The sequence below is a fragment of the Rhodanobacteraceae bacterium genome, assembly GCA_024234055.1.
Lineage (GTDB): Bacteria > Pseudomonadota > Gammaproteobacteria > Xanthomonadales > SZUA-5 > JADKFD01.
In genome coordinates this window covers 1-115343 of sequence record JACKOW010000008.1, presented here as the reverse complement: position 1 = coordinate 115343, position 115343 = coordinate 1, and the positions used below count along the sequence as shown (strand labels likewise).

94 protein-coding genes and 1 tRNA gene (1 of these 95 running past the window's edge) are annotated in these 115343 nt (G+C 65.0%); 57 read left to right on the top strand and 38 right to left on the bottom strand.

The genetic code is table 11. From position 1 onward, the window contains the following. Window positions 1–742, bottom strand: partial view of an ABC transporter permease gene (locus H7A19_14200; GenBank protein MCP5475981.1) — the beginning only. The gene continues 1694 nt to the left of window position 1, outside the view; the window shows 742 of its 2436 coding nt (coding positions 1–742); it begins with the start codon at window positions 740–742; the stop codon falls past the left edge of the window. 242 nt (window positions 743–984) lie between these two features. Here H7A19_14200 and H7A19_14195 point away from each other — a divergent pair, with 242 nt between their 5' ends. The 4 genes from H7A19_14195 (at window position 985) to H7A19_14180 (ending at window position 8903) form a co-directional block, all read left to right on the top strand. Next, on the top strand, window positions 985–6420 hold the full coding sequence (locus H7A19_14195) for a hypothetical protein (GenBank protein MCP5475980.1): 5436 nt from the start codon (window positions 985–987) through the stop codon (window positions 6418–6420). A gap of 139 nt (window positions 6421–6559) precedes the next feature. Beyond that, window positions 6560–7033: a pyridoxamine 5'-phosphate oxidase family protein gene (locus tag H7A19_14190; GenBank protein MCP5475979.1), complete on the top strand. Its 474-nt coding sequence runs from the start codon at window positions 6560–6562 to the stop codon at window positions 7031–7033. After that, entirely contained in the window at window positions 7030–8007 is a 978-nt protein-coding gene (locus tag H7A19_14185) for a type II secretion system F family protein (protein ID MCP5475978.1), read from the top strand. Before H7A19_14190 ends, H7A19_14185 begins: the two co-directional genes overlap by 4 nt. Beyond that, entirely contained in the window at window positions 8007–8903 is an 897-nt protein-coding gene (locus tag H7A19_14180) for a cation transporter (protein ID MCP5475977.1), read from the top strand. Before H7A19_14185 ends, H7A19_14180 begins: the two co-directional genes overlap by 1 nt. 47 nt (window positions 8904–8950) lie before the next feature. Here H7A19_14180 and ccmI read toward each other — a convergent pair whose 3' ends face one another. From ccmI to H7A19_14130, 10 genes are all read right to left on the bottom strand, one after another. Continuing rightward, window positions 8951–10243, bottom strand: a complete 1293-nt coding sequence (gene ccmI, locus H7A19_14175) for a c-type cytochrome biogenesis protein CcmI (protein ID MCP5475976.1) — start codon at window positions 10241–10243, stop codon at window positions 8951–8953. Next, window positions 10240–10830, bottom strand: a complete 591-nt coding sequence (locus H7A19_14170; GenBank protein MCP5475975.1) for a cytochrome c-type biogenesis protein CcmH — start codon at window positions 10828–10830, stop codon at window positions 10240–10242. The genes ccmI and H7A19_14170 overlap by 4 nt, the downstream gene beginning before the upstream one ends. A 23-nt stretch (window positions 10831–10853) precedes the next feature. After that, complete coding sequence (locus H7A19_14165) at window positions 10854–11378, bottom strand: DsbE family thiol:disulfide interchange protein (GenBank protein MCP5475974.1); 525 nt, start codon at window positions 11376–11378, stop codon at window positions 10854–10856. Continuing rightward, window positions 11375–13366 (bottom strand): heme lyase CcmF/NrfE family subunit, encoded by a 1992-nt coding sequence (locus H7A19_14160; protein ID MCP5475973.1) that lies wholly within the window; start codon window positions 13364–13366, stop codon window positions 11375–11377. The genes H7A19_14165 and H7A19_14160 overlap by 4 nt, the downstream gene beginning before the upstream one ends. Next, complete coding sequence (gene ccmE, locus H7A19_14155; protein MCP5475972.1) at window positions 13363–13821, bottom strand: cytochrome c maturation protein CcmE; 459 nt, start codon at window positions 13819–13821, stop codon at window positions 13363–13365. Before ccmE ends, H7A19_14160 begins: the two co-directional genes overlap by 4 nt. A 133-nt stretch (window positions 13822–13954) precedes the next feature. Next, window positions 13955–14134, bottom strand: coding sequence for a heme exporter protein CcmD (ccmD, locus tag H7A19_14150; GenBank protein MCP5475971.1), 180 nt, complete (start codon window positions 14132–14134; stop codon window positions 13955–13957). Beyond that, window positions 14134–14886 (bottom strand): heme ABC transporter permease, encoded by a 753-nt coding sequence (locus tag H7A19_14145; GenBank protein ID MCP5475970.1) that lies wholly within the window; start codon window positions 14884–14886, stop codon window positions 14134–14136. Before H7A19_14145 ends, ccmD begins: the two co-directional genes overlap by 1 nt. Further along, window positions 14883–15566 (bottom strand): heme exporter protein CcmB, encoded by a 684-nt coding sequence (gene ccmB / locus H7A19_14140; GenBank protein ID MCP5475969.1) that lies wholly within the window; start codon window positions 15564–15566, stop codon window positions 14883–14885. The genes H7A19_14145 and ccmB overlap by 4 nt, the downstream gene beginning before the upstream one ends. After that, a complete protein-coding gene (gene ccmA / locus H7A19_14135) occupies window positions 15563–16228 on the bottom strand; it encodes a heme ABC exporter ATP-binding protein CcmA (protein MCP5475968.1) in 666 nt (221 codons plus the stop codon). The genes ccmB and ccmA overlap by 4 nt, the downstream gene beginning before the upstream one ends. Continuing rightward, window positions 16225–16719: a DUF3293 domain-containing protein gene (locus H7A19_14130; GenBank protein ID MCP5475967.1), complete on the bottom strand. Its 495-nt coding sequence runs from the start codon at window positions 16717–16719 to the stop codon at window positions 16225–16227. Before H7A19_14130 ends, ccmA begins: the two co-directional genes overlap by 4 nt. A 91-nt stretch (window positions 16720–16810) precedes the next feature. Here H7A19_14130 and H7A19_14125 point away from each other — a divergent pair, with 91 nt between their 5' ends. The 3 genes from H7A19_14125 to H7A19_14115 all read left to right on the top strand — a co-directional run bounded on the left by H7A19_14125 (window position 16811) and on the right by H7A19_14115 (window position 19849). Further along, window positions 16811–17623, top strand: coding sequence for an MOSC N-terminal beta barrel domain-containing protein (locus tag H7A19_14125; GenBank protein ID MCP5475966.1), 813 nt, complete (start codon window positions 16811–16813; stop codon window positions 17621–17623). 139 nt (window positions 17624–17762) lie between these two features. Continuing rightward, window positions 17763–19334 (top strand): choline dehydrogenase, encoded by a 1572-nt coding sequence (locus H7A19_14120; protein ID MCP5475965.1) that lies wholly within the window; start codon window positions 17763–17765, stop codon window positions 19332–19334. A gap of 86 nt (window positions 19335–19420) precedes the next feature. Next, window positions 19421–19849 carry a PaaI family thioesterase gene (locus tag H7A19_14115; protein MCP5475964.1) on the top strand — a complete coding sequence of 143 codons (429 nt, stop codon included), beginning with the start codon at window positions 19421–19423 and terminating at the stop codon, window positions 19847–19849. A 398-nt stretch (window positions 19850–20247) separates the two neighbouring features. Here the strand turns inward: H7A19_14115 and H7A19_14110 are convergent, their stop codons facing one another. Continuing rightward, window positions 20248–22188 (bottom strand): M48 family metalloprotease, encoded by a 1941-nt coding sequence (locus tag H7A19_14110; protein ID MCP5475963.1) that lies wholly within the window; start codon window positions 22186–22188, stop codon window positions 20248–20250. Between the two features lie 7 nt (window positions 22189–22195). Continuing rightward, window positions 22196–22786 (bottom strand): LemA family protein, encoded by a 591-nt coding sequence (locus tag H7A19_14105; protein ID MCP5475962.1) that lies wholly within the window; start codon window positions 22784–22786, stop codon window positions 22196–22198. Between the two features lie 74 nt (window positions 22787–22860). Between H7A19_14105 and H7A19_14100 the strand changes: the two genes are divergently transcribed. Further along, window positions 22861–24090, top strand: a complete 1230-nt coding sequence (locus H7A19_14100) for a beta-lactamase family protein (protein MCP5475961.1) — start codon at window positions 22861–22863, stop codon at window positions 24088–24090. Between the two features lie 213 nt (window positions 24091–24303). Here the strand turns inward: H7A19_14100 and H7A19_14095 are convergent, their stop codons facing one another. The 3 genes from H7A19_14095 to H7A19_14085 all read right to left on the bottom strand — a co-directional run bounded on the left by H7A19_14095 (window position 24304) and on the right by H7A19_14085 (window position 27920). Beyond that, entirely contained in the window at window positions 24304–25317 is a 1014-nt protein-coding gene (locus H7A19_14095; GenBank protein MCP5475960.1) for an energy transducer TonB, read from the bottom strand. Window positions 25318–25510: 193 nt separating this feature from the next. Next, window positions 25511–26599, bottom strand: coding sequence for a peptide chain release factor 1 (gene prfA / locus H7A19_14090; GenBank protein ID MCP5475959.1), 1089 nt, complete (start codon window positions 26597–26599; stop codon window positions 25511–25513). A 55-nt stretch (window positions 26600–26654) separates the two neighbouring features. Next, on the bottom strand, window positions 26655–27920 hold the full coding sequence (locus H7A19_14085; protein ID MCP5475958.1) for a glutamyl-tRNA reductase: 1266 nt from the start codon (window positions 27918–27920) through the stop codon (window positions 26655–26657). 10 nt (window positions 27921–27930) lie between these two features. On the opposite strand from H7A19_14085, the gene H7A19_14080 reads away from it, so the two are divergent. From H7A19_14080 to pth, 7 genes are all read left to right on the top strand, one after another. After that, window positions 27931–29676 (top strand): tetratricopeptide repeat protein, encoded by a 1746-nt coding sequence (locus H7A19_14080; protein MCP5475957.1) that lies wholly within the window; start codon window positions 27931–27933, stop codon window positions 29674–29676. Next, complete coding sequence (gene lolB / locus H7A19_14075) at window positions 29673–30281, top strand: outer membrane lipoprotein LolB (protein ID MCP5475956.1); 609 nt, start codon at window positions 29673–29675, stop codon at window positions 30279–30281. The genes H7A19_14080 and lolB overlap by 4 nt, the downstream gene beginning before the upstream one ends. Beyond that, the gene (ispE, locus tag H7A19_14070) at window positions 30278–31129 is read left to right on the top strand and encodes a 4-(cytidine 5'-diphospho)-2-C-methyl-D-erythritol kinase (protein ID MCP5475955.1); all 852 of its coding nucleotides are present in this window, start codon (window positions 30278–30280) and stop codon (window positions 31127–31129) included. Before lolB ends, ispE begins: the two co-directional genes overlap by 4 nt. A gap of 68 nt (window positions 31130–31197) precedes the next feature. Further along, a tRNA-Gln gene (locus H7A19_14065) sits at window positions 31198–31273 on the top strand. Window positions 31274–31320: 47 nt separating this feature from the next. Then, on the top strand, window positions 31321–32259 hold the full coding sequence (locus H7A19_14060; GenBank protein MCP5475954.1) for a ribose-phosphate diphosphokinase: 939 nt from the start codon (window positions 31321–31323) through the stop codon (window positions 32257–32259). Window positions 32260–32509: 250 nt separating this feature from the next. Beyond that, window positions 32510–33208, top strand: a complete 699-nt coding sequence (locus H7A19_14055; GenBank protein MCP5475953.1) for a 50S ribosomal protein L25/general stress protein Ctc — start codon at window positions 32510–32512, stop codon at window positions 33206–33208. A gap of 87 nt (window positions 33209–33295) precedes the next feature. Further along, complete coding sequence (pth, locus tag H7A19_14050; GenBank protein MCP5475952.1) at window positions 33296–33886, top strand: aminoacyl-tRNA hydrolase; 591 nt, start codon at window positions 33296–33298, stop codon at window positions 33884–33886. Between the two features lie 227 nt (window positions 33887–34113). On the opposite strand, the gene H7A19_14045 is transcribed toward pth, so the two are convergent. Beyond that, the gene (locus tag H7A19_14045; protein ID MCP5475951.1) at window positions 34114–35496 is read right to left on the bottom strand and encodes an IS1380 family transposase; all 1383 of its coding nucleotides are present in this window, start codon (window positions 35494–35496) and stop codon (window positions 34114–34116) included. Window positions 35497–35729: 233 nt separating this feature from the next. Between H7A19_14045 and ychF the strand changes: the two genes are divergently transcribed. Next, window positions 35730–36821, top strand: a complete 1092-nt coding sequence (ychF, locus tag H7A19_14040; GenBank protein MCP5475950.1) for a redox-regulated ATPase YchF — start codon at window positions 35730–35732, stop codon at window positions 36819–36821. Window positions 36822–37305: 484 nt separating this feature from the next. Here the strand turns inward: ychF and H7A19_14035 are convergent, their stop codons facing one another. Next, complete coding sequence (locus H7A19_14035) at window positions 37306–37962, bottom strand: DoxX family protein (GenBank protein ID MCP5475949.1); 657 nt, start codon at window positions 37960–37962, stop codon at window positions 37306–37308. A 190-nt stretch (window positions 37963–38152) separates the two neighbouring features. On the opposite strand from H7A19_14035, the gene H7A19_14030 reads away from it, so the two are divergent. Together H7A19_14030 and tsaB are read left to right on the top strand one after the other, a co-directional pair. Then, window positions 38153–39523, top strand: a complete 1371-nt coding sequence (locus H7A19_14030) for an inner membrane CreD family protein (GenBank protein MCP5475948.1) — start codon at window positions 38153–38155, stop codon at window positions 39521–39523. Then, complete coding sequence (gene tsaB / locus H7A19_14025) at window positions 39520–40218, top strand: tRNA (adenosine(37)-N6)-threonylcarbamoyltransferase complex dimerization subunit type 1 TsaB (GenBank protein ID MCP5475947.1); 699 nt, start codon at window positions 39520–39522, stop codon at window positions 40216–40218. Before H7A19_14030 ends, tsaB begins: the two co-directional genes overlap by 4 nt. Window positions 40219–40404: 186 nt before the next feature. On the opposite strand, the gene soxR is transcribed toward tsaB, so the two are convergent. Beyond that, window positions 40405–40860: a redox-sensitive transcriptional activator SoxR gene (gene soxR, locus H7A19_14020; GenBank protein MCP5475946.1), complete on the bottom strand. Its 456-nt coding sequence runs from the start codon at window positions 40858–40860 to the stop codon at window positions 40405–40407. A gap of 61 nt (window positions 40861–40921) precedes the next feature. Between soxR and H7A19_14015 the strand changes: the two genes are divergently transcribed. The 3 genes from H7A19_14015 (at window position 40922) to H7A19_14005 (ending at window position 45100) form a co-directional block, all read left to right on the top strand. Beyond that, a complete protein-coding gene (locus tag H7A19_14015) occupies window positions 40922–42298 on the top strand; it encodes an MFS transporter (protein MCP5475945.1) in 1377 nt (458 codons plus the stop codon). A 458-nt stretch (window positions 42299–42756) separates the two neighbouring features. Then, window positions 42757–44118 carry a 30S ribosomal protein S12 methylthiotransferase RimO gene (rimO, locus tag H7A19_14010; protein MCP5475944.1) on the top strand — a complete coding sequence of 454 codons (1362 nt, stop codon included), beginning with the start codon at window positions 42757–42759 and terminating at the stop codon, window positions 44116–44118. A gap of 172 nt (window positions 44119–44290) precedes the next feature. Beyond that, complete coding sequence (locus tag H7A19_14005; GenBank protein ID MCP5475943.1) at window positions 44291–45100, top strand: DUF3025 domain-containing protein; 810 nt, start codon at window positions 44291–44293, stop codon at window positions 45098–45100. Between the two features lie 226 nt (window positions 45101–45326). On the opposite strand, the gene H7A19_14000 is transcribed toward H7A19_14005, so the two are convergent. From H7A19_14000 to miaB, 4 genes are all read right to left on the bottom strand, one after another. Further along, window positions 45327–46541: a response regulator gene (locus tag H7A19_14000; GenBank protein ID MCP5475942.1), complete on the bottom strand. Its 1215-nt coding sequence runs from the start codon at window positions 46539–46541 to the stop codon at window positions 45327–45329. Beyond that, a complete protein-coding gene (gene ybeY, locus H7A19_13995) occupies window positions 46538–47041 on the bottom strand; it encodes an rRNA maturation RNase YbeY (protein ID MCP5475941.1) in 504 nt (167 codons plus the stop codon). The genes H7A19_14000 and ybeY overlap by 4 nt, the downstream gene beginning before the upstream one ends. Beyond that, window positions 47041–48030 carry a PhoH family protein gene (locus H7A19_13990; protein MCP5475940.1) on the bottom strand — a complete coding sequence of 330 codons (990 nt, stop codon included), beginning with the start codon at window positions 48028–48030 and terminating at the stop codon, window positions 47041–47043. Before H7A19_13990 ends, ybeY begins: the two co-directional genes overlap by 1 nt. 244 nt (window positions 48031–48274) lie before the next feature. Then, window positions 48275–49618: a tRNA (N6-isopentenyl adenosine(37)-C2)-methylthiotransferase MiaB gene (gene miaB, locus H7A19_13985; GenBank protein MCP5475939.1), complete on the bottom strand. Its 1344-nt coding sequence runs from the start codon at window positions 49616–49618 to the stop codon at window positions 48275–48277. Between the two features lie 251 nt (window positions 49619–49869). On the opposite strand from miaB, the gene H7A19_13980 reads away from it, so the two are divergent. From H7A19_13980 to crcB, 3 genes are all read left to right on the top strand, one after another. Next, complete coding sequence (locus tag H7A19_13980; GenBank protein ID MCP5475938.1) at window positions 49870–52197, top strand: response regulator; 2328 nt, start codon at window positions 49870–49872, stop codon at window positions 52195–52197. Continuing rightward, window positions 52194–53504, top strand: coding sequence for a replication-associated recombination protein A (locus H7A19_13975; protein MCP5475937.1), 1311 nt, complete (start codon window positions 52194–52196; stop codon window positions 53502–53504). Before H7A19_13980 ends, H7A19_13975 begins: the two co-directional genes overlap by 4 nt. 250 nt (window positions 53505–53754) lie before the next feature. Next, on the top strand, window positions 53755–54138 hold the full coding sequence (crcB, locus tag H7A19_13970) for a fluoride efflux transporter CrcB (protein MCP5475936.1): 384 nt from the start codon (window positions 53755–53757) through the stop codon (window positions 54136–54138). Window positions 54139–54513: 375 nt separating this feature from the next. On the opposite strand, the gene H7A19_13965 is transcribed toward crcB, so the two are convergent. The 7 genes from H7A19_13965 to H7A19_13935 all read right to left on the bottom strand — a co-directional run bounded on the left by H7A19_13965 (window position 54514) and on the right by H7A19_13935 (window position 62580). Next, window positions 54514–55518: a phosphotransferase gene (locus tag H7A19_13965; protein ID MCP5475935.1), complete on the bottom strand. Its 1005-nt coding sequence runs from the start codon at window positions 55516–55518 to the stop codon at window positions 54514–54516. Between the two features lie 353 nt (window positions 55519–55871). Beyond that, a complete protein-coding gene (locus tag H7A19_13960; protein MCP5475934.1) occupies window positions 55872–56756 on the bottom strand; it encodes a phosphoribosylaminoimidazolesuccinocarboxamide synthase in 885 nt (294 codons plus the stop codon). Between the two features lie 511 nt (window positions 56757–57267). Then, the gene (hemL, locus tag H7A19_13955) at window positions 57268–58611 is read right to left on the bottom strand and encodes a glutamate-1-semialdehyde 2,1-aminomutase (protein MCP5475933.1); all 1344 of its coding nucleotides are present in this window, start codon (window positions 58609–58611) and stop codon (window positions 57268–57270) included. 130 nt (window positions 58612–58741) lie between these two features. Further along, window positions 58742–59557, bottom strand: a complete 816-nt coding sequence (locus H7A19_13950) for an NAD(P)-dependent oxidoreductase (GenBank protein ID MCP5475932.1) — start codon at window positions 59555–59557, stop codon at window positions 58742–58744. A gap of 478 nt (window positions 59558–60035) precedes the next feature. Beyond that, window positions 60036–60644, bottom strand: a complete 609-nt coding sequence (locus H7A19_13945; GenBank protein ID MCP5475931.1) for an LON peptidase substrate-binding domain-containing protein — start codon at window positions 60642–60644, stop codon at window positions 60036–60038. A gap of 16 nt (window positions 60645–60660) precedes the next feature. After that, window positions 60661–62049 carry a UDP-N-acetylmuramate:L-alanyl-gamma-D-glutamyl-meso-diaminopimelate ligase gene (gene mpl, locus H7A19_13940; protein MCP5475930.1) on the bottom strand — a complete coding sequence of 463 codons (1389 nt, stop codon included), beginning with the start codon at window positions 62047–62049 and terminating at the stop codon, window positions 60661–60663. A 9-nt stretch (window positions 62050–62058) separates the two neighbouring features. Next, window positions 62059–62580: a hypothetical protein gene (locus H7A19_13935; protein ID MCP5475929.1), complete on the bottom strand. Its 522-nt coding sequence runs from the start codon at window positions 62578–62580 to the stop codon at window positions 62059–62061. A 72-nt stretch (window positions 62581–62652) separates the two neighbouring features. On the opposite strand from H7A19_13935, the gene H7A19_13930 reads away from it, so the two are divergent. Then, complete coding sequence (locus tag H7A19_13930; GenBank protein MCP5475928.1) at window positions 62653–62913, top strand: sulfurtransferase TusA family protein; 261 nt, start codon at window positions 62653–62655, stop codon at window positions 62911–62913. A gap of 4 nt (window positions 62914–62917) precedes the next feature. Here H7A19_13930 and H7A19_13925 read toward each other — a convergent pair whose 3' ends face one another. After that, a complete protein-coding gene (locus H7A19_13925) occupies window positions 62918–63478 on the bottom strand; it encodes an adenylate kinase (GenBank protein MCP5475927.1) in 561 nt (186 codons plus the stop codon). A 194-nt stretch (window positions 63479–63672) separates the two neighbouring features. On the opposite strand from H7A19_13925, the gene H7A19_13920 reads away from it, so the two are divergent. Together H7A19_13920 and H7A19_13915 are read left to right on the top strand one after the other, a co-directional pair. Continuing rightward, window positions 63673–64932: a 6-phosphofructokinase gene (locus H7A19_13920; protein MCP5475926.1), complete on the top strand. Its 1260-nt coding sequence runs from the start codon at window positions 63673–63675 to the stop codon at window positions 64930–64932. A gap of 158 nt (window positions 64933–65090) precedes the next feature. Further along, window positions 65091–65519 carry a hypothetical protein gene (locus tag H7A19_13915; GenBank protein ID MCP5475925.1) on the top strand — a complete coding sequence of 143 codons (429 nt, stop codon included), beginning with the start codon at window positions 65091–65093 and terminating at the stop codon, window positions 65517–65519. A 92-nt stretch (window positions 65520–65611) separates the two neighbouring features. Here the strand turns inward: H7A19_13915 and H7A19_13910 are convergent, their stop codons facing one another. Beyond that, window positions 65612–66229, bottom strand: a complete 618-nt coding sequence (locus tag H7A19_13910; protein ID MCP5475924.1) for a DUF1330 domain-containing protein — start codon at window positions 66227–66229, stop codon at window positions 65612–65614. 368 nt (window positions 66230–66597) lie between these two features. Here H7A19_13910 and H7A19_13905 point away from each other — a divergent pair, with 368 nt between their 5' ends. From H7A19_13905 to H7A19_13885, 5 genes are all read left to right on the top strand, one after another. After that, window positions 66598–68661 carry a sodium-translocating pyrophosphatase gene (locus H7A19_13905; GenBank protein ID MCP5475923.1) on the top strand — a complete coding sequence of 688 codons (2064 nt, stop codon included), beginning with the start codon at window positions 66598–66600 and terminating at the stop codon, window positions 68659–68661. Between the two features lie 239 nt (window positions 68662–68900). Continuing rightward, window positions 68901–69470, top strand: coding sequence for a sigma-70 family RNA polymerase sigma factor (locus H7A19_13900; protein ID MCP5475922.1), 570 nt, complete (start codon window positions 68901–68903; stop codon window positions 69468–69470). Window positions 69471–69535: 65 nt separating this feature from the next. After that, window positions 69536–73699 (top strand): carboxypeptidase regulatory-like domain-containing protein, encoded by a 4164-nt coding sequence (locus H7A19_13895; protein ID MCP5475921.1) that lies wholly within the window; start codon window positions 69536–69538, stop codon window positions 73697–73699. 89 nt (window positions 73700–73788) lie between these two features. Next, entirely contained in the window at window positions 73789–76524 is a 2736-nt protein-coding gene (locus H7A19_13890; protein ID MCP5475920.1) for a serine/threonine protein kinase, read from the top strand. 40 nt (window positions 76525–76564) lie between these two features. Then, window positions 76565–76837, top strand: coding sequence for a DUF2007 domain-containing protein (locus H7A19_13885; protein ID MCP5475919.1), 273 nt, complete (start codon window positions 76565–76567; stop codon window positions 76835–76837). A gap of 301 nt (window positions 76838–77138) precedes the next feature. Here the strand turns inward: H7A19_13885 and hemB are convergent, their stop codons facing one another. Further along, window positions 77139–78182 (bottom strand): porphobilinogen synthase, encoded by a 1044-nt coding sequence (hemB, locus tag H7A19_13880; GenBank protein ID MCP5475918.1) that lies wholly within the window; start codon window positions 78180–78182, stop codon window positions 77139–77141. Window positions 78183–78318: 136 nt separating this feature from the next. Here hemB and H7A19_13875 point away from each other — a divergent pair, with 136 nt between their 5' ends. The 3 genes from H7A19_13875 to H7A19_13865 all read left to right on the top strand — a co-directional run bounded on the left by H7A19_13875 (window position 78319) and on the right by H7A19_13865 (window position 82843). After that, window positions 78319–79767, top strand: a complete 1449-nt coding sequence (locus H7A19_13875; GenBank protein ID MCP5475917.1) for a transglycosylase SLT domain-containing protein — start codon at window positions 78319–78321, stop codon at window positions 79765–79767. 438 nt (window positions 79768–80205) lie between these two features. Then, window positions 80206–81678 carry an AAA family ATPase gene (locus H7A19_13870; GenBank protein ID MCP5475916.1) on the top strand — a complete coding sequence of 491 codons (1473 nt, stop codon included), beginning with the start codon at window positions 80206–80208 and terminating at the stop codon, window positions 81676–81678. A gap of 406 nt (window positions 81679–82084) precedes the next feature. Next, the gene (locus H7A19_13865) at window positions 82085–82843 is read left to right on the top strand and encodes a queuosine precursor transporter (GenBank protein ID MCP5475915.1); all 759 of its coding nucleotides are present in this window, start codon (window positions 82085–82087) and stop codon (window positions 82841–82843) included. 40 nt (window positions 82844–82883) lie between these two features. Here the strand turns inward: H7A19_13865 and H7A19_13860 are convergent, their stop codons facing one another. Next, window positions 82884–83321: a hypothetical protein gene (locus H7A19_13860; protein MCP5475914.1), complete on the bottom strand. Its 438-nt coding sequence runs from the start codon at window positions 83319–83321 to the stop codon at window positions 82884–82886. Between the two features lie 393 nt (window positions 83322–83714). Here H7A19_13860 and H7A19_13855 point away from each other — a divergent pair, with 393 nt between their 5' ends. From H7A19_13855 to H7A19_13820, 8 genes are all read left to right on the top strand, one after another. After that, window positions 83715–85880, top strand: a complete 2166-nt coding sequence (locus H7A19_13855; GenBank protein MCP5475913.1) for a S46 family peptidase — start codon at window positions 83715–83717, stop codon at window positions 85878–85880. A 38-nt stretch (window positions 85881–85918) separates the two neighbouring features. After that, window positions 85919–87190: a hypothetical protein gene (locus H7A19_13850; GenBank protein MCP5475912.1), complete on the top strand. Its 1272-nt coding sequence runs from the start codon at window positions 85919–85921 to the stop codon at window positions 87188–87190. A 261-nt stretch (window positions 87191–87451) separates the two neighbouring features. Continuing rightward, entirely contained in the window at window positions 87452–88432 is a 981-nt protein-coding gene (gene miaA, locus H7A19_13845) for a tRNA (adenosine(37)-N6)-dimethylallyltransferase MiaA (protein MCP5475911.1), read from the top strand. A 384-nt stretch (window positions 88433–88816) separates the two neighbouring features. Beyond that, complete coding sequence (gene hfq / locus H7A19_13840) at window positions 88817–89074, top strand: RNA chaperone Hfq (protein ID MCP5475910.1); 258 nt, start codon at window positions 88817–88819, stop codon at window positions 89072–89074. A 3-nt stretch (window positions 89075–89077) separates the two neighbouring features. Continuing rightward, window positions 89078–90388, top strand: a complete 1311-nt coding sequence (gene hflX / locus H7A19_13835; GenBank protein ID MCP5475909.1) for a GTPase HflX — start codon at window positions 89078–89080, stop codon at window positions 90386–90388. Window positions 90389–90555: 167 nt separating this feature from the next. Beyond that, window positions 90556–91650 (top strand): FtsH protease activity modulator HflK, encoded by a 1095-nt coding sequence (gene hflK, locus H7A19_13830; protein MCP5475908.1) that lies wholly within the window; start codon window positions 90556–90558, stop codon window positions 91648–91650. A 1-nt stretch (window position 91651) separates the two neighbouring features. After that, a complete protein-coding gene (gene hflC, locus H7A19_13825) occupies window positions 91652–92512 on the top strand; it encodes a protease modulator HflC (GenBank protein MCP5475907.1) in 861 nt (286 codons plus the stop codon). 16 nt (window positions 92513–92528) lie between these two features. Continuing rightward, the gene (locus H7A19_13820; protein MCP5475906.1) at window positions 92529–92711 is read left to right on the top strand and encodes a DUF2065 domain-containing protein; all 183 of its coding nucleotides are present in this window, start codon (window positions 92529–92531) and stop codon (window positions 92709–92711) included. A 265-nt stretch (window positions 92712–92976) separates the two neighbouring features. On the opposite strand, the gene H7A19_13815 is transcribed toward H7A19_13820, so the two are convergent. Continuing rightward, window positions 92977–94083: a PQQ-dependent sugar dehydrogenase gene (locus H7A19_13815; GenBank protein ID MCP5475905.1), complete on the bottom strand. Its 1107-nt coding sequence runs from the start codon at window positions 94081–94083 to the stop codon at window positions 92977–92979. A 357-nt stretch (window positions 94084–94440) separates the two neighbouring features. On the opposite strand from H7A19_13815, the gene H7A19_13810 reads away from it, so the two are divergent. Both H7A19_13810 and H7A19_13805 read left to right on the top strand, forming a co-directional pair. Further along, the gene (locus tag H7A19_13810) at window positions 94441–94851 is read left to right on the top strand and encodes a hypothetical protein (protein ID MCP5475904.1); all 411 of its coding nucleotides are present in this window, start codon (window positions 94441–94443) and stop codon (window positions 94849–94851) included. A gap of 84 nt (window positions 94852–94935) precedes the next feature. Continuing rightward, the gene (locus H7A19_13805) at window positions 94936–96234 is read left to right on the top strand and encodes an adenylosuccinate synthase (GenBank protein ID MCP5475903.1); all 1299 of its coding nucleotides are present in this window, start codon (window positions 94936–94938) and stop codon (window positions 96232–96234) included. Window positions 96235–96597: 363 nt separating this feature from the next. Here the strand turns inward: H7A19_13805 and H7A19_13800 are convergent, their stop codons facing one another. The 3 genes from H7A19_13800 to H7A19_13790 all read right to left on the bottom strand — a co-directional run bounded on the left by H7A19_13800 (window position 96598) and on the right by H7A19_13790 (window position 101982). Next, window positions 96598–100020: an autotransporter domain-containing protein gene (locus H7A19_13800; GenBank protein ID MCP5475902.1), complete on the bottom strand. Its 3423-nt coding sequence runs from the start codon at window positions 100018–100020 to the stop codon at window positions 96598–96600. Window positions 100021–100424: 404 nt separating this feature from the next. Continuing rightward, window positions 100425–101312 (bottom strand): phosphatidylserine decarboxylase, encoded by an 888-nt coding sequence (psd, locus tag H7A19_13795; GenBank protein MCP5475901.1) that lies wholly within the window; start codon window positions 101310–101312, stop codon window positions 100425–100427. A gap of 1 nt (window position 101313) precedes the next feature. Continuing rightward, window positions 101314–101982: an SCO family protein gene (locus H7A19_13790; protein ID MCP5475900.1), complete on the bottom strand. Its 669-nt coding sequence runs from the start codon at window positions 101980–101982 to the stop codon at window positions 101314–101316. A gap of 198 nt (window positions 101983–102180) precedes the next feature. Here H7A19_13790 and prmB point away from each other — a divergent pair, with 198 nt between their 5' ends. From prmB to H7A19_13730, 12 genes are all read left to right on the top strand, one after another. Further along, complete coding sequence (prmB, locus tag H7A19_13785) at window positions 102181–103131, top strand: 50S ribosomal protein L3 N(5)-glutamine methyltransferase (protein ID MCP5475899.1); 951 nt, start codon at window positions 102181–102183, stop codon at window positions 103129–103131. Then, window positions 103128–104246, top strand: a complete 1119-nt coding sequence (gene aroC, locus H7A19_13780) for a chorismate synthase (GenBank protein MCP5475898.1) — start codon at window positions 103128–103130, stop codon at window positions 104244–104246. Before prmB ends, aroC begins: the two co-directional genes overlap by 4 nt. Before the next feature lie 7 nt (window positions 104247–104253). Further along, on the top strand, window positions 104254–105288 hold the full coding sequence (locus H7A19_13775; protein MCP5475897.1) for an aspartate-semialdehyde dehydrogenase: 1035 nt from the start codon (window positions 104254–104256) through the stop codon (window positions 105286–105288). 93 nt (window positions 105289–105381) lie between these two features. Further along, a complete protein-coding gene (locus H7A19_13770) occupies window positions 105382–108024 on the top strand; it encodes a hypothetical protein (GenBank protein ID MCP5475896.1) in 2643 nt (880 codons plus the stop codon). Window positions 108025–108109: 85 nt separating this feature from the next. Continuing rightward, window positions 108110–108880, top strand: coding sequence for a tRNA pseudouridine(38-40) synthase TruA (gene truA, locus H7A19_13765; GenBank protein MCP5475895.1), 771 nt, complete (start codon window positions 108110–108112; stop codon window positions 108878–108880). Then, window positions 108877–109521, top strand: coding sequence for a phosphoribosylanthranilate isomerase (locus tag H7A19_13760; protein MCP5475894.1), 645 nt, complete (start codon window positions 108877–108879; stop codon window positions 109519–109521). The genes truA and H7A19_13760 overlap by 4 nt, the downstream gene beginning before the upstream one ends. Next, entirely contained in the window at window positions 109481–110725 is a 1245-nt protein-coding gene (gene trpB / locus H7A19_13755) for a tryptophan synthase subunit beta (protein ID MCP5475893.1), read from the top strand. The genes H7A19_13760 and trpB overlap by 41 nt, the downstream gene beginning before the upstream one ends. A 40-nt stretch (window positions 110726–110765) precedes the next feature. Then, complete coding sequence (locus H7A19_13750; GenBank protein ID MCP5475892.1) at window positions 110766–111578, top strand: tryptophan synthase subunit alpha; 813 nt, start codon at window positions 110766–110768, stop codon at window positions 111576–111578. 121 nt (window positions 111579–111699) lie between these two features. Continuing rightward, window positions 111700–112587 (top strand): acetyl-CoA carboxylase carboxyltransferase subunit beta, encoded by an 888-nt coding sequence (locus tag H7A19_13745; protein MCP5475891.1) that lies wholly within the window; start codon window positions 111700–111702, stop codon window positions 112585–112587. 58 nt (window positions 112588–112645) lie between these two features. Further along, complete coding sequence (locus tag H7A19_13740; protein ID MCP5475890.1) at window positions 112646–113914, top strand: bifunctional folylpolyglutamate synthase/dihydrofolate synthase; 1269 nt, start codon at window positions 112646–112648, stop codon at window positions 113912–113914. An 80-nt stretch (window positions 113915–113994) separates the two neighbouring features. Further along, on the top strand, window positions 113995–114945 hold the full coding sequence (locus H7A19_13735) for an SPOR domain-containing protein (GenBank protein MCP5475889.1): 951 nt from the start codon (window positions 113995–113997) through the stop codon (window positions 114943–114945). 33 nt (window positions 114946–114978) lie between these two features. Beyond that, the coding region (locus tag H7A19_13730) for a CvpA family protein (protein MCP5475888.1) at window positions 114979–115343 on the top strand (365 nt) is incomplete at its 3' end.

Genomic DNA, 115343 nt, shown 5'->3' with positions numbered 1-115343 from the left:
ACTGGCCGGAATCCAGGGTCGGGTAGTTCTCCGCCATTCTCGGCAGGAGTGTGGCCAGTTCGCGCTGGGCCTGCTCGGCGCTGGCGCCGGGGGCAAGGCGGGCCACGGCGCTGAAAGAGAAGTCGCCGACGCTGCTGCTGTCGCTGAACTTGACCGGAAGCCAGATTCGCGTGTCTGCCGTGGGGAAGGAAAAGCGTGCCGGCATCACCCCGACGATCTGGCGCCTCACGCTGTTGACCGTCAAGGTCCTGCCGATGATGTCGGGTGCCGCATGGTAGCGATGACGCCACTCGGACTCGCTCAGGATGACCGCATCGGGCCCACTCCGCAGCTGTTCCTCGGCTGAAAACGAGCGCCCCAGAATGGGTGCAACCTGCAGCAGAGGCATCATCGATGCCGTGACCCAGGTGGCGACGACGCTCTCGGCGACATCGTCGACCCCTTCGCTCCAGACGTTGCTGCTGCCAGTGCGGTACAGGGCGAGGTCATCCAGAGTCTGCGCCGACTGCTGGTAGGTGAAATAGAGTGCTGGCGGTTGCGGGATGCCGAGCTGCTCCGAGGTCTGCAGGCCGACGCTGACCAGGCGATCGGGTTCGCCGTAGGGCAATGGCGCCAGCAGCACGCCATGGACGACGGCGAACATTGCGCCCACCGAGGCCAGGCCCAGAAACAGGCTGAGGATCACCATGACGGTGAAGCCCGGGGTGCGTTTCAGAGATCGCAGGGCGTAACGTAGCGTCATCGATCAGCGGCCTTTACGGTCCACGCCATTCTGAAGGCGCTGAGTGCCGGAATGCCGCATTCAGCCGCTGGCAATTTGCCGGCAGCTTGGGGGTAGTCGCACACATCCGATGGGGCGCTTCGCAGGGCGGACGGCGAATTCCGCTGCGCAGCCATGGTCAAATCGCAGGCTGGCAGCACACGCCTTGATTGGCGCCGCGTTAGCGGGCAGCCTCGCCAGATGGCTCAGCGGAGTTCACCAAGATGACCCCGATTCTCCTGCTGACGGCGTCGGCACTGATTGCAGCGGGCGACACGCCCACGGTCAACGTGCAGCGCGATGAGGGGAGCATCCGCCTTGAGCTCGATCTGGGGCGGGAAGTTCAGCCCTATGCCAGCGGCAGGAGCAGCGATGGCAGCTTGATCCGGACCACGCCAGCCTGGCCCTGGGAATGCTGGATCAGCGATCTTTCCGAGATCCACTGCATTGCCCCCAGAGCCGAAGTGCCGGCGGCCACACCTTTCCGGGTCGAGTTGACGGCACCTTTGTACGACCGTAACGGTGAGCGTCTGGCGGAGCTGGCGCTGGAGGCGGATACCGGCGCCCCGGAGATTCGTCTGGAGACACGATGGGCCGGCATCGAGCCTCGCCTGGTTGCCAGAGCCGACCAGCCGATCGACGCTCAGAGCCTGCAATCGGCACTGCGTATTCGCCCTGAGGGTGATGCTGGCATCGGCGCGGTCACGGTATCGCCGTTGCCAGAAGAACTGCTTCAGGACTACGAACGCGGCAGCGACAATGAGCAGCGGCTGTTCGAGTTGCATCTGGATTCGCTGCAGGCGGGTGCGCGCTACGAGTTGGCTGTCGACGCCGGTGTGCGCAGTCTGGAAGGACCTCTGCCCGGCCTTGGCGATGGCGATCCGATCGCCATCGAGATGCCGGATGCACTTTATCTCGAATTGAACTGTGGGACCTCGATGTGGGAACAGCGACAGCCCCCGTGTGATCCCGGCAAGGGCGCGGCAGTGCGCTTCCACGGTCAACCCGATGAGGCCAGCTTGTCGGCGGCAATCGATGCCTTGAAGACTGCGGGCTTTCAGATCAACGGTGAGTTGGACCGCGTTTGGGGCGGGGGCTACGGTCCGATCCAGTTTCAGTTGAATCTGAACGATCTGAAATCCAGTCAGAGTTACCGCGTGGTGCTGCCGGCGCTGCGCGACAGTCGGGGCAAACCCGCCACGCAGCAATCCGAGCTGACGCTCCAGACCGGCCAGCGCAAGCCGCGCATGACGATGGATCCGTCGGTGGTGCTGGCGCCATCCAACCCGGTGTTGTGGCTCAACGGCGTACGCCGTCCCACCTTGACGCAACTCTGGCTGGATGCTGCTGGCGAGCACCATCAGCAGCGTTCGCGCCCCTGGCGCTGGCGAACACCCGCTGATCCGATCAGTGTTGCCCTGCCGAAACCGCCGGTCGCGCTGACTCGTCGCGGCGGCGTCGAGTGGTTGCGTGCCAACGAGGGTGTGGGCCGGGTCGCGGGCTTGCGCCTGCACGCGCCTTTTGCCGTGCATGCGCTCACCGACCGCAAGCGTACCTGGGTCTGGTTGACGCGTTGGCAGGACGCCAAACCCTTGCCCGATGCCCAGGTGGATGCGGTGCGCATAGGCCGTGATGGCCAGCTGGAGGTGATTGTCGAGGCGGTGCCGAGTGACAGCAGAGGCCTGGCTGAACTGGTGCTCGCCCAACGCCGGTACTGGAACTCGGCCGACAGCACGCCCTGGTTGCGGGCGCGCTTGGGGGCACAGACGGTGTATTTCCCGTTGTCCTTCGCGGAAGGACTGACAGATAGCGGCGACTTTTACTACGGCGCGAATTGGGCTCAGGGCGAGCTGCGGGCTTTCGTGCTGACCGACAAGCCGATCTACAAGCCCGGCGAGCGCGTGCGCTTTCAGGCCTGGGTGCGTCGTCGCGATGGAATCGGAGCGCAGGCACTTGACCTGCCGGCATCGCTGCAGATCGGTGTTCGTGCGGAATCCAGCTACTACGATTCGCCGGTTGGTCAGGAATTCGCTGTCGGCGACGGTGGCATTGTCAGCGGAGAGCTGCAGCTGCCAGCCAACGCCGGCGACGACTACTATGTCTGGGAGATCCACGCCGACGATGATGAAATCGAATCGACCTCGAACTTTCTGATCAGTCGCGGTGAACCACTGACTCTGGCGGTGGATCTGCTGGATGCGCCGATGCAGATCGAGCCCGGCACGTCGACCGAACTGAGCTTTTCGGCCAGATACTTCAGCGGCGGTCCCGCTGCCGGATTGCAAGTCGGCGCTCATGGCATCACCCGGCCCGGATTCACCGATGAAGTGTTCCCGGATTGGCCGGGCTATACCTTTGCCAACGGCAGCAGCGACGCCGAGCATCCGGACAATTGCGCCGACAATGACCGCGAACTGGCCCGCTCGGTGGAATTCGAGGCGGGTTCCAGCGACGGCGAGGGTCGCACCAAGGCGCGGACGGTGGTTTCGCTGGCCTGCGACTTCGGCATCCTCGAAATCGCAGCCCGCGCCGAGTTGCCGGGGCTGGGTGCGGCCTATGGACCGACGCGCCGACTGCCCTTGCGCGCCGATCGTGATTATTTGGGCGTGCGGGTACTGGCCGAAGGCGACGGGCACAAGCGACAGGCTCGCGCGGTGCTGCTGGATGGCGCCGGCAAGGCGCGCGGTGGCGCCAGCGCGGTCCTGCAGATCTCCGAATGGAAAGACGCCCGCTGGCACGCCCTGCAGCCATGCACCCTGCGTGCGGATGGCGAGGACCACTGCGAGTTGCCTGCCGGCCGCAATGTGCGCATCGAGGCGCAGGCGGCTGCAGCGCGACCGGTGACGCTGGACGACTGGGCCTGGGGCTGGTCAGGTCCTGGGCAAGACCAGCTGGCACTGAGCGCCCGATGGGACGGCGAGCGATTGCGCTACCGTGCGGCGCATCCCGGCAGTGGCAGCGCGCTGCTCAGCATCGAGCAGGGCAAGCTGGTGTCGGCGCGCGTGCTCCGCTGGAAAGACGGCCTCATCAGCGGGGAACTGGATGCCTCCGATCTACCCGCGGGCAACTTCGATCTCGGCCTGTTGCTGGCGCCAGCGGCGAATCGCGATACACCACATCCGCAGGCCTCGAGGGCGCGCACTCGCGTGCTCGGCCGCGCCGAGGCCGCCGTTGATCGATTGTCCCTGGTCGCCGTGGGTGACTCCTTCGAGCCCGGACGCCGGCAAGTGCTGCGGATGCACAACCAGGGCAACACCGAGCTGGATGTGGCTCTGACCGTGGTCGATGACGGCCTGAACGCGTTGGCTACCGATATTGATGCCGAGCGCGATCCGCGCGATGGCCTATGGCGGGAAGCGCTCGACAACTTCGAGCCGCTGACGGCCACCAGTGTCAGTCATCTGCAGCAACGCAGCGTGTGGACAGATTTCGAAGTGTCGCCGTATTCGAATCCGGTCGTAGCCGGCGACGAGGATTTCGATACCGACCAGATGGAAACGGTTGAAGTCACCGGTTCGCGGATCATGGCCGATGACGCCTATTTCCAGTCGACGGCCAGCCAGCCCGGACGTCGCGCGCCGGAACTTCGGCAATCCCTGGCCGAGGCGCTGCGTCGTTTCGATCCGGTGGTGCGACGGCAGTTCGCGGCACAGGCGCATTGGCAGTCCGGACTGCGACTGGCGCCGGGCGAGACTCGCGACCTCGAGATCGCCTTGCCCGACAATCTGACCGCCTGGCGCGCCGAGGCCGTCGCCTTCGCCAGCGACGGCCAGGCCGAGCGCCAGCTGCTGACACTCAGGTCCGCGCGGGCACTGGAGGTGCGTCCGAGCCTGCCATCCGTCGTGGTGGCGGGTGACCGCGTGCAGGCCGGCACCAGTATCTACAACGGCCAGGATCAGGCGCTGCAGGCCTCGGTCGAACTGCATTGGCTGGGCCCCGCGCTGCGCCAATCGCTGCAGCGCGATCTGCCACTCGGCGCGCGCGCAACCGGCGCCGTCGACCTCATCGCCAGCACGCCTCAGGCCGGCAGTCTGCAATTGCTGGCGGCCGCCAGCGCCGGAGACGCACGCGACGCCGCCCTGACAACGGCGCTGGTGGCTACGCCCACGCGTATCCGCAGTTCCAGCGACAGCTGGTGGTTGCCCGCGGGACAGGCACAGACGATCGACCTCTCGGCCTATCAGGGTGGCGATAGTCTGCGCCTGCGCATGGGGTTGAATGAGGTGCCGATGCTGTCGCTGTGGTCGCAGCGCATGAGCGCCTATCCCCACCGTTGCTACGAGCAGATCCAGAGCCGCGCATTGGCCGCAACCCTGCTGCGCGAGAGCAGGCCGGATCTGGCGGATTGGGTCGACGAGGAGCTCATCGCCGCGCCCTGGCGCGAGCGTGGAGCCCATCTCGACGGCAATGGCTTGCCGGTGTATTTCGACCCGCAGGTCGAATATGCCGACGATTTTCTGCCGGCCTACAGCGCCTGGATTGCGGCCCGGCTGGTCAAACTGGGACGATCGGCAGCGGCGCTACCGGATGGTTCCCAAGGTGCGATGGTGGCCCATCTTGCTGTCGCTGCGGAGCGAGCAATCGAGCGCAAGGACTGGAGTCTTGCGGCCATGAACCTGCGGTCCTTGCGCATCCTTGGCCAGCCCCGGGAGCAGCTCGAATCGAGCTGGTGGCAGGCGCGGCCCGAGTTTCGGCCGCTGGCGGTTGCAGTGGCGCTGGAATTCCTTGCCGCGCAGCCTGACCCCGAGCGCCGGAAAGCCTTGCTGCAACAGCTCGATGAATGGGAGGCGGGCCGAACCGTCGTCAAGCCACGCAAGGAAGTGAATGGTCCGTTCATCGACCACTCGGCCGCGGCCCATTGCTCGCTGGTGGCAGTGATCGCGGACATGCCCGGCGAACAGGCGCGGGCGCGGCGCTGGTTCGACGGCGTGGCCAGCCAGTATGGCGATGCCGTCGGTAACGACAGTCTGGCGCTGGCCGTGTGTATTGATGCCGGCTTGCGCCTGTCCCGTGCGCTGCAAGGCCAGCGCACGCAGGCCAGCGTGGAGCTGCAGCTGGGCCGCAACCGGCAGATGTTGCGGCTGGACAGCGCGCAGCCGAGGCTGGATCAGCCACTGGAAGCGATGGCGGGCGTCGACAGCCTGCGCCTGATCAGCGATACCGATCTGTACATCGGTCTGGATGCCACGCGGACCATCGACGCCCGCGTGGCCACGGCGCAGCGTATGGGGGTGACCCTGACGCGTACACTGGAGGTGCGCCGCGGTGAGCAATGGGTATCGGCGCCAGCGCGGCTGCAACGTGGCGATTGGGTGCGGGTACGCCTGTTGCTGGACAGCCCGCGCGCGCTGGACATGCTGTCGCTGGAAGAATCCGTGCCCGGCGCGCTGGTGCCGATAGACACCACGCTGCAAGCCGTTGCCGATCCATGGATACGCGCCCAGGACCGCAGCAATCCCTGGTTCTTCGTGCGCCAGCTCGGCCAGCCAGTTTCGCGCTTCTACGCCACCTGGCTGCCGCCGGGCCGGCACGAACTCAGCTACATTGCCGAGGTGCGCTATGCCGGCGAATACGCCTGGCTACCGGCGGTATTGACGCCCATGTACGGTCGTGTTCAACGTGCCGAAACGGCAGCCTCAAGCCTGCGCGTCGACCGATGATCTTGCGTGACCGATGATTCGTCGGCTCAGGAGGCTGGAATCGGCACTCGATACACCGAGCTGATTCCAGCGCCCGGCGGTTCGCATGCTTGGCGCAGTGTGTGAGACTGCGCTCTGCGATTCCGGAGCCACCCTGACCGTGCAGATCGACTCCATCGAGCAACAGATCCATCGGCTGCTGTCGGCGCAGCTGCAGGGCGTCATGGCCACGCAGCAGGACGCGCAGCCCTACACCAGCCTGATGGCCTTCGCCCACACCGACGATCTGCGCTACCTGGTGTTTGCGACCTTCAGGGAAACCCAGAAGCACGCCAACCTCATGAGCAATGCGCTGGTGTCCTTCCTGATCGATGACCGCAGCAATGATCCTGTCGACTATCAACGGGCGACGGCGCTGTCAGTGTTCGGACGGGCGGTGGCCATGGTGGCCGACGAGCGCGCGGCCTATCTGTCACTGTTTCTGGGCAAGCATCCGGGTCTGCAGGACTTCGTCGCATCACCCGATTGCGTGCTGATGCGGGTGGAAGTGAGTTGCTATCGGCTGGTCAGCGAGTTCCAGACGGTGCGGGTGTTGCGCATGGAGTCGCCGCCGCCGACGGTCGATCGTCCATGACTCGTGGTCCGCTGACGGCGTCCGAACGCGCCGAGGTGCATGCACAACTGGCGGCGCTGGAGCGTGCGGGTTTGCCGGTGGCGCAGGCGGTGGGCTTGCTTCGCGGCTCAGCGGCGCAGCAGTCGCGGTGGGCACCGGTGCTGGCAGCGCTGGGCAAGGGCCGGAACCTGGCGCAGGCCACGGTCGGGCTGTTCACGCCGTTGGAAACGGCAGTCTTGCGTGCCGCCATCGAGGCCGGCAGTCCGGCAATTGCGCATGAGCGCCTGGGCGCCGCGGCGGCGGCGCAGGCTCGCCGCAGCAAGCAGATGCGGGCGCGCTTGCTGTTCCCGCTCGCGGTGTTTGCATTGGCACTGTTCCTGTTACCTTTGCCGGCCCTGATCGCCGGGAACATCGGTGGCGGTGCCTATCTGATGCAATCGCTGGGCCGGCTGCTGGCGCTGGCCGGGATCATGGCCGTGCTCCAGTACGCGGCCCGGCGCTACGCCCACGGCTCCGGCGGCTCGGGGCGGGCTGCCCTGGAGTCCTTGGCGCTCAGGCTGCCGGTGCTGGGCGAACTGATGGTGCGGCGCCAGGCGCAGGTATTCTTCGAGAATCTGGCGCTGCTGCTGGGCAGCGGCGTGGCCATGTTCGATGCCGTGCCGGTCGCGGTCGACACGCTGACCGTGGAAGCGGTTCGCGATGACTATGGCCAGCTCTTGCCGCGACTGCAATCCGGGCAGACACTGGCCCAGGCGGTCAGCGCGCTGGCCTATCCGGGCAATTCTGCGGTGGTTGGCATGATCGCCACCGGCGAAGGCAGCGGCGAACTGCCGCAATTGCTGGCGCGCTACGCCCAGGCCGAAGGCAAGCTGGTGGCCGAGCGCACCGATACCCTGGCGACCTGGATTCCGCGTCTGCTGTACGTCGTGCTGGCGGTGTGGATGGCGCAGGGAATCTTCGCGGGCTTCGCGCCGGTGACTCGGCCGGACTATTGATGACCGCGCACGCACACCACCACCATCCGCCGAGTCCCGAGTCCACCAGCCGGGCCTTTGTCATCGGCATCTCGCTGAATCTGATCTATGTCCTGGTCGAGGCGTGGTATGGCTGGAAGACGGGTTCCCTGGCACTGCTGGCCGACGCCGGGCACAACTTCAGTGATGTCATCGGGCTGGTGCTGGCCTGGGCCGGCGCCGCAGCGGCGCGATTGCGCCCCGATGAGCGCCATACCTATGGCTGGAAACGTGCCAGCATCCTGGCGGCCTTCTTCAATGCCTTGCTGTTGCTGATGGCGATGGGTGCGCTCACCTGGGAGGCCTTGCAGCGGCTGACTGTGCCGGCGCCGGTGCCGGGCATGACCCTGATCTGGGTGGCGGGCGTCGGCATTGTCGTCAACACGGCCACGGCGCTGCTGTTCCTGCGCGGGCGCGAGCACGATCTCAACATCCAGGGTGCCTTCCTGCATATGGCGGCCGATGCGCTGGTATCGCTGGGTGTGGTCGTTGCCGGTGTGCTGGTGCTGGCCTTCGGCTGGCAATGGCTGGACCCGCTGCTGAGTCTGGCCATCGCCGTGGTCATCGTGGTCGGCACCTGGGGCCTGTTTCGGCAATCCCTGCATCTGCTCTTCGATGGTGTACCCGATCAGATCGATCTGGCCGAGGTGCGCGGTGCGCTCGAAGCCCTGCCCGGAGTCGAACGCGTGCACGATCTGCACATCTGGGCCATGGGCAGCACCGAGATCGCGCTCACCGCGCACCTGATCCGGCCTGAAGGTCCGCCCGAGGACGATTTCTACCAGCAGGCATCAGCGTTGCTGAATGCCCGCTTCCATATCGATCACATCACCCTGCAGGTCAACCGGGCGCCGTCTGAGGTGGCCTGCGGGCAGTAGGCGAGACGCCCGCCTACCGGCAAACCATTTGCCGCCGGCCCGCGGCGCTATTTGACCGTGCTGATGACGATGTCGACCTTGCCGGCAGCACGCCAGTCGAGCGCGGCGCTCAGGCCCTCCAGATCGCCGGGCGACGCTTGTGCATTGCCGGACTTGGACACACGGGCGCCAATGATCACCCTCGGGAACTGCGCCAGCGACATGCCCGCGATCATGCCCATGGTCTCGTCCAGACGGATCGTGATCGGCAGCTGGCTGGCGGCCAGTCGCTGGATCGCCAACGGCGCCGGCGGCCCGGCCTCGGCGCGGGCGAACACAAACAGCACATCGCTGGGTTGAATGCGGGCGGCCAATTCGGGGGCGATGCTGACGTTGACGTCGATGCCGGCCGCCGTTGCGCTGCTGGCAGGCGCCGCAGATGCGGCAGCTGCAGCGGCCACGGCAGGCGTTCCGGTCGGCATCGCTGGCAGCGCCTGCGGCTCCTTGCCCAGTTGTCGGCGTACCACATTGAGCTGTTCGACCACGGCTGACTGCGCCGGTGTGCCTGGTTCCATCAGTGCCAGCAGCTTTTCCCAGATCGCTTCGGCGGTCTCGGGATCATTGGCCTGCGCCCGCGCCAGGCCCTTCAGGAACAGCGCGTTCTGGTTGTCCGGTTGAACTTTCAGTGCGCGGTCGACCAGTGCTTCCGGTTCGCCAGACAGCGATCGTGGCGACGATGACAGCCCCAGCGCCTCGGCCGCCTCGGCCAGCACATCGGCATCGTCATCGATCAGCGGCAGAGCCTTTGCGTAGGCGGCGCTGGCTTCGGGAAAGCGCTCGATGGCCCGATAGGTGCGGCCAAGCAGCACCCAGCCCTGACCGTCTTCGGGATTGTCCTTCATCTTGGCTGCCAGCGAATCAGCCGCCTTGGCCAGATCCGGGGCATTGCTGGTCGAGGCGCCGCCGGCGGCATCCGGCGCAGCGCTGGCGCTGATACCGGCAAAGGTCAGCGCATGCGGGGTACCGATCTTCTGGTACAGCCACAGCGTGGTCAGCGGAATCAGCAACACCAGGATCAGCGCGGTGGCACGCGCCGCCAGCGTGCTCCGTGCCGGGTTGCTGGACGGGCTGTCGATCAGCGCCAGTGCGGCGGCGCTGAGAGCCTGCTGCCGCGTCTGAAAGCTGGCGTCATCGATCAGCCCGGAGGCATGGGCCGACTTCAAGGCGTCCAGCTGCTCGCGCAGCAGGGCCGTCTGAGTGGCGATGGCACCGGAGCGGGGCTGGCGCAGCAAGGGCCACAGCAGTACCGCCAGCGTGGCCAGGATCAGCAGCGCTGCAAGAAACCAGAAACTGAAACTCACCAATCCTCCTCATCCCGTGCCTGATTGGCAGCCGGGGCCGCGGCGACACCGCGGCGTTTGCGCAAATGGACCACCAGCGCCGTGGCGGCGCCGGCAAGAATCAGAAAAGGGCCAAACCACAGCAGCCAGGTGCCGCTCTTGACCGGTGGCTTGTAGAGCACGAAGTCGCCGTAACGTGCAGTCAGGAAATCCTTGATCTGCGCGTCCGACTGGCCTTCGTTCATCATCCGGAAAATCTCTTCCCGCAACTGCCGGGCGATATCGGCATCGGAATCGGCCAGGGTCTGATTCTGACACTGCAGACAGCGCAACTCGCGCAGCAGATTCTGAAAGCGCACTTCTTCGGCTCGATCCTCGAAGGGCATCGGGTCGATGGCGAATGCGGGCAAGGTCGCGAGCAGCAGCAACAGTGCGAGGCCGAGGCCCCGGACCCAAAGATGGAGCGGGGCAGGGGGCAGGGGGCTGTGGGCACGGGAAGAACAGGTGCTGGCAACGTCCGGAATAGGGTCACGGCCCAACCAGAAAGGGATTCCGGTGGATTCGTGGCCCTCAGCGTCTCGCGACGCGGGGAAGCTCTCTTGCCCCATGCCCCGTGCCCCTGTTCTCTGCATCACTTGTTCCCCGCCAGCATCGGCTTGATGGTGTTTTCGATGTCGTCGACGCTGAGCGGGCCGACCTGTTTGTAGAGCACGGTGCCATCGGCGCCGATGACGAAGGTCTCCGGCGCGCCGTAGACGCCGAAATCAATGCCCAGGCGGCCGTCGAAGTCGGTCAGGATGTCGGCATAGGGATCGCCGAACTGCGCCAGCCAGCGATTGGCGTCCTCGGGAGCGTCCTTCCAGTTGAATCCGATCAGTTTCAGCTCGCCGCGCCTGGCGTATTCCATCAGCACCGGATGCTCGACCCGGCAACTCACGCACCAGCTGGCGAATACGTTGAGCAGATAGGGCTGGCCCAGCAGCGACGCGCGGGTGATCTGGCGCTGTGGATCGGCCAGGGCCGGCGCCGAGAATTCGGGCACGGGCTTGTTTACCAGCGGCGAGGGCACCAGGTGCGGATCCTTGCCGATGCCGCTCCAGAGAATGCCGCCGATGCCGATGAAGACGGCCAGGGGAATCAGCGCACGTGCGTTCATGCGCGCTCCGACGCCTGCACGGCCCCGATCGGCACCACATCGTCGGCGTTGGCCTTCTCCGACTCCCGGGTCACCACGGTTTGCCGCAAGCGACGTTCGGTGGCCGCAATCAGACCGCCCAGCATCATCAGCAGCGCGCCCAGCCAGACCCAGCGGATCATCGGCTTGTAGTACAGACGCACGGCCCAGGCCTGGCCGTTCTCCAGCGGTTCGCCCATGGCGATATAGAAGTCGGCGAAGAAGCCGGCATCGATGGCGGCTTCAGTCATGACCTGACCGCGCAGGTACTGACGCTTCTGCGGCCGCTGCTCGCTCAGGGTCTTGCCATTGCGGCGGATCTCGAAGACGCCTTCATCGGCGATGTAATTGGCACCCTCTTCATGGCGCAGGCTGATGAAGGCGATCTCGTAGCCGGCCACTTCGGCGGTGTCGCCCGGGCTCAGGCGCACGTCCCGCTCGACGTTCAGTGAATCGGTGACCATGACGCCGATGACGAACACGCCGAGGCCAGCGTGGGCCAGGCCCATGCCGATCATCTCGGCGGTGAAGCGCTTGCCGGTACCGGCAGTGCGCATCCGGCGCAGGATGAAGACCACGGTGCCGAGCATGACCCAGGCGCCAAGGGTGATGCCGAGGACCGCGCGGATCGGCAGTTCGCGCTGGAAGATCCAGGCCAGCGCGCCGATGACCGCTGCCAGCGCCAATGCACTGCGCAGCGCCAGCGTCACCGTGGTGATCGAATCACCTTTCCAGCGGGTCAGCGGGCCGAAAGGCACCAGCGCCACCAGCGGCGCCATCAACACCGTGAACATCAGGCCGAAGTAGGGCGGGCCCACCGAGATCTTGCCCCAGTCGAAGGCTTCGGCCACCAGCGGATAGAGTGTGCCGATCAAGACCATGGCACAGGCGGTGGCCAGCAGGATGTTGTTGGCCAGCAGCAGGCCTTCACGCGAATACAGGCCGACCGAGGGCGCCGCCTGCAGTCGCGGTGCGCGAATCGCGTACAGCGTGAGGGCGCCGCCAGCGACGATGGCCAGGAAGATCAGGATGAAGGTGCCGCGGGCTGGATCACTGGCGAAGGCATGCACGCTGGTGAGCACGCCTGAGCGCACCAGGAAGGTACCGAGGAGACTCAGCGAGAAGGCGGCGATGGCCAGCAGCAGCGTCCAGGCGGCAAAGGTGCCGCGCTTTTCGGTGACCGCCTGCGAGTGGATCAGCGCCGTGCCCACCAACCAGGGCATGAAGGAGGCGTTTTCGACCGGATCCCAGAACCACCAGCCGCCCCAGCCCAGTTCGTAATAGGCCCACCAGCTGCCGAGCGCGATGCCCAGCGTGAGAAAACCCCAGGCCACGTTGGTCCACGGGCGCGACCAGCGCACCCACTGGCGGTCGACCCGACCGTCCAGCAGCGCGGCCACGGCAAAGGCAAAGGCCACGGCGAAGCCGACATAGCCCATGTACAGCATGGGCGGATGCACGATCAGCCCGAAGTCCTGCAGCAGCGGGTTCAGGTCGTTGCCGTCCGGCAGGGCCGGCACATGGCGTTCAAAGGGGTTGCTGGTGAAGGCCAGGAAACTCAGGAAGCCGATCGAGATCACGCCCAGCGTGGCCAGCGCCCTGGAGATGAAGCGTTGTGGCAGCTTGCCACTGAACACTGCCAGAGCCACCGTCCACAGACTCAGGATCAGCACCCACAGCAGCAGCGAACCTTCGTGGGCGCCCCAGACCGCGCTGAAGCGATAGTGCATCGGCAACTGCAGATTGGAGTTCTGGGCCACGTAGGCAATCGAGAAATCCTGGTTGATGAAGCCGAAGGTCAGGATCAGATAGGCGCCGACCAGAAACACGAACTGGCCGTAGGCGGCCGGTCGGGCCACCCGCATCAGCGCGGCATCCCCCAGTTGGGCGCCGATCATCGGCACGACCGCCTGGACCACGGCCAGCAGCAGCGCCAGTATCAGAAAGACCTGTCCCAATTCCGGCATCATGGCGTTTGCGCCTCATGGCTGGCTTTCTCGGCCTTGCCCTTGGCAATGGCTTCCGCCACTTCCTTGGGCATGTAGTTCTCATCGTGCTTGGCCAGCACTTCCTTGGCATGGAACACGCCGCCGGCCTGCAGCACACCGGTGGCGATCACGCTCTGACCCTCCTTGAACAGGTCCGGCAGGATGCCTTCAAACTCCACCGGCAGATTCTTGAAGCGATCGGTCACCACAAAATGCGCCCGGAGCGTGCCGCCGTCGCGCTTTGTACTGCCTTCCAGTACCACGCCGCCGAGGCGGAAGGTGCGGCCCTCAGGCACGCTGCCGGCGAGCACGTCACTGGGACTGTAGAAGTGGTTGACGTTTTCCTTGAGTGCGGTCAGGGCCAGCCCGGTCGCGGCACCGATGCCGAGAACCAGACCGACGATCAACATGAGGCGACGGCGGCGGATAGGGTTCATGGTGTTCCTGCCATAGAGGTTTGATTGGGACGAGGGCACGCGGGCACGAGGGCGCGAGGGCACGCAAAAGCCGGAGTGGCCGGGGCTCGCTGTCGCGTGCCCTCATGCCCTCGCGCCCTCGTGCCCTCACTCTTCACGACGTCTCCGATTCCCGAAGTTGTTGTTCGCGTCGTACCCGCGCCCGCAGTTCAGCCCGCAATTTGCGTTGGCGCAACAGCGGCGGCAGCAGGTCGGCCAGGACCAACAGCGCCGTGACCGCCAGCGAGACCTGGATGTAGCCCCAGTGACCCTGGTTTTCCAGCCAGGCGAGCATCAGTTCTTCACTCCGAGCAAGACCTCGCGCACCCAGGCCTTGTTGCGCTCCTGTTCCAGCAACACGCCGCGGGCGCGCAGCAGCAGGGCGAATACGAAGTACAGCTTGGTGGCCAGCGCCATGATCAGCAACGGCCAGATCATCGAGGAATCCATGCTGCTCTTTCCGAAAATGCGGATGGTCTCGCCCTGATGCAGGGTGTTCCACCATTTGACCGAAAAATGGATGATCGGAACGTTAACCACGCCCACAATGGCCAACACCGCGGCGGCGCGGGCGCCCTGGCGCAGATCGTCGTAGGCCGAGGCCAGACCGATCACGCCGAAGTACAGGAACAGCAGCACCAGTTCGCTGGTCAGCCGCGCATCCCACACCCAGTAGGCACCCCAGGTGGGTTTGCCCCAGAGCATGCCGGTGATCAGCGTGATTGCCGTGAACATGGCACCGATCGGCGCGCAGGCCAGAAACAGGATCTCCGACAGCTTGATGCGCCAGATCAGGGCAATGGCCCCGTTCAGCGCCATCACCGCATAGATGAACATGCTCATCCAGGCGCTGGGCACATGGATGTAGATGATGCGGAAACTGTCGCCCTGCAGATAATCGGCTGGCGCCCGGGCCAGGCCCAAGTACATGCCGATGATCGTCAGGATCAGCGCAGCGCCGCCAGCCCACGGCATCCAACGGGTTGCAAAGCGATAGAAATATGGCGGTGATCCGAGTTGGTGAAACCAGCGCAGCACGGGATTCATGGTGGATTGTCCGATCCTATCCGCAAGCCAGCGGCCGCAGCCGGCGGCGCCAGGGTCAACAGCAACATCGTCTGTGCGGCCAGCAACAACAGCGCACCCTTGGGCGATTCACCCAGACGCACTGCATCGACCGCGCCACTGCCGAAGATCAGCAGCGGCAGGTACAGCGGCATGACGATCACCGCCAACAAAATACCACTGCGGCGCAGCCGGGCTGTCAAGGCCGCCGCCACCAGACCGATCTGGGTGGCGCCGAGTGTGCCTATGGCCAGTGCCGCCAGCATCACCGGTAACAGTTTGACAGGCAGATTGAGCAGCATGGCCAGCAGCGGCGTCGACAGGGTCAGGCCGACACCGTACAGCAGCCAATGCGCCAATGCCTTGGCGTACATCAAGCCGATGATGGAACTGGGGCCGGCCAGCCATTGATCGAGCGTACCGTCCTCGACATCGGGTCTGAACAGTCCATCCAGACTGAGAAAGCCGGCCAGCAATACGGTGACCCAGATCACCGGCGCCGACACCGGGGCCAGCCGTTCCGGTGTGCCGCCCAGCGCAATGCCGAACAGCAGCACCACCAGTACGGCAAATCCCAGCGGCAACAAGAGGTCGGCGCGACGCCGGAACGCCAGGTGCAGATCCCGCATCAGCAGCGCGCGATAGGGTCGCGTGGCGCTCATCGCGGGTGCTCCAGGCGCACCGTCGTGGCCGGCAAGGTGATGGGAAGCACGCCATGGCTGGTCAGCATGGCGCCGCCGCCGCGGGCCAGATGCGCTTCCAGCAGGCGCTCGACCACCGCCATGCCCGGCCCGTCCAGATTGGCGAAGGGCTCATCCAGCAGCCACAGTGATCGACGACTGGCGGCCAGGCGCGCCAGGGCCGCGCGCTTGCGCTGCCCAGCCGACAGCGCCCGGGTCGGCGTGTCCTCATAGCCGGCCAGCCCCAGATCCGTGCACAGTGACTCGACATCGACGGCATCGTCCTCGTCGCCGATGGCCAGGTTGTAATGCAGATTCTCGCGCACCGTGAGATCGCCCTTGAGCGCCAGCAGATGGCCCAGCCACAGAGTTCCGGCACACAGCGCATGACGCTCGCGGAGCACGTCGGCGCCGCGAAAATGCAGGCTGTCGGCCTTGATCGCATGCAGACCGAGCAGGGCGCGCAGCAGGGTGGTCTTGCCGGCGCCATTACGGCCTTCCAGCACCAGCAGGTGGCCCTGGGCCAGCGCGATGTCGATGGGCACGAACAGCGCTTCGTCCTCGCGCAGACAGGTCAGCGCCGTGGCGGATAGCAGCGGGGGTGCGCTGGAAACTGGGCTGGCGTTCGGCAAGCGGGTGGTCATTCTGGAGTCGTGGGCCCGAATCCTACCCATTCGAGGTGCACATGGGGAAAACGCAGCGACCGGGCGGCACCGGGATCGGTCGCATACAGGCGCATCATGGCCGGTGAGGTGGCCGTCGCGGGCAGCCAGATCGCGTGCTGCTCAAAGGCGCGGGCCCAGCTGTCGACCAGAGGCAGCGCTGCTGCGACCAGAAAACCGGGTTCCAGCCAGCTGAAATCGGCAGCGCGACCCCGCGCCGGATGCCAGCGTACCCCTGCAGCCTCGATCCGGTCGCGCAGTTGCCGCTGTCGGGCCTCGTTGAGCGCATCCGGCAGCCGCAACGAATACGGGTTGCAGGCGCTGATCAGGCTTTGCGGCAGCGTATCGGACTGGTGCCGGGTGTACTGCTCGGCGCTGATCCAGTGTCCGTCCTGCTCGATCTCGTAGATGGCCTCGGCGTAGGCCAGGATCTGCTCGGCGCTGAGCGCTGGCGCAGGTCGGATCGGATTCATGCAACTGCGTTCCCGAAAGCTCGAACTGAGCGATCGGCCAGCATAGCGTGTAGTTTTGCCAGCGATACCCAGACCCAGCAGGTGCTCAGTCATGTCCCCCAGCCTGGCAGCCATTGTCATCTATCCGGTCAAATCCTGCGCCGGACTGGCGCTGCAGAGCGCCGTGGTCGAGCCCCGTGGGCTGCGCCACGACCGCCGCTGGATGTTGGTCGACGACAGCGGCCGTTTCATCACCGGCCGGCAATCGCCCTCGTTGGTCCGGGTGAGGGCTGAAGTTGGTGATGCCGGCAACTTGAGGCTGAGGGCGCCGGGCATGCTGCCGCTGCAGGTCGCAGAGCCGGATGGAAGCCAGCGGGTGGATTCGGAGGTCTGGGGCAGCGAGGTCAATGCAGCCGATGCCGGGGCCGAGGCCGCCGACTGGTTCAGCCGCTATCTGGGCCGACCGGTGCGGCTGCTGTTTGCCGATGAACAGATGCGGCGCGCACCCGAAGCGGAGTACTCACTCCCCGGCGATCAGGTAGGCTTCGCCGATGGCTATCCGCTGCTGCTGTTGTCGTTCGCTGCGGCAGAACTGCTGTCGAGCCGGGCGGGACGCGAATTGGGCTGGCGCCGCTTCCGCCCCAATCTGGTGATCGACGGCGTTGCGGCCCACGCCGAGGATCGCTGGAAGCAGATTCGCATAGGTAGCGTGCTGTTCGATGTGGTCAAACCCTGCACACGCTGCGTTTTCACCACCATTGATCCAGACTCGGGCGCTGCCGAGAGTGACGGCGAGCCGCTGCGGACGCTGAAGGACTATCGCCGCGGCGCCGGCGGCATCCGCTTCGGCCAGAACCTGATTGCACGCTCCGCAGGCGAGGTTCAATGTGGAGATCGGGTCGAGGTGATCGAGCAAATGCTCTAGCGCAGGTCCAAACAATGCCCGCCGCGGGCCCTCCGGACTGAAACCGGATGTTGCAGTGCAGCATGTAAATCATTGATTCGCAAGCTGGCATGGCGATCGGCGCGCCCCCTGAAGCAAGGCCCTGTGGGCGGGAGTTTGCATGTACGACTACATCATCGTCGGGGCCGGTTCTGCCGGTTGTGTGTTGGCAAACCGCTTGAGCGCCGATGGCCGGCACCGGGTGTTGTTGCTGGAGGCCGGTGGTCGCGACTGGCACCCCTTCATCCACATGCCGGCGGGCCTGGCCAAACTGGTGGGCTACAAGTTCCTGAACTGGAATTACGAGACCGAGCCGGAACCGCATCTGGACAATCGCCGCATGTACTGGCCGCGTGGTCGGGTACTCGGTGGCTCCAGTTCCATCAATGCCATGTGCTACATCCGCGGCCAGCGGGCCGACTACGATGCCTGGGCAGCGGCAGGAAACCGCGGCTGGAGCTGGGCCGAAGTGCTGCCCTACTTTCGCCGCTCCGAAGACAATCAGCGCGGTGCCGATGCCCTGCATGGCGTCGGCGGCCATCTGTCCGTGGAAAATCTGCGCCATGTGAATCCACTGAGCATGGCCTTTCTGGAGGCCGCTGCCGCTGCCGGTTATCCGCGCAATCCGGATTTCAATGGGCCTGAACAGCTCGGCTTTGGCCAATACCAGGTCACCCAGCGCAATGGCGCGCGTTGCAGCACCGCCACCGGCTATCTGAATGAGGCCCGGCGCCGTCCCAATCTCACCGTGATCACGCACGCTCAAGTGACCCGGATCCTGTTCGACCGCGAGCGCGCGGTCGGTGTGGAAGCCAAGGTCGGCGGCCGTATCGAGAAATTCGAGGCAGGACGGGAGGTCTTGCTCAGCGGCGGCGCGGTCAATTCTCCGCAACTGCTGATGTTGTCCGGCATCGGCCCCGCCGATCAGCTGCGCCAGCATGGCATTGGCGTGCGCCTGGATGCGCCGGACGTGGGTCGCAACCTGACCGATCACCTGGATATCTGCGTGTTGCGCAAGTGCACCCAGCGGATCACCTACGACCGCGCCAGTGACCTGCTGGTGGGATTGCAGTATTTCTTCACCCGCACCGGCATCGGCACCTCGAATGTGGCCGAGACCGGCGGCTTTGCTGCCACGAAGTATGCGGCGGATGGCCGTCCCGATGTCCAGTTCCATTTCGTGCCGGCTATGCTCGACGATCACGGCCGCAATCGTCTGCCGGGCGACGGCTTCACCATGCACGCCTGTCAGTTGCGCCCGGAGAGCCGTGGCCATCTGGAGCTGGCCAGCGCCGATCCCTTCGCGCCCGTCCGCATCCATGCCAACTATCTGAGCGATCCGGCGGATCTGCCGGTGCTGCTGGAAGGCTTGCGCATGACCCGCGAAATCTTCGCCCAATCGCCGCTGGCGCCTTATGCCGGGGACGAGATCCTGCCCGGCGCCAGCGCCACCAGCGAGGCCGATCTGATGGCCTACATCCGCCGCAAGGCTGAGACCATCTACCATCCGGTCAGTACTTGCCGCATGGGTGCGGATCAGCGCTCGGTGGTTGACCCGGAACTGAAAGTGCGCGGATTCAAGGGTTTACGGGTGGTCGATGCGTCGATCATGCCGCGACTGATCAGTGGCAACACCAACGCGCCCACGGTGATGATTGCCGAGAAAGCCAGCGATCTGATCCTGGCCGCCTGAGTTGGCGGGTCGTTGCCTTTTCTTGTCATGTCGACGGATACAATGTTCGCCGGCGTTCAAGACCGGCGCGAATCAAGGGCAATGCCATGGAGGAAGACGCGCGCAACCCGCTGCCGCGCCTGAAACTGGCCGCAGGGCAGCGCGGCTTTTCCACGCTGATCGGGCCGTTCTACGAGATTGCGCTCGACCACGGCATGCGCAGGGCGCTGCTGCTGGAGCCGCGACACCTGAGCCCGGCCGGCGTCGTCCAGGGCGGCGTGATCAGCAGTTTCGGCGAATTCGTGCTTCATCGCGGCATCGTTGACGAGGTCGGCGAGGAACTTCCAATGGCCACGGTGGAACTCAATTGCCAGTTTCTGGCAGCCAGCTTTGCCCAGCGCTGGATCTACGGCGAGGCCCAGGTACTCCGTCGGACCCGATCGCTGGTCTTTGCTGCTGGCGAAATCTTCGACCAGCGCCGTCGCATCGCCCTGGTGAGCGGCATCTGGAAGCAGATCGAGACCGGCGGGGAATAGCGGGTAGGGGGCACGGGGCAAGGGAGACGGGGCAGGGGAAAGGCTGCGAGCTTCGGGCTACGGGCTCTTGTAGGAGCGCCCTTGCGGCGCGATCGCTGCCTCGGACATGCAGCTGGCCGGTCGCGCCGCAAGGGCGCTCCTACTGGCGAGCCTGTGGTTCAAGGCCTTTGCGTCCTTTGCGGAAAATGTTTTGATTCAAATGTTTGCGGCAAGTTTGGTGAGAAGTTGATCTAGCCTTCTCCCGAGTCCCGAGTCCCGAGTCCCGAGTCCCGAGTCCCGAGTCCCGAGTCCCGAGTCCCGAGTCCCGAGTCCCGAGTCCCGAGTCCCGAGTCCCGAGTCCCGAGTCCCGAGTCCCGACAACCAACAACCGACAACCGACAACCGACACCCCTGCCCCCCTACTCCCCCAGCAGCGGCGGCAGCGGGCAGTGCAGCAGGGTGCAGATCAGGCGAAGCAACTCGGCTTCGGCGGTCGCGATCTGGCCGTCGTGGCCCACGGTGGTGGCCAGCGCCAGCACCAGGGTCTCCTTGCCGGCCGGCACCAGTTCGTCCAATGCCGGCAGCGCCTGATCCAGCAGTTCGATCCAGTTGCCGGGCGCGCCGTAGCTTTCGGCGGCGGCCGGAAACAGGATCTCGGCCCCAGCCAGATAGGCCCGGCGCGCGTTGTCGACTTGCTCATGACCGTGCAGCGCCAGCACCGCCAGCAGCGACAGCGCCTGCTGGCGCAGTTCCGGCAGCTTGCGCCTGCCGCCGCGATGTTGGTTGGGCTCCAGCGATTCGCTCATCTGCTGGCGCAGCAGCCTGGCCAGCACGTATTCGAAGACATCCACCTGGCCGTCGCTGTGGATCAGCGTGTCGATGGTGTCCATCAGCAGCCGCAGTTCGGAGGCGGGGCGGCGCTTCAGCGCGGGCATCGCCAGTTGTGCCAGCGGGATTCGCTGCGCCGCGTGCAGGGCGCGCGCCGCTTCCACCAGTTCTTGGGTGCCCTTGGCGCGCACCGGACCGAGTCGTTTGGAGATTTCGGCCAGGCTGCCTTCGGGATGGACTTCGCGGGCCAGCAGCAGTGACAGCACCACGTCGATGGCGCGCTCGCGCATGTGCGCCGCGGTGGTCAGCAGCGGCGGCAGGGATTGACGCATGGCCACGGCATAGTCGACGTGATCGACGCCGGGGTTGGCGATATCGTTCAGCACCTTGGCGGGTTGCGGTGCCTGCATGCGCTCGCGCAGAACCGGTACTGCCGGCGCAGGCTGCAGCGGGGCGGCGCTGAATCCCGCCAGCAGCGCGCTGGCGGCGGGTGGATCGGTGTCCTCGTCGATGCCCTCGAAAGCGCGCTCGCCGGCTTCGAGTCGGGCCAACAACATCGGGTCAAAGCGTGGGTCGATGCGTTTGATGCGGTCGATCAGTGGCGGGTGCGTGGCGGTGAGGCGGCTGTAGCCGACTCCATCGCCGAAGAGCATGTGCGCCACCTCTTCACCGTTGTGTTCGGTCAGTTTGGAACCGGCCTGGAAGGCTGCGATCTTCATCAGCGCGCCAGAGAGACCGTGCGACAGCCGGGTGAACTGCACCGCCGAAGCGTCCGCCAGATACTCGCGCTGGCGTGAGATGTAGGCCTTGATCAAACGCCCGAGAAAAACCCCCAGATAACCGAAAACCATGACCGCCAGGGCGATCAGCAGGATGGCGTTGCCGTCGCGCTTGGAGCTGCCCACGCGCATGTGCTGCAGCACCTTCTGGCCGGTCAGGCTGAGCACCAGCAGCCCGAAGATCAGGCCCATCAGCCGGATGTTGAGGCGCATGTCGCCGTTGAGGATATGGCTGAACTCGTGGGCAATCACGCCCTGCAGTTCATCGCGGCTGAGCCGGTCGAGTGCGCCACGGGTCACGGCTACCGCGGCATCGGTGGGCGAGAATCCCGCCGCGAAGGCGTTGATACCCGATTCGCGGTCCAGCACATAGATTTCAGGCACTGGCAGACCGGAGGCGATCGACATCTCTTCGACCACATTGCGCAGGCGCTTGAGGTGAAAATCGTGCGGATCTTCCGGTACCAGCGTGCCGCCCATGGCCCGCGCCACCCCACCGCCGCCCGAGCGCAGGCTCAGCGTCTTGAACAGACTGCCGAGGCCGATGACGCCGAGCGTGATCACGGTGCTGGCGACCAGCGCCGGTATCAGTGCGTCCTGCTGCCCCGGTTTGTTCGGATCCAGCGTGAAGCCGAACACCAGCAACACGACCACGTTGATGGCAGCCACGATGGCCAACACGGCCAGCACGAACAACCAGAGCATGCGCCTGCTCTTTGCGCGGGCAGCCGCCTGGTGCTCGAAGAAATTCATGGTTGACTCAGGTGAAGCTCACCTTGGGCACTTCGCGCTTGGCCGGATCATCCAGTTCCAGGAAGCTGGCCGGCCCGAAACCGAACATGCCTGCCACCAGGTTGTTGGGAAACACTTCGCGCTTGTTGTTGTAGCCGAGCACGCCATCGTTGTAGGCCTGGCGCGCGAAGGCGACCTTGTTCTCGGTGCTGGTCAGCTCTTCGGAGAGCTGCATCATGGTGGTGTTGGCCTTGAGGTCCGGATAGGCCTCGGACAGGGCGAACAAGCGTCCCAGGGCGCCAGTCAACTGGTTTTCAGAACTCGCCAGCTGTTGCACCGCAGCGGCATCGCCGGGATTGGCGCTGGCGGCCCGCAAACCGCTGACTGCCGAGTTTCGCGCCTGAATGACGGCTTCCAGGGTTTCGCGTTCATGTTTGATGTAGCCCTTGGCAATTTCGACCAGATTGGGAATCAGGTCATGACGCCGGGTCAGCTGCACATCGATCTGGCTGAAGGCGTTCTTGTAGCCGTTTCGGGCCGTGACCAGGCCGTTGTAGATCCCGATCAGGAAGAATGCGACGCCCGCCAGCAAAACCAGGACAATCACGGTTGAAAGCATGGAAACCTCCACTCAGACGGGGGAAAACGCGCTACGATCCAAGGTGCTGTTTCGAGAATAACACGGGGGTCGCGATGCTTCGGGTGGTGTTTGTTGCGCTCGGTCTGGCAGGCGGAATGCTGGCTGCGGATCGTGTGGCTGCTGCCAGCGCAGACGCAGCCTTGCGTCCCGCGCCAGCTGACACCCTGCAGGCCGAAGTCCGTAGCTGGGTAGAGGTGGTCAACGCCAGTGGCGCCACACCAGCGCTGGCGGTGGCGATTGTCCGCCCGCGTCAGCCCGATTTGCTGATCACCGCCGGTGAGACCTATGCCGGTTCTGGTCAGGTGGTCGACAAGCACACCGTGTTCAGGCTGGCCTCGGTGTCCAAGGGCTTTGCGTCTACTCTTTGCGGCCTGCTCGATGATGCCGGATTTCTGCAGATCGGCCAGAGCGTGGTCGATCTGGTGCCGGGCCTTGAACTGGCCGATCCCAATGCACCCAGCGCCTTGACGCTGGAGCGCCTGCTCAGTCACCAGACCGGATTGCCGCATCACACCTTCGACATGAAGCTGGAGGCCAATGCACCGCTGATCGATCTGATCCAGTCCTTGCCGAGCGTACGCCCGGCCTGTGCCGTCGGTGGCTGCTATGCCTATCAGAATGTGCTCTTCAATGTAGCTGCGGATGCGGCTTTCGGCGCGGTCGGCAGCTTTTTCCCGGTGGAGTTGAGTCGGCGCCTGCTGGTGCCGTTGGAGATGCGCGACACCTCGGTGGGCCGTGATGCGCTGATGGCCCAAGCCAACTGGGCTCGGCCGCATGTGTACGCGCGTGGCGGCTGGACTTCGGTGACACCCAAGCCGACCTACTATCAGTTGCCGGCGGCCGCGGGCGTCAACGCCAGCATCAGCGATCTGGCCATCTGGCTGCATGCGCAGCTGGGCGAGCGCCCGGAGGTACTGCCACCCGCCGTGCTCAAGCTGGTGCAGAGTCCGCGGGTGGATACGCCGGGCGAGATGCTGGGCCCGCGCTGGCGCCGCGAGCGGGTGCGCGCCGCCAGTTATGCACTGGGATGGCGGGTGTTCGACTACTCGGGCCATCAGCTGGTGTTTCATGCCGGCGCCGTGCAGGGTTATCGGGCGTTGGTTGGCGTGATTCCGGAGCAGGGCTTTGGCGTGGCCATCCTGTGGAATTCCAACAGCGGTGTTCCTGCCGGTCTGTTCCCGCGCATTCTCGACCGGCAGCTACAGCTTGACGGCCCCGATTGGCTGGATCTCGACAAATTGCAGATAACCGCTGATCGCAGGGCCCGCAAACCCCGCGCTTGATCGCAATCTCGATGTCAGATTGAACCCTTGGCTTCTTGGCCCGGGTAAGCCGTAGGCGCGCCCGGGAAGCGGGTCTGATCTCGCCCCAGGCGGCAAAGCCCCCAGATGCGCTGCGCTTACCTGGGCTACGGGATCTGTTCCGAACTCGGTAGCCCGGGGAAGCTTCGTAGCCCGGGTAAGCCGTAGGCCCACCCGGGACTGACTCGTCAACGCTCAGTTCAGCGTGAATTCCAGCCGTTGCCTGGCCTTGGCTTCCACAGCCTTGCCGCCTTCGATGCGCGGCGTGAACTTCCACTGGCTCAGAGCCCGGGCGGCATCGCGGTCAAACACCCGGCGCGGATTCGAATTGACCACTTCGACATCCTCGACATCACCGGTGGTGGTGATCGTGAACGAGAGCTCCACCCAGCCTTCGGTACGACTGCGCAAAGCCTGCGCCGGATAGCTGGGATTGACCCGCTTGACCAGCTGGAAATCCTTGTTCTGCGGTGCTGTCGATGCCGCCACCGGCTTCGGGGGCGCCGCTGAAGCCACCTGGGTCGGTGGCGCTTGTGCTGGTGCCGGTGCGGCGGTGGTGGCCGGCGTGCTGGCCGGCGTCTGGGCCGGTCGGCTCGGGGCTGGTGGCGGCGGTTCGGCGGCTGCGCGCGCCTGGGCGGCGGCCTGTTCGCGGGCCTGGCGCTCTGCCAATCGAGCCGCTTCTTCCTCGGCGGTGCGACGTTGTTCTTCGGCTCGGCGCTGGGTCACGATCCGCTGCTCGAGATTGGTCACCACCACCGAGGTCGGCTGGGCGCGCTTGAGCAGTCCGACGGCCTGCTGTGCCTCTTCCAGCCGGTTGGTATCGATCATCTGTTCGGCAACGCCCTGGGCCAGCGGCATCAATTCGAGAATGGCCAGCTGCGCTTGCCGGTTGTCCGGCTCGGCATCCAGCACCTTCAGGTAATACTCGATGGCATTGTCGTTGGTCGGCTGGATAAGGCGCTGTTCGCGCATGGCGGTGCGGGCTGCGTCAAGCAATTCCGGTACGGTCTGCGGCGCAGTGCTGGCGGCCGCAACCGCCGGGTCTGGCTCGGTACTGGTCGGTGCCGGTTGTGGCGCGGCGCCTGCCGGGGATGTGGTGCTCGCCGTGGGTGCGGGTTCATCGCCACCGCAGGCGGCCAGTCCAAGAACGAGTACCAAAGCCAATGCCAGCGGCATCACCCTGAGCGTTTGCACGTCATTCATCAGCATCACTTGATTCCCCCAGCTCAATCGATCGACGCAAAAGCAGCGGCCCCTGACCTTCCACTGCGAACCTGATCACAGATTCCACGCGTCCACAACAAGGTTACACCAATAAATCGGGCGGATGAAAAGAGTGTCTGGAGCTGAGGCTCTTGTTCACCGGAGTTTGCATCCGGTCTCGTTCTTGTGACGATCGGTTTCAGTTTTTTCCGAGCAGTGCATCCAGGGCCATGGCCCGATCTTCCTGCTGCAGCGGGGCGATGACCGGCGCCAGATTGCCGGCAATGATATCGCCGAGTTGGTAAAGGGTGAGATTGATCCGATGATCGGTCAGCCGTCCCTGGGGGAAATTGTACGTACGAATCCGCTGTGAGCGGTCGCCGCTGCCGACCTGGAGCTTTCGGTCCTCTGACTGCTGTTGCGCCTGCTTGCTGCGCTCGATGTCGATCAGCTTGGCCTGGAGCAGACTCATGGCCCGTGCTCTGTTCTTGTGCTGCGAGCGCTCGTCCTGGCACTCGACCACGATGCCGCTGGGCAGATGGGTGATGCGGATGGCCGAATCGGTCTTGTTGACGTGCTGGCCGCCGGCGCCCGAGGCGCGGAAGGTGTCTACCTTGAGATCGGCCGGATTGAGGGGAGTGGTGTCCACTTCATCCAGTTCCGGCAGGATGGCCACAGTGCAGGCCGAGGTGTGGATGCGGCCCTGGGCTTCGGTTTCCGGCACCCGCTGTACCCGGTGCGTGCCGGATTCGAACTTGAGCTCGGTCCAGGCGCCGGCGCCCTCCACCCGGGCGATGATTTCCTTGTAGCCGCCGTGCTCGCCGGCACTCTGGCTCAGCACTTCAACCCGCCAGCCGCGGGTTTCGGCGTAGCGGCTGTACATGCGGAAAAGGTCGCCGGCAAAGATCGCGGCTTCGTCGCCGCCGGTGCCGGCCCGGATTTCCAGAAAAAGACTGCGCTCGTCGCGCGGATCGGCCGGAACCAGGCTTAGCGCCAGCGTATCGCCCAGGGCGCTGAGATGCTGTTCCAGTTCGGCGGCCTCGGCCTGGGCCATTTCGCGCATCTCGCCACGTTCGGATTCCGCCATGGCCTGGGTGGCGGCGAGGTCGCTCTCCAGACGCCGGTACTCGGCGTAATCGCGGGCCAGCTCTTCGAGCTGCGAATTCTCCTGGGCCAGTTCGCGGAAACGGTTGCCGTCGGAGAGTGTTTCCGGCTGCGCCAGCAGCAACTGCACTTCCTGCAGTCGCTCGCTCATTTCGTCCAGCTTCTGGCGAATTCGTGGGTTCATCGTGTTGGGGATTTCCAGCTTGATTCAGGAGGGAGGCGGGGCGGCGGGGATACGCCTAGTTGCCGTCCAATGGTTCCAGTGCCAGCAGCCGCGAGGCAAATTCCAGCGATTCTTCATCGCCCAGCGCCGCAGCACTGCGCAGGCCCACGGTGGGCCGGTGCAGCAATCGATTGGTCAGTGCCTGTGACAGGTATTCGAGCGCCTGCTCCGGGGTGGCCCCCTGTCGCAGATATCGGCGGGCCCGTTCCAGCACATCGGCGCGGGCCTGATCGGCCCGCTTGCGCATGCTCACGATGGTCGACGCCGCCGCCCGCTCACGCCACCAGGCCATGAATTCCTCGACGTGCAGCGTAACCATCGATTCGGCCTGGGCTGCCGCTTCCCGCCGTCCGCGCATGCCTTCCTCGACCACCTGGCGCAGATCGTCGACGGTGTACAGGTAGACATCCGACAGTTCGCCCACGGCAGCTTCGATATTGCGCGGCACGCCCAGATCCACCGCGAACAACGGGCGGCGTCGGCGTCCGACAAAAGCCTGACGCAAAGCTTCAGCACGGATGACCGGTTCGCTGCCATGGGTGGCCGTGACCAGGATGTCGCAGTCCTGCAGATGGGCGTCGAGATCAGCCAGACGCGCCGCCTGTCCGCCGATGCGATCGGCCAGGGCGCGGGCACGCTCGATGGTGCGATTGACCACGGTGGTGCGGCGCACGCCAGCGCCGAGCAGATGCCGAGCCACCAGCTCAATGGTCTCGCCGGCGCCTACCAGCACCACCTGGCGCTTGGGCATCTCATCAAAGACCTGGGTAGCCAGGCGCACTGCGGCAAAGGCGACCGACACCGCATTGGCGCCCAGGCGGGTTTCGGTGCGCACGGTCTTTGCGACCGAGAAGCTGCGCTGCAGCAACTGCTCCAGTGGCCCCGACAGCGTGCGTGCGTCCTGGGCGATGCGATAGGCCTGCTTCAGCTGGCCGAGGATCTGCGGTTCGCCGATGACCAGCGAATCCAGGCCGGTGGCGACTCGGAAAACATGCCGCACGGCCTGGACATCCTGATAGCGGTACGATGCCGCATGCAGTTCGCTCGGGCGAAAACCATGAAAACGCTCCAGCCATTGCAAAGCCTGCAACTCTGTCCCGGGTTCATGGTCTACATAGAGTTCGGTTCTGTTGCAGGTGCTCAGGATGGCTGCGGCGCCCACACCCGGCAGCATGCGCAAATCATGCAGCGCCTCAGGGGTGCGCTCCGGCGCAAAGGCCACCCGTTCCCGCAACGACACCGGTGCGGTAGCGTGGTTGATGCCGAGCGCCAGAATGGCCATAGAATGTCGAATGCCTGATCAAACCCAGAAATTGTCGTTGCCCACCCGCGAACGGATCAAGAGCGGCCCACCCCGTAATGCTAGCGCTTCGCGCGTCGCGAGGTTGCGACTGGGCGCAAGTCTGCTGCTGTATTTTGCCGCAGCCTCGCTGTCTGCAGCCGAAAGTCGCAGCGCCGACGTGCTCGGCAATGCGCTGGAAGGGGAGTTCGCGCTGCAGGGCGGTCAGCTCGACCATGCGGCGGCCGCCTATGCGCAGGCTGCCATGCAGAGCGGTCAGCTCGACCTGATCGAGCGCGCGTCCACGGTGTCCTTGTACGCCAGGGATTATTCCGCGGCAAAGCGCGTGGGCCAGCGCTGGGTGGAGCTGGCGCCGGACAGTGTGGGCGGTCGGCGCACGCTGGCCTGGGCGGCGCTGGCCAGTGCCGACGTCGAAGCCGGTGACCGCTGGCTGGCGGAACTGGCTGCGATCGATTCGCTCGAGGCCCAGCGCGCCATCGCCCAGGTGCTGGTAGCGGCCGAAAATCGCGAGCTGGCGCCGTCCAGCCTGCGGCATCTGGCCACAGCCGGCGCCCTGCGGCCCCTGGAAGACGGCCCGAGCTGGTCTGCGGTGGCCGCCAATCTCGGTGATTACGGTACCGCCAAACAACTGGCTGCGGCCGAGACCGAGGCACATCCCAAGAGCGCCGAAGCCTGGCGCCGCAGCGCCCAGGTCATGCTGGCCGCCGGTGACAGCAAAGGCGCGCAGAAATCGCTGGAGCGAGCGGTCGATCTGGCGCCGGACGATTTTGATCTGCGTCTGGCGCTGGCCAGTGTCTACGCCGAGGCTGATCGTCAGGAACAGGCCGATCGGGTGCTGAGTCAGGCCAAACCCCAGGACGAGCGCGTCTTTGCCGCGCGGCTGGCCAATGTCGCCAGCAAGCCCAATGGCAAGGTACTGAAACGCATCGAGCGGGCGCTCAAGAAGAGCAAGCCCGAGCAGCTGGAATCGCGCGCCTTCCTGCTGGGGCAGCTGTACGAGCTCAAGGAAGAGCCCGACCAGGCCCTGCAGTGGTATGCCCAGGAGCCGGTCGGCAGCAATGCCTGGCACGAGGCACAACTGCGCCGCAGTGTGCTGCTGGCGCGCGACCAGCAGGATCTGCCTGGCGCCCGCAAATTGCTGGCGCAGTTGCGTGCCCAGACCGAGGACAGCGACCAGCGCACCGATGCCTACCTGCTGGAGGCCGAATTGCTGGCCGAGGAAGATCGCGTAGCCGCCGGCGCCGTTTACGACGAAGCCATCAAGCAGAACGGCCATGACCTGCGCCTGCTCTACGCGCGCGCGATCTTTCGTATCGGCGCTGACGATGTTGCCGGCCTGGAAGCCGATCTGCGTCAGATCCTGGCGCTGGATCCGGACAATCCCCAGGCACTGAACGCCCTCGGTTACACGTTGGCCGACCGCACCGACCGCCATCAGGAAGCGCTGGGATACATCCAGCGGGCCATCGCCGCGCAGCCCAACGACGGTGCTTTTGTCGACAGCATGGGCTGGGTGCAGTACCGCCTCGGCAATCTGAATGACGCCTTGAAGTACCTCAGGCGCGCCTACGAACTGGTCCAGGATGGAGATGTGGCGGCGCATCTTGCTGAAGTGCTGTGGATGTCCGATCAGCGCGAGGAGGCGCGCGCGCTGTGGCGGGAAGCGCTGGAGCGCTGGCCGGAGAGTGCGGTATTGATCGAGAGCGTTCGCAGGTTGCAGCCGGAACTCCTGCCTTGAGTCGCCATTGGTGGGTGCTGGTGCTGGTCTGCCTGTTGCCGGCGTGTACGCCCAAGGCGCTCAAGCCCGACCGAGACGCCGACGTGGTGCTCGGCGAAAGACTGCTGTCCGAGCGAGAAACCCAGCTGCGTGCGCGCACCGATTTTGAAATCGCCGGTCGAATCGCCATCAGCGACGGCAAGGACGGTGGCAGTGGCCGCTTCGAGTGGAAACAGCGCGGCGCAGCCTACAGCCTGCGCTTCATCGCACCGGTGTCCGGGCAGAGCTGGCGCCTGGAAGTGCGGCCGGGTCAGGCGCTGCTGATCGAATCCAACGGCGCAGTCAGGGTGGCAGGCACGGCCGAATCCCTGCTGGCGCGCGAACTCAACTGGCATCTACCGGCTGACGCACTGCGCTACTGGGTGCTGGGCATGCGCGCACCCAGGGCGCGCAGTGCCGTGGAATTCACCGCTGATGGCGTGCTGGCCCGGTTGCGACAGAGCGATTGGGACATCAGCTATGTCGAATTCGATCACAGCCAGAACCCGCCGCTGCCGCGCAAGCTGTTTGCACGCTCAGGAGAGCATCAGGTGCGGGTCTCGGTGCGCAGCTGGACTTTCGAATGAGCCCGGACCGGGTGCTGTCGTTGCGACCGCCAGCCAAGCTCAATCGTTTTCTGCACATCATCGGCCGCCGCGCCGACGGCTATCATTTGCTGCAGACGGCTTTCGAGCTGATCGACTGGTGCGATGAACTGGAGATCGCCGACCGTGATGACGGCATCATCGCCCGCCGGGGAGGCCTGGCGGATGTGCCGCCCGAATCGGATCTGGTGGTTCGCGCCGCGCGCCGATTGCAGCGCCTGGCCGGACCGGATCGGGGCTGCACGCTCAGCTTGCGCAAGCATGTGCCCAGCGGCGCCGGACTTGGCGGTGGCAGCGCCGATGCAGCGGCGGTGCTGCTGGGGCTGAATCAGTTGTGGGGTTTGAATCTGGCACTCCCCGACTTGAACCGCATCGGCGCCGAACTGGGTGCGGATGTGCCGGTGTTCATCGGCCAGCAACCGGCTTTTGCCGCCGGGATCGGCGAGATACTCACGCCCTTGCCCTACGTGCCGCGCAGTTATGCCGTGATCTTTCCCGGCGTGGCGCTGGCGACGGGGCCGATGTTCGCCGATCCGGCACTGCGGCGCGACTGCGCGCCCATCGATCCCCGCGACTACTGCGATGAGCTGCCGGGTGACAATGTGTTCTCGGTACTGGCCGAGCGCGAACCCGCCGTGCGGGCGGCGATGGACTGGCTGCGCCAGCGTGTAGGCAGCGCTCATCTCAGCGGCAGCGGCAGCGCCGTGTACGCGCAGACGCCGGATCTGGACTCGGCTCGCCGGGCTGTGGAAGGCCTGCCACAGGGCTGGATCGGCCGCGCCGCAAGTTCGATCACGAATTGGTTTGACAACATCAGCCCCGGCACTTGAAAATAGCGGGCTCCACAGTTGGTCTCTGGTGTCGTTGAAGGACGGCCTCAGAGCGACTGCGGACAGCTTGGGGCGTCGCCAAGCTGGTAAGGCACGGGATTTTGATTCCCGCATTCCTAGGTTCGAGTCCTAGCGCCCCAGCCAATCATCCTATGAGCTCTAAACGCACCGACCTCAACAATCCCGGGCTGATGATCTTCACCGGGAATGCGCATCCGCGCCTCGCGAGTTCGATCGCTTTCGAGCTGGGCGTGCCCTTGGGCAAAGCCAATGTTGGCCAGTTCAGCGACGGCGAAGTGGCCGTCGAGATCATGGAGAACGTGCGCAGCCAGCACATCTATCTGATCCAGCCCACCTCGCCGCCGACCGCCGATCACCTGATGGAATTGCTGGTGATGGTCGATGCCTTCAAGCGCGCCTCGGCCGCCTCGGTCACGGCCGTCATGCCGTACTTCGGCTATGCCCGCCAGGATCGCCGTGCGCGCAATGCACGGGTGCCGATCACGGCGAAGGTGGCTGCCGACATCATCGGCACGGTCGGTACCGACCGGGTGTTGACTGTTGACCTGCACGCCGATCAGATCCAGGGTTTCTTCGATGTCCCGCTGGACAATGTCTACGCCTCGCCGGTGCTGCTGGCCGACATGTGGCGCAACTATGCCGGCGATGAACTGATCGTGGTGGCTCCCGATGTCGGTGGCGTGGTGCGCGCCCGGGCCATGGCCAAGCGCCTCGATGACGCCGATCTTGCCATCATCGACAAGCGCCGCCCCAAGGCCAATGAATCGGTGGTCATGAACCTGATCGGCGACGTCACCAACAAGACCTGCATCCTGGTCGATGACATCGTCGACACCGCCGGCACCCTGTGCGCCGCGGCCGCAGCACTGAAAGAGCGCGGCGCCAACAAGGTGGTGGCTTATTGCGTGCATCCGGTGCTGTCCGGTGCTGCCGTCGACAACATCAGCAAGTCGGCGCTGGACGAGCTGGTGGTGACCGACACCATCCCGCTGCGCCCCGAAGCCCGCGCCTGCACGCAGATCCGCCAGCTCTCGGTAGCCGAGCTGCTCGCGGAGACCATCCGCCGCATCGCAGGGGGAGAGAGCGTCAGTTCCTTGTATGTGGACTAGAAGCGGTGAAACGTAAAACGTAAAACGTCAATCAAAGCCCGCTTCTAGTTGACGTTTCACGTTTCACGTTTTACTGCTTCTGAGAGGCTTGAGCCTTGCGATCTGCCGCACACCGCAGTCCGCAATGCTCACCCCTCGATCCGTCTGGTCGCGGACGGTTGCGTTGAGGTGAGGCGTGGCGTGGAACGCCGCGACCTTTCTCCCAAAGGGTGTACCCGGATGGAACACCCACCAATGAAGGAATCAGAACATGGCCAAGATCAGAAACGTGCCGGTGGAATTCCGCACCGACGAAGGTAAGGGTGCGAGCCGCCGCCTTCGCCGCGCGGGCAAGGTGCCGGCAATTCTTTATGGCGGCGGTGAAGCGCCGCGCCTGCTGCAGCTGGACCAGTTGCTCGCTTATCGCTACGCCAAGAACGAGTGGTTCTATACCTCGATCCTGGAACTGGATGTGGGCAACGACAAGCAGAAGGCGCTGTTGCGCGATCTGCAGCGTCATCCGTACAAGCCCTACCTGATGCACATCGATTTCCAGCGCGTGTCGGAAACCGAGCCGGTGCGTCTGCGCGTGCCGCTGCACTTCCTGAACCAGGAAATCTCGCCGGCCGGCAAGACCGGTGGTGCGTTGGTGCTGCATGAGCTCAACGATCTGGAAATCAGCTGCTTGCCCAAGGATCTGCCGGAATACCTGGAGATCGATCTGGCCAATCTGAATGTGGGTGACACCATCCACATTTCCGACATCAAGCTGCCGGAAGGCGTGGAAGTGCCCTCGCTGAAGCTGGGTCGCGAGCATGATCTGGCCGTGGTTGTGGCCCGCATGACTGTCGAGGAAGTGGCCGAAGTGGCCGCCGAAGGCGCCGAAGCGGCTCCGGCAGCGGCAGGCAAGAAGCCGGCTGCGGGTGGCAAGGCAGCCGCGGCTCCGGCCAAGCCAGCAGCGAAGAAGTAAGCGGTACTGATGTACAGACATCGGCCGACCGGCAACGGTCGGCCGATGTCGTTTTGAGCAGAGCGTCTCCGGAGGTTTTCAGCGTCGATGGCGATACGCGCGGTTTTTGGCCTGGGCAACCCCGGCGCAGAGCATGCCCGTCAACGGCACAATGCCGGTTTCTGGTTTCTGGATGCGCTGGCCGAGGATTTGGGTGTGCGCCTGTTGATGGAATCCAGGCTCAACGCCGAAGTCGGCAAGGCGGCGGGTGGTCGCGACACGCTGTTGCTGGTCAAGCCGACGACCTACATGAACCGCAGTGGCATTGCGGTGTCTGCAGTGCTGAACTACTACAAGATCGATCCGGCCGAAGCTCTGGTGGTGCACGACGAGCTTGATCTGCCACCGGGCGTGGCCCGGCTCAAGTTCGACGGTGGCCATGGCGGCCAGAACGGATTGCGTGACACCATGGCCCAGCTGGGACATGGCAAGTTCCACCGATTGCGCATCGGCATCGGCCATCCCGGCCGCAAGGACATGGTCACGCCGTGGGTGCTGGGCCGCCCCAGCGTCGCCGATGACCAGGCCATCCACCAGGCCATCGACGCCGCGTTGGCGGTGATGCCCCTGTGGCGGGATGGGCAGATGGAGAGGGCGATGACGCTCTTGCATACACCGAAGACAGGCGCGAAAGACTAGCCCGCATTTCTCACACCCCCTCGCTTCAACGGTTGCGGGACGTTGTTTCTTGCGGTGGTTGAAGATCGTTCGTCCGCACCGGCGGCAGAACGGCGCTTGGTGTTCGATTTCCGCTCATTTTGGCGCGGGATGCCGTGGCTTTTCTTGCTGATTTGTTTGACTTTATTGCCCGCCGCCGACGGCCGTAGCCCCGGAAGGGGCCGTTGACGCAGGATCGCTGGTTTCAATCAGCCGCTGTCGGCAAGACGAGCGTAGCTGGCGCTCCACAAGTCCTGGTACGGGAAACTCGACGCCATCGCGATACGAACCCGACGAACGCTCCGAACGACCCAGGCGCCGATCTTCAGCAACTTCAAACGCAGCGTGCCGCAGGTTGCCTGAGCCAATTCAGTGCCGGCGAGTGCTTTTCGCCGCAGCGCGTCCATCAGGACATAGGCAAACGACGACAACCACAGACGCAACTGGTTGCCGAGCATGGTGGCCGTCGACGTGCGATCCGCGAACAGGTCCCCTTGGCATTCCTTGATGCGGTTCTCCATCTCCCCGCGAGCGCAATACAGATCTTCGTACAGCGCTCGCGCTGACCACGTCTCGGATGTCAGCGAGGTCACCACAAAGCGCGGATTGCTTAGACCCGGTAACTGTTCTGCCTTGCCCACCACGCGGCGCTCACGACTCCAACTCTTGCGCGTCGAATAACGGAAATCCGTGAACTCCCGCTCCGCCTTTCCGCTGCGCGCCTGGCGCGCCTGAGCCCGCGCCAAAGCCGGCTCGAGCACCTCGATCAAACGCGCGTTCTTGGCCAGTCCAAACACGTAGTCAACGGCGTTGCTCTCGCACCACGCCATCAGCTCCTCGCGTGCAAAACCGCTGTCCGCCCGAAGCGTGATCCGCACCTTGGGCCAGCGCTTGCGGATCTGTCCCACCACCCGATCCATCTCTTCAACCGCGCCCGCGCTGCCGTCGATGTTCGACCGGCGCAGCTTCGCTGCCAGCAGATGCTTGCCGCAAAACACGTACAACGGCAGGTAGCAGTAACCATCGTAATAGCCGTGAAAGAACCGCCCCTCCTGATCCCCATGGAGCGGGTCGTCGGTCGCATCCAAATCCAGAACGATCGACTCCGGCGGCGTCTCGTGCGCCTCCAAAAACAAATCCACAAACAACGACTCGATCTGCTCCGGATGATGCGCAATCTTTCGATAACGCTCACCCGGCGTCGCCTTCGGCGCATGCTCCAACCGATTCAGCGTTGACTTGCCCGCCAACGGCGCACAGTCCTTGCGCTGCGCTTTGAGCTTGCCCGCCAGCACCGCCAACACCGGATCGTGCCGCAACTGATCGTGATCGTTCAGATCCTCGTAGCCCAGTGCGATCCCAACCACACGCTGCATCACCAGCGTCCGCACCGAATGCTCGATCAACTCGGGATCTCGACCATCTTGAAAGCACCCGGCCAGCCGATCCATGAGCTTGATCGAATCATCGACGCGACCCAGAAGCAGTGCGCCCGCATCCGACGTGATCTCGCCGCCATCAAATCCGACAACCACCTGACGACCATCCACTTGCTCAAAAATCGTGCTCGTCGCGCTACACTGTGTCGGCATCGGGGTTCTCCGCAAATCTCAGCTAAGTTGTTCTCGCAACTCAACTTTATCTGATTTGAGAACCCCGGTGCACTACTTAGTGTGAGAAATGCGGGCTAGCTCTGTAGGGGGCAGGGTCAAACGTAAAACGTAAAACGTCAATAAAAGCAGTGGTTTGACGCTCTGATTGACGTTTTACGTTTCACTTTTCACTTTCCCGAAAGCGGACCTCGTTTCCGCGGAGTACCTGCACCATGGGCATCAAATGCGGCATCGTCGGTTTGCCGAACGTCGGCAAGTCCACGCTTTTCAACGCTTTGACCAAGGCGGGCATCGCTGCGGCCAATTATCCCTTCTGCACCATCGATCCCAATGTTGGCGTGGTGCCGGTGCCCGATCCACGGCTGGATGCGCTGTCGAAGATCGCCAAGCCGCTGAAGATCATTCCGACCACGATCGAGTTCGTCGACATCGCCGGTCTGGTCAAGGGCGCGGCGCAGGGTGAGGGCCTGGGTAACCAGTTTCTGGCGCACATCCGTGAGGTCGACGCGATTTCTCACGTCGTGCGCTGTTTCGAGAACGAGGACATCGTCCACGTCAACGGGAAGATCGATCCCATCTCCGATATCGAGACCATTGATACCGAACTGGCGCTGGCTGATCTCGACAGTGTCGAGAAGGCGCTGAATCGCGCCGAGCGGGCGGCCAAGGCCAATGACAAGGACGCCATCGCGCGCAAGCCGGGCCTGACCAAGGTGCGCGATGCGCTCAATGCCGGCAAACCCGCGCGTTCGGTCGATCTCAGCCCTGAAGAGCGTGCGCTGCTGCGTGAGTTGTTCCTGCTGACCATGAAGCCGGTGATGTACGTAGCCAATGTCAAGGAAGACGGCTTCGAGAACAACCCCTATCTGGATGCCGTGCGCGCCCGCGCCGCCACCGAGGGCGCCGAAGTGGTGCCGGTATGCGCCTCGATCGAAGAGGAACTGGGACAGTTGGACGACGAGGATCGCAGCGCCTTCCTGGCCGACATGGGCCTGGAGGAGCCGGGTTTGAACCGGGTGATCCGCGCCGGCTACAAGCTGCTCGGCCTGCGCACCTATTTCACGGCCGGCGAAAAGGAAGTGCGGGCCTGGACCATCAAGGCCGGCTTCACCGCACCGCAGGCCGCAGGCGTGATCCACACCGATTTCGAAAAGGGCTTCATCCGCGCCGAAACCATTGCCTACGAGGACTACATCCGTCTGAAGGGTGAGGCCGGCGCCAAGGCCGAGGGCAAGTTGCGGCTGGAAGGCAAGGACTACATCGTGCAGGAAGGCGACGTGCTGCACTTCCGCTTCAACGTGTAGGGCGGGTCTGCCGCAGGCTCAAGGCGAGATTGAATGGTGGACCGGCTTTGAGTCGGGCCGCGCGCTGCGCTTGTTTGCGCGTCAAACAGGGGGCGGGGGCACGGGGCAGGGGACCCACGTCGCGGCACGGTCAGGTCATGCGTCGTGATTGGACACCTGCCCCCCTTCCCGTTCCTTTTCAGGTCGATAAGGCAGTGGGTTAGCGGATGTTTGGTGTGAGTCCCTGTCGCCCCTGGCGGTTCACTTGTTTGCGCACAAACAGGGGCAGGGGACCCGTGTCGCGGTACGGTCAGATCGTGCGTCGAGGTTGGACCCCTGCCCCCTGCCCCTGCTTCTTAGGTCGTAAATCAATGACTTATGGCATCTTTGGTGAGAGAGCGATTGCTGCCCGCGACCGCCTTCCGCCGGTTTTCGGCTGACGATCGCGGCTGAAGCCGCTCCCACAGTGACGGCGCTACCGACAACCCACAACCGACAACCAGCCTCACCCCCGGCCCTTGCGCCAGGCATAGATGGCGGCCAGTGCGGCGATGACCAGGAAGCTCACGCCGATGGTCGGGATCAGCATGAGGAAGGGGAAGCCGAGAATCGCCAAGCCCAGGCCCAGCGCATAACCATCCATGGTCGGCCCGGGTTCGGGTCGGCCAATCCAGACGCGGATCAGGTGATCCAGGCTGAGCTTGCCGGCACCGTTGAAAACCAGCGGAATCAGCATGACCACGAACAGCAGCGGCAGCTTGAAGTTGCCATGACCCATGTCGGAAATCGCGTAGCCCTTCAACAGATCGCTCCACATGCCGATCATGCTCGGCCAGTGAACGGCGGCGGTGGCGACGAAGGTCAGGAACAGCAGCGAGAAGGCGAAGAAGCGGGTACCCAGACCCAGCCACAAGGCGATCGCCCCGCCGATCTCGAAAACAATGGACAGGTTCCAGCTGAAATCGGCCGGGACCATGTTGAAGGGAAACGGGAAGTCACCCTGGATATTGGAGAACCAGTTTTCGCCGCGGAATTTCTCCAGACCTGCCTCGAAGAACTCCCAGCCCATGATCAGGCGCATCACCAGCCGGGGAACGTATTCGCCCATGCCGCGCAGGCGTTCAATGATGGCGTCGTAGGTGGAAAAGAGCAGGGAAGTCATCGGTCTGGTCCTGTGCAAGTGTCGAAACAGAGACCGGCCCGGCTGAAGTCCGCTTTCACGCCTTGCATGCACAGTTGGAGCAGGGGCTGCCCGCTGCTTGCCCGCCTTTGCCATCAATACAGCGCTGACTGCCCGAAGGTGCGCCCGGCGCTGGGTTCAGCTATGCCTGACCCCATCCGGTGTGCCGATCATGACTCGATCCCTGTTCGCCAGTTCAACCACTTTCAAGCTGTTTGTGCTGGGTGCGCTGTCATTGCTGTTGCTGATACCCCTGAGCTTGATCTACGGACTCGTCCAGGAACGCGCCGGTCTCGCCAGTGAAGCCGAAGGACGTATCGCCGCCGGTTGGGGCAGGGAACAGAACGTGCTGTTGCCGCTGCTGCGTTTCGAATACAGCCGCGAACGCAGCAATGCTGACCACGAACTGATCAAGGAACGCCGTTCGCTGCTGTTGTCAGCCGCCGAAGCCCGCGTGCGCGCCAGTCTCAGCGCCGAATCGCGACAGCTCGGCATCTATGCCTTGCCGATCTATACCGCGCAGCTGTCGATTGATGCTGAATTCGATCGCTCGCAGATGGACTCCGCGGCTGAGGTCGAGGATGGCTGGAATCTGCAACAGGTGTCGCTGCTCTTGGCGCCGGGCGATCTCACCGGGCTGCGCGAAATCCGCAAGCTCACGGTGGCCGGATTACCGGTGCAGCTCAAGCCCAGTGCCGAACGCTGGAACCTGGGCGCAGTGCCGGCAGGCAGCAGCAGTTTCGATCGTCCGGTGCTGGGCGCTCCCATTGCCTGGTCAGAGGACGGCCAGGATCGCGTGCCGGTGTCGCTGGAACTGGAGCTGGCCGGCGCCCGCGCACTGAATGTGGTACCCAATGCTGCCGAGTTCGAGTTTGCCCTGAGCGGCGACTGGCCACATCCGGGATTCGCGGGTGGTGCCTTGCCACGACAGCGAGAAATCGGCGCCCGGGGCTTCAGCGCCGATTGGCGCCTCCTGGATCTCTCCACCGGTATTCCCACGCTGATTCGCAGTGCCGACGCGATGTCGGTCTGGGGACAACAGTCTGTGGGCGTGGCACTGGTGGAGCCGGGCGGGGTCTATCAGCAGAACGAGCGCAGCGCCAAATACGGCATTCTGGTGCTGGCACTGACCATGGCAGCCCTGTTCCTGACCGAGGTATTGGTGGGTGTGCGTCTGCACCCCTTCCACTATGCCTTGGTGGGGCTGGCGCTGGCGGTGTTCTATCTGCTGCTGCTCGCGCTGTCCGAACACATCGGCTTCGTCAGCGCCTATCTGCTTGCAGCAGGCGCCGTTGTCGCCATGGTCGGGGGCTACAGTGCCGCGGTTCTGCAGGGATGGTTGCGCGGCCTGCTCGGCGGCGGGGTCCTGGCCGGCCTGTATGGCTTTCTGCTGGTGCTGATCCAGGCGGAAGAGCTGTCGCTGCTCTTGGGTGCCATCGGCCTTGCACTGCTGCTGGCCACGGCCATGTACCTGACCCGCCGGCTCGACTGGTACAGTGCCGCACCCGAATCGTCCGACCTCAGCAGCGACCGCACGCCATGAACCTGCTCGCCATTGAATGTTCCACCGAGGTGCTGTCAGTCGCCGTGTTTGCTGGCGGCGAGATCCGCGAGCGCCTGGAAGACGGCGGTCGCCGGCACGGTGATCGACTGCTGGTCATGATCGACGCGGTCATGGCCGATGCCCGCCTGAGCAAGCTCGACCTGCAGGCGGTCGCCTTCGGCTGCGGCCCCGGCGCCTTTACCGGCGTGCGCATGGCGGTGGCCGCGGCCCAGGGCATTGCCTACGGGCTCGACATCCCGGCGCTGCCGGTGTCCTCGCTGGCTGCCCTCGCCCAGGAAGGTTTCGATCGCGGCGCAGCGACGCCAATCCTGGCGTTGGCCGACGCGCGCATGGGCGAGGTCTATGCGGGCTTTTTTGAGGTCGACGAATCCGGTCTGGCGGTGGCGGTTGCCGACGAGCGCCTGTGCAAGCCGGAACAGCTGAAACTGCCTGGTGACGACGTCTGGTGTGCGGTGGGCCCTGGATTGCGCGCCTACCGCAAATTGCTCGACGAGCAGCTCGGCTACAGGATGGATGCCATCGAGCGCAGCATCTATCCCCAGGCCAGCGCCGTGGCCCGTCTCGGCGCGCGGGCACTGCGCGCCGGACTTGGCCTCGAAGCCCGCCAAGCCATGCCGGTGTATCTGCGCAACAAGGTGGCACTGACAGAATCCGAGCGGGCAGCGGCTCGGTAGCGGAGGAGCCGGGGCAGGGGGTACGGGGCACGGGTCACGGGAGAGTGCGCGCTCCTGTAGGTCCAGACTTGTCTGGATGCTCTTGGCAAAGTGCTGAAGAAGCGTCCAGACAAGTCTGGACCTACCAGAGCCCGAAGCCCGTAGCCTTTTCCCGTGCCCCGTGCCCCGTGCCCCGTGCCCCGTGCCTCACCCGCTCGCCTGCTTCGCCCCCAGCCGCCTGGCCCCCGGGCCCTGTGCCGCCAGCTGATCGTTCGTGTTGTACAAGCGACAGGCTTTCAACGACAGACAACCGCAGCCGATGCAGCTCTGCAACTGATCGCGCAGGGCCTGCAGATCGGCGATGCGCTGGTCAAGCGAGGCGCGCCAGTGGCGGGACAAGCGCGTCCAATCGGCCTTGGTCGGCGTGCGCTGCTGCGGCAGTTGCTGCAGCGCCTGGGCGATCTCGGCGAGGCTGATGCCGAGGACCTGAGCGGCACGGATGAAGGCGATGCGCCGCAACACCTGGCGCGGGTAGCGGCGTTGATTGCCGAGACTGCGTTCGCTGGACAAGAGGCCCTGGGCTTCGTAGTAGTGCAGTGCCGAGACCGCGACGCCACTGCGTCGGGCCACCTCGCCTACACTGAGCAGATCCACGGTCCTCATCGCTTGACCTCAAGTCAACTTGAGCTTGCATGCTAGTCCGGTGGCCCTGACGAGACCAGACATGGAAGCCGTGGCAGAGATCAAGATGCAGACCTCCTTGTTCGCACCGCAATGGCGCAGCCTCAGCATCGGCGCCGTGGCGCTGTGTTCGATGATTGCCTTCGAGGCCATCGGGGTTGCCGCCGGCATGCCGGCCGTGGCCACGGCCCTGGATGGACTGTCGCTGTACGCGCTGGCCTTCGGTGGGACCCTGGCTGGATCGGTGGTGTCGATGGTCTGGTCCGGACAGGATTGCGATCGCCATGGCCCATTCCGGTCCATGGCCGGCGGCATCGCCCTGTTTGCGCTGGGTCTGCTGGTGGCGGGACTGGCTCCATCGATGGCGGCGCTGATTGCCAGCCGCATCGTTCAGGGTCTGGGTGTGGGCGCGCTGGGCGTGGCGCTGTACGTGTCCACCGCGCGCGCCTTGCCATCCGCGCTGCATCCGCGACTGTTTGCGCTGTTCTCCACCGCCTGGGTGGTGCCGGCAATCGTCGGGCCGGCGATTTCCGGTTGGATCGTCGAATACTGGGGCTGGCGCTGGCTGTTTCTCGGCGTGGCACTGCTGTTGCTGCCGGTGGCGCTGCTGATCCTGCCGACTCTGCGCGAGACGGGTCAGTCTGCACCTGGCCCGCAACGCTCCTGGCGTACCTTGCCGTGGGCCCTGCTGGCGTCGATCAGCAGCGTCGGGCTGGCGACAGCCGGCTATGCCGGCGGGTGGACCGTGCCAGTTGTTTTTCTCGCCCTCGCCGCGGCCGTGATTTCGGCCGCGCGACTGTTGCCGCACGGCACCTTGACCCTCGCGCGGGGCTTGCCGACCGTGATTGCCATGCGTGGACTCAATTCCGCGGCCTTCTTCCTGTGCGAGGGCTTCGTGCCGCTGTGGCTGCATCAGCAGGCGGGCTGGAGCATCACCGCGGCGGGCCTGGCGCTGACCGGCGGCGCCCTGTGCTGGAGTCTGGGTAGTCAGTTGCAGTCGCGGATCGACGATGAAAGCCTGCGCCTGTCGTGGTTGTCACGCGGCAGCCTGCTGATTGGCACCGGGATATTGCTGTGCGTACTCAGCGTCTTGGGCTGGATACCGGCCATCACCGTGCTGATCGGTTGGTCGCTGGCCGGGCTGGGCATGGGCATGTCCTTCCCCATACTCGGCGTGCTGACCCTCAAACTGGCGCCCAGGGAACAGCAGGGCAGGTATTCCTCGGCGATGCAGCTGTGCTCGGCGCTCGGCACCAGCGGCGCCCTGGCTTTGGGCGGACTGATGTTCTCGCTGCTGCAGGCAGACCGCCGGGTGCTGGCCTACAGCAGCGTGTACCTGCTGGCGGCGCTGTTTGCGTTGGTGTCCTGGCGCAGCGCGGCAAGGGTAGGCATGGGGAATCCGCCAAGGCCTTCTCAATGAGTCGCGGGCCAGCGGTTGGCGTCTGACAGTGCTTGCGGCGGCCGTGGAGGGCGCCGCGCTGCGGCGCCGCTTTGCGCTGAGCGGAGATCAAGAGCGGCCGCGCAGGCGCGCGTCCCTCCCAAATGCCGCTTCGTACCTGCCAGGTCTCATGGCCCGTGCGCATTGACGGGCCGACACCCGACACAGGTGGCTCACAATGAGGCCGGGTCGGCGCTTTTGTGGGTCCAGACTTGTCTGGACGCTCTTGGTGAGGTGAGGAAGAAGCGTCCAGACAAGTCTGGACCTTCAACAGCCCGAAGCGCTTAGCCTTTCCCGTGCCCCGTGCCCCGTGCCCCGTGCCCCGTGCCCCGTGCCCCGTGCCCCGTGCCCCGTGCCCCAACCGACAACCGACAACCGACAACCGACAACTGCCAACCAACCACCTATACTTCGCCGCCCCGTTTTCACAAAGCCCGCCCATGTCCGCTGCCGCGCCCAAGATCGGTTTCGTCAGCCTCGGCTGCCCCAAGGCTCTGGTCGATTCAGAGCGCATCCTCACGCAGTTGCGGGCCGAGGGTTATGCCATCGTGCCCAGCTACGATTCGGCGGATGTGGTGGTGGTCAACACCTGCGGCTTCATCGACGCCGCCGTGGAAGAGTCGCTGGATGCCATTGGCGAGGCCATGGCCGAGAACGGCAAGGTGGTCGTCACCGGTTGCCTGGGTGCGCGCGCCGAGATGATCCGCGAGAAGTTTCCCGGAGTGCTGTCGATTTCCGGGCCGCAGGACTACACCTCGGTGCTCAATGCCGTGCACGCACAGATGCCGCCGCAGCATGATCCCTACCTGGATCTGGTGCCGCCGGCGGGCCTCAAGCTGACGCCGCGGCACTACGCGTACCTCAAGATTTCCGAGGGCTGCAATCATCGCTGCAGCTTCTGCATCATCCCCTCCATGCGCGGCGATCTGGTCAGTCGGCCGATCGACGAAGTGCTGGTCGAGGCCGAGAAGCTGGCGCGAGCCGGGGTCAAGGAACTGCTGGTGATCTCACAGGACACCAGCGCCTACGGCGTTGACACCAAGTACGCCGCCCGCGACTGGCGCGGACAATCGCGCCAGACCCGCTTTCTGGATCTGGCCGACGCGCTGGGCGAGCTCGGCATCTGGGTGCGGATGCACTACGTCTATCCCTACCCGCATGTGGACAAGGTGGTGCCGCTGATGGCCGAGGGCAAGGTGCTGCCCTATCTCGACATTCCCTTCCAGCACAGCAATCCGCGCATCCTCAAGCTGATGAAGCGCCCAGCCAGTGGCGAGAAGAACATCGAGCGGATTCGCGCCTGGCGCGAGATCTGTCCCGAGATCACCCTGCGCAGCACCTTCATTGTCGGTTTCCCGGGCGAGACCGAGGCCGAGTTCGAGGAACTGCTGGATTTTCTCGATGAGGCCCAACTCGATCGCGTTGGCGCCTTTGCCTATTCGCCGGTGACCGGCGCCAAGGCCAACGAGTTGCCCGATCCGGTGCCGGAAGAGATCAAACAGGAACGTCTGCAACGTTTCATGGAAAAGCAGGCCGAGATCAGCGCCCAGCGTCTGCAGGCCAAGGTCGGCAGTGTGCAGCGTGTACTGATCGACGAGGTCGGCCCCACCGTCGCCATCGGCCGAAGCACGGCCGATGCACCGGAGATCGATGGTCAGGTTCACATCGCCACCGGCACCCGCGGCGGCAAGCGCAAGGCGGCCCTGGCCCGTGCCGACGCCCCGCAGCTGCAGCCGGGTCAGTTCGTCGACGTGCGCATCGTCGAGGCCGACGAGCATGATCTGCACGGTGTGCTGGCCTGAGTTGTGTGGCATCGCCGAAAGAGCTTTTTGTCCGCGAAGGACGCAAAGGACGCAAAGAGGGGCAGAGACGTTGTTCGGCCTTCTTCTTTTCCTTTGCGTGTTTTGCGTCCTTTGCGGATGAATGCTCTTTTTGCTCGATACGTGGCCTCTTGGACGCGCCGAGGCTGGTGAGTTGAACGCGCGCGCCCGCTGGCAATCGCCGCCCTTTGACCAACTGGCTGAGTACGCGCCGCTGTTTGAGTTGTCGTGGGACGACGCTCTGGCGGAATTGAATAGGCTGGCGGCGGCGCGATTGCCGGGCGGGCTGGAGTTTGCCGAGCAGGACCTGGCGCTGGCCAGCGATGGCATGAGCTATGAGCAGCGCATCGGTGCGCGCGGGTTGATCGCGATGCGCCGCGATTCGCTGCACGATCTCTACGGCGCGCTTATGTGGCTGCAGTGGCCGCAGAGCAAATGGGCCATTCATCAGGGTCAGTGGGCCGGCATCCTGGCCGTGGGTCCGAAACAACGCACGCGCCACCAGCAGGCGCTCACCCATATCGATGAGGCCGGCACCGTGGTGCTGACCGAAGACCGCACCTTGATCAAGGCGCTGCAGAATCATGATTGGCCAGGGCTGCTGATCGAGCGCCGCGACGACTGGTCCCGCGCCGAGGTCTGGGTGATCGGCCATGCGCTGTTCGAGCTGCGCCAGACCCGACCCTACGATCTGCAGGCCGGCAAGGTGATCGCCGTGCTGGCGGGCGATTCCAGCTGGCGTGATCTGGACTCGCCGCAGCGGCTGGCTCTGCTCGACCGCTGTGTGGCCGAGGGAATCGGCGGCTGCCGCGCCGCGGCCGATCCCAAGGATCAATCCACGCTGCCGCTGGCCGCGGTTCCGGCCTGGGAGCCACGCAGCGCCGATCCAGCATTCATTGCCAGCGCACCGTGTTTCCGGCCCAAACCGGCAGGACGCATCTATGCCGGGCCGCTGCGTTTGTAGCAGCAGGCGCGCGTCGCCGCTGCTGAAGGAGCGACCTTGTGTCTCCACCGCTGTGGGTAGGAGCGCCCTTGCGGCGCGACCACTGTCTCGGACGTGCGGCTTGTCGGTCGCGACGCGAGGTCGCTTCTACAGGCAAGCTCAGACGAGTCTGGCTCTACAAGATCAATGGCGTGCCGTGCTCCCCCCGCGCTCGCTGTTGCCAACAACCAACAACCAACAACCAATCTTAGGGCGGTGGCAGCGGTGTGGTCGTGTGCCGGAGTGCGCGACGCAGCCAGCGCGAGCGCTGGGCGCGGCCGGTGACGGCGGCGACCAGGTGTTTGGGACGCAAGGGCTTGATCAGATAATCGTCGCCACCGGCGGTGAGCGTTTCGAAGCGTCGTTCCTGGTCTTCGTCGCCCGAGATCAGCACCACGGGGGTGAATGCGGTTTTCGGATGGGCTCGGAACAGGCTGAGCAATTCCAGGCCGTTCAATCCGGGCATGTGCAGATCCAGCAGGATCACGTCCGGCACGAAATTCTCCAGGGTCGACAACGCCTGGGTGGGGTCATTGATGACGCGCGACTCCATGCCGGAGCGTTTCAGCACCGACTCCACCACCATCGTCATCGAGCTGTCGTCATCAATGATCAAGGCCCGGTACGGATCCAGCCGATCGCGCAGCACTTCGACGATTTCCACCGCCAGTGCGTCCACGTCGGCGGGCAGCACGAAAAAGCCGTCAGCACCGGCCTGGCCGGCCTTCAGGCGCAGACGCGGTTCATCGCTGCGCGAGACCACGAACAGGCCAATGCGGCGGCGTGCCTGATCCAGTGACGGATCGAGTTGCAGCAGCTTGTCCCAGACATCCAGGGCCGCCGCCGGCAGGATCAATCCCTTCACCTCCGTCCTGGCCAGCCACTGGGCGGTCTGCCGGTCCAGGCGCAACAAGGGCTGCACCACATAGCCCACATCCTCCAGCGCCAGTCCAAGGGTGCCGGCGTCGCGACCGGTGGGGTCGATGAAGATGATGGTGTTGGGTGGCGGGATCGCCTCTGCAGCCGGCTCAGGATCTGGTGCCTTGTGAACGGCCGGTGCCACGACGGCCGCGGATTCGACCGCTGCCGGCGTCGGCTCGGCGCTGTCCGGTGTCGGCAGGATGATGTCCAGCGCCGACGAGGTTTCCAGTCGCTGCAACTGTTCGCTCACCGAGTCCAGCAGCGCCACCAGTTGCAGGCGATTGGCGTCGACCGGACCGACCCGCGAGTCGGCAAAGGCGCTGAGGTAGGCGGCGAAGCCGAGCACGGCTTCAGCCAGCGAGCTGTGGCGCGCATCGTTCAGCGGTTCTGCCAGTTCCTCGGCGGTGACGCAGACGCGCTCCGCGAGATCCATGTCCCAAGGCACGGCCAGCAGTTTGCGGGCGTCGGCTTCGAGCTGCTTGAGTGGTTCCAGATCCGTCATGCCCCTGGGCCGTTCGTTTCGTAAGGGTTGGGAATGCCAAGGTGCTCCAAGGCCTCGATCTCGATGGCTTCCATGATCCTGGCGGCCGCCGCGTCTTCGTGATCGTACCCGAGCAGGTGCAGAACGCCGTGTATACAAAGGTGAGCATGGTGCTGGTGCAGGGATTTGCCCTGCTCGGCGGCCTCGCGGGCCACCACGGGCGCGCACAGGGCGATATCGCCGAGCAGCCGGGTCTGCCCATCGTCGATCAGTGCATCTGCCGGGAAGGACAGGACATTGGTGGCATAGGCCTTGCCGCGATAGTCGCGGTTCAGCGCCAGACCCTCGTCGGCGTCGACCACCCGCAGCGACAGCTGATGCCGACCGGATACGCCAGCCGTGCTCAAGGCCGATCGTGCCCAGCGGGCATAGGATCTAGGTGCCGGCAGGCCGCGTCTGCCGCAGCCGTAACCCAGCAACAACTCCAGCGTGGCCTCGGGGGCCGTGGAATCCGGTGACATCACTCCCGCTGCTCGAAGCGCTCGTAGGCCTGAACAATACGCGCCACCAGGGGATGCCGGACCACGTCGCCGCTCTGGAAGAACGTGAAACTTATGCCGTCCACGCCCTTGAGCACCTCGATGGCGTGGCGCAGTCCCGATTGATCCTTGCGCGGCAGGTCGATCTGGGTGACATCGCCGGTGATCACTGCGGTGGAGCCAAAGCCGATGCGGGTCAGGAACATCTTCATCTGTTCGATGGTGGTGTTCTGGGCCTCGTCCAGGATCACGAAGGAGTCGTTCAGGGTGCGTCCGCGCATGAAAGCCAGCGGCGCAATCTCGATGACATTGCGCTCCAGCAGGCGCGTGACCTTTTCCACGCCCATCATCTCGTAAAGGGCGTCGTACAGCGGGCGCAGATAGGGATCGACCTTCTGGGTGAGATCGCCGGGCAGAAATCCGAGTTTTTCGCCGGCCTCGACCGCCGGCCGCACCAGCAGCAGGCGCTGCACCCGATTGCGATCCAGGGCTTCCACTGCGCTGGCCACGGCCAGATAGGTCTTGCCGGTGCCCGCCGGGCCGATACCGAAATTGATGTCGTGGCTGGCGACTGCATGCAGATAGCGCACCTGATTGGCGCCGCGACCGCGGATCACGCCGCGCTTGGTGCGAATGACGACCTCCTGACTGCCCTCGGCGGCCCGCTCGGCGTAGTCATCGGCCCCCAGTTCCTTGATGGCCAGATGCACATTGGCCGCGGTCAGGATTTCATGGTCGGCAGCCTCGTACAGCAGTCGCAGCAGCCGCGCCGCCGACTTGACCGCTTCGGGTGCACCGCTCAGCCTGAACAGATTGCCGCGATTGGCGATCTCCACGCCCACCCGCAGTTCGACCTCGCGCAGATGCTCGTCAAAAGGCCCGCACAGATTGGCCAGGCGCTCATTGTCCTCCGGTTCCAGGATCAGGGTTTCCGAATCGAGGGTTGAGGGGGTGGGGGATCTTGTTGCCATGTCTGTGCGGGTACTCCAGTTGCTGTTCTTGGGTTGGATTTGGGAGAGCGTTTTTGTCCGCAAAGGACGCAAAGGTGAAGCAGGAATATGATTGTTGACGCCGCGAGCTGGAACTGCCGCGCCAGCGCCGCACCGGCATTCGCGAGCTACCGAGTGCTGTAGGCAATCCGCCTCTGCCGAATCCAAGACCTTTGCTCTTCTTGGTGTCCTTTGCGTCCTTTGCGGACAAATGCTCTTTCGGAGATCAGGCCTCGGCAGCAACGCCCACCGCCACCCGCCCCCGCAAGCTGTTCGCCATGGCCTCGGTGATGACCACATCGACGAACTGTCCGATCAGGCGCTCGGGGCCGGCGAAGTTGACGTAGCGCATGTTCTCGGTGCGGCCGGTGAGCTCGTTGGCATCCTTGCGGCTGAGGCCTTCGACCAGAACGCGTTGGGTGCTGCCGATCATGGCCTGGCTGATGTCGCGGGCGTTGTCGTTGATCCGTGCCTGCAGCCGGTAGAGGCGTTCCTTTTTGACCTGATCGGGCGTGTCATCGGCCAGATTCGAGGCCGGAGTACCCGGACGCCGGCTGTAGATAAAGCTGAAGCTCTGATCGAAGCGGATGTCCTCGACCAGCTTCATGGTGGCTTCGAAATCGGCATCGGTTTCGCCAGGGAAGCCGACGATGATGTCGGTGGAGATGCTGATATCCGGGCGCACGGCGCGCAGCTTGCGGATCTTCTGCTTGTACTCGAGCACGGTGTGACCACGCTTCATGGCGCTGAGAATGCGGTCGGAACCAGCCTGCACCGGCAGATGCAGATAGTTGGCGAGCTTGTCGCACTGGGCATAGGCGGCGATCAGACTGTCGTTGAATTCGACCGGGTGCGAGGTGGTGAAGCGGATCCGGCCGATGCCGTCGATCTGGGCGATGTACTGGATCAGCAGGCCGAGATCACAGATCTCGCCGTCGTGCATGGGGCCGCGGTAGGCATTGACGTTCTGGCCCAGCAGATTGACCTCGCGCACGCCCTGTTCGGCCAGGGAGGCGACTTCGGCGATGACATCGTCGAAAGGCCGGCTGACTTCCTCGCCACGGGTGTAGGGCACCACGCAGAAGGAGCAGTACTTGCTGCAGCCCTCCATGATCGAAACAAAGGCCGTGGGGCCCTCGGCGCGCGGCTCGGGCAGGGCATCGAACTTCTCGATCTCCGGGAACGAGATGTCCACCTGCGGGCGCTTTTCGGCGCGCAGCCGGCTCACCATGTCCGGCAGCCGGTGCAGCGTCTGTGGGCCAAAGACCAGATCGACGTAGGGCGCGCGCTTGACGATGGCCTCGCCTTCCTGGCTGGCCACGCAACCGCCGACGCCGATGATCAGCTCGGGCTTGGCCTTCTTCAGCAGGTTCCAGCGGCCGAGCTGACTGAAGACCTTGTCCTGGGCCTTCTCGCGGATGGCGCAGGTGTTGACCAGAATGACATCGGCCTCGGATTCGTCCTCGGTCAGGGTCATGCCGTCGGCGGCGCCGAGCACGTCGGCCATCTTCGACGAGTCGTACTCGTTCATCTGGCAGCCGTGGGTCTTGATGAACAACTTGCCGGGCATGACGCGCACTCGCGGACTTCAGGGGGCGCAGATTCTACCTTGCATTGGCTGTACCACTCATGTCGGCCGGCGACGGGACCAAAGGGGATTTCCCGGCGCCGGCCCGAATCCCGATCTGACGCGAATTTCCGCGATGCCGGCCACCGCGTTCGCGCGCATATCTGCTAATTTGTAACGCACCTGCACCTCTAGTCTCCGGAATGTCGCCGCCCGCCCCAATTTCCGTGCTCTGCCGCGCGCTTGCGTTTCCCATGAGGCGCCGACTCTCGACCAGAATCTGGCTGCGGAGCGTGATGCTGGCGCTGGCGCTGGGTTGCTCTTCGGCATGGAGCTTGACCCACGCCGACCACGAATATCTGACCACGGCTGCCGCCGAGCTGGCCGAGGCCCAGCAGGCAGGGGATCACGCCGCCGCCAGCGCCGCGATGCTGCGGATGGCGGCGCACTATCGCGCCCGAGGGCTGTGGTCTCAGGTGCTGGATCTGGCTGATCGGGCACGGGCGGAGCTGGAAGGTGAGGCAGGAACGCCACAGTTGCAGGCGGATATTGATCTGACCTTTGCCGCCGCCGTGCAGGAGCTCAATCGCGTCGACGAAGCGCTGCAGCCGATGATTCGGGCCCTGGCCACCGCGCGGCGGCTGGACGATGCCGATCTGGAGGCCCGGGCCCTGGTCGGGCTGTCGTCCCTGCAGGGACGCGGTGGCAATCTGGCAGCGGCGCAACGTCTGGCCGAACAGGCACTGCTAGCCGCGCGACAAGCCGGCAATCGCGAGTGGCAGGCTCGGGCCTTGCTCAATCAGGGCAACGTGGCTTACCAGCAATCCGAGCATGAGCGCGCTCTGGCGCTGGTGCAGCAGGCGATGCGTGTGGCTCCGGCAGCTGCTGCTTCGGATCTGCCGCAGCAGTTGCTGGTCGCCGCTGCCGTGGCCGCAGAGGCTGTCGCCGCGTCGCCGGAGGTGCTGCAATCGGCGAGTGCCGCCGTGGAACAGGCACGGGCCGCAGGCAACGCTTATCTGCTCGCCTTCGGTCTCGAAGTGCAGGGCAAGCTGCAATGCGAACTTGGGGCTACTGCCGCGGCGATGGCCAGCTTTGCCGAAGCCGCCGGTCTGTTCGATGGCGACCGGCACCCCTACGACAGCGGCCGCACCCAATATGCCTGGAGCGATTGTCTGGCCCGCACGGGTGACTATCGGGGGGCCTGGGAGCACGCACAGCAGGGACGGGAACTCACCCGCCAGGGCATGGATCAGCGCCGTGTCGAGTCGATGGAAGCGCTGGATTTTGCCTATCGCGACAAACTACGGGCGCGGGAGATCGCCGATGCCGCGGCCGAACAGCGCAGCCTGAGCGCAGAGCTGCAGCTGCAGCGGGCACTGGTGATCATCGTCGGGCTGGCACTGCTGATGGCGCTGATTGCCGTGTTGTGGCTACTGAGTCGCGCCCGTGGCGCCCGGGCGCAGGCCCGAGCAGCCGAGGCGGCGCAGCAGGCCAGGGCCGATCTGCTGGCGACCGCCGGGCACGAGATCCGCAATCCCTCGCAGGGATTGGTGTCGGCGCTGGCAGCCTTGCAGGATCTGCCGCTGGATTCACAACAGAGGCAAGCCATGAATACCGCCAGGCACGCCGCCGACATGATCGCGCGGCTGTCGCGGGATGTCTTCAACCTGGCGTTGGCGGAGCAGGACCGACTGGTGCTGCATCGTCGTTTCGTGTGTCCGGATGCGCTGGTTCGCGATGCCATCTCGCTGGTGTCGGCGGCTGCCGTGGCCAAGGGGATGGAGATCGATCATCATGACGACAGCGCCGGGCGACGAATCGACATCGATGCCGAGCGCATCATGCAGGCGCTGGTGAATCTGCTGAGCAACGCGGTGCGTTACACAGAGAAAGGGCGGGTCCGTGTCGACAGTCGGCTCATCGACGGAGACAGTCCGATCTGGCGCTGTGACGTCAGTGACACCGGGCCGGGCATTCCTGCGGCGGAGCTGGAACACGTCTTTGATCCCTATTTTCGCGGCGAGCACGGTGCCCGGGTCCACGGCGGCGGACTGGGTCTGGCCGTGGTCCATCGGGTGATTGCCCTCCACGGTGGACAGATTCAGGTCAGCAATCTGCCGGCCGGCGGCGCCCGCTTCCGGATCGAACTGCCGGTGCGGGTCATCGAGGCAGAAACTGACGCTGCGGCGCCGGCGAAACCCGACCTGCCCCTGGCACGTACCCGCATCCTGCTGGTGGATGACGACGAGGATGTGCGTCTGGGGGTGGCCGCCATGGCCGAGCACGCCGGCGCGACAGTGTCGCTGGCCGCAGACGCTTCCCAGGCCGAGGCCGAGTTCCGCAAGATGCTGCCCGATGCCGTACTGGTGGATCTGCACCTTGGCAATGAGCGCGGCGACGAAGTCGCGTGCTCGCTCAAGTCGATCGCGCCGACACTGGTCTGCCGCTGGATTCTGGCGACCGGTTCCATGAGCCGCGAGGACGACATCGCCGGTTTCGATGCGGTGCTGATCAAGCCCTACACGCTGGCCGAATTGCACGCTGCGGTGCGGGGCGATATCACCGATCGAGTCAGGGCATGAGCGCAGCGCGGGATTCAGCGCCATTGGCCGAGCGCATGCGACCGCGCAGCCTGGACGAAATCGTCGGCCAGGCCCATCTGCTGGCGCCGGGAAAGCCGCTGCGCAGGGCGCTGGAAGGCGGCAAGCCGTATTCGATGATCCTCTGGGGTCCGCCGGGATGTGGCAAGACCACGCTGGCGCGCCTGTGCGCGCATCTGGGAGAGGCCGAGTTCCTGTCGATGTCGGCGGTGCTGGGCGGTGTCGCCGAAGTCCGCGCCGCGGTCGCGACGGCCAGGGCGCATCGCGAACAGGGCCAGCGCACCCTGCTGTTCGTCGATGAGGTGCACCGCTTCAACAAGGCCCAGCAGGATGCTTTTCTGCCGCACGTGGAGGACGGCACCATCACCCTGATCGGCGCCACCACCGAGAATCCCTCGTTCGAAGTGAATTCGGCGCTGCTGTCGCGCTGTCGCGTACATGTGCTGAAGTCGGTGGCGGACGAGCAGCTGATCGCGGCGCTCCAGCGGGCGCTGGATGATGCCGAGCGCGGGCTGGGCGCGCGCGGGCTCAAGGCCGAGGCTGCGGCGCTGGAACGCCTGGCGGAGGTCGCTGATGGCGATGTTCGCCGCGCCCTGACGCTGCTGGAGATCGCCGCCGACCAGATCGAGGATGGCGGCACACTGACGCTGGAGTTGCTGCGCAGCGTCGTCACCGAGAGTTTCCGGCGTTTCGACAAGGGTGGCGAGGCCTTCTACGACCAGATCTCGGCACTGCACAAGACCCTGCGCAGCTCCAATCCCGACGCTGCGCTGTACTGGTTTTGCCGGATGCTCGATGGCGGCTGTGACCCCAAATACCTCGCACGCCGGCTGACCCGTTTCGCCAGCGAGGACATCGGCAATGCCGATCCGCGCGCACTGGCGATGTCTCTCGACGCCTGGCAGAGCTACGAGCGCCTGGGCTCACCCGAAGGCGAGGTGGCGTTGGCGCAACTGGTGCTCTACCTGGCCGTTGCTCCCAAGAGCAATGCCGCCTACGCCGCCTACAATGCAGCCCGGGCCTTGGTTGAATCCGGCGGCAGCCTGGGCGTGCCAATGGAGCTGCGCAACGCCCCCACCAAACTCATGAAAGGTCTGGGCTACGGCAAGGGCTATCAGTACGATCACGCCTCCGAACAGGGTATCGCCTTCGATCAGCGCGGTTTCCCGGAAGAACTGGGCGAGCAGACCCTGTATCAGCCGGTGGAGCGCGGCCTGGAGATCAAGATCAAGGAGCGGCTGGACTGGATCAGGGCGCGGCGGGGTGAGGCGTTGGGGGGACGGCAGTGAGGATGGAAAGCGGGGCACGGGGCAAGGGGCAGGGGGCAGGGGAGAAGATGGAAGGCGGGGCACGGAGCAGGGGACACGGGGCAGGGGAAGAGCTCGCGCTGTCGAGCGCCTTGCGCAGGTCGGGGCCGACGCAGGTGCTCTCATCGACACGGGGAGGCAACCGTTGCCTCACATTGCGTTTCCCGTGCCCCGTGCCCCGTGCCCCGTGCCCCGGTCACTCTGCCCCGTTCCCCTGGCGCAACCCGGCCCCATGAACCCCTTCCTCCTCAGCCTGCTGGTGGCTCTCGGCGGTGCCGGCGGTGCGCTCTCGCGTTACTGGATCGGTCAGGCCGTGGTGCGTGTCGTCGGCGCGCCCGCGCCCTGGGCAACGCTGACCGTCAACGTGCTCGGTTGTGGCCTCGCCGGTGCCTTCTTCGCCTGGGCCAGCGTGCGCCACGACACCACCAGCGTGCATGCGCTGGTCATGGTCGGATTCCTCGGCGGTCTGACCACCTTTTCCGCCTTCAGTCTGGATGCGCTGGCGTTGTGGCTACGCGGCCAGGAGCGAATCGCCGTGATCTATGTACTGGCCAATGTGCTGCTATCGCTAGCCTCAGCGGCGGGCGCGTTTCTGCTGACCCGGCGGTTCTTGTAGAGCGGCGCGTGGGGACCAAGAGCGGGGCACGGGGCACGGGGTACGGGGCATGGGAAGATCTGCGGCCCGCGACGCTCTGGCAGGTTCGGACTTGTCCGGACGCTCTTGCTCAGGCTCGCCCCCTGTGGGAGCGGCTTCAGCCGCGACGCTCTCGATCCGCCCTGCAGTCGATCCGGATCGTTCGGAAGAAATGATGCAATCCGGCCCACGGCGAAAGCCTCCAGACAAGTCTGGACCCACAAGAGCCCGAAGCCAGTAGCCTTTTCCCCGTGCCCCGTGCCCCGTGCCCCGTGCCCCGTGCCCCGTGCCCCGTGCCCCGTGCCCCGTGCCCCGTGCCCCGTGCCCCGTGCCCCGTGCCCCGTGCCCCGTGCCCCGCTACTCCCGCGCCAGCGCGAGATCCACCCCGCGCGTGCGCTCTTCCAGCCACTCACCGAAGGCCGCCAGTTCGCCGTAGCGCTCGCAGACCTCAAGGGTGTAACGGAGCACCAGCGGCAGGTCCTTGAGATAGCCGGTCTTGCCGTCGCGATAGTTGAGTCGGGCAAAGATCCCCAGGACCTTGAGGTGGCGTTGCAGGCCCATCCAGTCGAACCAGCGGCGCCAACGGGTGGGTCCGACCTCAACGACGCCGGTTGCAATCAGGCGCTGTCGGTAGTCCTCCGCCCAGTCTTGCACCTGCGCCCGCGGCCACTGGATGTAGCAGTCCTTCAGCAGAGACACCAGGTCATAAGTGACCGGCCCGACCACGGCATCCTGGAAATCGATGATTCCGGGATTGGCGCCGGGCACGATCATCAGGTTGCGCGAGTGGTAATCGCGATGCACGAACCGGGTCGGCTGTTCGAGCGCGCTGCGCAGCAGAGTGCGGGTGCTGGCCTGGATCAGTTCGGTCTCGCGTCCATCGGGCTCATGGCCCAGGTGCCGCCTCAGGAACCAGGTTTCGAACAGGTCCATCTCGGCGCCCAGACGTGCGCTGTCGTAGTGCGGCAGTCCGGCGTAGTCCACCTGCGTCTGCATCGTCAACAAGGCCGCCATCGCGTCGCCATACAAGGATTCGACCCGGGCTTCGTCGAGTTCCGGCAGGTAGGTGCGGACGCCAAGATCACTGAGCAGCAGAAAGCCCTGTTCCAGATCCTGGGCCAGCACTTCCGGCGCATTCAGCCCGGCACGGCGCAGGCGCGCAGCGATGTCGATGAAGGGGCGCACATCCTCCTTGTCTGGCGGCGCATTCATCACCACCCAGCTGCGCTGGCCCTGATGCGCCCGCCAGTAGCTGCGGAAGCTGGCATCGGCCGAGGCGGCCACGGGCGGGTTGTCGAGCGGGCCGAGGTGGGCTTGGGCGAATTGGGTGAGGGCGGCCAGGCGGTCGGGAGTCAGGGACATGGGGGCTTGGTTGTCGGTTGCTGGTTGTCAGTGGTCGGTCGTGATTCGTACGCTGTCGGAGCGGACTCCGTCCGCGATAGCGGGTCAAGGGCGGAGACCGAAACCGGGGCCAGGTTCATGGACAGCTCCGATCCGCGGCTTGAAGAGCGTCCAGACAAGTCTGGACCTACCAGAGCTTGAGCTGTTGTGGGTCCAGACTTGTCTGGACGCTCTTCCTTTCGTCGTCCAGCAAGAGCAGCGCGGACAGAGTCCGCTCCCACGGACTTTGTTGCTTCTCTCCGCGTCCTCCGCGCCTCCGCGTGAGCCCGCTCATTCAAGCACCCACACCAACAACTGGCACCAGCCGGGTGCCATCAGGCCGTCAGCAAGCGCAAGGCTTCCTCATATTTCGCCCGGGTTCCTTCGATGATTTCTGCGGGTAGCGAGGGTCCAGGCGCGGTCTTGTTCCAGTCCAGCGTCTCCAGATAGTCGCGCACATACTGCTTGTCGAAAGATGGCGGATTGCGCCCCGGTGACCATTCGGCCGCGGGCCAGAAGCGTGAGGAATCTGGCGTCAGCATCTCGTCCATGACCCTGAGGGTGCCGTCTTCGTCCAGGCCAAACTCGAACTTGGTGTCGGCGATGAGGATGCCGCGGGCAGCAGCGAAGCGGCGCGCGTGCATGTACAGAGTCAGCGTGGCCTCGCGCACGCGCTCTGCCAGATCGGCGCCAATCAGTTCGACTACACGATCGAAGCCGATGTTCTCGTCATGGTCGCCCACGGAGGCCTTGGTCGAGGGCGTAAACAGCGGCTCGGGGAGTTCACCGGCCATCGGGATGCCAGTCGGCAGGGCGATGCCGCAGACGCTGCCCAGCGCCTGATATTCCTTCCAGCCTGATCCGATCAGATAGCCGCGGGCAATGGCTTCCACCGGTACCGGCTTCAGGCGCCGGGCGACCACGCTGCGCCGCGCGTACAGCGCCGGATCGACGCCGTCGGGCAGCACGCTGACCGGATCGATGCCGGTCAGATGGTTGGCGCACACGGACTCCGTCCGGGCGAACCAGAAGTTCGACATCTGCGTCAGGATCTCGCCCTTGCCGGGAATGGGGTCGGGCAGGATCACGTCGAAGGCCGACAGCCGATCGGTGGCCACCATCAGCAGGCGCTGATCGGGCAAGGCGTAGACATCGCGGACCTTGCCGCGGTGAATACGGTTCAGACCGGGCAGATTCGATTCAGCAAGAGTCGTAGTCATCAGTTTGGCTCGGCCATGCCTTGCGCTTGCTTACCTGGAAAAGCGTTGGGCGCGAAGGACGCAAAGTAAAAACAGAAAGGACGCGAAGGAAGAGCATAGATTGTCTGAATCGAAATCAACGCGTCACTGGGGTGCAGTTGCCCGGGTTATGTCGCAAGCCCTGGCTGGAAGCCGGATGCAGAGTACGCAAGCGCAAGAGAGAGATCACGAAGAACGGCATTCAGATATTCAAGACCTTCCGGATCGTCTGTCATTACCGGTCGGTGTGCAGTCTCGGCAGTGTCAGCGGACCACAAGGCGTCATTGCGAGCGCAGCGAAGCAATCCAAAAACAAGCTCTCAATAGCACTGGATTGCTTCGTCACTTCGTTCCTCGCAATGACGCGAGAATGATCTGCCGGAGGGTTGATGGGACGCACGGAGCGCCAATCCTGGCAATTGGAATCCCTTTGCGACCTTGCTGCTCTTCCTTTGCGTCCTTCGCGTCCAATGCTTCTGGTAGGACCGGCCGCTCAGCCGATCTCCGCAAAGGCCTCGGCCGCGATGCGCACGGTCTCGGCGATGATCGCTTCGTCGTGGGCGCTGGAGGTGAAGCCGCACTCGTAGGCGCTCGGAGCCCAGTACAGGCCGCGCTTCAGGCAGGCGTGGAAGAAGCGCTTGAAGCGTTCGATGTCGCAGGCCTGGGCCTGGGCAAAGGTGCTCACCGGGGTTTCACTGAAGAAGAAGCCGAACATGCCTCCAATCGACAGGGTCTGCAGCGGAATTCCGGCGGCGCGGGCACCGGCCTCCAGTCCTTTGCACAGGTCCCTGGTTCTGGCCTCCAGCGTCTCGAAGAATCCCGGTTCCTGGATCAGTTGCAGATTGGCGAGGCCTGCGGCCATGGCGACTGGATTGCCGGACAACGTGCCGGCCTGATAGACCGGCCCCAGCGGCGCGATCTTCTCCATGATCTCGCGCTTGCCACCGTAGGCACCCACCGGCATGCCAGCGCCGATGACCTTGCCGAAGGTGCTGAGATCGGGAGTGACGCCGTAGTGCTGCTGGGCGCCGCCCGGGGCCACACGGAAACCGGTCATGACTTCGTCGATGATGAATACCGAGCCGTAGTCGTCGCACAGCGAGCGCAGGCCTTCGAGGAAGCCCGGCAGCGGCGTGATCATGTTCATGTTGCCGGCGATGGGCTCGACGATCACCGCAGCAATTTCGTGGCCGACCTCCTTGAAGATCGCCCGCACCTGTTCCAGATTGTTGTAGTCCGCGGTCATGGTCAAGTCTGCCAGCGCCTTGGGCACGCCCGGGGAATTGGGCAGGCCCAAGGTCAGTACGCCGCTGCCGGCCTTGACCAGGAAGGAATCGCCGTGGCCGTGGTAGCAGCCGGCAAATTTGAGGATGCGTTCACGCCCGGTGTAGCCGCGCGCCAGACGGATGGCAGACAGGCAGGCCTCGGTGCCGGAGGACACGAAACGCACCAGATCCAGGCCCGGCACCAGCTTGATGATCTCCTTCGCCAGATCGGTCTCCAGCGTATTCGGGCAGCCGTAGCTCATGCCCAGCGCGGCGGTGTCCTGCACCGCCTTGACCACTTTCGGATGGGCATGGCCGGCAATCATCGGGCCCCAGGAACCGATGTAATCGATATAGCGCTTGCCTTCGATGTCCCATAGGTAGGCGCCTTCGGCGCGGGCGACAAAGAAGGGTTCGCCGCCGACCTGGGTAAAGGCGCGCACCGGAGAATTGACACCGCCGGGAATCACGGTCTGGGCGGCGAGGAAGGCTTCCTTGTTGGAAGCCCGGACCGGGGACCCGGGACCCGGGACCCGGGGAGAGCGTTCGCCTGGATGTGAGTTTGAGTTCATTCGATATGTTTCCGTGATTGAGTAATGGTTGGCTTTCGAGCGGAAATGCCGACTTGTCGGCGCGCCACGCCCTTGATCTTCCCGGGGCCCCGGTCCCGGGTCCCGACAGGAAGGCCCAGCGGGCTCCCGGCTACAGAAATAGATCCGGCAGCAACGCCATCCCCGGCTTCACGGCGTAGCGATCGAAATCGCTGACGCCGGCGGCTCGGAGCACGTCTTCGTCGATCAGAAACTGGCCTGTCCGTTCCCGGCTGGGTGTCGTGAGGATGGCGTGGGCGGCGTCGGCCATGATCTCGGGCGTGCGGCAGCGGTCGGGATCCACGCCGGGAATCATGGCCAGCGCGGCGGTGTGGATCACGGTGCGCGGCCACAACGCGTTGATGGCGATGCCGTCGGCGGCAAATTCAGGCGCCATGCCGAGCACGCACTGGCTCATGCCGTATTTGGCCATGGTGTAGGCGGTGTGCGGCGCAAACCACTTCGGATCCATGTTCAGCGGCGGCGCCAGCGTCAGGATATGCGGATTGGCAGACTGCTTCAGGTGCGGGATGCAAGTCTGGCTGACCAGGAACGTGCCGCGCACATTGACCCCGAACATCAGATCGAAGCGTTTCATCGGCGTATCCAGCGTGCCGGTCAGACTGATCGCGCTGGCATTGTTGACCAGGATGTCGATACCGCCGAAGTGGGCCACAGCCTGGGCGACGGCCGCCTGCACCTGCTGGTCTTCGCGGATGTCACAGCGGATGGCCAGCGCCTTGCCGCCGGCAGCCTCGATGGCTGCGGCGACCGAGTGAATCGTACCTGGGAGCTTCGGGTGCGCCCGTTCGGTCTTGGCCGCGAGCACGATATTGGCGCCATCCCGCGCCGCGCGCAGGGCAATGGCCTCGCCGATGCCGCGCGAGCCGCCGGTGATGAACAGGGTCTGGTTGCGCAGAGTAGCCATGGTGATGTGATTCCGCTGCTTGCTTGACGGCGGTCATGCTAGCCGATCGCCCGCCATCGTGAGGTGCGCGCTCTCAGTTGACCATTCGCCGATGGAGTCGGCGACGATCTGGCTGAGAGTCCCGCTCGCCCCTGGTGGCACGTCCAAGCCACTGTGGGAGCGGACTCTGTCCGCGACAGGCTTTGCGGTGTGCCTGGTGTCGCGGACCAAGTCCGCTACCACAGAAAGAGCTTGCATCCCAAGACTCAAACGCTCTTCTCCGCCTTCTTTCGGCTTTTCCTTTGCGTCCTCTGCGCCTGCAACGGGCCGCGCAACTAGTAGGAGCGCCCTTGCGGCGCGACCGATGAGTTCAGACCGCGAAGAGGCGGTCGCGACGCGAGGTCGCTCCTGCAACGGGCCGCGCAATTAGTAGGAGCGCCCTTGCGGCGCGACCGATGAGTTCAGACCGCGAAGAGGCGGTCGCGACGCGAGGTCGCTCCTACTCTGGTTCGGCGTCGCTGCGGAAGCGGGGCAGGGCGTCAACCACGCGTTGCAGGCGTTCGTTGGCGTCAGTGAGTTCCAGCAGCTGCTGCTTCTCGCCCAGGCTGAAGGGCAGCAGTTCCGCCAGTCTGAAGCTGATCCAGGTGGCGTCGTCGAGTTCGGCCTTGGTTGGCGGCGGGGCGCCTTCGATGAGGTTTTCGACCAGTCCCTGCGCCAGCCTGGCCAGCAGCGAGTATTCCGGTGGCAGCTCCTGGCTGGGCTCGTCTTCCCAGAGGGTGAGTTTGCCGATCAGCAGGCCATCGTCGCGCGAGCGGGCCTGATCGACGTGGAAGCGCCGTCCGCCCTGCGCGCGGATGCCGAGCAGGCCGTCGGGCAGGGTGTAGAAATCGACGATCTGCGCCAGCGTGCCGATGGCCAGCGCCGATGAGCTCTGGTCATCGTCGGTGCCGCGCAACAGCAGGGTCACGCCGAAGGGCCTGGAATCACGGGCACAGTCGCGGATCATGGCCAGATAGCGCGGCTCGAAGATACGCAGCGCCAGCGTGCCGCCGGGATAGAGCACGGTGGATAGCGGGAACAGCGGATATTCGTCGGACGACAGGCTCATGGCAGACGCACCCGGTTCAGGCCGGCGAGCCGCACGGAAGCTCGCTCAGCTGCGCCAGCAAACGCCGCGACGCGCCTTCGAATCCGCCATTGCTCATGAATATGATGTGGTCGCCACTACGCGCCTCGCGGGCGACTGCGTCCAGCAGTTCGGGCACCGATGCGGCTATCGCCAGTCGGGCGCCGACCGGTGCCAGCGTACGCGCGGCATCCCAGCCCAGCTCCGGTCGCGCCAGCACGTGTACGCGATCGGCTGGGATGAATGCCTTGGGCAGCGCCAGTGCGTGCGCGCCTTGGCGCATCGAATTGCTGCGAGGCTCCATCACCGCGATCAGCCGGGCATTGCCGATGGCCGCGCGCAAGCCCTCCAGGGTGGTGGCGATGGCAGTCGGATGATGTGCAAAATCGTCGTAGATGCGGATGCCATGAATCTCGCCCACGCTTTCCAGGCGCCGGCGGACGCTGCCGAAGGCGCCGAGCAGTTCCAGGCTGTGGGCGGGATTCAGACCGATGGCGGCCGCGGCGGCAATCGCGCCAACGGCATTGGCGACATTGTGCCGTCCCAGCAGTTTCCAGCGCGTCTCACCGATCAGGCTGCCGTGATTCCACAGCCGGAAGTGGGAGCCATCGTCACTCAGCAGTTCGCCTCGCCAGTCGAATTCGGCGCTGTCCAGGCCAAAGCGCTCCACCGGCGTCCAACAGCCCATCTCCAGCACCTGCGCCAGCGAAGCGTCCTCGCCGTTGACGATCAGCCTGCCGTTGCCGGGAACCGTGCGCACCAGATGGTGGAACTGGCGCTGGATGGCGGCAAGATCCGGGAAGATGTCGGCGTGGTCGTATTCGAGGTTGTTGAGGATTGCGACCGTCGGCCGGTAATGCACGAACTTGGAGCGCTTGTCGAAGAAGGCGGTGTCGTATTCGTCGGCCTCGATGACGAAGTCATCGCCGGCGCCCAGGCGCGCCGACACCGGGAAGTCATGCGGCACGCCACCGATCAGAAAGCCTGGATCGCGTCCCTGGCGGTCGAGCAGAAAGGCCAGCAACGCCGAGGTGGTGGTCTTGCCGTGGGTGCCGGCCACCGCCAGCACGCGGCGGCGGTGCAGCACCCGTCGGGCCAGCCATTCGGGGCCGCTGGTGTATTCCAGACGCCGATCCAGCACCGATTCCACCGCTGCGTTGCCACGCGAGAGCGCGTTGCCGACGGCGATCTCTGCCGGTGGCGGCGGCAGGTGCTCGGCGCTGTAGCCCTCATGCAACTGGATGCCGAGGGCTTCCAGCTGGGTGCTCATCGGCGGATAGACATCACGGTCGCTGCCCGATACCTTCATCCCGGATTCGCGGGCAATGGCGGCGATGCCGCCCATGAAGGTGCCGCAGATACCGAGGATGTGCAGGTCGGTGTTCATCCTAGAAACTCATTCGAATGGAAACATCACGGCAGCGATCTCGTTGAACAGCATGAATAGGCCCAGCGACAGTGGCAACGCCAGCCAGAATTTCAGCGACAACGCATGGCGCAGGATGTGGGCATTGACGACGATGCTCCAGATCAGCAATGAGAGAAAGCCCAGTTGCAGGACCTGCAGCCCGAGATCAGGACTGTCACCTTGTGAGCGCACCAAGGCCGAGGCAATCGGCAACAGGATGAAGGTGAGCAGGGCACTGACCGCGTACATCGCGATCAGCGTCTGCAGGAATCGGGGCGTACGGTTGAAGACCCGCATCACCGCGTAGACCATCAGCACATTCAGCAGCATCCGGCCCAGCAGCACGTCGAAGGCCAGCTCGCTGCCCAGGGCCTGCAGATAGAACACGCTGGAGATCAGGTCCAGGACCAGCAGCTGCGCCAGCAGCATTGGCGAGGGTGGGGCGTCGGCCGGCGTGCCGCGCAGTTGCAGCAGATCCAGCGTCCACCGCAGCAATGCTGTCAGGCCCATGTTGCCGTCTCGCTGACGCTGAGCAGCGAGACTCCGACCTGTTCGGCCACAGGCTGACGCCGCCGATGCTTCATGGGCATTATCCAAATCATGGAGACAAGCAAGCCACACACCTCGATCGTTGACGCCCGCGGTCTGATGTGTCCGGAACCGCTGGTGTACTTGCGCCGGGCGATGCGCAACTCACCGGCGGGCGCAGAATTTGAAGTCTGGGCCACCGACCCGCTGGCCGGTCTGGACATCGAAGCCCTGTGCGCCCGCGGAGCATGCCAGTATCTGGGATGCACAAGCGGTGACGATGGCGTGCTGAAGATCCGGGTGCGCAGCGCCTGATCCGTCAAGCCAGGGCGGCGATGATGCGCTCCAGAATCTCGTCCATGCTGCCTTCGCCTGGTACGCGCACCAGCGCACCGTGCTTCTCGTAGAAATCGATCACCGGCGCGGTCTGTTCGGTGTACACGTGCAGGCGATGGGCCACCGATTCTGGATTGTCGTCGGCCCGACCCTCGGCCTGGGCCCGTCCGGCCAGTCGCTGCAGCAGGGTGCTTTCGGCCACGTCCAGTTGCACGGCGCGGTCGATGGGCTGACCCAGCCGGCCGAGCAGCGCTTCCAGCGCATTGGCCTGCGCCAGATTGCGCGGATAGCCATCGAGAATGAAGCCGCCGAGCACGTCAGGCTGGCTGAAACGCTCTTCGAGCATGCCGAGCACGATCTCATCGGACACCAGTGCTCCGGCCGCCATGACCGCCTTGGCCTGAAGGCCGAGCGGTGTGCCCGCGGCCACGGCAGCGCGCAGGATCTCGCCGGTGGAGATGTGGGGAACGTTCAATCGCGTTTTCAGCAGGGCTGCTTGCGTCCCCTTGCCGGAACCGGGAGCACCCAGAAGTACGATGCGCATGCTAGTAGTCTCAGAGGGCGGCCGCCGTCAACGACAGCGTGCCAGCGCTTGACGAGGAAATAAAGACAAACAATGGTCGAACCTAGCGTGCGCCACCCGCACAAGTCAAACTGCGCTGCAGCGAGAGTTGCCGGACCGGCGATTTGCCTCCGAAACCGGAGCTCGTGCGCCCGAAACCTGCCCAGGAGCCATCCATGTCAGTCGCCAATCTGCTCTATGCCCAATCCGGTGGCGTCACTGCCACCATCAATGCCAGTGCGTCGGCCGTCATTGAAACGGCGCGCAGGCATCCGTCCCGGATTGGCCGCGTGTATGCGGCCCGCAACGGCATCATCGGCGTGCTGCGCGAGGACCTGATCGATACTCGGCTGGAAAAGCCCGAAGCCATTCGCGCCCTCAGGCACACGCCCGGCGGCGCCTTCGGCTCCTGCCGCTTCAAGCTCAAGTCGCTGGAGCAGGATCGCGCTCACTACGAGCGCGTGGTCGAGGTCTGCAAGGCCCATGATATCGGCTACTTCCTCTACAACGGTGGCAATGACTCGGCCGATACCACGCACAAGCTGTCGCAGGTGGCCGAGGCACTCGGACATCCGATGGTCTGCGTCGGCGTGCCCAAGACCATCGATAACGATCTGGCGCTGACCGATGTCTGCCCCGGCTTTGGCTCGGTGGCCAAGTACGTGGCGGTGTCCACCCGCGAAGCCAGTCTGGATGTGCTGAGCATGGCCGAATCCTCGACCAAGGTCTTCGTGCTGGAGGTGATGGGGCGTCATGCCGGCTGGATTGCGGCAGCGGCCGGCCTGGCCGGTTCGAAGGAGGGCGAACCGCCGCACCTGATCCTGTTCCCCGAGGTGGCCTTCGACGAAACCCGCTTCCTGGCGGCGGTCAAGCTGGCGGTGGAGAAGCACGGCTATTGCACGGTGGTGGTGTCCGAAGGCGTGCGTGATGCCCAGGGACGGTTTCTGGCCGAGGCTGGCAGCAAGGATGCTTTCGGTCATGTGCAACTGGGGGGCGCCGGTCCGGTGGTGGCCGAAAAGGTGCGGGCGGCGCTGGGCTACAAATACCATTGGGCGGTGTCGGACTATCTGCAGCGCTCCGCGCGCCATATCGCCAGCAAGACTGATCTGGACATCAGCCTCAAGGTCGGCGCGGCGGCGGTCAAGCTGGCGCTGGCCGGCAAGAACGCGGTGATGCCCATCGTCAAGCGCCTGTCCAACCGGCCCTATCGATACGAGATTGTCACGGCCCATCTGGCAGATATCGCCAACAAGGAGCGCAAGCTGCCGCCGGCCTACATTCGTGAGGATGGTCTTGGCATTACCCGCGCCGCGCGCAGCTATCTGGAAGGCCTGATCCAGGGCGAAGCCTACCCGCCCTATGTCAATGGTCTGCCCGATTATGTGCAGTTGAAGAACCGCCCGGTGGCGCGGCGCTTGCCGGCATATTCCGTTTGAGGGCCTGAGCCTGGGTTGCTCATGCAGGGGCACAGGACAGGGGACCAGGTTTGCGACCTACTGCGATCTTGCCGCATATTTCATCCCGTGCCCCGTGCCCCGTGCCCCTTGTTTTCCCCGTTCAACAGCTGGTGGCGATTGGCTCAGAGGTAAGCTGAATGACTCATTGGATATTCGCCGCAGCTGCGCTGCAGTTCCTTCTGCTGGCTGTGCTGGGGCGCACGCCGCTGTGGCGTGCCACGGGTGTCAGCGTGCTGATCGCGCTGGCAGCGATCTACGTGCTGTGGCGCATGACCGACGGTGGCCAAAGCGGCACCGAAGCCTGGCTGGTGCTGACGTCGCTGCCATTGGCGGCGCTCGGCGCCTTCAACTGGCGCAAACCGCTGGGCAAGCTGGCCCTGGTACTCGGTGTGGTACTGACCGCGGCGCTGCTGCTGACCTGGTACTGGGCCAGCAGCGCTGGTGCCGATGACATCGCGGCCATCATCATCTACGCCACGCTGGTACTGGTGGCAATGGTCGCGCTGTTCATGATCGGTGGTGTGCTGGGCATGCGTCTGCTGGTCGAGCGCACCCGCAATGACTAGCCCGCATCTGTCACAGCTGCGCGAACGTCCGCAACAGGTGTGAGAAATGCGGTCTAGTGGTCTGGGCGCAGCGACCAGCGTGCGGAACCCGCTCAGCTTGCCTGCAGCAGCAGCGGTCCGAATTCATGTTCTTGCCGAACTCTGCTGGCAGGTGTCTTGTGCAGACCCGGCAGCAGCATCGCCCGGCCGCGCTGCCCGGAGCTGAAGGCCACCAGCTGCTGGCGCGCGTCGCGCTCCGAGTTCCAGCCGTAGATGGCGACATCGCCGTGGGTCCACTGCCCTTGGAGCGCCGTTATATTGCGCTCGCGCACCAGCGCCAGGGCATGTGCGCCGGCAGCTTCCAGCAGGGCCGGTGTGGGGCCGGGTCCGAGGAACACCGCGAGCGCCTCGGTGACACTCCTGCTCGGCAGCCCGGGTTCGGCCTCGATGGCAATGGCGACCATGGCGTCTGCACCAAATCGGCGAAGCAGCACGCCGTGCGCCGCTGACTGCCAGAAGGCCAGTGACTGTTGCAGCGACGGCCAGCCTGAGAGCAGGACCGCATGCGCGGAGCCATTTTGACCGTATTGCTCCACCATTGGCGCCGGTGCCATTGCTGCAAAGTGTCCGCCGTGCCGCTGGTGCAGCGCCGGCAATGCTGCAACGTAGTCCGAGAAGCTGCGGTCGCTGGCGCGTGCAAGCAACAGCAGATAGGCTGCAGGGTCGGTCATCGAGGGCACTCCAGGGGTTGCTTTCGAGCCGCTCTAGCTGGCGGCCTTGATCAAATCCAATGTCGATGATCGGTCAGGGGGCGTCAGCAATGTGACGGACGCGTCACAGTGCTTGACAAGAGTATCAGGAATTGGCTCCTTCGCGTCAGATTGTGACCTGGTTCGCCCTACGCCCTGCCAAGGCATCGCCTGCAAGACCAGATGTCACCCCGGTCATCGCCGAATTCCGCCCGTTGTGGGCCTTGAGGGGCCCTGCGGAGCACGCCGTGCTCTACAAGCGGGCAGGCCGCCCGTATACTCCGCCCGCCTTTTTCCCGGTCGATCCGGACCGGGGTAGATGTACCAATACTCACAACTGGGGAAGATCCATGCTTGAGCAGTACGGAATCATGATTGCGCTGGGATGCGCAGTCGTCGCGGTGCTTTACGGCATCGTGTCGACGCAGTGGATCCTGAAGCAGCCCGCGGGCAACGCGCGCATGCAGGAAATTGCTGCGGCCATTCAGGAAGGCGCCAAGGCCTACCTGAACCGTCAGTACACCACCATCGGCATCGTCGGCATCGGCCTGTTCGTGGTGATCGGCCTGGCGCTGAGCTGGACCACGGCAGCCGGCTTCGCGATCGGTGCAGTGCTCTCGGGCCTGGCCGGCTACACCGGCATGTTCGTCTCGGTGCGAGCCAATGTGCGCACCACCGAAGCCGCGCGCAGCGGCATGAACGCGGCGCTGGCAGTGGCTTTTCGCGGCGGTGCGATCACCGGCATGCTGGTCGTGGGCCTGGGTCTGCTCGGCGTCGCCGGCTTCTACGCTTTCCTGCAGACGCAGAGCATGGAAACCGAGAAGCTGCTCAATGCGCTGGTGGGCCTGGCTTTCGGCTCCTCGCTGATCTCGATCTTTGCGCGTCTGGGTGGCGGTATCTTCACCAAGGGCGCCGACGTCGGTGCCGACCTCGTGGGCAAGGTGGAAGCGGGCATCCCGGAAGATGATCCGCGCAACCCGGCGGTGATTGCCGACAACGTGGGCGACAACGTCGGCGACTGCGCCGGCATGGCCGCCGATCTGTTCGAAACCTATGCGGTCACCATCATCGCCACCATGCTGGTCGGCTACATCTTCGCCGCCCAGGCCGGCGCCAACGCGCTGCTGTATCCGCTGGTCATCGGCGGCGTGTCGATCATCGCCTCGATCATCGGCACCTTCTTCGTCAAGGCCAACAACGGCAAGATCATGGCCGCGCTCTACAAGGGCACGATCGTTTCCGGCGTGCTCGCGGCAGCCGCCTTCTACCCGGTCACCACCGCGCTGTTCCCGGCCACCTCGACGGCTCTGCCGGACGGCAGCATGACGCTCTCGGCCATGCAGGTGTTCTACTGCGCCCTGATCGGCCTTGGTCTTACCGGTGCGATGATGTGGATCACCGAGTACTACACGGGTACCGAATATGCCCCGGTGCGCGGCGTGGCCCAGGCTTCCACCACCGGTCACGGCACCAACATCATTGCCGGTCTGGCCGTGTCCATGCGGTCCTGCTGGATGCCGGTGCTCTCGGTGTGCGCCGCGATCTGGGGCACCTACACGCTCGCCGGCCTGTACGGCGTGGCAATCGCCGCCACCGCGATGCTCTCGCTGTCCGGCATGATCGTTGCCCTTGACGCCTACGGCCCGATCACCGACAACGGTGGCGGCATCGCCGAGATGGCCGAGTTGGGTCCGGATGTGCGCAACGTCACCGATCCGCTGGACGCGGTCGGCAACACCACCAAGGCGGTCACCAAGGGCTACGCCATCGGCTCGGCCGCACTCGCGGCGCTGGTGCTGTTTGCGGATTACACGCACAAGCTCGGCACCTACGGCATGAACGACGTCAAGTTCGATCTGTCCAATCCGCTGGTGCTGATCGGCCTGCTGATCGGCGGCCTGATTCCCTATCTGTTCGGCGCGATGGCGATGGAAGCGGTTGGCCGTGCAGCGGGCGCGGTGGTGGTGGAAGTCCGCCGCCAGTTCAAGGAAATCAAGGGCATCATGGAAGGCACCGGCAAGCCGCAGTACGACAAGGCCGTCGACATGCTGACCAAGGCCGCGATCAAGGAAATGATCGTGCCCTCGCTGCTGCCGGTGGCCGTGCCGATCGTGGTCGGTCTGGTCCTCGGCCCGGCGGCCCTCGGCGGTTTGCTGGTCGGCACCATCGTCACCGGCATCTTCGTGGCCATCTCGATGACCACCGGTGGTGGTGCCTGGGATAACGCGAAGAAGTACATCGAGGACGGCAACCACGGTGGCAAGGGCTCCGAAGCCCACAAGGCTGCCGTGACCGGAGATACTGTCGGTGACCCGTACAAGGACACCGCTGGCCCGGCCATCAACCCGCTGATCAAGATCATCAACATCGTGGCACTGCTGATCGTGCCGCTGATCGCCAAGTTCCACGGTTGATCGAGCGGGCGCGCAGCGCGCCCGACGATGGATGCTTGAACCGAAGGCCCCGCGAGCAATCGCGGGGCCTTTTTCGTATCACGCGGCAGACCAACCGGCGCGTTCGCCGCAAGACGTTTGGGGAATGCCGACTCCCGGCAGGGCAAGCTGCAGGGTAGAATGCAGGATCTGTTACATTCTTCGTGACCTGCCCGGGCTCGGGCTTCCGTCCCTTGGCGATTTCGAGAGGATTCCCCGCGATGCGTGAACTGGAAGCCCTGACGGCACAGATGTTGGCGGCCGGGTCCGACGATCAAGCGCGCAATCGCTTGCTGTCGCAGGTTTACGAGGACCTGCTGAAGATCGCCCGGGCCGAGCTGGCCCGGCATGCCCGCGGGGCTACGCTGAACACCCGTGCCCTGGTCAACGAAGCCTATCTCAAGCTGTTCGCCGGCGCGGGCGCCGCGTACCTAAATCGCAAGCACTTCTTCGCGACTGCGGCACAGGCGATGCGCCAGGTCAGCATTGACTACGCCCGGCAGCGTGTCGCTCAGCGGCGCGGAGGTGGAGTCCCGATTTTGGGACTCGATGACATCGAGGCCGAAAGCCTGTCGGTGGACCACCAGGCCGAGGGACTGCTGGCGCTGGACAACGCGCTGCGCAAGCTGGCAGCGCTGGATCCGCGCCTGGCCGAGGTCATTGAGCTACGCTTCTTCGCAGGCATGGAAGTCGACGCCCTGGCCGAACTGCTGGAAGTTTCAGTGCCGACCGTGATTCGCGACACCCGCGCTGCGCGCGCCTGGCTGCAGCGGGAACTCGGCAGCGACTGAGCGGGATGATCTCCGGAGCGTCCGTTCTGCGTATGTCAGGACGAGACCACAACTTCGGAGCTCTCATGCCCGCCTCAACCCTCTGTCGGCCACTGCTGCTGTTGGCCCTGCTCGCCGGACCCGCCGACGCCGGTATTCCCGCCAACCAGCCCACGCTGGAACTGGTGGCGGTAACTCCCAACCAGAGCTATCAGCTCAGGCGCGGGCTGTCGGGCACATCCCATTTCATGCCCGATGTGCGCATGTTCGATGCTGCCAATGCCCTGGATCGCAATGGTAATGCGGTGCCGGGCTTGCCGCGTGGATACCACGAGGGATACGTCAATCTCGGATTCCGCGAGCCCTTCTTCAATCCCGCGACGAAGGACGTCGTGTTTTGGGATTGCGCCAATGGCACGCCCTTCGATTGCGACAACGGGTTTGCGATCAGCGAGCAGGTGATCATGCCGACCAGCGTCTACGCCACCCGGGGAGAATCCTGCATCCGCGGCATCCTAGGCCATGAGCTGTTTCACCACGTCGAGTTCGGTTACGTGAACGACGGTGGCGGCACCGGTTGCTCCGGCGGCTACGGTTCGACCGCCTGTGAAGGCCATGCTCGCGCCATGCAGGACAAGGTGTATTCGGACCTGGATCTGGATCCGGCGGCCAGCTGTGTTGCGACCTTCCGTGGCGAGGCCAACGGCTATCTGGATGCCCCGAATATCAATATCTGGCAGTCCAGCTACCGTTCGGCTCTGTTCTGGACCTATCTGATGGAGCAGTACGGGCACGATCGCAGTGAGCCCGGCCTGGGCGCCGATTTCCTGGTTGACTGGTGGGAACGGGCGCGTGACCAGATGTCTGATCCCTCGATCATTGGTGTGACGGATTACCAGATCAAGCAGGCCAAACCGGAGGACCATGTCACCAATGCCTTCCACGATTTCACCATCGCGAACACCCTGAAAGCGCGCGATCTCACGGAACTGCCGGAATCGGCGCGACTCCGCTACAGCTATCGCGACGAGGATCCGGTGGCCGTCGGCGTCAACAAGATGAAGTTCAAGGAAGCGGCAATCAGCGCGACCATTCCGGTGCCTGCCAATGGAACGCCGGCCGTTGTCAACACCAGCGCCAAGCGCTTCGGAGCACGCTACTACAACTTCCAGACCGAATCCTGTCCTACCGGAAATACGATCCGCTTCGCGGTCTCCCCATCGGTGTTGTTGCCGCAGCAAGTCAATGCTCAGTTCATCGTCCCCGATGGCCTGTTCTCCTTGATCGCGATCGAGGGCGCTACCGGCCCCGGCAAGCCGCGACGCCTGTACAAATATCGCGCCAAGAGCTGGCAACAGACCCTGATCCAGCCCGCAGCCCACTACAACCGGCTCACCGTCATCGTTTCCGGCTGGCATACCGATTTTGCCGGCAGCCTCTCGGTGAGCTGCCTGGCGCCGCCGCCGCTGCCGATCGTTTCCCAGGTCAACAGCCAGTCGCCGATGATCAGTGGCGCGGCGGGTAGTGTGTCGCTGGCCGAGTTCAGCGTCGATCTGCAACAGGCCGATGGCAGCGGGCTGGATACCATGGACCTTCCGGATTTCGGACTGACCATTGATCCCAATGGCGGCTCGGTGCTGCTGCCTGCAGTGCAGAAAGTTCGTGAAGCGGCCTCCCGCATTCGTTGCCTTGCCCTGATTCCCAGCTTGCCCGAGGGCCTTTATCCCCTGCGCATCTCGGCAGCAGGGCGCAGCGTCGATATCCCGGGCGGCCTGCGCGTAGGCGCGCATCAGCCCGAGGTGATCGTCGCCGTGGACACCAGCTCCAGCATGGGCTTGCCGGCCGGCGCCGCGCGTCTTGATGCGGTGAAGTACGCCGCGCTGCGCATCGGGCAATCGTTGCCCAGCGCCAGTCGCCTGGGCCTGCTGAGCTTCGCCGGGCGCAGCAGCACCCCGGCCAGCAATGTCAGCGTGCTCACCGCGCTGGCGCCGCTGACCGCGGCACAACGTCAGCAATGGCAAGCCGATCTCGGCGCTATCGCCAGCAGCGGCCAGAGCAGCATCAAGCTTGGAGATGTGTTGACCAGCAGTATCTCCAGTTTCAGCGGGCAGGGCGCCGGTGGCGAGCGCCACTTGCTGGTCTTCACCGATGGTGGCGATGTGCCCGCCTTCGATATCACCGCTTTCGAGTCCCAGGCGCGTGCTGCCGGCGTGCGAGTGCACATCGTGGCCTTGGGTGGATTGGCTGACCAGCCCTTGCTGGCTCGTATCGCGAGCAGCACCGGCGGCGGCTACCAATACCTGCCAGTAGACGCCTCCGGCCTTGATCGCGGCGCTTTGGTAGGCGCGCTTGATCAGCTGATGGACCGTGTCGGCCGCCGCCAGACCGTGATCGCCGCAAGCGCCAGCACTGGACCCAGCACGCCTGCTGTGCTGCCGATCCTCTTCGATGCCGGGATCGAGCCGGCCAGTGGACCGCACGTCAAGATCTTCGACGGCGTCAGCGCGGTTCCCTTCAGCGCAGTGCGCCTGTATCGACCGGATAACTCGCTGGTCAGCGCCGGACCGGATGTCGAGATCTTCCTCAGCGCTCGCGGATTTTCCTATCAGATCCGCAATGCACCCAGTGGCCAATGGCGTCTTGAGGTCGATCCTTCGGCGGCGGGCGGGGCGATCTCCTTTGACTATTCGGCCGCCGTGGTCGACCCGGCGCGTGGGCTGCGTCTGGCTTTTGCCCGCGCTGCCGGCGACAACGAGCTAGTCGAGTATTTCCGGGTCGGTGAGCCCGTGTTGGTGCAAGCGGCACTGACGGATATCAGCGGACTTGCCGCTCCCGCGTTCGCGCAGGCCACGCTGACCCAGGGCGGTGGTGCGCCGGTCGTGCTGCAATTGCGCGACGACGGAACCCAGGGTGACCAGTTTGCGAATGATCGCGTCTACAGCGCGCTCTATCGCGCCACCGATGACGGCAGCGCCACTGCCATCCTGGATGACCAGACCCAGGCGGGTGCTGATGGCAGTGTCCGGGTCGTAGCCAGCGTGAACCTGGGCAGCGCCGCAGCCCAGGTACTGCTGAACGCCCATGGCAGCTTTGCGATCACCCGCGAAACCGTGGTGGCCGATCTGGACAATGACGGCCTGCCAGATCGATTTGAGCTGCGCCAGGCCTGCCTTGATCCAGCCCAGAATGATGCCGCCAGCGACCGCGATGGCGATGGTGCCAGCAATGCGGCCGAGTACTTGGCCGGCAGCGATCCGTGTGATGTCGACACCGATGACGGTGGCGAGACCGACGGTTCCGAAATCGCGGCAGGTCGAAGTCCTCTTGATTCACTCGACGACGCGCTGCCGCGGATCGGCAACATCGAGATCGTCACGCAGCTCAATGACCACGAGGAGGCCGCTGACCTGCCGGCCTTCAGCCACAGCCTGCGTTTCGACAGCAACCCGGGCTACGCGACCATCCTGGTCAAGCGGGCCATCTCGGTCGACGGGCCCTGGACCGATCACGCCGTGATCGACGCCACTGCAGCCGACGGAAGCTATGTGGATCCCGGCCTGATGCCTGGGCAGAACTATTGCTACCAGCTGATCGGGCGCAACGCCACCCAGGCGGTGGCCGCGGCCAGCGATATCGTTTGTGCCCAGGCGCGTGCCGACTCGACCGCGCCGCGCGGCAGCGTGATCTTGAACCAGGGTGATCCGCGCAGCAGCGCCACCCTTCTGACTGCGTCGATAGCAGTTGATCACGAATCCGCGGCCGGCATGCAGATGCGCCTGCGCCTGCCGGATGGCAGCGACACTGGGTGGATTCCCTATCTGCCTCAGTACCCGGTAGGTGTCAGCATGCTCGTCCCGCCGACGGTGGCTGCGGTTTCGCTGCAACTCCGCGATCCGGCTGGAAACGAATCGATTGAGTACGGCGATGATATCGATCTGGTGCCCGCGGCCACTCTGGGGGCGATCAGTGGCAGCGTCCGGGTCGACACCCGCTTTGGGGATGCCGATGCCGCCCTGCAGGGCGTTTATGTGTTGCCCGCGGACGGCGGCGAATCGGCCCAGCTGAGCGCAGCCGCGGGTGAGTTCACGTTGCCCGATCTGCCGCCGGGTAGCTACCGGCTGGCTTTCGAGCGGGATGGTTACCAGACCCAGTATCTCAACGATATTCTGGTCACTGCTGGCGCGACTGAATCCATCGGCGTCGTGCGCCTGCTGCCAAGGCCCTTGTTCCGGGACGGCTTCGAGGATTGAAACCATTGCCCGGGCGATCGCGGTACCTTGCCAGGTCCGCGGTCGCCCGGCGCTATGCTTGATTCGATCACGTCCCGAGCCCTGCGCGCATGAATCCTGATCGCTGGCAGCAGATTCGCGCCTTGTTTGATGAGGTGCTGGCCGCGGATCCCGCCGCGCGCCAGTCCCTGCTGGATTCCCGTTGTGGTGCGGACCAGGCTCTGCGCGAGGAAGTCGAATCGCTGCTGCGCGCCGATGCCAAGGCCAACGCGAATCCAACCCGATTGCTCGCTGCGGCGCCCGATTTGATCAAGGCAGTCCATGCAGAGCAGGAGAGCCCGGCGGCCGATTTTCGCCTTGGCATGCGCCTGGGGTCCTGGCGCTTGCAGCGACACCTGGGGCGGGGCGGCATGGGCTCGGTCTACCTTGCCGTGCGCGACGATGGAGCCTACCAGCAGCAGGTGGCCATCAAGCTGGTCCGCGCCGATTGGGACAGCGAGCTGTTGCAGCAGCGCTTTCGGACTGAACGCCAGATCCTGGCGGGGCTCAACCATCCGAATATTGCACGCTTGCTGGATGGCGGTCTGGCCGAGGATGGCAAACCCTACCTGGTGCTGGAATTTGTCGACGGCGAAGACATCATCGACTATTGCGACCAGCGCCGTCTGGATCTGCGTTCACGCCTCCAGCTGTTCCTGACGGTTGGCGAGGCTGTCGCTCATGCCCACCATCGCCTGGTCGTGCACCGTGACCTCAAGCCTTCGAACATCCTGGTCGACGCGGCCGGACAGGTGAAGCTGCTGGATTTCGGCATCGCGAAACTGCTTGCCGCCGATGCTGAGGCCACGTCGCCCGAGCAGCGCATGTTCACGCCCGACTACGCCGCCCCCGAGCAGCTGCGCGGCGAGGCCGTTACTGCGGGCGTCGACATTTACGCGCTCGGCCTGCTGCTGTTTCAGTTGCTGACCGGACGCCGACCGTATGGTTCGACCGGCTCCACGCCGGCAGCCTACGAACAGGCCATCCTGACCCAGGAGCCGCAGAGGCCCAGCAGCGCCGCGCTGGTCGACAGTGAGGATGCCCTGGCGCTGGCTACAGAGCGCGGTCTTGACCCGCAGCGACTGAGTCGGATGCTGCGGGGCGATCTCGATGCCATCGTGCTGAAGGCCCTGCGCAAGGACCCGGAAGCCCGCTTCTCCTCGGTGGAGGCAATGCTGGAGGACGTGCGGCGCTATCTGGAACACCGGCCCGTGCAGGCCAGGCGTGGCGATCTTCGCTATCGGCTGGGGCGCTTCCTGCGGAGGCACGCCCTGGCCGTTGGCCTGGGCAGCATTGCGTTGCTGTCGCTGCTGGGCGGGTTCGGAACCGCACTCTGGCAGGCGAGCATTGCCCGCCACGAACGCGATCAGGCGCAGCTCGCCGCGCTCAAGTCCGAGTCTGCTTTTGCCTTCCTCAAGCGTGTCTTCGAACTGGCTGATCCCAACGAGACGATGGGGCGCCAGATCACGGCGGTGGATCTCTTGCGCAAGGGTGCCGCCGATATTGAGATGCAACTGAAAGATCAGCCTGGTGCGCGGATCGAATTGCTGAATGCGCTCGGCGGCGCCTATATGGGCCTCGGGCTGGCGAAGGATGGCCAGCCACTGGTGGAACAGGCGCTGGCGCAGGCACGAGCGCTCAGGGATCCGCTGCTGACCGGTCGCACGCTGTCGCTGCTCTCGGCCCTCTACACCCGAATCGGACAAGCGAACGACGGCATTCCCCTGCTCAAGGAGGCGCTGGCCTTGCCCTTGCCGGGGGATGTCGCCGGCAACAGCCTGCGTGGCGAGCTCGAAGTCCAGATGGGCACCCGGCTGGCAGCGCGTTCGGACTACACCGAGGCCGAGCCGTGGTTCGTTGCCGGATTCGCGCGTCTGCACGAAGGTGGCGGTTTGGCGGCACTGGAAGCGGCGATTCCCTATTCCTCGCTGTTCAACAGCGTTGGCCGGCTGGATGAATCCAGTGCCATTCTGCGGCGGGCCATCGCCCAGGCCAAGCGCGAACTGCCGGCCGGTCATCCGCTACGTGCTTCGCTCAGTGCGCAGCTGGCCACCAACTATTCCCGTGCCGGACACCACGCGGAGGCCTTGCCGCTGATGCGCGCGGCCCTCAAGGACAAGTTGGCAGTGTTCGGTGACAACCACCCCTCGGTGGACACCACCCGGGCCAATCTGGCGCGGACGCTGGTCGAGCTGGGGCGTTGGGCGGAAGCCGAACAGGCCTATGCTGAAGTACTGCCCAGCCTGATCCGCCGCAATGGCGAAAACCATCCCACGGTCGCGGCCGCACAAGCCGGGCTGGCGCGCGCGCTGCTGGACTCCGGGCGGGCGGCCGAATCGCTGCCGCTATGGCAGGCCGCGCAGCGTACCGCTGCAGCTCAGTTTGGCGAGCTCGATTCGGCCGTGGGCATCACCGCCGTTGGCATGGGCAGGGCCTTGCGCGAGTTGGGCCAGCCCGAGCCGGCGCTGGCCCAGTTCGATCTGGCCGAGCGCGTGCAGCAGCGCATAGGGCCGCGCGACACGAAGGGGATGGATCTGCTCGCCAGCGAGCGCACGCGTGCCCTGCTGGCGCTGGATAGGCCGGAACCGGATTGCGCCAGCGCGCGGATCGCCCTGGAGCATTTTCCGGAGCCCGGGGTTCGTCAGGCCTACGCGCGCGTCGTGCTGGGCGAATGCCTGCGCGCCATTGGTCGATCAGACGAAGCGGAAGCGGCCATTCGCACGGGCGTCTCGCAGTTGCGCGAGCTGCAGGACTCAAGTTGGCCCGAGCGCCGTTACGCCGAGGGTCTGGCCGAAAGCCCCGGGTGATGCGCTACGATGGCCCCTGGGCAGCCCTCGGAGCGCGCGCATGCGCAGCGTCTATCAAGCCGAAAACATTATCGATGCCCAGCTGGTCAAGGACGCGCTGGAATCTGCGGGCATCCCCGCTTTCATCACCGGTGCGGCGCTGACCGGTGCCATGGGCGAGTTGCCGGTGATGGGCTTGATCGAAGTCCAGGTGCCCGATTCCGCCGTTGACGCTGCACAGCCTGTCGTTGCCGAGATCGATGAGTGGCTGTCGCAGAGGCCCCAGGATGGACCCGCCATCGACGACGCCGGCTGGATGCCCGAACCCGCCTGATGATCGATGCGCGGGTAGGAGCGACCTCGTGTCGCGTCCGCCGCCGGATCGCCCTGGAGTTGGTCGCAGGTTGCTGTCAGAAGCGGATCGCAGAGAACGCGGAGAGGCGCCGAGAACGCAGAGTGGAGCCGGATAAAGGGCTCAATTCAGATCTTCTCAGCGTTCTCTGCGTTCCTTTGCGTTCTCCGCGTTCAAATCTGTCCAGAACATTGCGGCGTAGGCGGAGCCACTGAGCACCCCCGCGGGGCCAACGGACGCGCCGCGACGGCGCTCCTGCCTCAGTTGAGGCGCCTCGCCGGGGTCACTCCGCCAGCCAGCGTGCCGCCTGTGGCGCGAAATAGGTCAGGATGGCATCGGCGCCGGCGCGTTTGAAGGCCAGCAGGGCCTCCATCACCACCGCGCGCTCGTCCAGCCAGCCGTTCTGCGCCGCAGCTTTCAGCATCGCGTACTCGCCGCTGACCTGATAGACCGCGGTCGGCATGCCGAAGCGATCCTTGACCCGGCGGACCACGTCCAGATAGGGCATGCCGGGCTTGACCATGACCATGTCAGCGCCTTCGGCGATGTCCAGTTCGACCTCGCGCAGGGCTTCGTCGCCGTTGGCCGGGTCCATCTGATAGGTGTACTTGTTGCCCTTGCCCAGATTGCCGGCAGAACCGACGGCGTCGCGGAAGGGGCCATAGAAGCTGGATGCGTACTTGGCCGAGTAGGCCAGGATGCGGGTATTGACGTGTCCGGTCTCTTCCAGCGCCGCACGGATGGCGCCGATACGGCCGTCCATCATGTCCGAGGGCGCCACCATGTCGGCGCCGGCCTGCGCGTGTGACAGCGCCTGGCGCACCAGCGCGTCCACGGTGATGTCGTTGAGCACATAGCCCTCGGCATTGATGATGCCGTCCTGGCCGTGAGTGGTGAACGGGTCGAGGGCGACATCGGTGATCACGCCCAGGCTCGGCAGCGCTGCCTTCAGCGCCCGCACCGCGCGCTGCGCCAGACCTTCCGGATTCCAGGCTTCGGCGCCATCCAGCGATTTGGCCGAGGGCGGCGTGACCGGGAACAGCGCCACCGCCGGCACGCCGAGACGGTGCACCTCAGTGGCCTCGCGCACCAGTTCATCGATGGACATCCGCTCCACGCCCGGCATCGATGACACCGGCTCGCGCTGCTCCCGGCCCTCGGTCACGAATACCGGCCAGATCAGATCAGCTGCGGTGAGTGCGTTCTCGCGCATCAGGCGCCGCGAGAAGTCGTCGAAGCGCATGCGTCGCGGGCGCACATGGGGAAAACCGGAGTTGATCTTGGCAGTCACGGTTGGTGTCCAGGGTCGGATCAGGAAGCGCCACATTATCCACCCAAGCAGACTGCCTCATGTTGAGTCAGGGTAAAGCGTGTTGGTGGTGCATGGCCGGATCATTGCCGCCAGCGGCTTTGCCCGCTAATGTCCGCGCCCTCATCCTTGGAGCTCTGCCGGCATGCGTTTCATCACCGGGGGAATCGGCGCCGCGCTGCTGCTGGCTCTGGCCGGATGTGCCAGTACCGCGCCGCGCGCTGCAACCGAAGTTGTCATCGCCCCGCCCACCGACGAACAGGCGGTGTCCAGGCTCTATGACCGTATCGGGCTGGCGACCTCGCGCTATCAGGGTGGACTGGAACTGATCCGCTCAGGGCGCCCGCGGGACGGACGCACCGACATGCGCGAGGCGCTGGCCGATATCGAAGACGCAGCCTTGCGGTGCGCCGATACGCCTGGTTGCGACGGCGACCGTTTCGTCGGCGCGCTGGTGGTGCTGGTGCGCCTGCAAAGCGTGGCGGCCGGCTGGGACGACTACACCGACGAGGCCGAGGATATCCCCGAGTCGCGGCCCACCGACCTGGATACGCCGATGACGCTGCCCCAGGTCGAACGCTCGGTGCGCCTGTTGCGCGGCAAGGATCTTCGAGACCTGATCACACTGAACGAGCCGGTGCGAGCCGCGCTTGAGGATTGGCTGACGTGGATGCGTCCGCAGCTGATCGAGGCCTGGCTCAACTACCAGTATCTGCGGGCCGAGATGTATCCGGCCTATCAGAAGGCCGATCTGCCCGAGGCGCTGCTGTTTGCGATCCTGGCCAAGGAGTCGGCCGGGCGAGTGCATGCCTACTCACGGGCGGGGGCCGCAGGTCCGCTGCAATTCATGCCGGCGACCGCGCAGCGTTTCGGACTCACCCGAAATGGTTTTGACGAACGCCTGGATCCAGCCGCGGTGGCGCGTGCCAATGCGGCCTATGTGGAAGAGCAGTTGGCGGCCTTCAACAATGACCTGGAGCTGACCCTGGCAGCTTACAACGGCGGCGAGGGCCGGATGCGGCGATTGGCGGCGAAGAATCCGGGCAAGGGTTTCTGGTCGCAGCGCATCTTCTTTGCCCTGCCGGCGGAAACTCGCGACTACGTGCCCAAGGTGCTGGCCGCCGCCTACCTGTTTCTGCACCCGGATGAATACGGCTTGCGCTTTCCCATGGTCGACTCGCAGTTGGCGCTGCTGACGCTGGATCGCCCCTTGTCACTGGGCGAAGTCGCCATCTGTCTGGGTCAGGACGAGCGCCCCGAAGGCTGGTTCCGCACGCTGCGCAATCTCAATCCCAGGCTCAAGCCGGAAGAGCGTCTGACGGTTGGCGCCACCTTGCGGGTGCCGGCCAAGCTGGTGACCGCCTATGGCGAGCGCTGCGGCGATGAGCCATTCCTGGCCCGTATAGCGGCGCTGCAGGATGCCCGTCATCCCGCCGGCCCCACTCAGGTGGGCTACACCGTGCGACGAGGCGATACCTTGATGGCCATCGCTCGCCGCACGCGCTGCAGCAGCGTCGAGGAAGTTGCCAAGCTCAACAACATCCGCGGCCCGAAGTACGCGCTCCGGGTGGGCCAGCAGCTGCGTTTGCCGACCTGTAGTTGAAGAGCGGTGGAAGCTTGGACGTCAAACGTCAAACGTCAATTTGAAGCCTCGGCAACGGACTGGGCGTAGCCCGGTGTGCCGCGCAGCGGCTCACCGGGGCTGTTCCGTCTCACCGCTCGGAGAGCGCTGCGCGCAATTCGAGCTACAACAAGCTGGCCAGGGTAAGGGACCAGGACCCTCTCGCCTGATCGGAGCGGATTTGTGGGGGGACGCGCGCCTGCGCGGCCGCTTTTGAGCCCTTGCCGCAGCAAAGCGGCGCCGCGCCGGGGGGCTGCTCAAACCACCCTGCAGCTATCGCTGGAATCTGGTTCATGCGCCGGAGCGCAGGGCCCGGACCATCCAGGATTGCCACCGCCGGGGCGCGCCATTGACACTCCGACGCCCTCGATTCGGCGCAGCGATACCGCAGTGTGCCCCTGAGCCGCTAACATCGGCACCATGAACGAACACAATGACCTGGCTGCGCTGATCCGGGCTGATACGCCACTGCTGGCGATCGACACTCACGAAGAACTGGAAGCCATCGCGTCCTTCCAGCGGGCGCTGGGCTCCAGCCTGAGACCGCTGTACGCGTGGAGCATCACCACCGGATTGCGTCGGCTCGACATGGAGGCCGACGCCAAGCCGATGAGCTCGGGCGAAGTGCTGGATGCCATCCGTGACACCCGTCAGAAGAGCGTGTTTCTGCTGCTCGACTACTCGCCTTTCCTGCGCTATGTCGTGACTTTGCGGCAACTCCGTGAGATCGCGATTCGCCAGGGCGTGGTCGCGCATACGGTGGCGCTGATCGGGGCCAACCTCGATCTGCCCAAGGAGTTGGATGCTCTGGCGGTGCGCTTTTCACTGTCCCTGCCCAACGAGGCCGAGATCGACAAGATCGTTCGCGAGGAAGCGTTGGCTTACTCCCGCGAGCACGCCGGCAAGCGCGTGCAGGTGCATGCCAGTGCCTTGAAGGCGGTAGTGCGCAATCTCAAGGGGCTGGCGGGTTCCGACGCCAGGCGCATCGCCAGGCGGATCATCGCCACCGACGGCATGATCACCGATTCGGACCTGCCCACGGTGGCCAAGGCCAAGTTCGAGTTGTTGAACAAGGCCGGGGTGCTGTCCTTCGAGTACGAGCCGATCGCCTTTCAGGACGTCGCTGGCCTGCGTCGCCTGAAGCGCTGGATCGAGCAGCGTCGCGCCGTGTTCATGGGCGAGCCGACCAAGGTGCCGCTGGATCCGCCCAAGGGTCTGCTGCTGCTGGGCGTGCAGGGCACCGGCAAGAGCCTCGCGGCCAAGGCCGTTGCGGGCGGATTCCAGGTGCCGCTGCTGCGCCTGGACATGGCCAGCATCTACAACAAGTACCACGGTGAAACCGAGCGCAATCTGCGGGAATCACTGAGCAATGCCGAGGTCATGGCGCCATGCGTGCTGTGGATCGACGAGATCGAGAAGGCCTTTTCGACCTCCGACAGCGATCAGGGCACTTCGCAGCGCATCCTCGGCTATTTCCTGACCTGGATGGCCGAACGCAAGTCGAAGATCTTTCTGGTGGCCACCGCCAATGCCATCGACAATCTGCCGCCGGAACTGCTGCGCAAGGGTCGATTCGACGAGATCTTCTTTGTCGATCTGCCGGCCGACGACATTCGGGTCGAGCTGTTCCGGCTGCACCTCAGCAAGCGTGGTCTGCAGCCGGAGGGCTTTGATCTGGCCGAGTTGGCCGAAGTCAGTCGCGGTTTTTCCGGCGCCGAAATCGAGCAGGGCGTGGTCTCCGCGCTGTACGCAGCCCACGGCGAAGGCGGCGCGCTGGACCAGCGCCACCTGGTCGAGGAACTGCGCCTGACGCGACCGCTGTCGGTGGTCATGGCCGAAAAGGTCAACCGCCTCCGCGCCTGGGCCGCCGAGCGCACGGTGCCGGCGGATTAGGCTGCTGGTTGTCGGTTGTGGGTTGTACCACGAGTCGGCCGCAGGTCAGGCCCTGTGGGAGCGGACTCTGTCCGCGACAGGCAATACGGCGGAGCAGGGCTTCTGGTCGCGACGCGAGGTCGCTCCTACAGGCAAGCTCCGCCCCTCTCCATGAGTCCATGTCGTCATAGTTTGATTTGATGTGTTCAGCTGTAGGAGCGCCCTTGCGGCGCGACCGCTGTCTGGACGCGCGACTTGCCGGTCGCGACACGAGGTCGCTCCTACGGGCAAGCGTGTGGTTCATGGCCCATGGGCAGCGTCTGAGCGACGCACGCAGCTCCCAATGACGCTATCGTGAGAGCCTTTCCCGAGTCCCGAGTCCCGAGTCCCGAGTCCCGAGTCCCGCCCACTCCACAACGCCAGCCTCATGCTCTCGCGCACCCACAAACTCTTCGTCGTCCTCACCGGCGTCTTCATCACCAACGCGCTGATTGCCGAGTTTGTCGGCATCAAGATCTTTGCGCTGGAGGACACCCTGGGCATCACTCCCTTCAACTGGCATCTGTTCGGTCAGGAAGGGTCGCTGAATTTCACGGCCGGGGTGATGTTGTGGCCGGTGGTCTTCGTGCTGACCGACGTCATCAACGAGTACTTCGGTCAGCGCGGGGTGCGCTTCATTTCCTGGCTGGCGGTGGGGCTGATCGTCTACGCCTTTGTGTTTGCCTATCTGGCGATCTCCCTGGCACCTGCCGATTGGTGGGTAGGGGTTGCAGCTTCGCGCGGGGTGCCGGACATGCAGGCCGCCTTCACGGCGATTTTCGGTCAGGGCATGTGGTCGATAGCGGGCTCGGTCACCGCCTTTCTGGTGGCGCAGCTGATCGATGTGCGCATCTTTCATGCGATACGACGGCGCACCGGTGACAAGAAGGTCTGGCTGCGCGCCACCGGCTCGACGCTGGTGTCGCAATTTGTCGACAGTTTTGTGGTGCTCTACATCGCCTTCGTGCTCGGTCCGCAACGCTGGTCAATGGAACTGTTTCTGGCGGTGGGAACGGTCAACTACTGCTACAAGGCGCTGATGGCCGTTGCGTTGACGCCCGCGATCTACGCGATGCGGCGTGGGATCGAGGCTTATCTGGGGGCAGATGAGGCGGCGCACCTGAAACAGCGTGCTCAGCTTGGTTGAGCCAAGCCGAGCTTGAGAAGTTCAGAGTTCCGACGGGTTATCAGGCGACGCGATTGGCCAGCCAGGCATCTTCAGCTGGCGCAACGTTTCCCGCCGATTCCTTGAGCAGGCGCATGGTCCGCATCACGGCGCGATGCATATCCTGCATCTCGCTGTAGGGCACATCCTTGGTCTCGTGATAGGCCACTGCCAGCCAGAGCGCTATGCCGCGCAGCTTCAGCGGCAGATTGTCGGACTTGATCCGGTCCAGCGCGATGGCGGTGCCATTGCCCCAAGGACTGTAGCGCTCCGGATTTTCGCTGGAGTACAGGTGTGGAACCGAGGCGGCGGCGGCGTTGGCAAATTCCTTCTGGGTCAGCGCAGCCAGAGCCCGCTTCTGATCCAGCGACAGCCCGGTGATCGCTTTCTCCAGGTCCTTCAGCTGGTTGCGCAGCGTGAGATAGCGCGCCAGGGCAAGGGTACGAAAAACAAACTTCATGACAGCGGCCTCGGGCCTGAGTTCGGTAGAAATGTTGACATGATCGGCGCTCGTTCAGCGGAAGCAAAATGCCAACCGGGTCACAAGTTGACGCAGAGTGTCACAAGAGCGCGTAGCGTGACGGCAGGAGCGGCTTCCGTCAAGACCCTGTGAGCGGGGAGCGAGGGCAGGAGGGCACGAGGGCAGGAGGGCACGAAAGATCAACAGCTCGCGAGGACCGCCTTTGCGTGCCCTCCTGCCCTCGTGCCCTTGTGCCCTCGTCTCTGCACTCACGTGCCCTCGTCCCTGCACTCACGTGCCCTCCGTCGCCGGGACTTTCGGCCGTTGAGCGGCTCTGGCACTTGCCGTACAGTCGCGCGCCCCATGCCTGCCCCAGACCAGATCATCGCGACCATGACCAGACTGACCCTGAGCTTTGCCCTGCTGATGGGTGTCGCCGCCCATGCCTTCGCTGTCGAGGGCATGTGGCAACCGCATCAGCTGCCGGCCATTGAGGCTGATCTGCAGCGCGCGGGAATCGAGGTCGATCCCAAGGAACTGGCCGACCTGACCCGCTATCCGATGAATGCGGTGATCAGTCTCGGCTTCTGCACGGCATCTTTCGTCTCGCCGATGGGTTTGGTAGTCACCAACCACCACTGCGCCTACGGCAGCATCCAGTTCAATTCCACGGCCGATCGCAATCTGCTGCGCGACGGCTTCCTCGCCCGCACCCTGGGAGAAGAGCTGGCCGGTGAACCCACGCTGCGGGTCTATGTGACCGAGTCGATCACCGAAGTCAGCGATCAGGTGATGGCCGCTCTGAATGCCGAACAGAGCGGCAATGAGCGCTACGCGGCCATCGATGCGAAGGAAAAGGCGTTGGTGGCCGAATGCGAGGCGCCCGGTGGCTATCGCTGCGACGTGTATGTCTTCCACGGCGGCGCCCAGTATTTTCTGGTCAAGCAGATGGAAATCCGTGATGTGCGCCTGGTGTATGCGCCGGCGGCGGCCATCGGCAAGTTTGGTGGCGATGTCGACAACTGGATCTGGCCCCGTCACACGGGAGACTTTGCCTTCTACCGCGCCTACGTCGGGCCCGACGGCAAGCCGGCCGATTACAGTCAGGCCAACGTGCCCTATCGCCCGAAATCGCATCTGAAACTGCAGCCGGCCGGCCTCAAGCCTGGCGATTTCGCGATGATTGCCGGCTATCCCGGCCGCACCAACCGCTATCGATTGTCGGCCGAGGTGGCTGATGCCATCAGCTGGCAATACCCGCAGCTGATCGAACGCTACGGTCGGCTGCTGGCGCTGATCGATCAACACACCCAGGGGCGTCCTGATGCCGCCATCAAGTACGCCAGCTCGGTCGCCAGTCTGAACAACGGGCTGAAGAACTTCCAGGGCAATCTGGACGGCTTTGCCAGGATCGATGCCGTTGCCACCAAGGCCGCCGAGGAGCGGCAAATCCTGAAATGGGCGAAGGCGCACGATCAGGCGGCCGGCGTCGACGGCTTCAAGGGTCTGAAGGAGCTGTTGGCCGAGACCCGCGCCACCCGCGACCGCGATCTGCTGCTGCAGCTGCTGGGCTATTCGGGGATGTACGCCTCGGCGCGCGATCTCTATCGCCTGGCGATTGAACGCGAGAAGCCCGATGCCGAGCGCGAATCCGGCTACCAGTCGCGCGATGAGCCCCGTCTGCAGGGCCGCTTGCAGCAGGTGGACAGGCGTTTCGATCCGCAGGTCGACCGCGCGCTGATGGAATATGTGCTGGGCGAGCTCATCGCCTTGCCGGCCGCGCAGCGCATCGCCGCCGTGGATCGCTGGGTGGCCGGTGATGCCGCCGAGCCCACGCCCGAGTTGCTGTCCGCCCGGCTCGATGCCTTCTATGCGCAGACCCGGCTGACCGGCAGCGAGGAACGGATGAAGTGGTTCAAGGCCGAGCGCAAGGCCATCGAGGCCTCCGACGATCCGGCTCTGGTGCTGATCCAGGCCCTGACGCCGTCCTTGCTGGAGATCGAGCGCCAGACCCAGGATCGGCAGGGTCGGGAGACCCGCTATCGCCCGGAATGGATGGCCACCCGAATCGCCTTTGCCGCGGCTCAGGGCAAGCAGATCTATGCCGATGCCAACAGCTCGCTGCGGGTCACCTTCGGCAATGTGCAGGGCTACAGCCCCAGCGATGCCGTCAGCTTCGAGGCCTTCACCGACCTCAACGGTATCCTCGAAAAGCACACCGGCGTCGATCCTTTCGATGCCACCGCCAAGCAGCTTGACGCCATCCGCGCCGGGGAATTCGGCCCCTACGCCGTCGACGGCACGGTGCCGGTGAACTTCGTCGCCGATCTCGACATCACCGGAGGCAACTCCGGTTCGCCGATCCTCAATGCCCGTGCCGAACTGGTGGGGCTGGCCTTTGACATGAGTTACGAGTCGATTGCTTCAGGCTGGTTGTTCAATCCGGCACTGACGCGTGCCATCGGTGTAGACCTGCGCTACATGCTGTGGGTCATGGATGCCGTCGATGGCGCCCATCATCTGCTGGAGGAGATGGGTGTGAAGCCCGCTTTCCAGTGAGCTCGCTCGCCGTCTGCGCTACCGACCGGGACTGAGCCATGGCTGGCGCGCAGTATCCCAAGGAGCTCGCCAACTGGGCGCTGGTCAGTGTCGGCATCGGCGCGGTCGAGGGGGCGGTAGCCGCCGCGCTGGTGCGTGCACGCTTTGCGGATGCGGCCTCGCCCTTGCTGGTCGATCTGGCGATGGCGCTGGTCGCCGGTGCGCCGGCCTACGCGAACCTTGCCAGTTTTCTGTTTGCGGCCCACCAGTTGGGTCGCGACAAGATCCAGTGGACGGTGCGCTGGCAGTCTTTGGCATTGTGTGCGGTGCTGGGGCTGGCGCTGGTGCCTGGCGGTTGGCCGGGATTGCTGGCGACGGTGTTGCTGGTGGTCACGGCCCGTGTGGCCTGGGTCGGTGTGATCACGCTGCGTGCCGTGGTCTGGCGGCGCAATTTCCCGGATGCGGCCAGGGCCCGGCTGGCTTCGCGCCTGTCGGCGCTGAATGCCATCCTGATGGCTGCCAGTGGCGCCCTGCTGGGCTGGCTGCTGGGCCATGCCCCCGGGGTCATGCCCTGGTTCTTCGTCAGCGTGGCCGGGATCGGCCTGTTCGGCGCCTGGCGCTATCGCCGTCTGCGGCTGCGCGGGCATGTCTCACTGCGGGAACGTGAACAGCAGGCGCGGCTGGATCGCGATCTGCGGCCCTCGCTGTCCACCTTCCGTCGGGTGCTGGCCGAGGACCCGGTCTATCGCCAGTACATGCAGAGCATGTTCCTGTTCGGTACCGGCAATCTGATGCTGCCGGCACCGCTGCTGATCGTGCTTGGCGAGCGATTGATGCTCTCGCCCTTCGAGCAGGTACTGCTGGTCGGCACACTGCCGCTGATCATGTTGCCGCTGGCCATCGGTGCCTGGGCGCGCTATTACGATCGGGTGCACATCATCGAGTTCCGCAGCGTTCATGCCTGGAGCTTTGTCTCGGCCAGCGTGGCCTTCGTCATCGGCTGCGCCGGCGGCGGGATTCCCTTTCTGGTGCTGGGATCGCTGCTGCTGGGTGTGGGCCTCGCTGGCGGCCAACTCGGCTGGAACCTCGGCCACAACGACTTCTCCAAGCCTGAGCAGGCGGCGCTGTACATGGGCGTGCACGTGACCCTGACCGGCATGCGCGGACTTGCCGCCCCGTTGATCGGGGTATCGTTGTACCGCGGCAGTGAATGGCTGTGGCCCGGCCACGGCCACTGGTCGCTGCTGCTGGCGGTGGCATTGAATGTCAGCGGCGCGCTGAGTTTTCTGCGCCTGCGGCGCGAATATCGGGCGCGCCGCGCGGCCTCCTGAAGAGCATTGGTCCGCCAAGGACGCAAAGGACGCAAAGGACGGGAAGGACAGCAGAAACAAATGAGGATTCAGATTGTTCGGTGAGAGTCCCTGGTGCCCCCGGCGGTGCGCTTGTCCGTACATCAAACAGGGGGCAGGGGGCAGGTATCCAACCACTACGCATGATCTGACTGTGCCCCAACGTGGGTCCCCTGCCCCCTGACCCCCGCCACTGATTGATCTGGCGCTTCCCTTCGCGTTTTTTGCGTCCTTCGCGGACAAATGGTCTTCTACGCAATATCCGTCCCAAGCCATCAACCGGAGCGAGCAGCCAGCGTGACTCCCCTGATCTGCATCGTTGGCCCTACCGCTGCCGGCAAGACCGAGATTGCGCTGGATCTGGCCGAGCGTCACGGCGCCGAGATCATCAGTGTGGATTCGGCGCTGGTCTATCGCGGCATGGACATTGGTACCGCCAAGCCCGATGCCGATCAGCTGGCGCGGGTACGGCACTGGTTGATCGATCTGCGCGAACCGGTGGACAGCTATTCGGCGGCGGATTTTGTCGTTGATGCCGAAGCCGCCATCGCCGATATCCAGAGTCGCGGGCGCATGCCGCTGCTGGTGGGTGGCACCATGCTCTATCTGCGGGCGCTGCTGCAGGGACTGTCGGATCTGCCGGCAGCGAATCCCGAACTGCGGGCACAATTGGCCGCGGAGTTGGCAGAGCGCGGCGCGGAGGCGCTGCATGAGGACTTGGCTCGCTGCGATCCGGCGGCGGCGGCGCGCATCCACCGCAACGACCCGCAGCGCTTGCTGCGGGCGCTGGAAGTCTTTCGGCAAACCGGCAAGCCGATCAGCGAGCTGCAGGGCGCATGGCAGCAGTCGGCGCGGCGTCCGGCGCGGCTGATCGCACTGGCCCCGCCGGACCGCAGTCTGTTGCACCGGCGCATCGAGCAACGCTTCGATGCCATGCTGGCCGCCGGTTTCCTCGACGAGATGCGTGAGCTGATGAGCCGCCCCAACATGCACCCGGACCTGCCGGCGATGCGCGCGGTGGGCTATCGCCAGGCCTGGGGCCATCTGGCCGGCGACTACGATCTGGCCCGTTGCCGCGAGTTGTCGATCTACGCCACCCGCCAGCTGGCCAAGCGCCAGCTGACCTGGTTGCGCGGCATGGCAGACGTTGAGTGGTTCGATCCGGCTGCCAGCGGCAGTCTGGAGGCGATCAGCGGCAGGCTGGAGCTGGCAGGGTTGCGCTGACGGCACGACCGGCGAGGGCACGACAGGCGAGGGCACGACCGGCGAGGGCACGAGGGCGGGAGGGCACGAGGGCACGCGAAAGCAGGTCTCCCGCGAGCTCTTGATCTATCGTGCCCTCTTGCCCTCTTGCCCTCTTGCCCTCTTGCCCTCTTGCCCTCTTGCCCTCTTGCCCTCTTGCCCTCTTGCCCTCTTGCCCTCGTGCCCCAAAAAAACCGCCTATCCGCGGCGTTCACGTCCGCTGACTGATAAACTCAGCCCAGCTTGCGGATTTGCGTGAGTCGTTTGTGCGGGATGGGCAGACGTCTCCTGTGACAGCGCGCTCGCCGGCTGGGCCGACAGGGCCTCGAAACACCCAAACCAACAACAAATAAAGAGAGGGCGGTCATGTCCCGAGGACACTCACTCCAGGATCCATTTCTGAATGCACTGCGCCGTGAACGGGTGCCGGTGTCGATTTACCTGGTGAATGGCATCAAATTGCAGGGGCAGATCGAGTCCTTCGATCAGTTTGTGGTGCTGCTGCGCAATACCGTCAGTCAGATGGTTTACAAGCACGCCATCTCCACCGTGGTGCCGGCCCGCAATGTGCGGATCACCGAGGGCACCGGATCCGAGGGCTCCGACGAGGAGCACGGGAGTTGATGCTTGTTTGAGCGTTCCAGGCGCGGCGAGCGCGCACTGCTGATCCTGCCCAAGCGCCACGGTGTCGATAACGACGCTGCGGCCGCCGAATTCCGTGAACTGGCTCGCTCTGCCGGCGCCGAGGTCGTGGCCGAATGCACGGCGCGGGTCGACAAACCGCATCCGGCGCTGTACGTAGGCACCGGCAAGGCCGAGGAGGCTCACGATCTGGTGCGCAGTCATGGCGCCGATCTGGTGCTGGTCAATCATCAGCTGACCCCGATTCAGGAGCGCAATCTGGAGCGCCTGCTGGAATGTCGGGTGGTCGATCGTGCCGGTCTGATTCTGGACATCTTCGCCCAGCGCGCCCGCAGCCACGAGGGCAAGCTACAGGTGGAGCTGGCCCAGTTGCAGCACATGGCAACGCGCCTGGTGCGCGGATGGACCCATCTGGAACGCCAGCGCGGCGGTGCCATCGGTCTGCGCGGACCGGGTGAAACCCAGCTGGAAACCGATCGCCGCCTGCTGGCCGAGCGGGTCAAGATCCTGCGCGCCCGCCTGAAGGCAGCGGTCAAGCAGCGCGAGCAGGGACGCAAGGCGCGCGAGCGCAGCTCGCTGCCGCAGATTGCGCTGGTCGGCTATACCAATGCCGGCAAGTCCACGCTGTTCAACGCGCTCACCGAATCCGATGTGTATGCCGCCGATCAACTGTTTGCCACGCTGGATCCCACCGTGCGCCGGGTCGGCGGCTATTCCTTCGGCATGGTGACGCTGGCTGACACTGTCGGTTTCGTCAGCGATCTGCCGCATGAACTGGTGGCGGCCTTCAAGAGCACGCTCACCGAAGCGCGAGAGGCCGATCTGCTGCTGCACGTGATCGATGGTGCCGATCCGCTGATGCCCGAGCACATTGCCGAGGTCGAAGCGGTGCTGTCGGAGATCGGCGCCGGCGATCTGCCGCAGATCCAGGTGATCAACAAGATCGATCTGTCCGGGGCCGAGCCGATGGTGGAGCCACTGGACGGGCGTATCCGCGCCCGCGTCTATGCCTCGGCCCTGACCGGAGCGGGGCTGGACGGTCTGCACCAGGCGATCGAGTCGGAGTTCGGCGCCGAGCGCATCATTCGGCGCCTGCATCTGGCCTATGCCGATGCAGGGCTGCGCTCCAGGCTGATGGCGCTGGGCGCGGTGCGCTCTGAAAACGATGTCGATGGCGAGGGCTGGGATCTCGACGTCGATCTGCCACGGCGTCTGGCGCAGCAGCTGGCAAACCTGCCGGGTCATCAGGGCGAATTGGTCCGCACGCAGTTGCTGGCGCCGGTCGAACAGGCATAGAAGCGCCGTGGCGGGCTGAGCGCTGCTGACGGCCTTGCTACAATCGTTGGTCTATCGTTGCATTGTCGCCACGGCTTGAGCTTTGGCCTGTGGTACCCATATCAACACGAGTCTTCAGAATTTCAATCAGTTGGAAGCTGCACAGGGCTTCCTCGGAGTAAGCGCGGATGGCATGGAATGAACCAGGCGGCGGACGTCGCAATCCCTGGGGAGACGGGGGCGGTGGCGGGGGTGGGGGCGGACAGCCGCCGGATCTCGAGGAAATGCTGCGGCAGATGAAGCAGCGCGTGGCGGCCCTGTTCGGCGGCAAGCCTTCGGGCGATGGCGCCGGCGGCAACAGTGGCGCGTCGGCCGGCGGTCTGGGCTGGCTGATCCTGGTCGTGCTGGTGGTCTGGGTGCTGGTCGACTCCTTCCACATCATCGACCAGCGCGAGCGCGGCGTGGTGCTGCGCTTCGGGAAGGCCGACCGCATTCTCGAACCCGGCCCGCGCTTCACGCTGCCGCGACCGATCGAGCAGGTCGAGCGCGTGGACGTGACCCAGGTGCGCTCGATGAGTTCGCGGGTGCCGATGCTGACCCGCGACGAGAATCTGGTGAACATCGATTTCGCCGTGCAGTACACGGTCAGCGACGCTACCCAGTTCCTGTTCAAGGTGCGCGATGTCGAAGAGACGCTGGCGCAGACGGCGGAAGCTGCCGTGCGTCAGGTGGTGGGCAGCCGCACACTGGATGATGTGCAGATCGGCAATCGCCTCGAGTTCACCAATGAGGCACGCGAGATCATGCAGCGATTGCTGAACAGCTACGAGGCCGGCATCAATATCAGCATCATCAACTTCCAGGACGTGACCGTGCCCGATCAGGTCAAGGACGCCTTCGACGACGCCATCAAGGCCCGCGAAGACAAGCAGCGCGCCATCAACGACGCATTGGCCTACGCCGCGGACGTGGTGCCCAAGGCCATCGGTCGCAAGGCGCGTATCCTGGCCGAAGCCAATGCCTTCAAGGAATCCGCCATTGCCCGGGCCGAGGGTGATGCCCAGCGTTTCTCCCTGCTGGCCGAGCAGTATCGGGCGGCACCGGAAGTGACCCGCAAGCGTTTGTATCTGGAAACCATGCAGGACGTGCTGTCACGCACGCCGAAAATCCTGATCGACGGTGAGAAGGGCAACAACATGCTGTATCTGCCGCTGGACAAACTATTCGTACCGCCGCCGCCCGAGCGCGCCGGTGCATCCGTGAGTGGCGGGGAGGGACGCTGATATGAAACATCTCATTCTTGCCATTGCCGTCGCGATCGTGGTGTTGATCGGTTCGAGCATCTTCACCGTGCGCGAAGACCAATACGCGGTGCTGTTCCGACTGGGTGAAATCCAGCGCACGGACTTTGAGCCGGGCCTGCATTTCAAGCTGCCCTTCGTCAACAACATCATCAAGTTCGATCGCCGCATTCTCTCGCTGGAAGGCAAGCCCGAGCGCTTCCTGACCTCGGAGAAGAAGGACGTGCTGGTCGATTCAGCGGTGAAATGGCGCATCGCCAACGTCAAGGACTACTACACGGCCACCCGCGGTGACGAGTTGCGCGCGCAGCAGTCGCTGGGTCAGATCGTCAAGGACCGCATGCGCGACGAGTTCAACAAGCGCACCTTGCAGCAGGTGGTGGCTGATCAGCGCGACGAGATGATGGCCAACCTGAAGAAGGTGTCCAATGTCTCGGCGGCAGCGCTGGGTATTGCCATTGTCGATGTGCGCATCAAGCGCATCGATCTGCCGGAGCAGGTCACCGGCGCCGTGTTCGATCGCATGCGCTCGGAGCGCGCCCAGGTCGCCAATGCGCTGCGCTCCAACGGTTCGCAGGAAGGCGAGCAGTTGCGTGCCGAAGCTGATCGCAAGATCGCCGTGACCCTGGCCGAGGCCGAGCGCGACGCCCAGCGCATCCGCGGTGAAGGCGATGCCCAGGCGGCGGAGATCTACGCCGCTGCCTACAACAAGGATCCGGAGTTCTACGCCTTCCATCGCAGTCTGGAGGCCTATCGCCAGAGCTTCAAGGCTCAGGGCAACATGCTGGTGCTCGATCCCAAGAGCGAGTTCTTCGAGTACTTCAACAAGGACAAGCAGCCTTGACCCTTGCGCTGCGCCCATGAACGATCTCTGGGCCGCAGCGGCGTTGATGCTGGTGCTGGAGGGCATCCTGCCCTTTCTGGCACCGGCGCAGTGGCGCGAAGCGGTGCAATCGCTGGCCGGCCTCAAGGACGGCCAGCTGCGCACAGTCGGCCTGGGCAGCATGCTGATCGGCCTGCTGCTGCTGGCCTGGGTGCGGTAGCTTCTTCTGCAGGTCCAGACTTGTCTGGACGCTTCTCCCGCTCTTGCAGGTCCTCGTCGTGCGGCGTAGCCCTCCCGCGGTTGCAGATCCAGCGCGGCCGCGCAGGCGCGCGGCCCTCCTCAAGGCCGCTTCGAGCGAGACATGGCGTTCCAGCCGGGGAGCCGCTGCGCGGCACCCTCGGCCTACCGGGACTGCATTGACCTGACTTTCCTTCGCGACCTTCGCGTCCCGCTTTCGCTTCGGCCTTGCCCACGTAGACCTGAAATCACGGCGTCTTGCGACTGACCCGCAGTACCTTGCCCTTGGGGGCATCGGTCAGCAGCCACAGCGCGCCATCGGGCGCCACGGTGACGCTGCGCAGGCGCTCGCCCAGGTCGGCGAACAGCACTTCTCCGTCCACCAGCTTGGCGTCCTTCAGGCGCAGTCGCTGGGCGCAGCGCGCAGCCAGGGCGGTCACCAGGAAATCGCCCTGCCACTCGGGAAACATTTCGCCGCGATAGATGACCATGCCGGAGGGTGCGATCGAGGGCGTCCACTGGTGCAGCGGCGAGACCATGCCCGCCAGCTCCGTATAGGGCGAGATCACCGCACCCGAGTAGTCCAGGCCAAAGGTGGCCAGCGGCCAGCCATAGTTGGCGCCCGGTTGGATCGCATTGAGTTCGTCGCCACCGCGCGGGCCGTGCTCGTGGGCGTAGAGCGTGCGGCCGGGGGCATCGAATTGCAGGCCCTGCACATTGCGATGGCCATAGCTGTAGATCTCCGGCAGCGCATCCTTCTGGTCGACAAAGGGATTGTCGGCCGGAATCGAACCGTCGCGGTTGATGCGCACGATCTTGCCCAGATGACTGTCCAGCCGCTGCGCCTTTTCGCGATAGTCGAAGCCGTCACCGAGGCCGATCACCAGCGTCCCGTCGCCCAGAAAAGCCATGCGCCCGCCAAAATGCACCGGCGTGTCCTTGCTTGGTCTGGCGCTGAACAGCACTTCACGATCACGCAGCTCCAGGCCGTCCAGCCGAGCGCGTACCACCTGGGTGCGGTTGGCCCGTGACCGACCCTGCGCCAGCGACAGATAGATCAGCTGATTGCTGGCGAAATCCGGGTCTGGCAACACCTCGAACAAACCGCCCTGGCCCTCGACAAAGGCCTTGGGCACGCCGCCGATGGCGCGCTCCTCGAGCTTGCCATCGACGATCAGGCGCAGGCGGCCGGCGCGTTCGGTAAGCAACGCCCGACCGTCGGGCAGAAAGGCCAGCGACCAGGGAAAGGCCAGCCCCTCCGCGACGGTGTCGATCTGGAACTCGACCTCGGAAGCACGTGCCTGGCCGATTCCGAAGCAGACAATCAGCAGGGCCCACGGCCAGAAGGTGCGCATCACGAACTCCGGATCAGGGGATCGGGAGGGACGATAGCAGGCGTGAGCAGCGTGGGGCGCGGGGACGGGTTTTCCAGCTCCTGTAGGTCCAGACTTGCCTGAACGCCTTTTGGTGAGGTGCCGGAAGAGCGTCCAGACAAGTCTGGACCTACAAGAGCACGAAGCCCGTAGCCTTCTCCCGAGTCCCGAGTCCCGAGTCCCGAGTCCCGAGTCCCGAGTCCCGTGCCCCGTGCCCCGTGCCCCGTGCCCCGTGCCCCGTGCCCCGTGCCCCGCTGCTGAGCCATACTCCGGTTCCCTCCCATGCCGAGCCCTGCCATGCGCTGGAAGAGATGGGCCCGCGCCGTCGCTTCCTGGCTGCTGGCGGTCGGGTGCGCAGCGGTGTTGGGTACGCTGGTGCAGACCCAGTTCAATCTGCAGGCCTTGATCGAGCTCGGCCTGGCCATCCCCCTGCCGGTGCGTTTGACCACCACCTGGCGGGATCTGATCGGCTTCACGCCGGCCTATGCGGCGATCGTGGCCGGTGGTTTTGTCGTGGCCATTCCCATCGCGACCTGGCTGCTGCGGCGCTGGCCGAGCCAGCGCTGGCTGCTGCCGGCAGCTGGCGCCGCGGCTATCCTGACCGCGCTGTGGTTGATGCAGTACCTGCTGCAGCTGACCGCGATCGCCGCGGCTCGGGATTCCTGGGCGGTGCTGGCTCTGGCCCTGGCTGGCGCTGCTGGCGGCTGGCTGTACCTGCGACTGCGCGTGCCTCCTTCGACAAGGAGCTGAACAAAGGTCTGCAGACAAGCTGGCCCCTGCGCCCGCTTTGCGTTAGCTTGCGCGGTATTCCTTTTCCATCTCCGAGGTCCAGTCGTGGCCAAGTCTGTTGTCGTGCTCGGTGCCCAGTGGGGCGACGAGGGTAAGGGCAAGATCGTAGACCTGCTGACCGAGCGCGTGCGCGCGGTTGCGCGTTTCCAGGGCGGTCACAACGCCGGCCACACGCTGATCGTGGGTGGCAAGAAGACCGTGCTGCACCTGATTCCCTCGGGCATCCTGCGTGAGGGCATCGAATGCCTGATCGGCAATGGCGTGGTGCTGTCACCCGAAGCGCTGCGTACCGAGGTCGCCGAACTTGAAGCCACCGGCGTGGCCGTGCGCGACCGATTGAAGATCAGTCCGGCGACGCCCTTGATCATGCCTTATCACGTGCAGCTCGATCAGGCCCGCGAAAAAGCCTCGGGCAAGGGCAAGATCGGCACCACCGGACGTGGCATCGGCCCGGCCTACGAGGACAAGGCCGCGCGCCGCGGCATCCGCCTGTCGGACCTGTTCTACGGCCAGGAATTCGCCGACAAGCTGCGCGCGGTGATGGATTATCACAACTTCGTGCTGACCGAATACTGGAAGCTGCCGGCCTGCGACTATCAGCAGGTGCTGGATCAGTCGCTGGAATTTGCCGACTTCGTGCGGCCGATGATGGCCGACGTGGCCGGCATCCTGCACAAGGTCCGGCGCGAGGGCGGCAATATCCTGTTCGAGGGTGCCCAGGGCAGTCTGCTCGACATCGACCATGGCACCTATCCCTATGTGACCTCGTCCAACACAACGGTCGGTGGCGCCTGTTCGGGTACCGGCGTCGGTGCCCGCGATCTGGACTATGTGCTGGGCATCATCAAGGCCTATGCCACCCGCGTCGGCGGCGGCCCCTTCCCGAGCGAGCTGGACGATGCCGCCGGACAGGGTCTGCGCGATCGCGGCCAGGAATATGGTGCCACCACCGGGCGTCCGCGCCGCTGTGGCTGGCTCGATGCCGTGGCCGTGCGCCGCACCGTGATGATCAATGGCATCGACGGCCTGTGCGTCACCAAACTCGATGTGCTCGACGGCGAGCCGGTGGTGCGGGTGTGCGTGGGCTATCGCTACCGCGGCCAGGAAACCGATATGGCGCCGCTGGATGCCGCGGGCTGGCATGAGTGCCAGCCAGTGTACAAGGACTTCGAGGGATGGACCGAGAGCACCCGCGGTGCCACCCGCTTCTCGGATCTGCCGCGCAATGCCCAGCGTTACCTGGAGGGCGTGCAGGAGCTGGTGCGCTGCCGCATCGTGCTGATCTCGACCGGCCCGGATCGGACTGAGAACATCGTGCTGCAGGATCCTTTCGCGGAGTTCTGATTGCGGTCAGGGTCACCGGGGGCACGAAGCGCCGGGTCCCCGGCGGATGCGCCGTTTCCTCATCCTCTGGCGTCATTGCGAGGAACGCAGTGGCGAGGCAATCCACTGCTTTTGAAGCTGTGATTCTGGATTGCTTCCCCCGGATCAAGTCCGGGGTCGCAATGACGCCGGCAGTTTCGGAATGGGACCGGTGGCTCGCAACGACGCCGACTTCTGTAGGTCCAGACTTGTCTGGACGCTCCTGGTGTCCGGCTGAAGAAGCGTCCAGACAAGTCTGGACCTACCAGAGCCCGCAAGCCGTAGCCTTTCCCGAGTCCCGAGTCCCGAGTCCCGGTTGTCCCGGGACCCGGACTCAGTGCGTCCTCAGAACTCGAAGCGCCCACCCAGATTGAGCGAGCCGCGATCGAAGTCGTCGTTGCCAAAGGTATGGCGGTAGGAGATGTACGCCTGCCTGCCGTTGGCCATCAGATAGACGAAGCCCAGCCCGGCGCTGCCGTAGCTGGAATCGGTGCCCTGTTGATCCAGACGGAACAGCTGGCTGGGGCTGCCGTTGACCAGGCTGGCCTGTGCCCGCGGATCATCACTGTTCTCGCTGTTCAGACTGAAATCGAACTGCGGCATGAGCACGCCGGTGTCGAGGCTGATGGCGCGGCCGATCTGCACGCCCAGACTGAGCTGCGTGGTCTTGAAGCTCTGGTCGCGATAGGACACGTTGTAGGCGCCGGCACCGGTTTCGGTGAAGGCGTCCACGTCGTTGCGGATGTAGCGCAGACCCAGGTTTGGCGTTACGGTCCAGGCGCCGTAGTTCAGGTGGTAGCCCAGCGAGGTCGCCAGCGTCAGCTGGGTCGAATCGGCATCGCCACGGGCCAGTTCATCGACCTGCATGCCGCCCACGCGGAAGCGGATCGATCGGCTCTGGTCCAGTTTGACGTTGCCGTAGGTCAGCCGGGTATCGACGTAAAAGCGATCGTTGACATAGTAGGAGCCATAGCCGGTGAGCAGCAGGCTCTTGGCATCAAGCTCGCTGCCGGTGTTCACGTCCGAGGTGAACTTGGCGTAGCCCAGCGCCGCGCCGACCACCGAGCGGTTGCTCAGCCGGTAATCGATGCCGGCGGTGATGCCGCGCGAGCTGTAGTCGACGCCGACCCGACCTGAGGCATTGCGCAGATCCTGCTTGCCGTCGGTGATGTTGCCATTGACGAAGAAGCCCCAGGGACTGATCAGTCCGCCTTCGTCATCGCCATAGCCCAGGGCCGCCTGCAGGGCTTCGCCGGCCAGCGACAGGGGAATAGCCTGACCGCCGGAGTTGACGGTCAGGCCGGACAGGCTGAATCCGCCGCCACCACGTCGCAGCTCGTTGAGGCGGGCGTCGACATTGAAGAACTGGGTGGTGGCGATTTCACGCAGCACCAACTGCTGCGCCAACACTTCGTCCGGCGCGATGGCCCGCAGGGCGTCGGTGACTTCGCCGATGCGTCCGTCGTCCGCGGCATCCACAATCTCTTCGCAAACCGCAGCCAGCGCGCTGGCAGGGTCGGCGCATTCGGCCGACACCACCGGCAGTGCCGCCTCGGAAGCTGGATCCACCGCGGCCTCGTCCAGCAGATCGCTGATCTGCTCGACCGTGCGGTCATTGATCTGGGTGGTCTGGGTCGAGCGGTTGTTGGCCGGGTTCGGGTCATTGGTGGACGCCGAGACCACGCCTTCATTGCTGATCGAGCTGCCGGAAGTGGGCGCACGTACGGCAATGGTCGCTGCTGCCGATGCGCCGGCTGCCAGGGGGTTCGCCAGCGTGCAACGGACGGTGCCGGCGGTGTTGGTGCAGGCGAAACCGGCGCCGCTGGCACTGACGAAACTCAGCGCCGCAGGCAGCGTGTCGCTGACAACGACGCCGCTCGCCGCTTCGGGTCCGGCATTGCTGACCGTCAGCGTGTAGCTGTACTGGGCACCTGCCGCCACCGGATCGACACTGTCGGTCTTGACGATGGACACATCGGCTCCGCCGGCCTGGTAACTGACTGCGACCTGGCCCTGATTGTTGGCCGGAACTGGATCAGTGACCGATGACACCACCCGGAGCGACATGTCGGCGCTACCGGTGGCGCCCGGCAACACCCGCGCGGATATTGTCAGGTTCTCGGTGGCGTTCACGCCGATGCTGGCGCGCGTGCATACGATCTGGCGCGCACTGACCGTGCAGGTCCAGCCGTTGCCGCTGGCGCCGACCGCTTCGAGGGCCGCCGACAGCGTGCCGTCAAAGATCACCGCCGTGGCCGGATCCGGGCCGATATTGTTGATCGCCACTTCGAAACTCACATTCTGGCCGGTCAGCACCGAGGCGGGTACGGCCCTGGCGCTGATGCCCAGATCCGCGCGGAGCGGCGGTGGCGGTGGCGGCTCGGCAGTGATCGAGGTGCTTTCGGTGTCGGCGTTGTTGGCGCTGTTCGAGTCGGGCTCGTTCGAGCTCACCGTCGCCCGGTTGCTCAGATTGGTGGCCTGCGCCGGTGCCGTGACCTCGATCGACACGCTGGCACTGGCGCCTGCGGCCAGCGAACCGGCGAGCGTGCAGTTGATGGTGCTGCTACCGTTGCAGTTCCAGCCGGTGCCGGTCGCGGCGACCAGCGTCAGGCCGGCGGGAAGTACATCGTCGACGCGCACGCCGGTGGCGGCGCTGCCGCCCAGATTGCTGACCGTCAGCAGATAGCTGAAGTTGCTGCCGGTGCGCACCGGATCGGCGCTGTCACTCTTGTCGATGGCGAGGTCGACCGGCTCGGGCGGTGGCGCCACTACATCCACCGTGGCCGAGGACACCAGCGCCGTGCTGTTCGACAGCGAGGTCATCCGGGCGCTGTTGGAAATGCTGCGGGGCGTCGCTGGCGCCCGCACCTGAATGTTGAAATCGGCGCTGCGGCCCGCGATCAGCTCGGGTAGCCGGCAGTCGACGGTATTGCCGTCGATGCGGCAGGTCCAATCCGGGCCGGCGGCGCTGAGTATGGTCAGCGCCGAGGGCACCTGATCAATGACCACCAGCCCGAACTCGGGGCTGGAGCCGACGTTGCTGGCCTGCACGTTGTAGCTGAATTCCTCGTTGACCTGGACCTGCTGGGCGCTGGCGGTCTTCAGCAGTCGCAGATTGGCAGCCGGCTGCGTACCCGCGTTAACCCGCAGCGGCCAACTGCGCGGAATCACAAACGGGCTTCCGCGCAAGGGTGAGCCTGGCCCTACCTCATCACAGTTCAAAGTCGCCGTGACGGCCGTGGCACGCACGGTGGCCGTCAGATTCAGTGTCTGGACCGCCGTGGTGGCGCCAATGAAGGTGAAGGACGCGCCTTGGAAACCAGCAATGGTGCCGGGCACGGATTCGCCGGTCACCGTGCAGTTGTTGAACTGTGTGGTGGCGCCAAAGCCTGTCCCGAGGCCACCGCTGGGTGTGATCCGAATGCTGGCCGTCGCCGTACTGCCAATCAAGGCATTGCCAGGACTGAAGGCGATGGTGGATCCGGGTTGGGGGTCATAACTGAGGGACGGCGGTACCGGTAGGGCCGCGGGACAACGAAGTGGCCAACTCTGCTGCTGGCCGATACTGCCGCCAGGCGATTCGTTGCAGAGGAGGGTTGCCAGTTGAATGTTTGGTCCGGCATTGCAGCTGAGCCCGATCGCGGACGCAGAGGAGCCGGGCAGGAAGCTGAAGCTGCCTGGAGACACGCTGAAGGCCGATGCGCCGTTGCCACTGATCGTGCAATTGAGGCCGGTGGTTGCGAAAGGTCCACTGCCCGATCCTCCCATCGGCGTCACCTGGATCGCGGCACTACCGGTGGTACCTGCCCCCCCGAGGGAGAGATTGACTTGATTGCCGGGGGCGGGGATGTAGCTCAGCGTCGGCGGGGAGATTCCGCGTGTCTGGGCGTGCAAGGGGGGAAGAGTGGCAATCAGGGCAATGCCGCAGAGCAGTCGGACTGCTGCGCTTGCGATCCGCGATGGCCTGATTTCTTGTGAGCAATTCATGTGTCAGGCTCCTTGAGCAGGGCTTGGGCCAGGGTTGGAGCAGATTGTAACGTTGATCGGACTGCCGAGGGCCGAATTCCAGGCTGAGGACTCTGCCATGTGATCAATGGCGTGCACGAGCAGGCGCAGGGCAAACCCCAGTGCCGTTAACCGACCACGGGAGCAGGCCATGTGGGGGGCCAGCACTACGCCGTGATCTCGCCGAACGTGGCGCCGACGGCTGCCGATAGCCGCTGCCCCATCCGCACCGGCATGTCTGCACTCAAGGCGGCGTCCCAGTCGGGAAAGGCGGCAGCGCTCAGCACGATCACGGTCGAACCCATGTTGAAGCGGCCGATTTCGGCGCCGACCGCGAATGCCGGGGCCTGATCTTCGGGGTAGTCCTGGACCCGCACCTGATCGGCATAGGGCGGCGTGACCTCGCCGTCGAAAGTGGTCTCGATGCTGGAGACGAAGATGGCTCCGACCAGGATCACCGCCATCGGGCCCTGGTCGGTATCCAGCAGCAGCGCCAGGCGCTCATTGCGCGCAAACAACCGGGGGATCGATTCGGTGGTCCACGGGGCTACGCTGAACAGACGTCCGGGAACGTGGATGGCCCGGCGCAAGCGACCGCCGTAGGGCACGTGCACGCGGTGGTAATCGCGAGGCGACAGATAGATCGTGGCAAAACCGCCGCCTTCAAAGCGCGCGGCCTCATCCTCGCGCCCGCCGAGCAGTTCGCTGACGGTGTAGTCCATGCCCTTGGCCTGGACGATGCGGCCGTCGCGGATGCGCCCGATCTGCGAGATGCGGCCGTCGGCGGGTGACACCAGTGCTCCGCCCTCGGACGCTATCGGTCGGGCTTCTGGCCGCAGCGCCCGGGTGAAGAAGTCATTGAAGCTGGCGTAGGCCTCCGGATCGGGTTCCAGCGCGTCCGCCAGATCGATGTTGTAAGCGCGACTCAGGGTCTTGATCAGCAGCCGCTTCCACGGACCCCAGGTCCAGCGCATCAGGTAATAGACAATCCTGGACAGGAATTGATGCGGCAGCATCAGCTGCAGGGCGACGCCCAGATCCCTTTGCAATCCCATCTCAGTGCTCCTGGCGATCAATCAGCGTGGCGAGGTCCGCGGCCATCACTTCGGCCTGGTGCGGTGGGCGCATCAGCCCGACCAGCCGGGCTTGCGGGTCGACAATCAGCAGCGAGGCGCTGTGGTCCATGGTGTAGTCCTGCGGACCACTGCCGGTAGCGACCTTGGCGTAGATCACGCCCACCGCCCGGGTCAGCGCCAGCAGTTGTTCCTGGCTGCCGGTGGCGGCCTCGAAAGCGGGGTCGAAGAAGGCGACATAGGCAGCCAGTTGCTGCGGCAGGTCGCGCTCGGGATCGATGGACACGAAGCTGACGGCGATATCGGCGTCAGGGCGTTCGCTCTTGAGCTTCGCCAGCGCCGCCTTGGTGGTGGCCAGCGTGGTCGGGCAGACGTCCGGGCAATGGGTGAAGCCGAAGAACACCAGTCGCCAGCGACCCTGCCAGTCCTTGTTCGAGAGGCTGCGGCCATCGGCGCTCTCCAGCATGAACTCGGGTAGTGGCTTGGGTTGCGGATAAAGCAGAGAACCCTGCAGTTGCAACACCGCTTCCGGCGCCGGTTCGCGGCCGTCAAACATCTGCTTGCTGGCGACAAAACCGGCAATGCCGGCGATCGCGGCCAGCGCCACTATGATCCAGGGCAGCTTGCGTTCCAGATGCTGCATGACGCTCATCGACGGAGTTCTCCAGATTGGCCTTGTCACCGCTTGCGCCCGACGCAGCGGGCCGCGCTGCCGTGGCTGCCCGCGGGCGGGGATGGGAATGGCATGGCCGCAGTATAGGCAGGGCATGCTGAGGGCATGTGCAACCCGGGTTAAGCCAGGAGTGCCTTCTCGGGCCAATCGGTGCGAACATCGCAGGGTTTGCACCAGATGTGGGGATCAGACTTGACCGAGGTACTCAGCAGCGTTTGCGACTTCATTCGCTACGCGACCAGCCGATTCAATGAGGCCGGGCTCAGTTTCAGCCAGGGCTTCGACAATGCCCTGGATGAGGCCAGCTATCTGGTGTTGACCAGCCTGCATCTGCCGCACGATCTGCCGCCGGCCTATGCCGCGGCCACACTGCTGCCGGAAGAGCGGGCTGCCGTGCTGGGTCTGATCGCACGCCGCGTCGATGAGCGAGTGCCGGTGGCCTATCTGACCGGCGAAGCCTGGTTTGCCGGGATGTCCTTCAGGGTCAGTCCCGAGGTGCTGATCCCGCGCTCGCCCATCGCCGAGTTGATCGAACGCGGTTTTGAGCCGTGGATGGGCGGCGCCGCGATCGAGCGGGCGCTGGATCTGTGCTGCGGCAGCGGCTGCATCGGCATCGCCACGGCGGTGCATCTGCCCGATGCGCACGTGGATCTGGTGGATATTTCAGCCTCGGCGCTGGCTTTGGCTGCCGAAAATGCGGCCGATCATGGCGTCAGCGAGCGCGTCGAAGTCATCGAATCCGATGCCTTTGCGGCACTTGCCGGGCGTCGCTACGATCTGATCGTCAGCAACCCGCCCTATGTCGGCATTGATGAATATGCGGCCTTGCCCGGCGAATTCAGCCATGAACCGCGTCTGGCACTGGTATCGGGTCGCGATGGCCTGGATCTGCCGCTGCAGATTCTGGCCGCAGCAGCCGAGCACCTTGAGCCGCACGGCGTACTGGTACTGGAGGTCGGCGCTTCCGAGCCGGCCCTGATCGAGGCGTTGCCCGATGTGCCCTTCACCTGGGTGGACTTCGAGCGCGGCGGTTCCGGGGTGGCGGTACTGGATCGGGCAACGCTGGTGCAGTGTGCCGATCAGTTCGCGCAGGCACTGGCGCAGCGTTCGACAGGAAGCTCCGAATGAGTGCGGCGAACACCTTCGGACGCTCGTTTTGCGTCACCACCTTCGGCGAGAGTCACGGTCCGGCCATCGGTTGCGTGATTGACGGCTGCCCGCCGGGCATCGCCATCGAGGCCGAGGACTTCAGGCACGATCTGGATCGGCGCGCCACCGGGCGCTCGCGTTTCACCAGTCAGCGCCGGGAAAGCGACGAAGTGGAAATCCTGTCCGGGGTCTATCAGGGCCGCAGCACCGGCACTCCGATCGCACTGCTGATCCGCAACACCGACGCCCGCTCCAAGGACTACGGCGACATCGCGCTGAGTTTCCGACCCGGTCATGCCGATTACACCTACTGGCACAAGTACGGCATCCGCGATCCGCGCGGCGGCGGCCGTTCCTCGGCCCGGGAAACCACCATGCGGGTGGCAGCCGCGGTGATCGCCAAACGCTATCTGGCCGAGCAGCACGGCATCGCCATCCAGGCCTGGATGAGCGGCATCGGTCCCTATGTGCCGCAGCGCATCGAGCGCAGCAGCGTCGAGGACAATCCGCTGTTCTGGCCGGATCCTGCGCAACTGCCTGAAATCGAGGCCTATCTCGATGGCTTGCGCAAATCCGGTGATTCGGTCGGGGCGCGCCTGAGCGTGATCGCCGAGAACGTGCCGGTGGGCCTGGGCGAGCCGATTTACGGCAAGCTCGATTCCGATATCGCCATGGCACTGATGAGCATCAACGCGGTCAAGGCCGTCGAGATCGGTGATGGCGTCGCCGTGTGCGGCCAGCGCGGCAGCGAGCATCGCGATGAACTGAGCGCCGAAGGTTTCCGCTCGAACCGCGCCGGCGGCATCCTCGGCGGCATCTCCAGCGGCCAGAACATCCTGGCGCATGCCGCCATCAAGCCGACCTCCAGCATTCTGGTGCCCGGCCAGACCCTGAACACCGCCGGCGAGGCCAGCGAACTGGTCACGCGTGGCCGCCACGATCCCTGCGTGGGCATACGCGCGGTGCCGATCATGGAGGCCATGCTGGCGCTGGTGCTGATGGACCATGTGTTGCGCCATCGCGCCCAGTGCGGCGGGGTGCCGCCGCAGCATCCCCGAATCGCAGCCGATCCATTCAATCCAGAAACCCACTGAGCCCTACATGAGCAACAACACCGCAGAGCGATTCAAGATTGCCGTCGTCGGCGCCACCGGCGCGGTCGGAACCACCATGCTGGAGATTCTGGCAGAACGCGATTTTCCGGCTTCCGAGGTGGTGGCTCTGGCCAGCGCCCGTTCGGCCGGCTCGCGGGTGAAGTTCGGCGAGCAGTCGCTGAAGGTCCAGGATCTGGACAGCTACGACTTCAAGGACGTGGCCATCGCCCTGTTCTCGGCCGGTGGCAGCGTCTCCCGCGTGCATGCGCCGCGCGCCGTGGCCGCGGGCGCGATCGTGGTCGACAACACCAGCGAGTTTCGCTACGACGCCGACATTCCGCTCGTGGTCAGCGAAGTCAACCCGCACGCCATTGCGGGCTATCGCAAGCGCGGCATCATCGCCAATCCGAACTGTTCGACGATGCAGATGCTGGTCGCCCTGGCGCCGCTGCATCGTGCTGCCGGTATCGTCCGCATCAACGTCGCCACCTATCAGTCGGTCAGCGGCGCCGGCCAGACCGGCATGGAGGAACTCGGCCGGCAGACCGCCAGCCTGCTCAACTTCCAGGCCATCGAGCCGAAGAAATTCCCGGTCCAGATTGCCTTCAACCTGATCCCCCAGATCGACGTGTTCACCGACAACGGTTACACCAAGGAAGAAATGAAAATGGTATGGGAGACCCAGAAAATTCTGGAGGACCCCACCATCATGGTGAATCCGACCGCCGTCCGGGTGCCCGTGTTCTACGGCCATAGTGAGGCCGTGCACCTGGAAACACGGGAAAAAATCACAGTTCAGCGGGCTCGCGAGTTGCTCGAAGATGCCCCGGGCGTGGTAGTAGTGGATGAAGCCCGGGCCGGCGGTTATCCGACCCCGGTGACCCACGCTGCAGGCCAGGATCCGGTGTTTGTGGGGCGAATTCGCGAGGACATCAGTCACCCCAGAGGTCTGAACCTGTGGATCGTCTCCGACAACATTCGTAAAGGTGCGGCCCTGAACGCAGTTCAGATCGCAGAACTATTGGTAAAATCCTACATGTGATCTATAGTTACGTTCGCCTCATAAGGTCGTTTCGAGTTTAATGACCTAATACGCGGCCACCAATAGAAGCCGCACTGCCCTCGGGGGAGCTCCATGAAAGGACCGCGCAAGACACTTCTGGCCAGCAGCATTCTCGCCATCCCATCGCTAGCACACGCGCTGGGCCTGGGCGGGATTGAAGTGAAATCCGGGCTCAATGAGCCTCTCAATGCCGAGATCCAGGTGATCCAGGCTGCCCCCGGGGAAGCCGATGGGCTTGCGGTGGCACTAGCCAGCGCCGAAGATTTCGCCCGGGTGGGCATCGATCGCGCCCGCATGGACATGCCGCTCAGCTTCGCCGTAGGCAAGGCCAGCAACGGCCAGGCCGTGATCAAGGTCACCTCGGCAGTGCCGGTACGCGAGCCCTTCCTGAATTTCCTGCTCGAGGTCAACTGGTCCAAGGGCCGCTTGCTGCGCGAGTACACAGTTCTGCTGGATCCGCCCGTGAGCGCGCCATCCCGGGGCAACCCGCAAGTGGCCACTGCTCCCGTGCGCGACACCAAGCCGGTGACCCCGGTGCAGCAGGCACCGGCAGCACCGGCCGCCGCGGCCAAACCGGTTGCTCCTGTCGCCGCTCCGAAACCAGCCACGTCTCCGGCTCCGGCTCCCGCGCCAGTGGCGGCGCAACCTGCTGCGCCGACGCCAGGCGAATACGGGCCAGTCAACCAGGGCGAGACGCTGTGGGAAATCGCCCAGGCGACCCGTCCGGACGGCGTCAGCGACATGAATCGCTTCATGATCGCGCTGTTGCGGATGAATCCGGACGCTTTCTACGAAGAAAATATCAACGCGCTCAAGCGCGGTGCGATTCTGCGCATCCCGAGTGGCAGCGAAGTCAATTCGATCGCCGCGAGCGAGGCATCCGCGGCAGTCCGCAACCAGAATGAACTTTGGCGCGGATATCAGAGCGCCCAATCGGCGACTCCGACCCGGCTTGCCGATGCCGGCGCCAGCGAGAGCCTGCGTACGCCGCCGGCCAGCGGTGGTTCGGGTGGTTCGCGCCTGGAATTGCTGCCACCACGCGCCGGTGATGCACAGGGCGCTGCCGATCGTCCCGGATCCGGGGGTCTCGATCGCAGCGACGAGGTGATCAAGAACCTCCGCGGTGACCTGGCACGCTCTCAGGAAGATCTGGTCAGTTCGCGTCAGGAAGTCAGCGAACTGCGCTCGCGCGTGACTGATCTGGAGAAGATCAAGACCGATCAGGACAAGGTGCTGTCGCTGCGCAACGACGAATTGAAGTCGCTGCAGACCCGCGCCGCCGAGCTTGAGAAACGCATCCGCGAACTCGAAGCCCAGGCTGCCGCGGCTCCGGTGGCGGCAGTCGACACCGCTGGCACGGAAGAGCCCAAGCCAACGCCGGATATCTGGAAGCCCGAAGACGCCACGCCTCCGGTAGACACCTCGGCTGAGCCGGCTGAGCCCACAGAACCTGCTGAGCCGCCAACGGACGTGACCGAGCCGACAGACATGGTCCCCGAGCCGCCGGTTGATGCCACGCCGGTCGAGCCGTCACCCGCAGAGCCGGTAGACAGCACAGCCGTCACTCAGCCTGTTGCAGAACCCGAGCCGGTCAAGCCGGAGCCGGTGCCCGAGCCTGCGCCTGCAGACGGCGGCTTGCTCGGTAATCCCTGGGTGCTCGGCGGCGTAGGCGCGGCCCTGCTGGCCTTGCTTGGTCTGCTGTTTGCCCGCTTCCGTCGCAAGCCGGAGGCGGAGAGCAGTGACTTCGCCGCGGACGACGACGATCACGGCGGTTTCTTCCCGGCCGACCACGCACCGCAGCCTGCGGCTGACGATGGTGATGCCGAAGAGGAGGCACTGCTCGACCAGATCGCCATGAATCCCGGCGATCTGCGAGCTCGTCTGGCGCTGCTCGAGCTCTATCACGGGCGCCAGAATGCGGCAGAGTTCGAGACTGCGGCACGTGCCATGCGCGCCCAGATTGCGAGCGAAGACCAGCCCGAATGGCGTCAGGCCGTTGCGCTGGGCGCAACCATTCTGCCGGGCCACGCCATGTTCGCCCCGCAGGATGACTTCCCAGACGAGGTCAACTTCGACGAGCCGGAGCATTCACCGTCCGAGCCGATGGACAGCGGACTGGATATCTCCGCTTTCGAAGACCGCGAACCGACCGTCGACCCGGGCATGCCTGCGGCTCCTCTGCAGGCAGCAGAATCGAATTTCGACTTCGACTTCGATCTCGACTCGCCGACCGAAGCCATTGCACCGGTCGCTGCACCGGTCTCCGAACCCGAGCCGCAGCCCGAACCACCACAGGTCGCCGCCAGCCCGTCTTCCGCTGGAGAAGAGCTGAGCTTCGATTTCGATCTGGACGTGCCGGCTACCGAGATGCCGGAGCCAGAGCCGCAGCCAGAGCCGGCGCCGGTTGAGCCGGTGGCAGCGACAAGGGAGGAATTGTCTCTGGACCTTCCGGACATCGATTTCGCCAACATGGCTGAGCCGGAACTGGATCGCGCTTCGCTGGAGGCCGGCAGCCCGGCGCCCAATGTGGACGACGAACTGGGCGACCTGGGCGTGTTTGGCGACGATGCGGTCGCCACCAAGCTCGATCTGGCGCGCGCCTACATGGATATGGGCGACCCGGACGGTGCCCGCAGCATGCTGGAAGAGGTGATCGGCGAGGGCAACACCGAGCAGAAGGACGAAGCTCGCAAGTTGCTGGACGGCCTGCGCTGAGCATTGCGCTAGACTAAGCTGCACGCTTCGAGGGGCCGGGAAACCGGCCCTTCGATTTTCTGGCTCCAGGGACCCGCACTCGGCAATGCCTCGCTACGCACTCGGTGTCGAATACGATGGCAGTGATTTCCTCGGTTGGCAGGTTCAGCCGCAGGAGCCCACGGTGCAATCGACCCTGGAGCGGGCGCTGGCCTTTGTCGCCGCCGAACCGGTGACCGTGTTTTGTGCCGGTCGTACCGACACCGGCGTGCATGCGCTGGGACAGGTGGTCCATTTTGACTGTAGCGCCGAGCGCGCGGAGCGCGCCTGGATCATGGGCTGCAACTCGCGCCTGCCCGACAGCGTCGCTGTGCGCTGGGCCCAACCGGTGTCCGAGTCCTTCCATGCCCGCTATTCGGCGCGCCGGCGCAGCTACCGCTATCGAATCCTGCGCAGGGCCACGCGTCCGGCGCTGGAGGCGCGCTATGTGCTCTGGGCGCGCGAGGAACTGAACATCGAAGCCATGCGCCTGGCGGCGCAGGCTCTGGTCGGCAAGCACGATTTCACCAGCTTCCGCACGCTCGCCTGCCAGTCGAAATCACCGGTGCGCGAGGTTTACCAGATCAGCCTGGTCGAAGCGGGCGAGCATCTGGACCTGTATTTCGAAGCCAATGCCTTCCTGCACCACATGATTCGCAATTTCGTCGGTAGTCTGCTCAAGGTGGCTCGCGGCGAACGCCCGGTGCAGTGGATCTCCGAGGTGCTGGCCGCGCGCGATCGCAGCAAGGCCGGCCCCACTGCGGCCGCGCATGCGCTGACCTTCATGGCGGCGCGCTATCCGGCCGAATTTGCCTTGCCGGCGGAGCACACGCTTTGAGCTACCGGGCGCGTGTCAAATTCTGCGGCATTACCCGCGCCGAAGACGCCCGCTACGCCGCCGATCTGGGCGTGGATGCGATCGGTCTGGTGTTTGTGCCCAGGAGTCCACGCTGGGTCAGTACTCAGACCGCGGCCGAGATCTGCAGCGTCATCCCGCCGCTGATCCAGATCGTCGGCTTGTTCATGGATGCCGACGCCGACACGGTCAAGGCGACCCTGGCCGCTGTGCCGATCGATCTGCTGCAGTTCCACGGCGCCGAAACGCCGGAGTTTTGCGACAGTTTCCGGCGTTCCCATGTCAAAGCGCTGGCGATGGGTGATGGTCTTGACGTCGAATACGCGGCCGAACGCTATGCTCGGGCTCGTGGTGTGCTGCTGGACGCGCATCGCAGTGGTGAGCAGGGCGGCACCGGAATGCGCTTTGACTGGTCAGAAATTCCGGCGCGTCTGGCGCCGAGGATCATTCTGGCCGGTGGCCTGGGACCGGACAATGTGGCGCAAGCCATCCGCCAGGTTCGCCCATACGCGGTCGATGTATCCAGTGGAATCGAATCGGCGCCGGGCATCAAATGCCCGCGTCGCATGCAGCAATTCATGAATGAGGTGGATCGTGCAAGCCGAGATCAAGGGCGCGACTGAACGCGTCGACTACGCCAGCTTTCCCGATGCCCGCGGGCACTTCGGACCGTATGGCGGGAGTTTTGTCGCCGAGACTCTGATGGAGCCGCTGGCTGAACTGGCGGCAGCCTACGAGCGCTATCGGGTCGATCCCGAATTCATCGCCGAACTTGAACGCGATCGCAAGTATTACGTCGGTCGGCCCACGCCTATCTATCACGCCGAGCGCCTCAGCCGCGAAGTCGGCGGTGCCCAGATCCTGCTGAAACGCGAGGATCTGAATCACACCGGCGCCCACAAGATCAACAACACCGTGGGTCAGGGTCTGTTGGCCAAACGCATGGGCAAGCGCCGCATCATTGCCGAGACCGGCGCCGGTCAGCATGGCGTGGCCAGCGCCACCATTGCCGCACGGCTGGGTCTGGAATGCGTGGTCTACATGGGCGCGGTCGATATCGAGCGCCAGGCCATCAACGTGTTCCGCATGAAACTGCTGGGCGCTACCGTGGTGCCGGTGGAATCGGGTTCGCGCACCCTCAAGGACGCGCTCAACGAAGCCCTGCGCGACTGGGTGACCCATGTCGATCACACCTTCTACATGATCGGCACCGTGGCCGGGCCGCATCCCTATCCGAAGATGGTGCGCGATTTCAACGCCATCGTCGGCCAGGAAGCGCGTCGCCAGATGCTCGAGGAATACGGCAAGCTGCCCGAAGCGCTGGTGGCCTGTGTAGGTGGTGGTTCCAATGCCATCGGCCTGTTCCATCCCTTCCTCGGCGACGATGCCGTTGCCATCTACGGCGTCGAAGCGGCGGGCGAGGGCATCGCCACTGGCAAGCATGCGGCCTCGCTGTCGGCCGGCGTGCCCGGCGTGCTGCACGGCAACCGCACCTATCTGATTGCCGATGGCGACGGCCAGATCATCGAAACGCACTCGGTATCGGCCGGTCTCGACTATCCCGGCGTTGGTCCTGAGCACGCCTGGTTGAAGGACAGTGGTCGCGCCAACTACGTCGGCATCACCGACGATGAAGCCCTGGCCGCTTTCCACCAACTGGCGAAGACCGAGGGTATTCTTGCCGCCCTCGAAAGCGCCCATGCGGTGGCCTACGGCGTCAAGCTGGCCGCCACCCTGCCGCGCGATCAGCACGTGCTGGTCAACCTGTCCGGTCGCGGTGACAAGGACGTCAACACCATCGCCCGTCTCGAAGGCATCAGTCTTTGAAACGGCGGCGGCATCTGAATCAGTTCAAGGAAGTACAGGCATGAATCGCATCGACGCGCGTTTTGCCGAGCTCAAGAGCGCGGCGCGACCAGGACTCATCACCTTCGTGACCGCTGGCGATCCGGATCCAGCCCTGACCGTGCCGGTGATGCATGCACTGGTGCGCCATGGCGCCGATCTGATCGAGCTGGGCATGCCCTTTTCCGATCCGATGGCCGACGGTCCGGTGATCCAGCAGGCCAATGAGCGGGCGCTGGCCAAGCATGTGGGTCTGAGCCATGTGCTCGACAGCGTGCGCGCCTTCCGCGCCGACGATGCCAGCACGCCGGTCGTGCTGATGGGCTATCTGAACCCGATCGAGCGTTATGGTTTTCCGCGCTTTGCCGAGGCCGCGGCCGGTGCCGGTGCCGATGGCATGCTGCTGGTCGATTGCCCGATCGAGGAATCCGGGGATTACGAAAGTACCCTGCAGTCGCTGGGGTTGCGCCAGATCTACCTGCTGGCCCCGACCACGCCGCCGGCGCGACGCGCGCGCATCGCCGCCAAGGCCAGTGGTTTTCTCTACTACGTGTCCTTCAAGGGCATCACCGGCGCCGGCCATCTGGAGCAGGGCAGTGCGGTGGCGGCCCTGGAAGAGCTGCGCGGTTTGAGTCAGGTTCCCATCGCCGTGGGATTCGGCATCAAGGACGCACAGAGCGCAGCGGCACTGGGTGCGCACGCCGAGGCGGTGGTCATCGGGAGCGCCCTGGTCGAAGGATTGAACGGCGCAGTCGATGCCGCAGACGTCGATCGCCGCCTGGCCGGATTCCTGCCGCCGATACGCGACGCCCTGCACGCTCTGGCGCCAGACTGAGCCCGTTGCGGACGTCGTTGGCGTCCGGCGTTAGACTGCGCCATCGGAGTAGCCCGGCGAATCCATCCGCCCGTCGTGCATTTGCTCCTGTTCCCTTGCCCATTCTTGACGAAAACTGACTATGAGTTGGCTCAGCAAACTGATGCCCGCACGCATCCGCACCGAGGGCACTGCCAAGCGCAACGTGCCGGAAGGATTGTGGGAGAAATGTCCCTCCTGCGCCGCCGTGCTCTACGGGCCGGAACTGGAGCGCAATCTGCGGGTGTGCCCCAAGTGCAATCACCACATGAGCATCTCCGGCCGCAAACGGCTGGAGAACCTGTTCGATCCTGGCAGCATGATGGAGATCGACACCCACCTGACGCCATTTGACGCGCTCAAGTTCCGCGACTCCAAGCGCTACCGCGATCGCCTGATCGCGGCCCAGCGCCAGACCGGCGAGAAGGATGCGCTGGTGTCGGCGCGCGGTCTGCTCAAGGGCCGGGCGCTGATCGCCAGTGCCTTCGAATTCGGGTTCATGGGCGGCTCGATGGGCTCGGTGGTCGGTGAGCGCTTCACCTGCGCGGCCGAGCGCGCCCTCGAGGAGCGCGCCCCCTTCGTCAATTTTTCGGCCACTGGCGGCGCGCGCATGCAGGAAGGCCTGTATTCGCTGATGCAGATGGCCAAGACTTCAGCCGCGCTGGCGCGTCTGCGCCGGGCCGGGGTGCCCTTCATCTCGGTACTGACCCATCCAACCACCGGCGGCGTCTCGGCCAGCCTCGGCATGCTCGGGGACATGAATCTGGCGGAGCCGCAGGCCCTGATCGGCTTTGCCGGGCCGCGCGTGATCGAGCAGACCGTGCGCGAGACCCTGCCCGAGGGCTTCCAGCGCAGTGAATTCCTGGTCGACAAGGGCGCCATCGACGCCATCATCGACCGCCGCGAACTGCGCGATCGTCTGGCCGCGATGCTGGCCATCCTGATGCGCCAGCCGGTGCCGGCCAACGTCAGCAGCAGCGTCAGCGCCTGAAGCTCGTGCCTGAGCCCGGTTGCGCGGCGGCGAACACGTGCGCGGCGAGGGCGTGGGCATGAGTGCCGTGCCCACCCGCGGCGACTCTCTGGCGCTGTGGCTGAAGTACCTGGAAGGGCTGCATCCGCGCGGCATAGACCTGGGATTGGATCGCGTCGGAGCCGTGTATGCGGCATTGGGCTCGCCGCGACCGGCGCCGGTCTGCATCACCGTCGGTGGCACCAACGGCAAGGGTTCCACCGTGGCCTTGCTGTCGGGCATGTTGCAGCAAGCCGGATACCGGGTCGGTCGCTATACCTCGCCTCACCTACTGCGCTACAACGAGCGCCTGCATATTGGCGACGAGGAATCCGCCGATGCGGCCTGGGTTGAGGCCTTTGCCCGGATCGATCAGGCCCGCGGCGAGATTTCGCTGAGCTATTTCGAATTCGGCACGCTCGCCGCCTTCCTGTTGCTGGCAGAAGCGGGGCTGGATGCAGCCATTCTCGAGGTCGGCCTGGGCGGGCGTCTGGATGCGGTCAATCTGATCGATGCCGATGTCGCCATCCTGACCAGCGTCGGCCTCGATCATCAGGAATACCTCGGCAATACCCGCGAGCAGATCGGCTGGGACAAGGCCCATATCTTCCGCGCCGGGCGGCCGGCCGTGATCGCGGCGCTGGATCTGCCGGCGAGCGTGATCGAGGTGGCCAAGCAGATCGGCGCTGCCATTCATGTGTTGCCCGAGATCGAGCCTGTACAGGGCCAGCACTGGCGCTGCCCGCTGCCGGATGGCGGCAGTATCGAACTGCCGGCGCCGCTGTTGCAGGCGCCGCACCAGACCCGCAATGCCTGCGCCGCGGTCTGGGCCTGGATCTTGCTCGGCCAGCGTCTGCCGTTCTCGGCGCAGGCGGCGGCGCGCGGGATTGCCCAGACCCAGCTGACCGGGCGCCTGCAGCGTCTATCCGCAGCGGTCGAGACCTGGGTCGATGTGGCCCACAACGGCGAGGCGGCCGCCAGTCTGGCTGCCTGGCTGCGGGGCCAGCCGCAGAAACCCACGGTCGCCATCTTCGCGGCACTGGCCGACAAGGATCTGGCTGCAATCGTAGATCCGCTGGCGCAAGCTTTTGCTGCCTGGATCGTGCTCGACCTGCGCCCGCGCTCACCCAGAGCCGCAGATCCGCTGGCCCAGAGCCGCGCGCTGCGCAGCCTGTTGCCGGCGACAGTCGCGGTCGAGAGCGTCGATACCCTGGCCAGGGCGCGGGCCATGGCCGAAACCATGGCTTCGGAACGTGGCCGCATCCTGATCTTCGGCTCTTTCATCACCGTCGCCTCGGCTCTCGCCTGAACGTTGCCCCGAGTGGAGGCCGCGCTTCGTGCCGGCCGGCCTATACTCAGGGTCTACACGCTAGCCGACCGCTCATATCTATGGACGATGCTCTTCGCCAACGCCTGGTAGGCGCCGCTGTGATCATTGCGCTGGCGGTGATCTTCGTGCCCATGCTGCTGGATTCTCCAGAAGATCCGGCGCGCACGCAGCAGGTGGACCTCAGCATCCCGCCGCGTACCGAGCCGGGGATCGAAACCCGCCGCTTGCCGCTGGATCCGGCGATGACCGCGCCAGTGCCCAGCCCCGAAACCCTGGCGGCAGATACGCCGGAAACCGTGGCCGAGCCAGTGCCGGCACCCGACGCCGGTGGCGTCGAGCCGGTCGCCGAGCCCACCCCCGCCGCGCCTGCGCCGCCGAAGCCGGCGCCAACACCTGCAACAGTGGCGGCGGAACCCCCGGCAGCGGAACCGCCGGTCGCCGAGCCGCCGCCGCCGACGAAACCGTCAGCGACCATGCCGACCCCGGCGAAGGGCGGGCGTTTCCTGGCCCAGTTCGGCAGCTATGCCGAGCGCAGCAACGCCGATTCGCTGGTGCGCGATCTGGCCAAGGCCGGGGTTCCGGCAGATATTGAAGTCCTGAAGAGCAGCTCCGGTCGATCGCTGCACCGGGTGCGCTCCAGGCCTTATGCCACCCGCACCGAGGCCGACGCCGCTCGTCTGGGCGCGCAGCGGCAGATTGCCGGCCTGGCCAGCACCGTCATCGAACTGCCGGCAGCCGATGCGAGTCAGTCGACACCAGCAGCCGCCAATCTCTCCGGTTGGGCGGTCCAGGTCGGCGTGTTCACGCGCAAGGACGGCGCCGATGAACTGGTGACGCGTCTCCGCGGAGCCGGCTATGCCGCCTTTGTCGAACCGATCAAGCTGGCCGGTGGACAGACCAGTCACCGGGTACGGGTAGGGCCGGAAGTCAAACGGGAAAATGCCCAGCGCATCCAGACCGAGATCAAGGCCAAATTCAAGATCGATGCGCTGGTGGTTTCCCATCCCTGAGGCTCCACTGCGCGGTCGAATGAGGCTCCACGCATGATCTGGGTGGATTGGCTGATCGTCGGCATCATCGCGCTGTCGGCTGCCATCAGCCTGATCCGCGGCTTCGTGGTCGAGGCGCTGTCCATCATCATCTGGGTGGTGGCGCTGTGGGCGGCCTTCCAGTTCACCGGGCCCTTCGCCCAGACCTTTCTGGGTGGCATCGAACTGCCCTCGGTGCGTCTGGCGGTGGCCGCACTCATCCTGATCATCGCCATCCTGATGCTGGGGTCGATGCTGAGCTGGGTGCTCGGGCGTCTGGTGCGCTCCACCGGTCTCAGCGGCACGGATCGCCTGCTCGGAGCCGTGTTCGGCATCATCCGCGGCGCCCTGACGGTGGTCTCGCTGGTGGCGGTCGCCAG

Bases quoted from the DNA above. Each gene is read 5' to 3' on its own strand.
- H7A19_14160 (MCP5475973.1), bottom strand. From the start codon at position 13,366: ATGATGCCGGAATTGGGACAGGTCTTTCTGATACTGGCGCTGCTGCTG.
- H7A19_14045 (MCP5475951.1), bottom strand. From the start codon at position 35,496: ATGCCGACACAGTGTAGCGCGACGAGCACGATTTTTGAGCAAGTGGAT.
- H7A19_13745 (MCP5475891.1), top strand. From the start codon at position 111,700: ATGAGTTGGCTCAGCAAACTGATGCCCGCACGCATCCGCACCGAGGGC.
- rimO (MCP5475944.1), top strand. From the start codon at position 42,757: ATGTCCGCTGCCGCGCCCAAGATCGGTTTCGTCAGCCTCGGCTGCCCC.
- H7A19_13900 (MCP5475922.1), top strand. From the start codon at position 68,901: ATGCGTGAACTGGAAGCCCTGACGGCACAGATGTTGGCGGCCGGGTCC.
- prfA (MCP5475959.1), bottom strand. From the start codon at position 26,599: ATGAACCCACGAATTCGCCAGAAGCTGGACGAAATGAGCGAGCGACTG.
- H7A19_14085 (MCP5475958.1), bottom strand. From the start codon at position 27,920: ATGGCCATTCTGGCGCTCGGCATCAACCACGCTACCGCACCGGTGTCG.
- pth (MCP5475952.1), top strand. From the start codon at position 33,296: ATGGCGATACGCGCGGTTTTTGGCCTGGGCAACCCCGGCGCAGAGCAT.
- truA (MCP5475895.1), top strand. From the start codon at position 108,110: ATGCCTCGCTACGCACTCGGTGTCGAATACGATGGCAGTGATTTCCTC.
- H7A19_14185 (MCP5475978.1), top strand. From the start codon at position 7,030: ATGACTCGTGGTCCGCTGACGGCGTCCGAACGCGCCGAGGTGCATGCA.
- H7A19_14120 (MCP5475965.1), top strand. From the start codon at position 17,763: ATGTACGACTACATCATCGTCGGGGCCGGTTCTGCCGGTTGTGTGTTG.
- H7A19_13855 (MCP5475913.1), top strand. From the start codon at position 83,715: ATGACCAGACTGACCCTGAGCTTTGCCCTGCTGATGGGTGTCGCCGCC.
- H7A19_13815 (MCP5475905.1), bottom strand. From the start codon at position 94,083: ATGCGCACCTTCTGGCCGTGGGCCCTGCTGATTGTCTGCTTCGGAATC.
- H7A19_13935 (MCP5475929.1), bottom strand. From the start codon at position 62,580: ATGGGCCTGACAGCATTGCTGCGGTGGACGCTGGATCTGCTGCAACTG.
- ccmD (MCP5475971.1), bottom strand. From the start codon at position 14,134: ATGCTCGCCTGGCTGGAAAACCAGGGTCACTGGGGCTACATCCAGGTC.
- aroC (MCP5475898.1), top strand. From the start codon at position 103,128: ATGAGTGCGGCGAACACCTTCGGACGCTCGTTTTGCGTCACCACCTTC.
- hflC (MCP5475907.1), top strand. From the start codon at position 91,652: ATGAAACATCTCATTCTTGCCATTGCCGTCGCGATCGTGGTGTTGATC.
- H7A19_14015 (MCP5475945.1), top strand. From the start codon at position 40,922: ATGGAAGCCGTGGCAGAGATCAAGATGCAGACCTCCTTGTTCGCACCG.
- ispE (MCP5475955.1), top strand. From the start codon at position 30,278: ATGAGCCCGGACCGGGTGCTGTCGTTGCGACCGCCAGCCAAGCTCAAT.
- H7A19_13750 (MCP5475892.1), top strand. From the start codon at position 110,766: ATGAATCGCATCGACGCGCGTTTTGCCGAGCTCAAGAGCGCGGCGCGA.
- H7A19_14125 (MCP5475966.1), top strand. From the start codon at position 16,811: ATGTCCCCCAGCCTGGCAGCCATTGTCATCTATCCGGTCAAATCCTGC.
- H7A19_13915 (MCP5475925.1), top strand. From the start codon at position 65,091: ATGACTCATTGGATATTCGCCGCAGCTGCGCTGCAGTTCCTTCTGCTG.
- H7A19_14035 (MCP5475949.1), bottom strand. From the start codon at position 37,962: ATGACTTCCCTGCTCTTTTCCACCTACGACGCCATCATTGAACGCCTG.
- crcB (MCP5475936.1), top strand. From the start codon at position 53,755: ATGAACCCCTTCCTCCTCAGCCTGCTGGTGGCTCTCGGCGGTGCCGGC.
- H7A19_13820 (MCP5475906.1), top strand. From the start codon at position 92,529: ATGAACGATCTCTGGGCCGCAGCGGCGTTGATGCTGGTGCTGGAGGGC.
- H7A19_14145 (MCP5475970.1), bottom strand. From the start codon at position 14,886: ATGAATCCCGTGCTGCGCTGGTTTCACCAACTCGGATCACCGCCATAT.
- H7A19_13925 (MCP5475927.1), bottom strand. From the start codon at position 63,478: ATGCGCATCGTACTTCTGGGTGCTCCCGGTTCCGGCAAGGGGACGCAA.
- H7A19_13965 (MCP5475935.1), bottom strand. From the start codon at position 55,518: ATGTCCCTGACTCCCGACCGCCTGGCCGCCCTCACCCAATTCGCCCAA.
- H7A19_13850 (MCP5475912.1), top strand. From the start codon at position 85,919: ATGGCTGGCGCGCAGTATCCCAAGGAGCTCGCCAACTGGGCGCTGGTC.
- soxR (MCP5475946.1), bottom strand. From the start codon at position 40,860: ATGAGGACCGTGGATCTGCTCAGTGTAGGCGAGGTGGCCCGACGCAGT.
- H7A19_13740 (MCP5475890.1), top strand. From the start codon at position 112,646: ATGAGTGCCGTGCCCACCCGCGGCGACTCTCTGGCGCTGTGGCTGAAG.
- H7A19_13960 (MCP5475934.1), bottom strand. From the start codon at position 56,756: ATGACTACGACTCTTGCTGAATCGAATCTGCCCGGTCTGAACCGTATT.
- H7A19_14100 (MCP5475961.1), top strand. From the start codon at position 22,861: ATGCTTCGGGTGGTGTTTGTTGCGCTCGGTCTGGCAGGCGGAATGCTG.
- H7A19_13885 (MCP5475919.1), top strand. From the start codon at position 76,565: ATGCGCAGCGTCTATCAAGCCGAAAACATTATCGATGCCCAGCTGGTC.
- H7A19_14095 (MCP5475960.1), bottom strand. From the start codon at position 25,317: ATGCTGATGAATGACGTGCAAACGCTCAGGGTGATGCCGCTGGCATTG.
- H7A19_13990 (MCP5475940.1), bottom strand. From the start codon at position 48,030: ATGGCAACAAGATCCCCCACCCCCTCAACCCTCGATTCGGAAACCCTG.
- H7A19_14115 (MCP5475964.1), top strand. From the start codon at position 19,421: ATGGAGGAAGACGCGCGCAACCCGCTGCCGCGCCTGAAACTGGCCGCA.
- H7A19_13905 (MCP5475923.1), top strand. From the start codon at position 66,598: ATGCTTGAGCAGTACGGAATCATGATTGCGCTGGGATGCGCAGTCGTC.
- miaB (MCP5475939.1), bottom strand. From the start codon at position 49,618: ATGCCCGGCAAGTTGTTCATCAAGACCCACGGCTGCCAGATGAACGAG.
- miaA (MCP5475911.1), top strand. From the start codon at position 87,452: ATGGTCTTCTACGCAATATCCGTCCCAAGCCATCAACCGGAGCGAGCA.
- H7A19_14195 (MCP5475980.1), top strand. From the start codon at position 985: ATGACCCCGATTCTCCTGCTGACGGCGTCGGCACTGATTGCAGCGGGC.
- tsaB (MCP5475947.1), top strand. From the start codon at position 39,520: ATGAACCTGCTCGCCATTGAATGTTCCACCGAGGTGCTGTCAGTCGCC.
- psd (MCP5475901.1), bottom strand. From the start codon at position 101,312: ATGGGATTGCAAAGGGATCTGGGCGTCGCCCTGCAGCTGATGCTGCCG.
- H7A19_13735 (MCP5475889.1), top strand. From the start codon at position 113,995: ATGGACGATGCTCTTCGCCAACGCCTGGTAGGCGCCGCTGTGATCATT.
- trpB (MCP5475893.1), top strand. From the start codon at position 109,481: ATGAGGTGGATCGTGCAAGCCGAGATCAAGGGCGCGACTGAACGCGTC.
- H7A19_13945 (MCP5475931.1), bottom strand. From the start codon at position 60,644: ATGAGCCTGTCGTCCGACGAATATCCGCTGTTCCCGCTATCCACCGTG.
- H7A19_14110 (MCP5475963.1), bottom strand. From the start codon at position 22,188: ATGAATTTCTTCGAGCACCAGGCGGCTGCCCGCGCAAAGAGCAGGCGC.
- prmB (MCP5475899.1), top strand. From the start codon at position 102,181: ATGTGGGGATCAGACTTGACCGAGGTACTCAGCAGCGTTTGCGACTTC.
- H7A19_13865 (MCP5475915.1), top strand. From the start codon at position 82,085: ATGCTCTCGCGCACCCACAAACTCTTCGTCGTCCTCACCGGCGTCTTC.
- ccmE (MCP5475972.1), bottom strand. From the start codon at position 13,821: ATGAACCCTATCCGCCGCCGTCGCCTCATGTTGATCGTCGGTCTGGTT.
- H7A19_14000 (MCP5475942.1), bottom strand. From the start codon at position 46,541: ATGACGGATCTGGAACCACTCAAGCAGCTCGAAGCCGACGCCCGCAAA.
- H7A19_13950 (MCP5475932.1), bottom strand. From the start codon at position 59,557: ATGGCTACTCTGCGCAACCAGACCCTGTTCATCACCGGCGGCTCGCGC.
- H7A19_13800 (MCP5475902.1), bottom strand. From the start codon at position 100,020: ATGGGAGGATCGGGCAGTGGACCTTTCGCAACCACCGGCCTCAATTGC.
- H7A19_14130 (MCP5475967.1), bottom strand. From the start codon at position 16,719: ATGAATCCGATCCGACCTGCGCCAGCGCTCAGCGCCGAGCAGATCCTG.
- H7A19_13975 (MCP5475937.1), top strand. From the start codon at position 52,194: ATGAGCGCAGCGCGGGATTCAGCGCCATTGGCCGAGCGCATGCGACCG.
- H7A19_14055 (MCP5475953.1), top strand. From the start codon at position 32,510: ATGGCCAAGATCAGAAACGTGCCGGTGGAATTCCGCACCGACGAAGGT.
- H7A19_14105 (MCP5475962.1), bottom strand. From the start codon at position 22,786: ATGCTTTCAACCGTGATTGTCCTGGTTTTGCTGGCGGGCGTCGCATTC.
- H7A19_13920 (MCP5475926.1), top strand. From the start codon at position 63,673: ATGTCAGTCGCCAATCTGCTCTATGCCCAATCCGGTGGCGTCACTGCC.
- hfq (MCP5475910.1), top strand. From the start codon at position 88,817: ATGTCCCGAGGACACTCACTCCAGGATCCATTTCTGAATGCACTGCGC.
- H7A19_14030 (MCP5475948.1), top strand. From the start codon at position 38,153: ATGACTCGATCCCTGTTCGCCAGTTCAACCACTTTCAAGCTGTTTGTG.
- H7A19_13870 (MCP5475916.1), top strand. From the start codon at position 80,206: ATGAACGAACACAATGACCTGGCTGCGCTGATCCGGGCTGATACGCCA.
- H7A19_14180 (MCP5475977.1), top strand. From the start codon at position 8,007: ATGACCGCGCACGCACACCACCACCATCCGCCGAGTCCCGAGTCCACC.
- hemB (MCP5475918.1), bottom strand. From the start codon at position 78,182: ATGTGGCGCTTCCTGATCCGACCCTGGACACCAACCGTGACTGCCAAG.
- ychF (MCP5475950.1), top strand. From the start codon at position 35,730: ATGGGCATCAAATGCGGCATCGTCGGTTTGCCGAACGTCGGCAAGTCC.
- H7A19_13860 (MCP5475914.1), bottom strand. From the start codon at position 83,321: ATGAAGTTTGTTTTTCGTACCCTTGCCCTGGCGCGCTATCTCACGCTG.
- H7A19_13930 (MCP5475928.1), top strand. From the start codon at position 62,653: ATGGGCATTATCCAAATCATGGAGACAAGCAAGCCACACACCTCGATC.
- H7A19_14170 (MCP5475975.1), bottom strand. From the start codon at position 10,830: ATGGGGCAAGAGAGCTTCCCCGCGTCGCGAGACGCTGAGGGCCACGAA.
- mpl (MCP5475930.1), bottom strand. From the start codon at position 62,049: ATGAACACCGACCTGCACATCCTCGGTATCTGCGGCACCTTCATGGGC.
- hemL (MCP5475933.1), bottom strand. From the start codon at position 58,611: ATGAACTCAAACTCACATCCAGGCGAACGCTCTCCCCGGGTCCCGGGT.
- ccmB (MCP5475969.1), bottom strand. From the start codon at position 15,566: ATGAGCGCCACGCGACCCTATCGCGCGCTGCTGATGCGGGATCTGCAC.
- H7A19_13910 (MCP5475924.1), bottom strand. From the start codon at position 66,229: ATGACCGACCCTGCAGCCTATCTGCTGTTGCTTGCACGCGCCAGCGAC.
- H7A19_13890 (MCP5475920.1), top strand. From the start codon at position 73,789: ATGAATCCTGATCGCTGGCAGCAGATTCGCGCCTTGTTTGATGAGGTG.
- H7A19_13775 (MCP5475897.1), top strand. From the start codon at position 104,254: ATGAGCAACAACACCGCAGAGCGATTCAAGATTGCCGTCGTCGGCGCC.
- ybeY (MCP5475941.1), bottom strand. From the start codon at position 47,041: ATGTCACCGGATTCCACGGCCCCCGAGGCCACGCTGGAGTTGTTGCTG.
- H7A19_13790 (MCP5475900.1), bottom strand. From the start codon at position 101,982: ATGAGCGTCATGCAGCATCTGGAACGCAAGCTGCCCTGGATCATAGTG.
- hflK (MCP5475908.1), top strand. From the start codon at position 90,556: ATGGCATGGAATGAACCAGGCGGCGGACGTCGCAATCCCTGGGGAGAC.
- H7A19_14165 (MCP5475974.1), bottom strand. From the start codon at position 11,378: ATGAACGCACGTGCGCTGATTCCCCTGGCCGTCTTCATCGGCATCGGC.
- H7A19_13895 (MCP5475921.1), top strand. From the start codon at position 69,536: ATGCCCGCCTCAACCCTCTGTCGGCCACTGCTGCTGTTGGCCCTGCTC.
- ccmA (MCP5475968.1), bottom strand. From the start codon at position 16,228: ATGACCACCCGCTTGCCGAACGCCAGCCCAGTTTCCAGCGCACCCCCG.
- H7A19_14060 (MCP5475954.1), top strand. From the start codon at position 31,321: ATGATCTTCACCGGGAATGCGCATCCGCGCCTCGCGAGTTCGATCGCT.
- H7A19_13770 (MCP5475896.1), top strand. From the start codon at position 105,382: ATGAAAGGACCGCGCAAGACACTTCTGGCCAGCAGCATTCTCGCCATC.
- H7A19_14080 (MCP5475957.1), top strand. From the start codon at position 27,931: ATGCCTGATCAAACCCAGAAATTGTCGTTGCCCACCCGCGAACGGATC.
- H7A19_13980 (MCP5475938.1), top strand. From the start codon at position 49,870: ATGAGGCGCCGACTCTCGACCAGAATCTGGCTGCGGAGCGTGATGCTG.